This is a genomic window from Rhodoglobus vestalii (assembly GCF_006788895.1).
GTDB classification, from domain to species: domain Bacteria; phylum Actinomycetota; class Actinomycetes; order Actinomycetales; family Microbacteriaceae; genus Rhodoglobus; species Rhodoglobus vestalii.
The window spans coordinates 2,469,291-2,582,588 of the sequence record NZ_VFRA01000001.1 but is presented as its reverse complement, the minus strand read 5'-3'; the positions used below and the strand labels follow the sequence as shown (position 1 = coordinate 2,582,588).

Sequence of the window (113,298 nt, the reverse complement as noted above, 5' to 3'; positions counted from 1 at the left end):
GAATTGAGCGAGGCGTTTCGCGCGACACCAATACACAGTGCCTTTGCGACAACAGCGAGAACGGATGCCGCAGAGCCCGCAGCCTTCAGCCGCGCCACAAGCTCGATGGTTTCAGTCACATCAATAGTCAGAAATTCGGTGACATGAGGTGCGGTGAACGCGCTCGACACCATCGCAGCGGCCGTCGCTTTGCGCACCGACTTGATTGGGGTGCGCTGCTCGCGCGGCCGGGCATTCGCCGCACCGATTATCGAGGTTGACTGAGGGAAACTTTGCTTTCGGTCCAGACCAGAACTACGAGATCCGGCGTCGGCCGCCTGAGAAACGTCATCGCGCGTGATCACCCCATCCGGCCCCGACCCCGACAGTGTCGTGAGGTCGACACCGAGATCGTGCGCAAGCTTGCGCACGGGCGGCGTGCTCTTTGTGCGTGCACCGGGCGGCACATCTGCCTGAACGGCTGCCTCCGCCTCTGCTTTCGAAGTACGAGCCTTGCGCGTCGGCCTCTTCTCACTCTCGACGGCAGGGCCGTAGCCCACCAACACCGAGTTGCGTTCCGGAGCACCCGAGGGAGCTGCCACCTCTGTCGTCTCTGTCGTCTCTGTCGCCTCTGTCGTCTCTGATTTTTCTGGAGAGGCGCTTTTCTTGGCGTCATCGTCGGCATCAGGGCTGTCCGCGGCACCGTCGAGCTCAAACGTCACGATGCGAGTGCCCACCAAGACCGTGGCGCCAGGCTCGGCGTGCAGCGCGGAAATCTTGCCCGCCACCGGTGACGGAAGCGACACAATGGCTTTCGCCGTCTCCACTTCGGCAATCGGCTGATTCAAGGTGACCATATCGCCGACAGCAACGTGCCACTCCACAAGCTCTGACTCCGTGAGACCCTCCCCCAGATCGGGCAGAGCAAACTCCTTGACGGCCATTACGCACTCCACCCGGTGAGCGAGTTGACGCGACCAAGAGCGCGATCAACCCCATCGAGAATGCGGTCAAGGTCGGGCAAAAAGTGCTCCTCCAACTTTGCCGGTGGATACGGCACATCAAACCCGGTGATCCGCACCGGGGCCGCCTCAAGGTAGTAGAAACAACGGTCGGTCAGTGTCGCCGCAATCTCAGCACCCAAACCGCCCGACTCTGACGCCTCGTGAGTGATGACTAGTCGCCCCGTCTTCTGCACGCTCGCCGAAACGGTGTCAAAGTCAACCGGGGAGAGCGAACGCAAATCAACCACCTCGACAGAAATGCCCTCATTGGCTGCCGCCTCTGCGGCATCCAGAGCCGTTGCCACCAGCGGGCCATAGGTGACAAGAGTCACATCCGTGCCCTCAACCACGACGCGCGCTGTGCCCATGGGCAGCCCGACGGCATCTTCGTCAACGTCGCCCTTGGTCCAGTAGCGGCGCTTGGGTTCAAAAAACAGCACGGGGTCATCAGAGGCGATCGCTTCGCGCAGCATGCTGTGCGCGTCCTGCGGTGTCGAACACGTGACGACGCGCAAGCCTGCGGTGTGCGCGAAGTACGCTTCGGGCGACTCCGAATGGTGCTCAACGGCGCCGATCCCTCCGCCGTAGGGCACCCGGATCGTCAGCGGCATGCGCACGTTTCCGGCGGTGCGATAGTGCAGTTTGGCTACCTGAGCCACGATTTGGTCAAAGCCCGGGTAGATGAAGCCGTCAAACTGAATCTCGCAGACCGGACGATAGCCACGGAAGGCGAGCCCCACCGCCATACCGATGATTCCGGCTTCGGCAAGCGGCGTGTCCATGACGCGTTCGGTGCCGAAATCTCGCTGCAGCCCGTCGGTCACACGAAAAACGCCACCGAGCTTGCCGATGTCTTCCCCCAGCAGCACGACCTTCTCGTCGTCGCTGAGCGCTCGACGCAATCCCGAGCCAAGAGCTTTTGCCAAAGTCAGTTCAGTCATTTCTCAAACCCCTCTAGGTAGGCCTTGTACTGGCTTTTTTGACGGGCGATCCCAGAATGTTCGGTCGCATACACGTTGTCGAACACGCTGAGCGGCTCCGGGTTCTGCAGTGAAATACAGCCGTGACGAAACTCAGCTGCCACCTGATCTGCTCGGCTCTGAATGGATGCCGCAAGCTCGTCGGTGAGGATTCCCTCGCTGCGAAGGAACGCTTCGACGCGCGCGATCGGATCCCGCGCTTCCCACTCTTTCGCAACCACCGGATCGACATAACGGCTCGGGTCATCAGAGGTGGTGTGCGGCCCACGGCGGTAGGTCACGGCTTCGATGAAAGTGGGTCCGCCGCCATTGCGCGCACGATCGAGGGCGCTTCGCGTTGCCGCCATCACGGCAAGAACATCGTTGCCGTCGACGCGGATGCTCGGAATACCGAATCCTGGGGCCCGCTCAGCAATGGGGCGCTGGGCTTGCAACCCCACCGGCTCGGAGATTGCCCACTGGTTGTTCTGGCAGAAGAAGATCACGGGAGCGTTAAATGAGGCGGCAAAGATCATTGCTTCGCTGACATCACCTTCGCTGGTGGCACCGTCACCGAAATAGGCCACAGCGACGCTATCGACGCCGTCATTTTTGCAGCCGACCGCGTATCCAGTGGCATGGAGCGTTTGGGCCCCGATGATGACCGCCGGAGTGGCCATGCCGACGGAGAATGGATCCCAGCCGGAGGCCGCGGTGCCGCGCCAGACTCGCACCAGATCCTGCAGTGCGACACCTCGGCAATATGCGACAGCATTTTCGCGGTAGCTCGAGAAGACAAAGTCGTCGGGCCGCAGTGTGCGAGCAGAACCTACCTGGGCGGCCTCTTGACCGAAGAGTGGCGGCCACAATCCGAGTTCGCCTTGCCGTTGCAGAGCAGTGGCTTCGGTGTCGATGCGGCGCACGATGATGAGGTCTTCATAGAGACTCGCCAGTTGATCACCCGTGACGTCGGAGACCCAAGGATCGTAGGTGTCATCACTGAGCCGAGTTCCTTCAGCATTCAGAAGCTGCACAAACTCAGGGTTCGGCTTCTCAGCCGCTACATTCTGGGCTTTTACGGGCACGGTGGTACTCATCGTTTCTCCGATCTGCCGTTGCGTATGCCGGTAAGCCACGCTCAAGCGATCCTCACAACCGTGGTTGGTAAACCGCAGGTTGACCCAGGCCTCGTCGCTTGGAGTTATTCTGACCGTACCTACACACGGCGCCGTTCACAAGATGAGACACCAAAGTTGCCATGCAATTCGCGGATGACGCTACTGAAAGCTCGACTCCTCGTCTGTAAGCGCGTAAGTATGTGAGTGCGTAAGTATGTGAGTGCGTAAGCGCGTAAGCGTGTGGTCGGCGGAGTAAATGTCATTTCCCAGCCGCACCGCGGTTACACTCGCAGGGTGACTGACTCATCGACACCTATTTCCCCTGTTCCCGCAGCTTCGCCTGCCGAATCCACCCGCGCCGGCACGAACACCTCCACGTGGCAGGTGTGGACGATGGTGCTGCTCCCGCTGCTCACCATCCCCGCACTGCTGCTGATCGACACATCGATATTTTTGCCCGCGCCGGGTGACGGTCCACTCGATTCCCAGGTGCGCCTCTACACCAACCCTCTCTACCTCTCGACGGTGTTGGTGGGATGGCTTATTTTCATTGCCAACATCGTGCTGGCGATTTTCGATAGAAAAGAGCTGATGCGGCGGGGCATCGACCGCCCCTTCCATTGGGCGTTCATCTTCCTGGGAGCCTTCATTTATGTGATTGGGCGTTCCGTCATCGTCCGCAGCCGCACCGGTCAGGGGCTTGCGCCGCTGTGGGTTTCGATCGCCGTGCAAATTGCCGGAGTCGTTGCTGCTATCTCAGTAGTTGCGAATATTTTCATCGCAGTCTTCGAAAAGTTTTAGCGGGCAACCGACCAGGCGCGGCGCTTTACGAGCACGTGTCCACGCTTGGTAGTGACGCGGGTCCAGGCTCCAGACTCGTAGACCGATGCGTTTTCTTCGTCGGCAACAAATCCGAGACTCACCGCCGCGAACCCTACCCCTGCCGGCAGATAGTCGGGGTTGTCGAGAGGTCGGCCCCACACTTCGGCGCGCACTTTATGCACGATTGCTTCGCCAACGCCGCTGGGCACCGCCTCGGCAACTTCGTCGATTCCTTCGCGGGCAGCGTGTTCCAGAACCTCGCAGGGCACCGTGTCGATCGCGACCCAGCCGCCGCGCGGCGGCGTGATGGCTGCCCACGTGACCGTGTTCACGCCCATCGGCAGGCTGACCGTGACCGGCGCACCATTCGAACCATCCGCACCATCCGATTTCTCGATCGCGGTATCGACTCGTGCGAGAAGCGAGCGAACGGGCACAACAACGTCGAAGGTGGCTTTCGAGGCTAGCGCGAACGTGCGGAGCCCCAAGACCGTTGGGCTTTGGTCGAGCAGACCCGCTGGGTGCAGCACAGAAACATAGATGGCGAGCACCCCTGCACTCCCGATGAGGCGAACAGAGCCCTCGTCGACGCGCGCGGCGCGACCCAAAAAGACCTGCAGATCACCGAGTGCCTGCGGATCCACCAAAGTAAACGATCCAGTCATAGGTCTTCTAAACTACAGGCATGAGCGACCCTATGTCTGGGCTTCTGACGGCCCTCGATCTGACCGACACCGGCGCACGAACGAACGAAGATATTTTTACCGGCCCCAGCCAGTGGATGCCGCAGGGGCGAGTCTTCGGCGGGCAAGTGCTCGCACAGGCGCTCGTGGCCGCTCAGCGCACTCTGGCGGAGGACCGCATCGTGCATTCAATGCATGGATACTTTTTGCGGCCGGGCGATGTAAAGCTGCCCATCACGTTTTCCGTTGACCGAATCCATGACGGTCGCTCGTTCTCGACCCGCCGCACTCAGGCATATCAGGACGGTGTTCCGATCCTGTCGGCGATTGCCTCGTTCCAAGACGAGGATAAGGGTCTTGATCATCAGATCGCGATGCCCGGCGACTTGCCCGACCCCGAGTCGCTGCCCACAACAGCAGAATCGTTGGCTTCGCTCGATCATCCGGTTGCTCGCTATTGGGCATCCGAGCGGCCCTTCGATATGCGCTACGTTCCTTCCCCACTCTTCATCAGCGTTGATGGGCCTCAAGTGGCGCATCAGGCTGTCTGGCTGAAATCGGTCGGCGCGATGCCCGATGACATGAATTTGCACCGCGCCGCGCTCGCCTACGCCAGCGACTATTCGATTCTGGAGTCGATCATGCGTCGCCATGGCTTGGCGTGGGCGACTCCCGGCATCAAAGTTGCGAGCCTCGACCACGCGATGTGGTGGCACCGTCAGGCACGAGTGGATGAGTGGCTGCTCTACGTTCAGGAGTCACCGAATGCGATCGGCGGGCGTGGCCTCGCGCTGGGGCGCATCTATGACCGCTCGGGCCATCTCATTGCCAGCGTCGCGCAAGAAGGCATGGTGCGTCCACCTCGGTAGCACAGATTCTTGAGTGCTCGGGAAAGCAGAGCCACATTGGCCTGTATAACGAACAGGCAACGAAGCCGAGAGGCTCCGATGCCTACGCTGCCGCGGATCGTAGCCACAAACACCGGCGTTATGTCCCCCCTCTGGTGGACCTGAACCTGCGAAATAGCCGCAAACGCGTTACCGTGGTTATCGGCTTGGTTCTTGCTTCACCCCATGTGGTGGTGCGAACCGGGTGCTAAGAAACAGGCCGCGCGCGCCTTCCCGCCCGTCGGGTCGACGTTCGTACGGTTGTCTCCCACTGGAATCATTCCGACAATGGTTCCCCTCTTCACGTTGGCTCGATTGAGCGCCACGTGAGTGCCATGCGTGTGTGCAACCCGGACCGTAATCAAGAAGAGCGGAGCCCGCATGGTGCCGAGCATTCAGGAGAACGTGACCGAGCAAATCGCAGTCAGCGCCAAGAACCTCTATAAGGTTTTTGGGCGTCGCCCCAGCGAAGCAGTGAAAAAACTTCAGGACGGAGCCACCCGAGATGAGATCACAGAACTGGGTACCGCCGCTGTCATCGACGCAAGCTTCGACGTACATAAGGGCGAAATCTTCGTCGTCATGGGCCTCTCCGGGTCAGGCAAATCAACGCTGATCCGCATGCTCAATGGGCTGTGGGACACAACTTCGGGCACCGTCACGGTCGGTGGCGACACAATTACGGCACTCTCTGCCTCCAAACTCCGTGAGGTTCGCCGCAAGCGGATCTCAATGGTGTTCCAACACTTCGCACTCTTCCCTCACCGCAGCGTTCTCGAAAATGCCGCCTACGCCCTCGAAGTCCAGGGCATCCCCAAGGCTGAACGTCTCGCTCGCGCACAAAAGACGATCGATCTCGTTGGCCTTGAGGGCTGGGGCGAGAAGATGCCATCCGAACTTTCCGGTGGAATGCAGCAGCGTGTGGGCCTCGCCCGCGCTCTCACCGCCGACACCGACGTATTGCTTATGGACGAAGCCTTCAGTGCGCTCGACCCGCTCATCCGTCGCGAGATGCAAGAACAGCTCCTTGAGCTGCAAACCGCACTCGGTAAAACAATCGTTTTCATCACCCACGATCTCAATGAGGCCATGTTCCTCGGCGATCGCATCGCAGTAATGCGGGATGGCCGCATCGTTCAGATCGGTACGCCTGAGGACATCCTCACCGATCCCGCCAACGACTACGTTGCTCAGTTCGTTCAGGATGTTGACCGCTCGCGTGTTCTCACGGCATCCAGCGTCATGGAGCCCGTGCGTGCGACAGTATTTGCCGGCGCCGGGCCCCGTGCAGCATTGAAGATCATGCGCGATTTGCAGACATCGACCGCTTTCGTTGTTAGTCGTGATCGCACTCTGCAGGGTGTCGTTCGCGACGCGGATGCCATGAAGCTGGTGCACAAGGGAATCACTGATCTGTCAACAATTTTGAGTGACGAGTTCAATGCCGTGCCAGAAGACACCGCACTCGCTGACCTCTTTGTGCCCGCCGTCGAGAGTCCACTGCCGCTGGCAGTGATTGATGACCGTGGTCGCCTCTTGGGCGTTGTGCCCCGCGTCACCCTTCTCGCCGCACTCGGCAACGTGTCAACCGATACGGGTGAACAGCCCACTATGGAGCCTCCGCTGACAGTCTCCACTGATCTAATCACGGACGCGCTCGCCACCCCTGAAACTCCTGCTGAATCCACCACCGAGAAGGAGGTCGTACGATGAACGATTTCCCCAGACTTCCCCTCGGCCGGTGGGTCGAAGATGGAATTGACTACATCACGCAGACCTTCGGAGTCTTCTTCGATGTAATCAAGTTCATGATCGCGTCGGTTGCCGACGGGATGAACTTCCTCTTTACCTCCCCGCCATTCTGGGTGATGCTCATTATTTTCGCTGCGGTCGCCTTCATCGCCCGTGGATGGAAGTTTTCTCTGGGAACCACCGTCGGTTTCCTTCTGATCCTCAGCCTCAATCAGTGGGAAAACGCGATGGACACCCTCGCGTTGGTGCTCGTAGCCGCAGCAATCGCCGTCATCATCAGCGTTCCGCTGGGAATTCTTGCCGCGAAGTATCAGACAGTGTCGACACTGGTAAAACCAGTGCTGGACTTCCTGCAGACGATGCCCGCATTCGTCTATCTGATCCCGGCCCTCATCCTGTTCCGCATTGGTGACGTGCCCGGAATTGTCGCAACGGTGCTCTTCGCTCTTGCCCCCGGCGTGCGTCTTACTGAACTCGGTATTCGTGGCGTCGACAAAGAGGTTGTCGAAGCGGGTCAAGCGTTTGGGTCCTCACCCGGGCGAATCCTTCGACAGATTCAGCTTCCGCTCGCCCTGCCCTCCATCATGGCTGGCATCAACCAGGTGATCATGCTCTCACTGTCGATGGTCGTTATCGCCTCGATGGTTGGTGCCGGCGGGCTCGGACAGCCCGTCATCCAGAGCCTCAGTCGGGCGGATGTCTCGCTCGGGTTCGAAGCTGGCCTGTCAGTCGTGCTGTTGGCGATCTTCCTTGACCGGCTCACGGCATCCTTCGGCTCAGGCAAAGGGTACTTCCGCTTCATCATCGAATCGTTCAACTTCCGCGGAAAACCCACCACAGCTGACACGGCAGACCCTGACCTCACCGGCTCGACCACTTCGGCCGCCAGCGCCGAGCCGGCAGAACTGACTCCGCCCTCTCGCTAATTTTCGGGCGCTCACCCGCGCTCGTTCCCGGCATACAGAACATTCTGTGTGCATCGACGTCAACACCGTCGACGCTTCAGCGTTGACAGAAAAGGACGACACAATGAAGAAGCAGACACGCGCTGCATTCGCAATCGGAGCGGCAACGCTCCTCGGTCTGTCGGCTTGCGCCGCAGGCGGAAATGACACCGCGGCAGGTGACGGTGCCGAGAACAAGGACCTCACCATCGCCGTATTCAACGGTTGGCCCGAGGGTGAAGCAGTTTCGTTCCTCTGGAAGGCAATCCTTGAAGACGAGGGCTACAACGTAGAGCTGGAATATGCCGACGTCACCCCGATCTTCTCGGGCCTCAGCACCGGAGACTATGACATCGCGCTTGATGGATGGCTGCCCGTCACCCACGCAAGCCTGATGGAGGAGTACGGCGACACCATCGAAGACCTCGGCGCCTGGAACGACGAAGCAGTTCTGACCGTTGCGGTAAACGAAGACGCACCGATTGACTCGCTCGAAGAGCTCGCAGCAAACGCTGACACTTTCGGCAACCGCATCGTCGGTATCGAGCCGGGTGCTGGCCTCACCGAAGCAGTCATGGACAACACCATGCCTACCTACGGTCTTGACGGCATGGAGCTTCTGACCTCGTCGACCCCGGCGATGCTTGCCGAACTTCAGGCAGCGCTCGACAACGGTGAGAACATTGCTGTGACGCTCTGGCGTCCGCACTGGGCCTACGATGCATTCCCCATCAAGGACCTTGCTGACCCCGAGGGAACCCTCGGCGACCAGGAGAGCATTCACTCCTTCGCACGCGACACCCTGAGCGACGAAATGCCGCAGATCACCGAGTGGATCTCTGACTTCAAGATGGACTCCGAGCTGCTCTACTCGCTCGAGAACGTCATGTACAACGAGTACGAGGGAACCGACTACGAGCCCATCGTTGCCGACTGGATCGCAGCGAACCAGGACTACGTTGACGGCCTCACCAGCTAATACCGTGTGAAACTCGCGGCGTTAGTACCGCCGTAATTCACACAAAGGGGTCGCCTTCGGGCGGCCCCTTTTTCGTTAACGGCAACCATTCCGCACGGCTCGTGGGCGCTAGGGTCGAAGCGTGCCCGATATCCACAATCCCGTAATCGTCATTGCCCCCGACTGCTTCAAGGGCAGTCTGAGCGCTCGGGATGCCGCTGCCGCTCTCGAACGCGGGGCCCGCGAGGTGCTGCCCGAGAACGCCACCGTGCTCACGTTCCCCATGGCGGACGGCGGAGAGGGCTCCCTTGACTCGGTGCTATCCGCCTGGCTCCAACCTCCGCTGACCATGACCTCTGTTGATGCTCTCGGGCGTGAGCGCGAAGCCGACTATGGTTTCGATCTCGAAGGTCTTCGCGCAGTCATCGAAGCAGCCCAAGCCAATGGGCTCCCCCACGTGGGCGATGTCGCCGCCGAACCACTGCGTGCTGACAGCTTCGGGGTCGGCCTCATCGCCGCTCAGGTGATCTCCGATGGCGCCCGCGACATCACCCTCTTTCTCGGCGGTTCCGCCAGCACCGACGGTGGAACCGGGCTTCTGCGAGCCCTCGGCATACGATTCCTCGATGCTGCTGGCAACGAGCTCGGGGCGGGTGGCGGAGAGTTGGCTTCCCTCGAAACGATTGACGTGAGTGACCTCATTGATGGCGCCCTCGAGACGACCTGGCACATCGCCGTCGATGTCACCAATCCACTCACCGGCCCGCACGGCGCAGCCCACGTCTTCGGACCTCAGAAGGGTGCATCCGCATCCGATGTTGCAGTATTGGATGCCGGACTCACCCGATTGTCGGTGGTGCTGGCGAAAACTTCGCAGGCCTCCAAGCGCGGCTTCTCCGCCGCGGGTATCGCTTCACTGCCCGGCATCGGTGCCGCTGGTGGCATCGCGGCCGGGCTCGTCGCACTGTTCAGTGCAGAGCTCACCCCCGGTGCACAACTCGTTGCTGACGTGATTGGCCTCAGCGAGGCCATCGCCAGTGCCGATGTGATTCTCACGGGTGAGGGCCGACTTGATCAGCAGTCGCTCGATGGCAAAGTCGTTGACTACCTTCGCCGCGCCAAAGGCCCCGAATCGTGGTTAGCCGTTGTCGCCGCAATCAACCATCTCACCCCCGAGGAATCAGCCGCTGCGGGTATCGACCTTGTGCTGCCGCTCGGCTCGGGTATCGAGAATCGCAAAGAGCTGTTTCACTACGCCGCCCAACTTCTTGAGGCGAGGGGCGCACACGCGGTTGCTGAGTGGCTCGACGTCAACGAAGGGTTCTAGCGTCGCTTCGTGAACTGCAGCGGCTCCTCCACGTAGCGCGCGAAGACTTGTCGCTGCTCATCGCTGATGCGCTGCGGCCGCGAAGTTACCGTATCGACTAGTACGAGCGTCGTCGACGCGCGAACATACAGTTCACGCGGCTCGATGCCCACTGGGGTGTGAATTTCATAGCAGACTTCGAGGCTTGCTCCCCCGACACGACCGATCCACAGTTCGATGTCGATGGGTTCTCGCAGATACGGAATCGGCAGCAGGTATTCGATCTCTTGACGCGCAATAAGGGTCATTGTTGGACCACCGGGGCGACCATCGAGCACTGCGGTGAGGGGCGCATCCGTTCCCGCGGCTGGCCAGAATGCGTGAATGCGTGCCTCTTCGAGCAGGCGAAACACTTCAGCATTATTGACGTGTTGGTACGCATCGACGTCTGACCAGCGCAGCGGGAGCGGTACGTGGAGCCTCATGCTCAGTCCCGGGTGAGCTTGCGGTAGGCGCTGCGGTGCGGCTTGGCGGCATCTGGGCCGAGTCGCTCAATCTTGTTCTCTTCGTAGGCGTCGAAGTTTCCTTCGAACCAGTGCCAATTTCCTGGATTCTCGTCGGTTCCTTCATAGGCGAGGATGTGGGTCGCAATACGGTCGAGGAACCACCTATCGTGAGTGATCACCACAGCGCAGCCGGGGTACTCAAGCAGGGCGTTCTCTAGGCTACCGAGAGTTTCAACGTCGAGGTCGTTGGTCGGTTCGTCCAGCAGGAGGAGGTTTCCTCCCTGCTTGAGCGTGAGCGCCAGGTTCAAGCGGTTGCGCTCACCACCGGAAAGGATGCCGGCCTTTTTTTGCTGGTCGGGGCCCTTGAAGCCAAACTGGGATACGTAGCCGCGTGACGGGATTTCGGTCTTTCCGACCTGAATGTAGTCCTGACCGTCGGAAACGACTTCCCACAGGGTTTTGTTGGGATCGATGCCACTACGGCCCTGGTCAACGTAGGAGATGTCTACGGTGTCGCCGATTTTGAGCGTTCCTTCGTCGAGTGGTTCAAGGCCGACGATGGTCTTGAAGAGCGTGGTCTTTCCGACACCGTTCGGGCCAATAACTCCGACGATTCCGTTGCGAGGAAGTGTGAAGCTCAGTCCGTCGATCAGGACGCGATCCTCAAAGCCCTTCTTGAGCTTCTTGGCATCGATGACCTGCGACCCAAGGCGCGGACCCATCGGAATGACGATCTCTTCGAAGTCCAGCTTTCTGGTTTTCTCCGCTTCGTTGGCCATTTCTTCGTACCGCGCGAGTCGAGCTTTCGACTTTGTCTGTCGGCCCTTGGAGTTGGAGCGCACCCATTCAAGTTCACTCGAGAGGCGCTTTGCGAGCTTCGCGTCTTTCTTGCCCTGCACCTGAAGTCGTTCTTGCTTCTTCTCGAGGTAGGTGGAGTAGTTGCCCTCATAGGGGTAGAGGTGGCCGCGATCGACTTCTGCGATCCATTCGGCGACGTGGTCGAGGAAGTACCTATCGTGGGTTACGGCGAGCACGGCGCCGGGGTATTTAGAGAGGTGCTGCTCGAGCCAGAGAACACTCTCAGCGTCAAGGTGGTTAGTGGGCTCATCGAGTAGCAGCAGGTCGGGCTTCTGCAGCAGGAGCTTGGTGAGTGCCACACGGCGCTTCTCTCCACCGGAGAGTTTGTCGACGGGCCAGTCTCCGGGCGGCGTACGCAGTGCATCCATTGCCTGCTCGAGCTGGGAGTCGAGATCCCACGCGTCGGCGGCGTCGATGTCTTCCTGCAGGGAACCCATTTCGGCCATGAGGGCATCGAAGTCGGCATCGGGTTCAGCCATTTCGAGGCCAATAGCGGCGTGGCGATCGACCTTCGCCTTGATCGGGCCAACACCCTCTTGAACGTTCTCAAGGACCGTTTTGGTTTCGTCGAGCTCGGGTTCTTGCATGAGGATTCCAACGCTGTAGCCGGGGCTGAGTCGAGCTTCACCGTTGCTGGGGGTATCGAGCCCAGCCATGATTTTCAGGATTGTGGATTTACCGGCACCGTTGGGGCCGACCACTCCTATTTTTGCTCCGGGATAGAAAGACATGGTGACGTCGTCAAGGATGAGCTTGTCGCCAACCGCTTTTCGCGCGCGCACCATGGAATAAATGAATTCAGCCATGCCACCAGTCTACGGAGCCTTCGCGGGCAGTTGAACCCGTTGTCGCGCGCTACCAGGCGCTGACGGGTAACCAGGTTCTGACGGGTTACCAGTCGATTGCGCGAGTCTTGCCCACCAGGCATCCACCGGTGCCCAGAAGCGGTTCGATGGATGACACGTAGCTTTCAGGGGTGAACTGCCCGAGTAGGCACTCCCCTGTGATTCGCACCGAGACAACGATCGAGTCGGTAGCGAGACCGATGGCGGTATTGTCGGGGGTCACTTCCATGTCTTGTTTGGTGAAGCCATTCGCTACAAGGTTGTCAACGATGCTGCGGCCATCTGCCCGACCATTCGCTTCGTGATATTCGGTGTTGAGTTGGTCAAAAAATTGACGGTTTGCCGCTGCTGCCTCGCCCGGGCGCAGCATTGGTTCGGTGGGGGTAGCTTCGGGCGCTGGGGTGCTCGAAGCTTCACCGGTCGGCGTCGCGGCCGGCTCGGGGGATGTTGCCACGCAAGCGCTGAGAGCCAGTGATGCTGCTAGGGCGAGTGCGATCGCCGCGCTGCTGCGGTGAGCTGGTCGTACGCGCATTGCAATCCTTTCGCCGGCCCTGAACCCCAAGACCGGATCAAGTCTAGATTGCCCGCGCGCACGATCAACTCAAAATGGGGTGGCTGGTGCAAGCTCCCTGTCTTCAGATTCTTCCTCCTCGGCGTCGGAGTCTTCGGAGTTATCTGCTGACTCGGATTCACCACGGGCAGAAGCGTCTGCACCGCTGGCACCACTGCCCCGAGCACTATCCCGTGCACTGTCCGCGTTGCCCGCGCCCATCCCCTGTGAGATGGTCCGCGAGAATTGCGCGGTACCCCACATGAGGTCGTGACCCAGAGAATCTGCTTCAATCTCGATGTTGGTACCACTGCGGTCGGCGTTCTCCCACTCGCGGATGCGTAGTCGCCCGCTGAGCACCACACGGTCGCCTTTGCCCACCGAGGTTGCGGTGTTGATGGCGAGCTGCCGAAAGGCGGTGATGGTGTACCAATTGGTTTCCCCATCGATCCAGCGCTGATTGCTTCGGTCGAACCGACGCTGCGTTGAGGCCAGCCGGAACGACGTTATGGGGAGGCCCTCGCCGGTAACGAGGTGTCGAGGTGCCGTGGCTACAAGGCCGGATACGGTAATGCTGTCTGTCATTTCTGCTCCTCAGTCTGCGTCGCGGCAGCGAGCTGCGCGACGGTAAATGGAGACAGATGCGGGCCGACACTCGTGCCGGGAAGCCGACCCGGCATCCGTCACTCACCAGTGTTCGACAGCGCGGTGGCAAACCGGAGGATGCAATGCGTTCTGTGGACGCCGCAGCGACTGCCAGAGAAGCGAGGAGCAGTGGTTACCCGCTCATGCGGACAGCCCACCCACGTCTGGAACACCCGGGCCTAGTGCTCGCGGAACTCCGGCCAATCAGTGCCGGGCAGCAGATTCGCGTGCAACGCAGACTTTGCGGCATCCAACGTTGGATAGACGCCTCGATAGTCTTCATCTTTCAACAACTTGAAGGTAAATCCGTTTGTTACCCGGTGAACCGAGCCAACGGCACCGACCTTCGTGAATGCGACCCACGTTTGCCCGGTCAGAGTGTGATCAGTCATTTTCGAACCTCCTTCAATGAGAGGGGCGACACCAGCGTCGCCTGCTTATGACCGTACGCCGCCTGGCGCAGAAGATAAAGACTTCAGGCGCAGACGGCATACGACAATCAACTAACTGATGTAGCTCGCAAAAGACGAACGGATCTTATTCACCTTGGGCAAAGCGACTGCCATGCAGTAGCCCTGGCCGGGGTTCTTCGCGAAGAAGTCTTGGTGGTACTGCTCCGCGTCGTAGTAGCTCTCAAGGGGCTCGATCGTGGTGACGATGCCGCCATCCCAATATTCGGAGGCCCGATCACGAGCCGCTTCAAACAGGGCCTTCTGTTCGTCACCGTCGTAAAACATTGCCGACCGGTACGACGATCCGATGTCGTTGCCCTGCCGATTGAGCTGGCGCGGGTCGTGGAGGGTGAAGTACACATCAAGGATGACCTCATCGGGAATAACCTCGGGATCAAACGTGACCGCGACCGCCTCTGCGTGACCGGTGGTCTCTGTGCACACCAGCTCGTAGCTGGGATTCGGAACGTGGCCCCCGGTGTAACCAGAGACGACATCCGTCACCCCATTGAGCGTGCGGTAAACGGCATCGAGGCACCAGAAACAGCCGCCTGCGAGATGAAATGTGTGCATAAGTTGAGCCTACTTTCTTGGGACGGATGTCTCATACAACACTCACTTCCCGTGTGGTGTTCCCTCAGTCGCTGGACATATGCTGAATGAATGCCTTATGACGCCGCATCCACTAGATATGACACCACCGCGTACCACCGCGTAGGTCGCAGCGGGCTGAAACTTCCCGCGATCTCGCTTGGGCTGTGGAACAACTTTGGTTCCGACCGCCCCCTAGCCACTCAGCGCGCTATTCTTCGACGAGCCTTCGATTTGGGGATCACCCACTTCGACCTCGCCAACAACTACGGCCCAGAAATCGGGGCCGCCGAACGCAACTTCGGTCAAATCTTCGCCGACGACTTCGTGCCCTACCGGGATGAACTAATCATCTCGACCAAAGCGGGCTACGAGATGGGTGTCGGGCCGTACCAAGACTGGGGTTCACGCAAATATCTACTCTCATCGCTGGATGCGAGCCTCGAGCGCATGGGCCTCGATTACGTAGATATTTTTTACCACCACCGGCCCGATCCCGAGACTCCGATTGAGGAGACCATGGGAGCCCTGGCCACCGCCGTCAACTCTGGCCGGGCGCTCTACGCTGGTGTTTCCAACTACAGCCCCGAGCAAACCGCTGCTGCGGCCGCAGCACTTGCCGAGCACGGCATACCGCTAACAATTCATCAACCCCGGTACAACATGTTCGACCGTCACATCGAAAACGGGCTGTTCCCAGTGCTCGATCAGGTGGGCGCCGGCAGCATCGTCTTCTCGCCTCTAGCTCAAGGACTTCTTACCGACCGCTATATGGATGGCACCATCCCGGATGGTTCACGCGCTGCCGAAGGCCGCTGGCTGCAGCCGGGGCCGCTTGGTGACACCTACCTCCAGCGTGTGCGCGCCCTCAACGAGATTGCACAGAACCGCGGGCAGAGCCTGGCGCAGCTGGCGCTGACTTGGGTGTTGCGGCATCCGCAGGTCACGTCAGCGCTTGTGGGTGCCAGCAGCGTTGAGCAGTTGGAGAACAACTTCGCGACGCTCGACGGCCCCGCACTCACGGATGACGAGCTTGCGACGATCGACCCGCTGGCCGTAGACGGCACCACACTGCGCTAGCGGACATCAGCACCAGCGCTTGAAACCGGGCCGCGCGTTAACGTGCGGCCCGGTTTGGTCTGTGCACGCTGTGGAAAGCTTTCTGCACAATGTCAGTGTTCGAACATATATTCGAACACAACACATTGGCGATTATTTTCCGAGGGAGCAACCATGACCACACTCGACTTTGTTCGACCAGCACACCCGGTCACATCGGGCATCGTGACCGTCGAACTCAACGACGATCTCTGGCGTATCACGCGACCCGACGGCGAAGTGCTCGGGTACGTGCACCGCTGGCAATCTGCTGCCGGGGCGCGGTATCAAGCCAAGCGAATGCTGCAGCGGCAACGCCGTTTTCTGCCACTGGGAGATTTCTGGTCGATCGATGACGCACTCGATATCTTTCGGTTTTGATGTGACTCGCCTGTCGCTAGGCCCTAGCGCTCGCTAGCGGGGTTACAGTGCCAACATGATTCTTCAGTGGTGGAACGATCTCGTGCAGTGGTTTGAGTCAGATCAAGGCTCCGCATTCGTCACCGGCGCCCTCGTGCCCTTTCTTGCAATTGTTTTCGGCGGAATCATTGTCGGAATGATTGCTCGCTCATCACTGCGTCGCCTTATCGGCCAGCAGGATCGCCAAGCCAAGGCAGCCGCCGTCGCGGCACTCATTTCTTCGGGTCGACGCGCAGCAGCGTGGAGCACGCTTTCGGCGAACGAAAAGGAACACGTCGACTACCAAACAAGCGAAGCCGAGATTCGCGTGCGACTTTTACCGCTCAAGGGAGCCGATCTTGCCGCTGACTGGGCAGCACACAAGCTTGCAACGATGAAGAAGAATTCAGTCAACTACAGCTTCCAGGCCGAACAAGATCTAGCAGAACTGCAAGAAGGACTCCTCGACTGGCAAGCACGCCCCGGTCGCGCCAAAAAACTGTTTGCTCAGGATCTCGCTAGCTGGAAGTACGAAACCGGCGAAACTGAAGACGAACTAGTCGGCAAGCAGCACGAATGGGCATCACGACAGGCTGCCGAGGAGAAGGCCCAGAGCGTTCCTGCAGCGCCCGGCACGTCACCCACGTCACCCACTGCACACACCGGACCAACCGCGGTGACGACTCCCAACCGCAACTAGGTTCCGCCCTAGTAGATTGGTGAATCCGCACTGAGTCTCAGCGAGCGGAACGGCCAGCGACTCTTAACTCAAGCCTTACTGAGTCAATCATGCTTCCACGAAACGTTCCTGGCGGGGCTGTAGCAGCGGGTGGCGAAAGCACGAGGCAAGCCCAGAATCGTGGCCTCCGTCAATTTGCGAACGATAAGGAGCCGTCCTGATGAGTGCACTCGGTGCTATTTCTAGCTCACATTACTCCGCGACCGAAGCCGGTGCCGCTGCTCTTCGCGCTGGCGGAAATGCCATCGATGCAGCCCTCGCTGCCGCAGCAACATTGTGCGTCGTGTATCCCCACAACGTCGCGCTCGGCGGAGATCTGGTCGCTCTGGTGAAAGACCCAGCGGGAAAGGTGCACTTCTTGAACGCCACTGGGACTGCGCCGAGTGCTGTCGATGCTGATGAGCTTCGGGCGACCCACGGGCAGAAGCTCCCGTTGCGCGGGATAGACACGATCACGATGCCAGGGGGTGTACGGGGGTGGGAGGCACTGCACGAACTGGGTGCGAACTTGACATGGACCGACCATCTCCAGGCGGCCACAAGCTTTGCCGCAGATGGAGTTCCTGTATCGCGGTCACTACGTGCCGCCATCACTGCAGAAGCCGAGCACCTGCTGGCTGACCCCGGCGCATCCAATGTCTTCGCGCCGAGCGGCAGGCTTCTCGCAGAAGGAGACACCCTGAGGCAGCCGGCTCTCGCCAACACTCTGCGGCGACTTGCGGAGCATGGCGCCAACGAGTTTTACCTGGGGGAAACCGGAACGAAATGGATCGACGCGTTGCGGCATCGTGGCTCGCGGCTGTCCGCCGCCGACGCTGCACACTACCGTCCCCAATTCGACGATCCAATCGAGAGCAGCTTCGGTAAGTTCCGCATACTTACAAGTCCCCCGAACACTTCAGGATTCATTCTGTCGCGTGCCATGAATCGCGTCGAGGAAAGAATAGATGCCCCGCTCGTCGCCGGTGCCGCAGATTTGGTGGAGGAGTTTAACCGCGGAAATGTGGTCCGCAGCCTTTTCTTGGGCGACCCTGTCTTCGGAGCGAAGAGTGCCGCAGAGCTCGTTGGGCTCGACTATGGCGGTGACGTCGCAAGGAGCCTCAGCCCCACTGGTGACACGGTTGGGCTCAGTGCCGCAAGCGTAGACGGCTGGGCTGTCTCGCTGATCAATTCACTGTTCTATAGTTTTGGCGCGAGCATTTTGGATCCAGAGACCGGGGTGCTTTTCCAAAATCGTGGGACATCGTTCTCGCTCGACCCCGCCTCGCCTAACGTCATTGCCGCAGGCAAGCGACCGAGTCACACCCTTATGCCAGTTCTCGTGTTCGAAGAGAACGAGCTGATTTACGTGCCCTCGACAATGGGGGGTGCAGGGCAACCGCAGATCCATGCCCAACTATTGCTCCGCATGTTCGGCGGAGCCAGTCCTGCGGAAGCAATAAATGCTCCGCGGTTCGTAGTTAAAGAACCAGAAGGTCCTCAGATCCGTGTGATTGTAGAAGCCGACTTTGAGTCCATAGCGGTCGAGGCCATGGTCGCGCGCGGATATGCGGTTGAGGTCGTTCCGCCGCACACGGAACTTCTCGGGCACTCGAACATGATCGAGCTCATCGGTGGAGGCTACCGCGCGGCGAGTGATCCGCGCGCAGACGGGTCTGCGCTGATCGTAAGCACGGACTAAGGGTGGGTTCTTCGAGCGGTTCGAGGGCGGGTATCGTTCCGCTGGCACTAATTGGAGTCCTCGCGGGCATTTTTTCCGGCCTGTTCGGTATCGGCGGCGGAACGCTTATCGTTCCTGCCCTCGCGCTCTGGCTTAGCTTTCCGCAGCGTCTAGCTGCAGGCACCTCCCTTGCCGCAATCCTCCCAATGGCCGTCGTTGGCGCCACCAGCTACGGCGTGCAGGGCAACATAGATTGGACTGCCGCTGCGCTGCTTGCTTTCGGCGTGATCTTCGGAGCACAACTGGGCTCCTACTTACTAGCCAAGGCCCCCGTAGCCTTCTTGCAGTGGGCCTTCCTCGGATTTCTTGCTGTCGTCATCGTCAGCCTGTGGGTCGTCGTGCCCCAGCGCGACAACGTAATTAGTATGAGCGTCGGAGTGGGAGCTCTGCTGTTACTCACCGGGTTCATCGTTGGAATCTTCTCGAGCCTGCTCGGCGTCGGCGGAGGAGTGGTACTCGTGCCGGTATTGATACTATTTTTTGGTACGAGCGACTTGATCGCCAAGGGCTCATCGCTCGCAATGATGATTCCCGGGGCGATCTCCGGAACGATCGGCAACCGGCGGAGAAAAAACGTAAATCTTCGCGCGGCAGCAATAATTGGAATCGCTGGATCCGTGACCGCGCCATTCGGGGCTCTACTCGCAGCGTGGATAGACCCCTTCATCGGCAATATTCTGTTCTCTGTTTACCTCGCGTTCATTGCTGCACAACTGCTGTGGCGCAAGATAAAGAGAAGGAAATAGCGAGTGGATTCATCGCCAACGACCCTTCACTCGGGTGCCCTCGGCAGGATTCGAACCTGCGACCAAGAGATTAGAAGGCTCCTGCTCTATCCCCTGAGCTACGAGGGCGGGGTATACGCCTTAAACGATAGCGCGTCAGAGCCCTAGACAGCTTTCGCGAGCGCCACAAGCATCTGATTTACCGTCGGAGCACCCTGTGCCCGAAATATCTCATCGCCGTTCGCAGCCACGATCACGATGGTGGGAGTTGAGACGATGCCAGCGCGCTCTGCCTCATCTGAATGGCGCGCCACATCCAATTCGGCGTAGCGCACGTGGGAAACCAGCTTCGAGACCTGATCGAGCGTGTTGCGGGCTGTGGCACAGGGATCACAGAAAGACGAAGAGAAAAACAGCACCGTCGGCTGCGATTCAGCTGACGTGGTGTCGTTCTCTATCGCACCGGACGCTGTCGCGCCGGTGCGACCGCTAGAGGTCGTTTCGTTCGTCAAGATCTTCCAGGGGGTCGCTGTCTGCTTTATCCCACGTGTACGTCACATGAACCTGCTCGCCAACCTGCTTGGCAACCGGCGACTCGTAACGCAGCTGGGTTTCGGAACCCTCAGCATCCGCCGCAATCAGGGTCACATAGTCATCCCACCCAGCTTCGGTCGCGATGCGCTTATCGTTCTGGCCGTCATACGGACCATCGACATAGAACACGATGTACTCGTCGCCGTGCGCGAGCGTGGGAGTGGATTCGGTCATCCCCTAAATTTATCAGAAAATAATGAGGGAACGCTCGCCACAGTGCATGCCCGTTACAATCTTTAGATGCCATCACACGCTGATTATCTAGTCTGGATCGACTGCGAAATGACGGGACTGGATATCGAAATCGACGAACTCGTCGAAGTTGCGGTGGTCATTACCGACTACGACCTCGTTCCTGTCGATGAGGGGATGTCGATCGTCATCAAGCCGAGTGCTACAGCTCTGGCAAACATGGGCGAGTTTGTGACTCAAATGCACACCTCAAGTGGTCTCATCGAAGAGATGCCCAACGGGGTGTCGCTGGACGACGCAGAGTTTGCCGTAAACCAGTACATTGTGCGTTTTGTGCCCAACGCCCGCTCAGCACCGCTTGCCGGCAACACGATCGGCACCGACCGCACCTTCTTGGCCAAATACATGCCGCGGATCGATAACCACCTGCATTACCGCAATATCGACGTCTCGTCGATCAAGGAACTCTCTCGGCGCTGGTTTCCCCGGGTCTACTTCAATGCTCCAGCCAAAGATGGTGGGCACCGCGCTCTCGCCGACATCCTCGAGTCGATTCGGGAGCTTGAATATTACCGCAAGGCCGTCTTTGTTGGTGAGCCGGGACCAACCACCGAAGAGGCGCAAGCAATCTCAGCAGATGTGGTGGACGGATTCGTCTCGCGGCTGTAATACACTAGGGGGGTTGCTTATCGCCGCAGGGTGAAAATCAACCATGGTGGGCGTAGCTCAGTTGGTAGAGCGCTGGCTTGTGGAGCCGGATGTCGCGGGTTCGAGCCCCGTCGTTCACCCCAAGAAAACAGTGGTTTGGTACGCGTAATTTCACGCATAGCCAAGCCACTGTTTTATTTAACGGCGGGTGCTCGGCAGCGCCGCGCACACCTGCGAGACGCCCTCAGAAACGACTGGCAGGCTGTACCCATGCAGAATCTCGACGAAGAACAGTTTGAGGCCCTCGTCGTTGAGGGTCTCGATGCGCTTGCAGACGAAATTGTTGGGGGCCTCGAGAATGTGGTCTTCGTCACCGAGGCTCGTCCCGAGGATGGTTCGCTCAACATCCTCGGGCTCTACGACGGCGTTGCGTTGACAGAGCGGGGGCAGTACGGCTTCGGCGAGCTACCCGATCGCATCATCCTGTTCCGCGAACCGCTTCTGGCTATCTGCGAAACGATAGACGAACTGAAGGATCAGATCCATGTCACGCTGGTGCATGAGATCGCCCACTATTACGGCATTGATGACGACCAGTTGCACGAACTCGGGTGGGCTTAGCCCGGTGTGGGCTCTCGTGCCGGCGCGACCGCGTAGGATTTCGTGAGTGTTCCGAACTTCAGGAGGATTGATGATCTCGAGCAAGCGCTCTAGTGCGTTGGTGATAGGCCCGGTCGCATTGCTGATGCTGTCAGGGTGCGCCCTGATCGAACCCGCCGACACCAGCGCGCCGCCCACCTCAATGGAGGTGTGCGCTCTCGGTCATACGTGGGAGCTTGATACAGTCGATCTCTCCGAAAAATTGCTTGTCGAACTTCCCATCGCAAACGTTCCCGCTACTGCCGTTGAGCCGAGCGGTGGGCAAACCCTCGTATGGCAAGAAGATGGTGCTATCACCATCGAATCCGATTTGGTTTTCACCATCACTGCGGTGCCTGCTGCAGACCAGACTATGACGATCACCCATTCCTACACCGGCACCGTTTCCGGCCAGGCACTGATCAACGTGGATGTTGCGATCCCGCGGGACTGGGATGTCTCCGAGTACGAGGTTGAGACATCAGCTGTTCTCAATGAAGAGCCCGTGGAAGAACTCGCGTACACCATCCCGCGCAGTGATTTCGATGACAAGCTCGGCTTGATCCTCACCTGCGAAACAGATGTGTTGACCATAAATCCGCGGGGAACTGATTTCATTCAGCGGTGGACTAGGGCCAGCTAGCGACGACCCTGCCGTCACGTATTTCGTCGGCGAGAGCGCGGGGATTCTCGCGCTCCATGAAGCGGATTTCCTGAAGTGCCCACCGGTCCCAGTGCGGGGCATAGGTTGCTCCATCGCGTGCCAGCGCCCGTCGCTTTCGGGTGTCATCGTCAAGTTCGACCCAGATCGTGTGGTTCGCTAGGGGTGCGGATGCACGGCTCAACGCTCCGACGCCTTCGATCACGATCGGGCGCTGACCGTCGAGTTCATGCCAGAGGCCCAGCTCGTTGGTGCCCCAATCCCATTCCTGCCACCGCAGGGAACCCAGAATCTGTGGCACGAGGAAGCTTGCCGCATCGAGGCCATCCCATCCGGGATAGAAGTCGTCGAGCTTGACCAGTTGCGCCTCGGGCCAGGCGGTGACGATCGCGCGACCCAGCTCGGTTTTGCCTGAGCCAGAGCGACCGTCAATGAGACAACGCCACGTCGACGTGGGTGCGTGCGCTGCGTCGGGCCCACCGAGTGGAAGCGCACCGCGCCACTGGACGCCACCCGCCTCAGCCAACAATAAGGTTCCAACTTCCTGTGAGCACAGCTACCACCGTAGCCGCGAGCCCCACGAGTGCCCCCACCGCCATCGTTAGCCATTCTGCGAGGCCCCAGCGAGATTCCCGAGCCCACGTTCGCGGCATATCGCCCCCGAATCCGCGCGCCTCCATCGCGATCGACAGTTTGCTACCACGACGAATTGACAACACCAACAGGGCAAAGCCTTGGCCCGCGAGACGCCGGAGGCGGCCGCGATCGGCCACACCGCGAGCCCTACGGGCGAGCTCAAGAGAACGCCAATCCTCCAAAAATAGGCCAACCATGCGTACCGCTGCGAGAGCCCCGAGTACGAAACGATCAGGAAGTCGCAGTCGTTGCGCGAGTCCGTCAGCGAAATCGGTGGGATCGATCGAAATAAATAGCACCACTGCGGGCAAGCCGATCGCGAGCACCCGCAGGAAGGTTGCCAGAGCAAGTTCAATTGACCCATCACTGATCCTGATGAGGAGAAACTCAAAGTAAACGACGCCGTCGTAGCGCCCGTACAGGAGAATCGTGAGCGCGGTGAGCGGCGCCGCAAGCCACACGGGAAGTGTGCGCAGCCAAAACCGTCGTGGCTCGATCCCCAAAAAAGTGATGATCGCAAGTTCGAGTACAAGCGCTGTTGCCGCCGACACCCAATCGATCGTGACGATCAGAAAAAGGCTGACGAGTAGCCCCGCTCCAAGTTTGGCCACGGGGTTCACGGAGCCGATGGGGATCATGTTAGCGTCACCGTGGAGTCTGCGAGCGCATCAACAAATTCTTCATCGTGACTAACCGCGATTACGCTGCTGCCGTCATCCACCAATCGGGACAACAGGGCTAACAGTTCGCTCCACGTGCGGGAATCTTGGCCAAACGTTGGCTCATCAAGAACAAGCACCCGGGGTCGCGTTGCGAGGGCTGTGGCGACGCTCAGTCGGCGTTTCTCGCCGCCCGAAAGTGTGAAGGGGTTGGCCTCCGCTAGCCGGTCGAGCCGTAGTCGCGTGAGCAGCTCATCAACCCGAGCATCGATCTCGGTGTCGGGCAGCAGAAGCGCCCGCGGGCCAACCTCAAGCTCGGCTCGCACGGTACTCGTGAGCAGCTGGTGTTCGGGATCCTGAAAGACCGTGCCGATGCGGGTGAGGAGTTCGCGCGATTTCCAGCGGATCGGATGCTCGCCTGCACCGCCCGCCAACGCCGAGGATGCCGTCACAGCCCCGGCCACCGGTGGCAGCAACCCGCCCAGTGTCAGGGCGAGCGTCGACTTTCCGGAACCATTCGGCCCCGTGATCGCCACCGCGTGACTGCTGAGGATCTCGTGATCCAGCGGAACACCGATGGACCGTTTGTTGCGCCCCACGCTCAGCTGTTGAGCCGTCAGTAGGGTCTGCTGAGAGCCGCGCGCGGCACGCTGAGGTCGGGCCGGGGGAAACTGCGGAATCCACACCCCACGGGCCGCCAACTCTTCACCTTGGCGGGAGAGCACATCAGCGGGCGCACCGTCAGCGATGACTCCCCCGCCAGCAGCAAGGACAACGATGCGGTCGACAACATCGCGCCACACCGAGACGCGGTGCTCGACCACCACAATGGTCGCCCCGGTTGATTCTGCGACCCGGATGACGGCATCCCGAACCTCAGCGACACCCTCGGGGTCAAGGTTGGCGGTTGGCTCATCGAGCACAATGAGCCCGGGCTGCATCGCCAAAACGCCCGCGAGAGCAAGTCGCTGCTTCTGCCCACCCGAGAGGGCACTCGTATTGCGATCCAGCGCCACATCCAGACCAACCTGGTCGAGGCTGTGACGCACCCGTCTCCAAATTTCGTCACGAGGAACGCCCAGGTTCTCGCAGCCGAAAGCGACGTCATCTCCGACGCGCTCAAGAATCACCTGGCTGTCCGGATCTTGAATTACCAGCCCGGTACGACCATGCTGTGCCGCCGGATGCTCACCGTCGACGAGAAGCGAGCCTTCAGACTCGCCCTCATCGTCGCCAACAACCCCCGCGAGGGCATGAAGGAAGGTCGATTTTCCTGCCCCGGATTCGCCGAGGAGTAACACTCGTTCGCCGGGTTCGATGCGCAGATCAAGACCGCGCACCGCCCAGGCGAGCCTGCTGGAGTGGCGCCACCCCCACCCTTCGACAGTGACACCAGCAGGCCTAACGGAGGCAGGCTGAACGGAGGTCAGACCCGCTTCGCAATCTCGCGCCCCGCACCGAAACGGTTGAGCGCCCCAGTAGCGGCAAGACCTCGGGTAGCCAGCCAGGACAGCAGGCCAGCAATCAGCATCCCACCGATGATGGCAGCGATCGTGTAGATGACCACGAAGGGCAGCGCGGCCCCCGGGTACCAGAGCAGAAGGTCGGTGATTGCCATGGCGAGGCCGGCACCGGCGCCCGCAAGGACCGCACCGCTGACCCGCCAGTTGGCGTACAAGAAAATGGCAAACACAATTTCGGCGCCGAGCCCCTGCGTGAACCCACTCACGAGAGTGAGGGGGCCCCACTGGTTACCGATAAGGGCGGAGACAGATGCGGCCACCATTTCGCCATAGAGGGCCGCGCCAGGTTTGCGGATCACGAGAGCCGTAAGCACGCCGGCGAACAGCCAGAAGCCGCCTCCAAGCGCCTGCAGCCCCGGCAGCAGAGCTTCCAGTGGCGCAGTAACCGGTGACGAGGCCACATTCCAGACAACAAAAATTAGGCCGCTGGCGACACCGATGACGCTAGCCACGACAATGTCGATCACTCGCCACTGGAATCGAGACCCCGTGCGGGTAGCGGAAGTGGAGGAGGGTGTTTTTGTTGTGGTCACTTTCGTGCCTTTCATCTAATGAATGGCACGGGTTTCAAGAGTGTCTGCTCCCTGCGCTGGCATGATCCAGATCAGGTTCGACGGTCGAAGCTTGAGAAGCTCCCTCTCAGCCCGGTTCACCGGACTCCCGTGTTCGTCACCCAGTATAAACCTCAAGGGCCCCGGGCGTCGACCTGCGTCACTTTGCGGCGCCTCTTCACGGCGCCTCGTTAGGGAGCTTCAGACGTCACAAAATCGATCAGTTGCTCTACGCGCCCCAACAGCGCAGGCTCAAGGTCGGCGTAGCTCGTGACCTTCGAAAGAATGTGCTGCCAGGCTCGCGCAATGTCAGCCTGATCGCCATGCGGCCACCCGAAGGCCGCACAGATCCCATGCTTCCACTCGGTGCCGCGCGCGATAGTTGGCCATCTGTCGATCCCGAGACTTTGCGGCTTAACCGCCTGCCAGACATCCACAAACGGATGCCCGACCACGAGTGCATGGGCGCCATACTTTCCCCGGCCGACGGCATCCGCAATTCGGCTCTCCTTAGAGCCAGCAACAAGGTGATCGACGAGGATACCCAGCTTGCGTTCCGAGGTGGGAGCAAACTCTGCAACGATCCCCTCAAGATCATCAATGCCGCCGAGAAATTCGACGACGACGCCCTCCGCGCGCAGATCATCACCCCACACCCGTTCGACCAACTCTGCGTCATGCCGTCCCTCAACGTAGATGCGGCTGGCGCGGGCGGTGCGAGCGCGCTCGGCCGCTGCCGCAAACGATCCGGAGGCTGTTGTGCGCCGGGCTGGTTCCTGAAATACAGGTTTGATCAACTCCACTGCCACACCGTCAATCAGGTAGCCGCTCCCCAGCGGGAACGAGCGCGAACGCCCGTGACGATCCTCCAGCTCGAGGAGGCCATGGGAGTGCAGCACGAGTGCACCGACGTAGCCATCGGCGATCACTTCGATCACCATTCCCTGCTCGACCGGAACTTTGGGCAATACTCGCGGGGCACGCACGCGACGAAAATCGGCGAGTACATCGTGGGAATAACGGTCGTCAGTCACCGATCGAGGTTAAGTGGTGGCGCCGACTTGCTTGCGGAGGCGCGGCGGTTCACCCGAAGATTTTTCGTTGATTCTGCAGCGGGAGCACGGTGAGCGCTGACAGACCGTTCGCGCCAGATCGACATCCCGACGGCACCCCCGACACCAATTCCCGCACCAATACTGGCGATCAGAATGTCCATAACAGTGCCGTAGCCCACGGGCATCCACACCGTCTGAGCTGCCTCAAGCCAGGCGGCACCGACCATGCTGTAGGCGAGAGCTAGCCACCAGCGGCTGCGCCCAAACATCCAGACCAGGAAGGCTCCAACCGGGATGAACGCAAATAGGGTCCACACCCATAAGCCGCCGTTATTGTCGGGCGCACTGACGAAGGCGAGAGCGCCCACAGCGGAGAAGTAGAGTGCGGCGAATGCCGCTACTACAACTCTCGATCGATCCATTCCTTCATTGTCACAAGCGCATCTCTGAAGCAGTTGTGAGAAGGGTGCGTATGGAGTGTGAGCGACACCGTCGGGGCTGCCACATCAGCCGGTCACCGTGTGCTCCAATTCGTCGGGCCTTCGGAACCAGCAGCGTACTCATCGAGCGGCCCCCTGTTCTGGCGAAAAGCATCGAGAACGGGGGTGACGATGCGCCAGCACTGCTCCGCAATATCTCCTCGCACCGACAGCACGGGGTCACCATCGATCAGTGAGGCGATCACTTCCCCGTAGGCGCTCATGGCCGCATCCCCCAGCGTTGTGGTGAGTTTCGTGCGGTCAAGTGTGAAGGGATCCCCCTCACCATTGACGATGAGATCGAGCTCAAGCGTTGCTGGTTTGATCGAAATAGTGAGCTGGGCGGGATCGGCCATCCCGGTCAAGCCCCGCGGCAAGTGAGGTACAGGCGCGAAGGTAATCACAATGTCCTGCCGCGCTGCACCGATCGTGCCAGCGGTATAGCGTGCGCGGCGGGCAGACGTGCCATCGTTGGTCTGCACCCTGGCCGCCCGGAGCGCTGGTGCCATAGCACCGCGAAGATCTTCAGAACTGACGCTCGCAGGCGGCTCCATCGCGGTTAACGCGAGCACAAGAAGCAGGTGGCTCTGAATCATGTCGACGACAGCTCCGGCACGATCGTAGTAGCCTGCGCGACCCTCCAGAGCTAGCGGCTCATCAAAGATCAGCTCTACCTTCGCAACGTTCGGCGCCGCCAACGGTGGTTCGAATACCCGATTCGCAAAGCGGAGCCCCAACAGATTGAGAACCGTCGATTTGCCCAAAAAATGATCGACCCTGAAGATCTGTTCCTCAGGAAGGGTCTCGTTCGCTAGCGCACGGCACACTTTTTGGGTGATTGCTGGGGGAAGTGCAAAGTACAGCGCAATTCTGTCCGGAATAGGCGCAAGAACATCAAGAAGTTCTGCCGCATTGGTTACGTCTGCCATCACATAGCGGGCCCCGTCAGCCACAGAATCTGACGCTGGCGACCTCTGGGTGGCGAACTAATCTGTCACGCGACGCTGCCACGCAGCATCATCCAGCTCTTGCCGGTCAACTCCAACCAGAGAGAGGTCCTCAGCTTCGTCGCTCGCGAGAAACGAGGCTAACCCCGGTAGCAACAGTCGAGATGTCAGGTCACCTCCGGCGCCAAGAATTACCAGGGTCTGAATGCGGTGGGCTGCCTTGAGTGAGGCTTTGTGCATGATTCGACGTTAGCGCAGCGTCGTTTTAACGATCGAGAAGGTCCGTTGGCGCATTTAGGCCAGCAAAATGAGCTTTGACACCAAAACGCGGGTGATTTGGGCGCTTCGTGGGACAAGAAGGCCATCGAGTCGCTACGGTTTGGATATGCAATCGTGGAGGGACGCTCTCAACGCCGACGAGCAAGCCGACGTTGATCGAATTCTTGACTCCGCACTCCATGTGGCCAGAACCAATCTTGGCCACGCCAGCGAGTTTATGACGTTCGCTCTCATGACTGACGGTAGCGGTCGAGTGCTAGAAATGACAGCGGATGATGCGCTTCGCAAAAAGCATCCCAATGCCCAGGCGCTCTTAGACCAAACAGTGACGCAATTGCGCCAAATGGCCAACATTTCTCGCTGCAGCGCGATCGTATCGAACACTCGAATCGCCGCCCAAAAGACGGATGCGATCGAAGTGCGGATCGAGCATCGTGCCGGGGCAGCCCTCATGGTTTTACTGCCCTATACACGGGCGCGATTCACTGGAGCACTAACCTTCGGCGATCTTCGCCTTTTCTCGCACAAAGCTGAAGTCTGGGTGTAGTCCGAGAGTCTCACTGACGGCGACAAATTCCTGAGGCGCCGTGTATTAATGGAAAACATGAATAAGCGAATCCTTGTGATCGTCGTTGCTCTCGCCGCAATTGTCATCGCAGCAGTCGCCATGCTTTCGATCGGCACAGCCCAGAACCCGAACAGCTCTGCTTCGAATAACTCTTCGGAGTCAGATTCCTCAACCGGAAGCCGTGAGGAACCAAACTCTACCCCCGTCGAAAACGATGGCGCTGGCGAATACGTCGAATACAGTACTTCTGCGATCGCCGAAGCCGACGGTCGAGTGCTGCTGTTCTTCCACGCCCCCTGGTGCCCCCAGTGCGTCACGATCGACGACGATATCGCCGCCGAAGGCGTTCCTTCTGGCGTCACCATCATCAAAGTTGACTACGACTCGAATCAGGATCTTCGCGCCGAATACGGTGTCACGCAGCAGACCACGTTCGTTGAGGTCAACTCGAGTGGAGAAAAGCTCCGAGACAATTTTGTCGCCTACGCTGATCCGACACTTCAGACCGTTCTTACCGCATTTCTTTAGGAAGCGATGCTGAGTCTGATTCTGGTCTCGTTCGTTGCGGGGGTCCTCACCGTCGCTGCTCCCTGCATTCTTCCTCTGCTCCCGGTCATCGTCGGTGGATCAATTGCCCGCACAAGTAGCAACGCGGCTATCGCTGAGCGCCAATGGTTTCGCCCGATCGTGATTGCAGCAAGCCTTGCGGTGTCGGTTGTCGCCTTCACTCTCCTCCTGAAGGCAACAACCGCCCTGCTCGGCGTTCCCCAAGTCGTGTGGCAGATTCTCGCCGGCGGAATTCTGATCATTTTTGGTCTCACACTCGTCTTTCCGTCCCTGTGGGAGCGCTTCATGCTCACAACAGGAATTCAAAATCGTGCGAATGCCGTCGTGAACCGCTCTTACTCGCGGGGTGGACTCGGCGGAGACATCATGCTTGGAGCTGCACTCGGTCCAACCTTCAGCAGCTGTTCTCCCACCTATGCTTTGATCCTGGCAACGGTGTTGCCGGTCTCCTTCGCTGAGGGCATCGTCTACATCGTCGTGTACGCGGCAGGACTCGCGATAGCTTTACTACTCATCGCCTTTCTGGGCCAAGCATTCGCACGCAAGTTAGGGTGGCTCGCCAACCCCAACGGCACTTTCAAGCGCGTGGTCGGCATCGTGCTCATCGCGGTGGGAGCTGCGGTGATTCTTGGGCTCGACAAACAATTTCAGAGTTTCGTGCTTGAACAGGGTTGGTACGATCCAATTCAAGAGTTCGAAGAGGGCATTACCGGCTAGCTATTCACGCAGCAGTGTTGGGCCGACGGGAGTTGTCCATCACACGAGCTGAATTCTTGCGATGACCATGTCGCCAAGTTCGATCCTCTCTGAGCGGCGTACCGCTAGCGCTTCGTGAGCTGAGCCGTGATGGGGGTGGGGTTCGCAAACAGGTCCAAGACGGGGCAGTGTGCATCCACAACCTCGCGCAACTCGTCGTAACGCTCTTGGGTTTCTGGGCCCGTGATGGTCTCGTTCAAGCGAATGGCGCTAAAGCCCTTGCGCACACTCTCGTCGATTCCGAACAGTCCGCGCACGTCGAGGTCACCCTCAGCCACCACCGAAATATCGTCTACGCGGATGTCGAGGGCCTGAGCATAGAGACGGAACACGACTACTTGGCAGGCGATCAAAGCACCAAGAGCGATTTCGACGGGGCTCGCCGCCACATCATCGCCGGCAAGACCCTCGGGCTCGTCAATACGGAACACATGCTTGCCAGCCTTCAGAACTGTGCCAACAGCACCTTCCCCCTCTCCTGTGACCCTATAGGTGAGGTGGGCAGAATCAGCCTTGGCGGCGATTCGTGCGTTCCACGCCTCCCCCGCAGCGGTCAAGCGGCGAGCGCGATCGGTGGCGAGTTCAGCGGTCACGGTGTCGTTAGTGAGAAGTGTCATGCGGCGACGGTATTCGTATTCCATCAGCACTCTGCGATAGTGCCGTAACAGCGCGACATACTGCGCAACAGTTCGACCTATTAGAGCGCTTTCACCCGCACGCGCGTAGCAATCGGCACAGCGGCCACAGCAAGAACGCTCGCAAAGGCGAGCGCAGCAACGAAGCCCGCGCCGTTCTCCAGCCCACCAACCGCAGCAAACACCAGACCACCGAAAGCGATCGCGATACCGCCACCCGCGGCATCCGAGATCGACAAAGCTGCACTGTTGAAACCTTGATCGCGTGCGCTCGAGTGCGCGAGAACGAGCGTTGAGATTCGGGGAAAACTGATGCCCATTCCCGCTCCGGCCACCAGCCACCCCGCAGCAGCGATCCACACCGACAGTGAGAAATAGGCGGTGAAGAACTGCGTGGCAATTCCTAGGCTCAGCATCAGGGCCCCGGCCACCATTACCTTCTCGTGTGGAATACGAACATCTAGCCTGCCTTGAAGCGCTGAGCCCGCAGCCCACGAGACCGCACCCACCGTCAAGATGAGTCCCGCAAGCCACGGAGGAAGCCCGTAGCGCTCATTGAGCAGATACGGGAGGTACACCTCAGTCGAAAAGAATGCCGCCGCAATCATCCCGCGGAGAACAATCGTGGCAGGCAGTCCCCGGCGAAAAGTGAGTGTTCCCGCCGGCAGCAACGGCCTGAGGGCGATGATAGCGATCACGAATGCGCCCAGAGCCAGCGGCCAGGCGAAAACACCCTCACGCTCACCGCCCAGACTGATGCCCACAACAGCCAGAGCTGCCACAAGAGACCACACGACCGCGCCCCGTCCCGATACTCGCTCGGCCACCAGCACGGGTTGCCTCAACAAAACCCGAACGGCGGGAAGAATCGCTCCTGCCGCCGCAGCCACCAGAAACACAACCCCAAAGAACACCCAGTGCCAACTCACCTGCTCGGCGATAACACCGGCCAGCGGTGGACCAATGAGCGAAGGCAAAACCCAGGCGGAGGCAAACAGCCCAAATATTTTGGGGTGCAGAACTGACGGATACAGCCGCGCCACCACAACATAAAGCGCGACAATAAGCGCCCCCGAGCCAAGCCCCTGCAAAAAGCGCCCCACGATGAACATCTCCATGGAGACGGCGGCCCCCGCAAAGAGGAGACCGACGGTGAAGACCCCCACCGCAGCGATCAAGGGCCGAGCGGGGCCGGTACGGTCTGACCACCGCCCCGCCAGCACCATTCCAATCACACTTGCGGCCAGGGTGCTCGAAAAAGCGACAGAATACAACGACTGGCCATTCAAGTCGCGGCTGATCGTTGGCATGATGGTTGTGACGGCGAGGGTCTCAAATGCACCCAAGAAAATTAGTGCAAACGCACCGATGGTTGTCCACATCAGCTGGGGATCAAAGATGCTGGTCGGGGCGGATTCGGCGCTGGCTGGCGCGCTAACGGGGATCTTGCTTGTCATGGTTGTGTGCTCTTCAGTAGTGCGAAGCTACTGCAGGCGGGGCAGATCGTCCCTCGTCAGTTTGATGAGCGAATTGCACGCTTTCGCTGACGGCTGCGGTGCCGCATCAGTTTACGCTGTCGACATCGAGAGCCACCCGAGTTGACCGATGTTGGTAGTCCGAGTTTAGGAAATGTCGATCACTGTACCCTGACCGAGTTCGTCGGCATCCGAATCAGTAACGACAGCGAATACGCCAGTAGGGATTCCGGGCAAGTTCGCTACACGATTGGCAACACCCGTGAGAGTTGCCTCGTCGGCCCCGGTGATCACAATGACGTAGGAATCGTTGAAAACATCGCCCTCTTCGACCACGAAAATTTCACCGAGTTCATCGAGTTCAGCGGTGAATTCGACGAGCGTCTCGATCCACGGAAAACGACTCTCCCCCTCGACCACATCGGTGTCAGCGGTGAGGGGAACGTGGACTTCAACAACGAGTGCAGCAGATTCGGACATGACACCCACGCTACCGCCTACGGCCGACGCTGAGCCCGCTAGACCCGACCATGCCCACTAGAACCGACTATGCCCACGACGCCCGACTATTCGGCGGCCGCGCGCTCCAACACGAGTTCGCGAACCCGAGCAGCATCAGCTTGGCCCTTCATCGCCTTCATCACCGCACCGATAACCGCACCCGCAGCCTGAACCTTGCCCTCACGAATTTTCGCCAGAACATCAGGCTGCGCCGCGAGCGCTTCATCGATTGCCGCGATCAGTGGTCCGTCATCTGACACCAGTTTCAGCCCCCGGCTATCGACAACGGCCGCCGGCGATCCCTCTCCAGCGATAACCCCCTCAAGAACCTGACGGGCCAAACTGTCGTTGAGAACACCGTCATCGATAAGGGAAACCAGAGCCGCAACATCCCCGGGGCTAATCAACGAACTGGGGTCTGAGCCTTGAATGTTGGCAAGACGAGCGATCTCGCCGGTCCACCACTTGCGAGCCTGAGCCGCGGTCGTGCCGGCCTCAACGGTGGCTTCAATCTCGCTGAACAAACCCGCATTGTTTACATCGCGGAACTCAAGGTCGGTGAAACCCCACGCCGCCTGCAGCCGCCGACGGCGCTCAGCGGGAGGCTCGGGAAGTGCCGAACGGAGTTCTTCGATCAGCTCGACAGAAGGCTCCACCGGTAGCAGATCAGGCTCGGGGAAGTAGCGATAATCGTCCGCATCGCTCTTGGGCCGACCAGCGCTGGTGACACCGGTGTCTTCGTGCCAGTGACGAGTCTCTTGGATGATCGTGCCACCCTTGTGCAAAATCGCTGCCTGGCGCTGAATCTCGTAACGAACTGCGCGCTCAACACTGCGCATCGAGTTGACGTTCTTCGTCTCCGTGCGCGTGCCCAACGTTCCCGAGCCACGGGGACTCAACGAAATGTTGGCATCGCAGCGCAAATTTCCGCGCTCCATACGCGCCTCAGAAATGCCGAGCGACCGAACAATGTCACGAATTGCCGAAACGTACGCCTTGCCGACCTCGGGAGCATCCGCTTCGGTACCCGTGATCATGTGCGTGACGATCTCCACCAGAGGAACACCGGCGCGGTTGTAATCAACGAGCGAATACTCGGCACCCTGGATGCGACCGGTTGCGCCACCGACATGGGTGAGCTTGCCCGCATCTTCTTCCATGTGCGCACGCTCGATCGGAATCGTGATCGTGCGGCCACTCTCGAGCTCAATATCAACCGAACCGTTGAAGGCAATCGGTTCATCAAATTGGCTGATCTGGTAATTCTTCGCCAGGTCTGGGTAGAAATAGTTCTTGCGGGCGAAGCGTGAACTGGGCGCAATCTCACAGCCGAGCGCGAGGCCAAGCGAGATCGAATACTTGATTGCCTCTTCGTTGACAACAGGCAAGCTGCCAGGAAGACCAAGATCAACAGGAGTGATCATGGTATTCGGCTCAGCGTGCTGAGCGCCCGACGCTGCCGGGTTCGGCGCATCAGAGAACATCTTGGTCTGGGTGTTTAACTCAACGTGCACCTCGAAACCGAGCACCGGCTCAAATAGTTCGAGAGCTTTGTCGTAGTCCATCAATTCAGCTTTAGCCACCAGATGATTGTACGGGGCGAAGCGGCACCGTATCGGTACCCGGTTCCAGCGGCGCGGATGCTGGGGCCAAAATTGGCTCATCATCGTCACTCGGGAAGGCCTCTGCTTCAATCGTAAAGTCGGCAATGTGCTCGGTACGCTCCGATCGCACAAAGCCGATTCCCACCAAAATGAGTGCTCCCCCGATTAACTGTGGCAACGACAAATTTTCACTAATCAACAGCCAGGCGTAGAGCGCCGCCGTGACGACCTCAAGCAATCCGACGAACGACGCGAGTCGGGAACCGAGCATCTCGCTAGCCATAATGCTCGTCGAGTACGCGATACCGGTCGAGACAACACCCACGATAAGAAGCGGAACCCACCAGGGAGCCACATGGCCGAGCACCGCGACATCCACCATCGGCATATCGAACGGAACTAGTCCCACGAGCCCGATGAACCCGAGTAGCAGACCGCCTATGAGGAGTCCGGCCGCGGCCAGCGCTACCGCCGGAAGGCCCTCGCTGGAACGCGCGGCAACCACGTAGTAAACGGCAGCACCAACGGCAGCGCACAGCGCGAAAATAACGCCGAGGGGATCGAGAGCACCAGATCCCTCGGGCGAGACCACCAGAATAAGACCCCCGAGGGCGATTACGGAGCCGATGAGCACTACCGCTTTGGGCATGCGGCGGGTTGTCGCCCACGCGAATGCGACGAGCAATAGCGGAGCCAGGTACTCGAGCAGGATCGCGATGCCGACGGGGATTCGTTCGACAGCCGCAAAGTAGGCGAACTGAGTTGCTGAGACACCGATGAGCGCCATCAAGAGGATGCGGGTGCGCGCATACCACAGGGCGATCCAGCGCCCCTTGAGTGCGACAATCGCGAACGGCGCCAGCACCGCACCGCCCACAAGGACACGAAGCGTGACCGCAGCGGCTGGGCTCCAGCCGGCCTCAAGCAGCGGCTTGATGAGGGCGCCCGAAAGCCCAAAACTCGCCGCGGCGACCACGGCAATGAGCATTCCGAAGGTTGTTGAGGACCGTGTCATTCTTTGCAGCCTTGGGGATCGGTTGACGGGTATTTCTGCTGACGCTAGTCTCGAAACGAATAAGGAGTCAAATTGCAATTTGCCCCTGACACGATTGAGTCACTCGAGTTTGCCGTCTCGCTCGGTAACAGTCACCCGCTCGCGAGCCGCAGTGGCAGCGATGAGCTCTCGACGATCGGTGACGTCTACGACCTCATCATGCGATTTCGCTACACCGGACGCATCGACCGAGACCCCGCTGAAGTTGCCGAAGTGCGACTCGTGCGTGAACGGATTCGTCGAGTGTGGCGACTCACCCGCGATAACGCCGCCACCGAAATCAACGCGATGCTCGCCGAGGCAAACGCTCTACCGTTTCTCACCAGACACGGCGACTCTGACTGGCACCTACACGCCAATTCCCCCGGGGCGCCTCTGGCCGAACGCATCCAGTCGGAGATTGGACTCGCCCTCGTGGACGTCGTACGCACAGATGCCATGTGGCGACTTCGTCGCTGCCAAGCCCCCGACTGCGAAGGGCTAATGGCAGACCTGTCTCGCAACGGATCCCGCAGATTTTGCAGCATCCGGTGCGGAAATCGGATGAATCAAATTGCCTACCGCGAAAGGCAAGCAGCAGACGAGCACGACACGTGAATCAGCCCAGCGATGGCGCCTGGCTGGGCAGCGTGTACCCCCACTTTTGCTCAAGCAGACGCTCCAGCGTGGCACCTACTTCGTAGAGTCGAGCATCAGCGCGCGCCGGCGCCATGATTTGGAAACCCGTCGGCAGACCGTCCTCGGGTGCAAGCCCCATCGGAAGGCCAATGCCGGGCACACCCGCGAGGTTCGCCGGAATAGTGGTGACGTCGTTGAGGTACATCGCCATCGGATCTTCGAGCTTCTCACCAAACTTAAACGCCGTAGTTGGCGCCGAGGGCGAAACCAGCACATCTGCCTTTTCGAACGCCGCCGCAAAGTCACGCTGAATGAGCGTGCGCACTTTCTGGGCGCTGCCGTAGTAGGCGTCATAGTAGCCAGCGCTCAGCGCATAGGTACCCAAAATGATGCGTCGCTTCACCTCGGGGCCGAAACCGGCCTCGCGGGTTGCCGCCATGACATCTTCGACAGTCCCGCCGCCCTCGGGGGTCACCCGCAATCCAAACCGCACCGAGTCGAACTTCGCAAGATTACTCGAGGCTTCGGCGGGAAGGATGAGGTAATACGCGGCGACCGCATATTCGAAGTGCGGAGCATCCACCTCAACGATCTCAGCACCGAAGTCGGTCAGCAACTGCAGCGCCTCGTGAAAACGCTGCGAGACCCCGGCCTGAAAACCCGGGCTGTCGAGCTGCTTGATAACACCGATGCGCGTGCCCTTGAGGCTCTCAGCACCCGCACCCAAACGCGCGGCGGCAGCAAAAGATGGCCACGGTTCAGTGAGCGAAGTCGAATCCCGGGGGTCATGCCCCCCGATCACGTCGTGCAGAAGAGCTGCATCGAGAACGGTACGAGAGACCGGACCCACCTGGTCGAGTGACGATGCCAGAGCGATCGCACCATAGCGGGAAACGCCACCGTACGTGGGCTTTACCCCGACCGAACCGGTAACGGATGCCGGCTGGCGGATTGATCCACCGGTGTCAGACCCCAAAGCGAGCGGGGCTTCAAACGCGGCAACGGCTGCAGCCGAACCGCCGCCAGAGCCGCCAGGAATGCGGCCAAGATCCCACGGGTTCTTGGTCGGTCCGTAAGCAGAGTACTCGGTTGACGAGCCCATGGCGAACTCGTCCATGTTCGTCTTGCCCAGCGGAACCAGACCGGCAGCACGCAGTTTCGCCACCGGTGTTGCGTCGTAGGGCGGGATCCACCCTTCAAGAATTTTTGAACCAGCAGTCGTTGGCATATCGATCGTGCACAACACGTCTTTGACGGCCACGGGAACTCCGGCGAGGGCACCAAGCTGCTCCCCCGCTGCCCGACGCTCGTCGATGCGCTGTGCCTGAGCAATGGCATCCGCCGACACGTGAAGGAACGCGTGAACCTGACCATCAACAGCCGAAATTCGGTCGAGGTGCGCCTGAGTGGCCTCAACAGATGACACGTCACCCAAACTGAGATGACCCGCCAACTCTGATGCCGACATGCGGGTGAGTTCGTTCATCTCTGCCATTACTGCTCTTCTCCCAGAATCGCGCTAACCGCAAAACGTGAACCGTCGTGCTCGGGTGCTCCGGCCAATGCCTGCTCGGTGGTGAGAGTGACTCCGGGCACATCGGGCCGAAACACGTTACTGAGCGGGATCGGGTGGCTCGTCGCCGGCACCTCGTCGGTAGCGACTTCGCTCACCTTGGCGACAGAGTCGACGATCGCACCGAGTTCGCCGGTCAGCTTCACGATTTCGTCGGCGGTAAGAGCGATGCGAGCAAGCGAGGCTAAGTGTGTAACTACTTCGCTAGTGATCGCACCGGGAGTGGTGTCAGTCATGGAGCTCCGAAGATGGGATGCAGACGGGGAACCGTACAAGTGTATTCGGCTTCGCGGAGACAGATGTCGTCAGTCGCGCCCAGACCCTGTGACGGGGTGTCTAAGGCGCTCGCGCCAGCGTACGGTGAACACTTGGCTCATCCTCGGGTATCACCAGATCGCTGCGATCGATACAGATCAGTGCGAAATTGCGCATCGCTTCGCTGCCCGGGGTGAAGTACTGGTTATGACCAACAGATTCGGTCAGCTCCTGTTTCATAATGACATCAAATCCGCCACCAACGCCCAACGACTTCGCCCCGAAATGGGAAGACCCAGGGTCGGGACCAAAGTACGAACTGTTGGGGATTGGATCCCAGGCAGCTTCGCCGACAAAGACGTTGTTGTCGCGCACATTGAGATCGTCTACTGACGTGGCTGCACTTCCCGGTGAGCCGACCATTGCCAGCGCATCGACTTCGAAGCTGTACTCAGATAGCGCCATCATCGCGGCGGTCGAGCCGTAGGAGTGTGCCACGATAGCAATATAGGGCTGATCTTCGCCGCGCTGCGCCTGCAGTCCGAGGATCGCAGCCGCCAGCGAATCTCGCCCCTGATCCGCGTTATCGATCGCTCCAACATTGGTCAGGTTGGGGGTGTCATAACCGATCCACGCCACCGTCGCGACCGACTCGTTATGGATGAACGCAGACTTCGACTCAAAGTGGTCAAGCCACATTTGTTGCTGGCTGTAGAGCTCTTTCGCGGCATCGACCCAGTAGGACATCTGATTCTCGATCGTGAAAAACATGCCAGGCACAAGAAAGCTGACGTAGTCGGCATCGGTGACGTCCCCAAGAACAATTGCCGCTCGGCCCTGGCCGGAAACATCCAGTGTTACCAGGGTGCGTTTCGGGTCAGTAGGGGCCGAATCGAGGGCGCCAGCGATAGAAGAAAGCATGCTGAGCTGTTGATGCGCGGTGTGCTGCACTGCGCGGCCCGTGTCAGAATAATTGAGCGCGGTGAGTTGCGATATCCTCTGGTCGAGCAGGGTGCGGTTGCTCGTATCGCGAATTGCATACGGCACACCTTCGAGGTTGCCCACCAGCCTGGGAGAGGCAATTTCTAGCGCGGTTTGGCTGTCGGCATCCAAATCTCCCCACCACAGCGCAACTTCCTGTGCCGGCGGTGGCTGCGCTAACAGTTGGTCGACAGCGCTCGGACGCGATGCAAAGTACTGGGCCACACTTCGAGCGGGAATTTTTGCGAGTGTCGACAATGTTTGAGCCCCGGACGACGCCGTTTCCGCGCTGGTGATGCTGAACATGCCGGCGCGCCCACCACTACCTGGTGCAAGAAAAGCGGGGGGTGCTTCGATCGTGACTGCGGAGCGAAAAGAAATTTCGGGCATGATGGCAACCCCGGTGACGGGTAAGCCGACAAGCGAGGTAGCGAGAACAAGTGCGATTTTTGACAGCAAGACCGGGTAATCCCCTCAGGAACAGCATTTTAACCGTTCCCGCACGCGAACAATTAGTCCAATCCTACGGGAGAAGCGCCCCGCTACGGGGTGAGCGCTCTCATGCGATGCCGCTTCTATTCCCACAAGGCTGAAGGGCCCTCACTCAGGAGGCGTGCAAATTGTGCCGCATCGAGAATAGTGATCCCCAATTCTTCAGCTTTCGTAAGTTTGGACCCCGCTCCCGGGCCCGCAGCAACATAGTCGGTCTTTTTGCTCACACTCGACGCTGCTTTCGCACCGGCAGCAATAATTGCCTCCTGTGCACCCTCCCGAGTGAAGCCGTCGAGACTGCCCGTTGCCACGATCGTCAGGCCAGCAAGAAGACCGTCGTTTGACTGCGCTGCTCCCGGTCCGGGATGACCAGGAGTCGAGAACTGCACCCCCGACGACTGCCAGCGCACAACAATCTCCTGATGCCAATCAACCTCGAACCAGTCGGCGACTGAGTCTGCGATGATCTGGCCCACCCCATCGACGGCCGCAAGCTGCTCGCGAGTGGCCGAGCGAATGGCCGCAAGTGAACCGAAGTAGTCGGCAAGGGCTCGTGCTGCGACCGGTCCAACGTGGCGGATGCTCAGGCTCACCAGTAAGCGCCAGAGCGGCTTAGTTTTCGCCTCCTGCAGGTTCGCGATGAGCTTCAGCGCGTTACTCGACGGCACTGCGTCCTCGTTGCCAGCGAACTCCGCAGCATCGCGATCGAAAGCTGGATCCGCACTGGTTCCACTAGTTTTGCGCGCGCGTCGAAACGGTGTGATGAGGCGCTCGGTGCCATCGTCGTTGGTCACAACTTCGCCGGTCTCAGAGTCGCGGACTGCGACAACGATCGGAAAAATATCCTTCACAGTGAGATCGAAAAGCGCCGCTTCGCCAACCAGCGGAGGAACTTCTGGGTACCGGGGCTGCGTCAGTGCCCGCGCCACGACCTCGCCAAGCACCTCAATATCGAGCCCCCCTCGGCTGCCGACGTGCTCGACTCGTCCGCGCACCTGTGCCGGACAACTTCGTGTGTTCGGGCACCGTAAATCAATGTCACCCTCTTTCATCGGACGCAGAAGTGTGCCGCACTCCGGACAATTTTTCGGCATCTCAAAGGCATATTCGGTGCCATCGCGCAGCTCTACGACTGGGCCAAGAATTTCGGGAATCACATCGCCCGCCTTGCGCAGCACCACCGTGTCACCGATCAAGATCCCCTTTCGCTTGACGACCTCCTGATTGTGCAGAGTCGCTTGGCGCACCGTGGATCCAGCAACGTGTGCTGGTTCCATGACCGCATAGGGGGTTGCTCGCCCTGTGCGCCCGATGCCCACCACAATATTGAGGAGCTTTGTATTGACCTGCTCTGGTGGGTATTTGTAGGCGATCGCCCAGCGTGGTGCGCGCGACGTGGCACCGAGCTCATCATGAAGCGCCAGCTCATCAACTTTGATAACGATGCCATCGATCTCGTGCTCGACGCTATCGCGGTGCTCTCCATAGTGCCGGATAAAATCAGCAGCCTTATCGCCAGAATCCACGACAGCGAAGTGAGTGCTCGTGGGGAGCCCCCACTCGGCTAGCTGGCCGTAGATGTCACTCTGGCTGCGGATCGGCTCATAGCCTTCGCGCGTGCCATCCCACGCGCCAATACCGTGGACGAGCATGCGCAATGACGACAAACGACGGCGCATATGGGTCAGTTTTTCTTCTGACTTACCCTCGGCTTTTTGGCGCAGGGAGCCTGCGGCGGCATTACGTGGATTCGCAAAAACTTTCTCCCCGATGCGGGTCTGCTCGGCGTTGAGTTCGCGGAACAGTTCGAGCGGAATGAACACCTCACCGCGAACTTCGACGATCGATGGATGCCCGGTTCCCTCAAGCTGATGGGGGATGCCCTCGACCCGCACAACGTTTTCGGTAACATCTTCGCCGACTCGACCGTCACCGCGAGTAGCGGCGCTAACCAGCACGCCCTCGATATAACGCAGGTTGATTGCCAGGCCATCAATTTTGAGTTCGCACAGAAAATCGATGTGGCGGGCGGAGTCACGCTGCACCTTCGCCGCCCACTCGGCAAACTCCTCAAGCGAGAACACATTGTCGAGGCTGAGCATGCGCGCCGCATGCTCGACCGGATCAAAAAGCGCGGGGGCGCTCCCCCCCACACGAAGAGTGGGACTGTCTTGGCTCTGCAACTTTGGATGCTGAAGCTCCAGCTGCTCCAGCCGCGTGATCAGCCGATCGTATTCGGCGTCGTCAACAAGGACCTCATCTCGCCCATAGTAGGCATCGCGGAGCTCAAGAATGCGTGTCGTGAGCTGCGAAACCTCGTCGCGTGCCGCGGCAACAGTTGGATCGGTAGTCTCGGCAACCTGCTCGTCGGAGTCACTTGCTGAACCGGGTGAATCGGAGTTGTTGGCCACTAGTCAAGTCTAAACAGCAGCTACGACTTCGTCGGCTAAACGGCAGCCGGGACCGCAGACACTGTTCGCGCAATCGTGCACTGGCCGAGAACCCTGGTGCCAACGTAAAGCACCGCAGTTTGGCCGGGCGACACGCCATTGAGCGGCTCGTGAGGTGTCACGACAAGCTCTGGACCAACTTGTAAACCCTCAGCGTCCACGGCGGTGGCATCCACTCGAGCCACTGCGGGCATCGGGTCGGAGTGCGCGCGCACCTGAACGTGACAGTCAAAGCTCTCACCCGGCTCGGTGATGAAACCAGACGCGAGGGGGTCGAGGCCGGCCCACGAGAACGTGGTTCCCGCAATTTCTGCCAGTGCGAGCGCCTCCCGTGGCCCAACAACGACCTCGTTGGTCTTGGGTCGGATCTCTAAAACAAAACGGGGTTTGCCGTCATCGGTGGGGTATCCGACGTTCAAGCCTTTGCGCTGACCGATCGTAAACGCAAGTGCACCCTCATGCTTACCCAGCACTTCGCCAGAGCGGTTGAGGATCTCGCCCTGCTCGGCGCCGACCTTGTCGGCAAGCCACCCCCGAGTATTGCCATCCGGGATGAAACAAATGTCGTGCGAATCGGGCTTATTCGCCACCGAAAAACCACGCTCGGCAGCCTCGGCACGAATCTCGTCTTTTGACGGCGTTGGACCGAGCGGAAACATGCTGTGCGCCAACTGTTCTGTCGTGAGCACGCCAAGCACATAGGACTGGTCTTTCGCCCACGCTGCGGCGCGGTGAAGCTCGCGATTACCGTTCGCGTCTTCACGGATGGTGGCGTAATGGCCGGTGGCGACCGCGTCGAAACCTAGCGCGACGGCTTTTTCGAGCAGAGCCGCGAACTTGATCCGCTCGTTACATCGCATACACGGGTTGGGGGTGCGGCCAGCCGAATACTCGGCAATGAAATCATCCACAACATCGAGCTTGAATCGCTCGGAAAAATCCCACACGTAGTAGGGGATGCCAATCATGTTGGCCGCCCGCTGCGCATCCATCGAATCCTCAATGGTGCAACAACCCCGAGCTCCCGTGCGCAGGGTGCCGGGCTGACGACTGAGCGCCAGATGCACTCCCACAACGTCGTGCCCCGCCTCAACTGCACGGGCTGCAGCAACCGCGGAGTCCACTCCGCCACTCATCGCCGCCAAAACCTTCATCACACCAGTGTACGAGTCCTGTTGCTGGGCAAGTTCCCACTGCGGAATGTCTTTCTACTGCGGGATGTCTGTGAGCGTCTTCTCGACGGCCGCAAGTCGCTGCTCAACGGCACCGATGCGCTCAAGAAGTGCCCGGTTGGCCTCAAGAGTTTGCTCAGCGAGTGCGCGATAGTCGCCGCCCGCCTGAGAGCCCGCGACGTGCTTGGCCGTTTCGGCCTTCTTATTGACGGCGTTCGTGATGACACCGGCGATGATTCCAGTGACAGCGATAATGCCAATCCAGAACCAGAGGCTAAAGAAGAGTTCCATTATTTTCCTTCGTGTGAGTTATTACCGGTGTGTTCGACGTCTGGTTCGAGTTCTTTCGCTGACTGAGTCACTGCTCTGGCGAGCAACGCTGGTGTAACCGTCACACAAAAGGGCACAACTTCAAAAAACTTGAGTGCTTTGCCATCGTCGCTCAGTTCGTGATGGCCTGCGACAAAACCCGATTCCTCGAGCTTCGCCAGGTGCATATACAAAAGGGCGCGCGACATGCCGACTCGTCTGGCCAGATCACTGACATGCTTTTGCCCGCCAGAGAGCTCCGCAAGAATTCGCATGCGCTGCGGATTGGCAACTGCCGCCAACCAGGCACCGAGCTCGTCAGAGTTCACAGACCACCTCCATATGTCATAAAAAACTTACAGGTGCAGGTATTGGCTGTCAATACACTTCGTGACCGCGCTATTCACCGGGATAATGACCCAAAACAGTATCCCGGCTCGAATACCCTGCAGAAGTAGCCTGCTCAACGGCCCGTGGCAGTGCCGCAACAAACTGGGCGATCTCGGCCATAGTCGTCAACTCCCCCAGCGAAATTCGCACCGCACCACGTGCGGCCGGTTCCTCGAGACCCATCGCCAGCAACACGTGGCTTGCCTCAGGAACTCCCGCCTGGCACGCCGAGCCCGTAGACACACTGAACCCCGCAACATCAAGCAAGAAAAGCAGCGAATCGCCCTCACAGCCGGGAAACGTGAAGTGCACATTCCCCGGAAGCCGGTCAACCGGATCGCCACGGAGAACCGCCCCAGGAACCGCCAAACGCACACCCGCTATCAGCGAATCCCGCAGCGCACTCAAGCGGCGTGAGTTCTCGAGCAAATCGCCCGTCACCTCCGCTGCCGCCGCCGCAAACGCAACAGCCCCCGGGGCATCCAACGTTCCCGAACGTGCCCGCTGCTGGCTACCACCGTGCAGTAGTGGCGTCACCGACGCCGAACGAGCGATCACCAGAGCGCCGACACCAACCGGACCACCAATCTTGTGAGCCGACACACTCAGCGCCGCGACACCCGCAGCGTGAAAATCTACCGGCACATAACCGAATGCCGACACGGCATCCACGTGCACCGGCACCCCGAGCGTCGCCGCGATCGCCGAAACCTCGGAAACCGGTTGCAGGGTTCCCACCTCGTTATTGGCCCACAGCATCGTGACGAGAGCGACGTCATCCGCAAGCGCATCACGCACATAATCAACATCGATGCGCCCAAATCCGTCGACGGGGATCCAATCCAATACCGCACCCTCGTGCTGGCGCATCCACTCCACCGCATCAATCGTGGCGTGATGTTCAGCCCGAGCCACCAAAACCCGCGGGCGCGCCACCAACCCGGAGTTTCGTGCCCAAAACAGGCCCTTGATGGCCAGGTTGATCGCCTCGGTTCCACCGGAAGTAAAGGTGACCTCAACGGAGTCAGCGCCCAAACTGGCGGCAACGGTCTCACGCGCTTCTTCAAGCATGCGTTTTGCCGACTGCCCCTGGGAATGAATGGACGAAGGGTTGCCCACAACAGGAAGCGCCGCCGCAAAAGCCGCAACCACGGTCGGACGCATCGGCGTAGTAGCCGCATGATCCAGATAGATTGTCACTGTTGCTCCGCCATTCTGAAAAACACTCCCCATGGATGCTCGCGTGTCATTACTCTAGATCGCATGCACCCTCGGTTCGACCTGATCGTCACGCTGACCGCTACCGGTCTGCGCTAATGGCACTCGGCACCCCCGCCACAGTTACGCTCGACACTCTCGGAATTTCGTTCACCGCGCATCCCTACTCCCACAACCCGGCGGCTGGAGAGTTTGGTCTTGAGGCGGCCACAGAACTGGGAATCAGCGCCGAACGAGTATTCAAGACGCTGATGGCGGTCGTGGATGATCAACTCGTCGTTGCCGTTGTTCCCGTCTCGAGAATGCTCGACCTCAAGGCACTGGCCCTAGCGGTTCACGGCAGGAAAGCGGGTATGGCCGACCCCGTCGTGGCCCAACGCCGCACCGGCTACGTTGTCGGCGGCATCAGCCCAGTCGGCCAGAAAACGGCTCACCGCACGGTGATCGACGAAACAATCGAGCTGTTCGACACGGTTTTTGTCAGCGGCGGAAAGCGCGGATTTGATATCGAACTCACTCCCAACGACCTCGTGCGAGCAACGGGTGCAACACTGGCAGCAATCGCGCGCAACCGCGCACGCTCTAGTAGAGCAGCAGGGTCAATCGACGACGGGCGTCAGTGACCCGAGGATCGTCAGCACCGGCGATTTCAAAGAATTCGAGCATGCGTGTGCGAATCGCGTTTTTGCCATCGGTGTCAGCGGAGGGATAAAGCTCAAGAAGGCGCGCAAAGGCATCACCGAGGTGGCCACCAGACACGTCAAGGTCAGCGACGGCCATTTGTGCACCGACATCGGTCAGATCTTGTGCCGCGGCGCTATACACCGCTTGGGCAGTCGTGTTTTCGAGGCGCGCAAGAAGTGAAACCTGCGCTAGCCCGGCTACTGCATCCTGGTCTCGAGGGTTTTGAGCGATCGCAGCTTCGTATTTAGCAATCGCGGTTGAAAAATCGCCCGCCGCTATCGCGTCCAAGGCCTCTTGATGCAATGGTGGCAGCGGCACTTCTTCAGGTTCTTGGGGATCTTCGTCAGATGCTTCGCCCGCCGGCACGGTTCCGGTCACGTTGTTTTGCGCGGCCAGCTGTAACACCTGATCGAGAACCTCCTTGAGCTCGTTCTCCGGTATAACTCCGGAGAAAAGCTGCACGGGACGCCCGCCGACCACCGCCGCAACGGTCGGAACCTGCTGCACTTGGAAAGCCTGCACCAATTGAGGGTTGCTTGTTGCATCAACCGTTACGAGAGCGAATTTTCCTGCATAGGCAGCGATCGTCGGTTCAAGCGTGGGCTCAATTCCCTGGCCAAAAAACTCTACAATCACGGGAACAGTGTTCGACAGCTCAAGCACCTGACTGAAAGATGCGTCATTCGCATTGGTCGCGAAACCACCTGACCGTTGAGTTTCGCCATCAGCCGGGGCCACGGCAGGCGCATTGTGCTGGCGAACCAGCGACGAGAGGTCAACGGCACCGCGCAAACTAGCGGCGTTTAAGGGGGCGTTAGTCAATTCAACTCCGATGCTGCAACAAGTCCTTGGGTGTAGCCGAGCAGAACAATCTTTTCGCCGCTACCGGCTGCCGGAACATAAAAGAGTAGCTGGTCTCCGTAGGTGGATTCGATGCCTGTCTCGGTGATTGAGATACCCGAAAGCGCCTTCGTCTGCCCACTGAAGGTCACCGCAGAGCCTTCCTCCTTCGGTTTCGCCACCTTCGTTTCATAGAGGTGAACCGCCACTATCGCTCCGGCATCGATGGTCGCCATCGCGATGGGGTCGGCTGATCCGAGCGCATGACCGTAGGTGAGCGTCGCCGTGCTAGAGAGATCCGCCTTCTCTTGATTCTTCACAGCAAGACCAACATTGACCCGCAGGCTGTCGCCCTCAGACTGGAAGTCCAAGTATGAGTCGCTCTCGACATCCTGCTCGAGAATCTCAGCGTAATCGAGCGCTACTTCGGTGGGAGAGGATCGCAGCAATCCGCTATCCGCGGCCAATCGGGACGTTCCTACACTGGCTGCAACCACGTCGGGAAAGACCACTGATGGCTCTAGGTTCATCGAGTAATTGACTTTGTAGCTCTCCCGAGGTGAGGCTTGCTCAAGAAAGAGGGCGATAGGCGCGACGGTGGTGTCGGTTTCGTCAAGGATGATCGTAAACACGGTACGCGGCCAAGAATCGGTCTGCTGTGGGAGAGTCAGCTGCACGGGGCCGTCAGGAATGGCCACTGGCGACGCGATGGCGCTGTCTTCTGCGCGCATCGTGTAGTTTGCTAGGCGATATTCGAGCGCTGCTTCACCGAAACGCGTCGTGATGAGGTCAGCGTCGCGGGACTCGTCTGCTTCCCTTGCAACAGCGCTCACTCGCGCCACGATCTTTTCCACTTGGCGCACGGATGCCGCCGGAGAAGCAGTGTCGCCTTCAGCGGGCGTCGACGCCGGAGTGGGGGTGGGCGCTGTAGCGTCCTCAGAAGCGGTCGGCGGTGACGCGGTCGTGCACCCGCTCAAGATCAGCGCACCGAGCAATACTGCGGGCACAGCGAGGCGCGTCGTTGCGGTGACACGACTGCGTTCGCTCGGAGGAATCGATCGTTTCGATGGCTTATAGCGAGGCTTTTTAGGGACCTTAGGCATCTTCTGTGGCTTACGACGAGGCCCACCTGCTCGGCGCACGTGGTGCACAGCCCACATCAGAAAGATGAGCCCAAGCAGAAGCATGGCTGCACCTCCCAAAATTAGTGGGGTCGCCCAGGGTGTCGCGTTGTCAAGCGACCATGAAAGCGACACCTTGTTGGGAGCAGGTTCGACGCCATCAGCGGCAAGGAGGAACGACACATCGCTGGGGATTTTAACGGTCAGCGCTAGCTCAAGGTCGGCCGTGTAATTCTCGAGCCATAGATCGGATTCGTAGGGGTCGGGCACTTCTTGCTCGCTGCCGCGAACCAACTCGGTTACCAGTTCGCCCGACTCGGGGTCGATAGTGACCATGTTGTGACTAGCATCTCCGACCCATGCCATGACATCTGAGGTGCGACCGTATGCTGCAACGATGCGTCCGGGACCGGTAGCACTGATGGTCTGGTTGCCGGAATATGCGGTGAAAGCATCGCCGTTGACCACAGTCAGCGGGGCGGCATTGTCAGTTTCGGCCGACACGGTTACTTCGTCAGGCGTCGCGAGGATGGTCTGCTGTGCGATTCCGAAGCCGATCATTACTGCCGCGAGCAAAAAGCTCACTATTGCGAGAACAAATCTCACTATCTCTCCTTTCGTGCTGCCCACGATGATTGGCGTAACGGATCCCTGCGCCATGGTGGCGGAACTTCGGTTCGGTCTGCCGGTTGGGGGCCCGCTATAGGCAGGTAGGCAACAACAAAGACAGTCAAGCGTAGCCGATGGGTGTTGAGGCTCCTAGCTCCTCATCTGGGAAGTAACTGAAAGAACAGTAGGTAGCGCTTGTGTGTCAGGAAGCCGAATGATGGTTCATGCTGCAGCACCGCTAAGCTCGAACCGTCCATTCCGCCGACACCGAGGAGACCTCTTGGCCGCGAACGACACCAATTTCGGCACCGAAATGCGCGGCTATAAAAAGGAGGATGTTGACAAGCTCATCGGAGAACTTCGTCGTGAACTTGTTGCTGCTAAGGCCGATCGCACCACGTCCACGAAAGAGCTTAAACGGCTCCTTGCGGTCAATGAGGATCTTCAGGCAGAGCTGGATGAGACAGGCAGCCCCACTTACAGCGGTCTCGGCTCGAAACTTGAGAGCATGCTTCGCGTTGCCGAGGAGCATTCAACACAGCTAATCAGCCAGGCTGATATTGACGCGGAGAAGATGCGCAAGGCCGTTCAGGCCGAAACAGCTGCGATGCGCCAGGAAGCCGCTCGGGAGTCTGAGCGCATCATCAGTGACGTCACTAGCGAGGCACACGCCCTAGCGGCATCAACGCGTGCAGAGGCAGATGCACTGGTTGCCCGTGCTCGGGACGATGCAGCACTCCTTACGACAGATGCCGCCCGAGAAGCTGCCTCCACCCGGGGCGCTGTAGCGACCGAGGCGGCGGATGCCCGTACCTCTGCAAAGCGTGAAGCCGCTGCGCTGCGTGCCGAGACCGAGCGCGCGATGACCGACCTGCGGGCCTCCACTGCTGCTGAAGTCGCCGAAGCCCGCGATGCGGCCGACGCCCTAGCCCGCGACGCGGAACTTGGTCGCGCCACTTTCGAGTCCGAAAATGCTAAACAACGCGAAGATCTCGACCGTGATATCGAGCAAGCTCGCACCGACCTGGCTCGAGACATCGACACCGCTCGCGCGGAGTTGACCGCCGAGACGACCACCGCTCACGAGGCGCTCGCCAACGAAACTAAAGCCGCCCGCAGCACACTCGCCAACGAAACTAAAGCCGCCCGCAGCACACTCGCCAACGAAATAAAGGCGGCACAGGCCAAGCAGAAGACCGAACTGGCCGCCGCCTACGCCGCGCTTGAGGCAGAAACCCAAGCCACTCGTGAGGAGGCTGACGCACACGCTGCCCGCGTGCGCAGCGAGCTAGAAAAGGACACTCTCGCCTCCCGCGCCGCACTCGAAACTGAACTCGCTGACGCTCGCGAACAGTGGCACCACGACGAACGCGAAGCGAGAGTGCAACTCGACAGTGACGTCAGCATCACCCGGGCGGCGCTTGATGATGAGGTGCGCACCACAAAGGCTGCCCTCGAGCACGAAGTCACGAGCACGAAATCGGCGCTTGAACAGGAGGCCACAAGCACAAGAACGGTGCTTGAACAAGAAGTTAAGGTTGCGCAGGCCGCCCTCGAGCAAGAAGTAACAACGACGCGTTCGAATCTGGAACAGGAAGTTGCCGTCGCGCGGGCAGCCCTCACCGATGAAGTCACCACGACTCGTGCCGAGCTTGAAGCGCATGTCACGACAACACGCAGTGAGCTCGCAGCCGATCTGGCAGCACAAAAAAAGGCACTCGAGCGCGAAGTCAGCGCCACAACGAAGGTGCTCGCCAAGGAAGTCAGTTCCACTCGCGCAACCCTCGAAAGCGATGTTGAGTCCACTCGCGCAGGTCTTGAAAAAGAAATCACGACCGCGCGCCGCAACTTTGCCCACGAGAGCGCAACCGCGCGTGCCGAGTTCGACACCGAAATGGTCACGCGCCGCAACGAACTGGATGCAGAAATCGCGTCGGCTACTGCAGCGCTGGATGAAGAAACGGCCCGTCGCCACGCCCATCTTGACGCTGAAATTGATCGCAAGCGCACCGAGCTCGAAACAGAAGATACTGAGACTCGCGCGACCCTCGCTCACGACGTGCAGAAACAAACCGCAGACCTTGAACGCGATACGGCTCGTCAGCGTGCCGAGCTCGCCGACGAAGTTGAATCCACTCGCGCATCCATTCAACACCAGCTCGAAGAAACACGGGCCCGCATCGAACGCGAGACCGAGGCAGCCCGCATCGCACTCGAGCAAGAGCTGGCAGCGCAACGTGACGAGACCGAGAAAGTGTTTTTGGTGGAGCACAAGGAAGCTTCAGCCCAGACCCAGAATTATCTTGAGGAAGCTCACGCTCAATTGGCCGAAGCAGTGCGAGAGGCGGCAGCCAAGCGTCACGAAGCGCAAGAACTCAGTACGAGCTCGCAAGCGGAAGCAAAGTCGATTCTTGCAGATGCCTCCGAGCGAGCAGCGAAAGAAATCGCCGATGCCCAACAGCGCTCCAAGTCGCTGGTCGAGGATGCAGAGACACGTTCGAGCGTGCTTGTCAGTGATGCTGAAGAACGCCTTACCAAGATCAAAGCGGAGCGAGAAACGGTTGCTGGCTACTTCGAAAACCTGCGCGGAGTTCTCAACCAAGCCGACGACGCTGGCTAGCAACTGGCCTGAAGGCACCTAGAATTACGGTCAGCCTGACACCACCTCGCATCAGGCCGAACGGAGCCCTGAAATGAAGATTCTCAACCCCTTCCGCCTCGGGCTTTTGGGTGGGCTCGGAGTGCTCGTTGCGGTGGGAATCGGCCAGACGATTATCTCCCTAGCGGTAGTCCTCACCTACGTCGGAGCCGCAATCTTCTTAGCGCTGGGGCTCGATCCGCTCGTTTCCTGGCTGGAGAGCAAGAAGTTTCCCCGATGGACCGCGATCCTCACGGTGCTCGTCGGAGTGCTCGGCGTCTTTGCTGGACTCGTCTTCGCGATCATCCCGGTGCTCGCCGAGCAAATACGCACTGCGGCCCGAGCAATTCCGCGACTAGTCACGGGCTTTTTCGACGGAACGATTCGCGAAAGCGTAGAAACTGCATTTCCTTGGCTAGATGTCGAAGAGCTGCTTGACGGGTTCACCACCTGGGTAACCGAACTCGATTTCACCAGTATCGGCGGAGGCGTTTTCGCTGTGGGTATCGGAATCGCTACCGGAATTACCGGCGCCATCATCGTGCTGATTCTTACGATCTACTTCGTGTCGTCGCTCAACAGCATCAAGTCGGGATTTTACAGGCTGGTTCCCGCTACCAAACGTGCGAAGTTCATCGATCTCGCTGAGCAGGTCAGCACCGCAGTTGGCCGGTATGTCATCGGTCAAGCTTCGCTCGCCCTCGTGAATGGCGTGCTCTCCTTCATTGTGCTCACCTGGATTTTCCCTGCCTTTGGGCTGCCGGTGAAGTATTCGGCCCTGCTCGCATTCATCGCGTTCGTGGGTTCGCTCATCCCCCTCGTAGGAACACTCAGCGGTTCCATCGTCATCACTCTGCTTGTTCTGCTGTTCAACGGACCACCAAGCGTCATCGCGGTTGCGATCTACTACCTCGTTTACATGCAGCTTGAGGCGTACCTGCTCAATCCACGAATAATGAGCAAAGCGGTGAAGGTACCCGGTGCCGTCGTCGTGATTGCCGTTCTTGCTGGGGGAACACTGCTGGGACCGTTGGGCGCGCTAATCGCCATCCCTGTGGCGGCCGCGATCCTGCTCATCGTGCAGCAGGTAATCGTTCCGCGCCAAGCGAACCTCTAGGCAGGGCGCCTCAGAGTGACCCGGTGGTCTCGGGAGGCCACGTGCGAGGCAGCGGCACAAGCATCGGGTTGAGTCGCGCGACGACCTCATTAAGCACACGATACGTCTGTGCCTCACCCACCCAAAGGTGCTTGCCGCCCTCAACCGCCACAAATTCAAGCTCCGGAACCGAAGCGAACCGTTTTGCGGCCTCGTCCGGACGCAAATAGTCATCGAGTTCGGGGATGATCGCAACCAACCGTCGTTCGCCACCCGCCCAAGCCGCGACCTCCTCAGCGGTCGACCGGTGGAGGGGTGGAGACAACAAGATAGCTCCTGCAATGGGATGTTCGCGACCGAACTTAAGGGTTACCTCCGTGCCAAACGACCAGCCCATCAACCAGACATTGGGCAAGTCACGTTCGCGCACAAAATCCATTGCGGCAGCGAGATCGTATTGTTCAAGCTCCCCCTCCCCGAAAGAGCCCCCTGAAGTGCCGCGGGGCGAAGTGACTCCTCGAAAGTTGAACCGCAACACCGCAACATCCGCAAGCGCCGGAAGCCGGGCCGCAGCTTTGCGAATAATGTGTGAGTCCATAAACCCACCCGCGGTCGGCAGTGGATGCAAAGTAACGAGAGTGGCAGCGATATGTCCAGACACAGGCAGAGAAAGCTCGCCAACAAGAGTGAACCCATCAGCCGTCTGCAGCTCAATATTTTCGCGCTTGGCTGGCAGTTCGGTGGCCCCTCTAATGGCGTCGCTCACAGGCTAGCTCTCACAATCTGATCTTCCAGCAGTGCTGGTGCCAATGACGACGCGCCGCAAGATCGTCGGCCGCACCCATAATGCCGTCAGCGCGCCAGGTTACCGTGTGCGCAACTCCTGCAGAGATCAGTTGGGAGCATCCGGGGCACGTGTAGGTTTTGGCGGCATTGCCCGCCGAGATCGGCTGTATGTTCCACTCACCGTCAGATTTGTGTTCCGTGCGACGCGAGCCATACAGCACCTGATTCAGGTCGGCGCCATCATCACCGTTGGCGCGCCGCCGGCCGCGGGGTCGATTCGAACGAGGCATGGTTCCAGCTTATGCGTTCGATCGCACTGACCTAATACCAGCCGTTATTCTCCGCGTAAGCCCAAGCGCCGCAGGGAGTGGCATAGCGACCTTCAATGTAGCTCAGACCCCACGCGATCTGAGTTGCGGGGTTGGTGGCCCAGTCAGCGCCAGCCGACGCCATCTTGCTTCCCGGTAAAGCCTGTGGGATGCCGTACGCACCACTCGACGGATTCATCGCGTAGACGTTCCACCCTGATTCGCCATTCCAGAGGCTAACAAGACAGCTGTATTGGTCGGCCCCCAAGCCGCGCGCGGAGAGCATTGACTGCGCGATAGCTTGAGCGGTACCCGGGTCTGGCGACCCTGCCGCCGGCGCGATGGGGGCCGGCGGAAGAACCGGCTCGTTAACGATCTCTTTAGTAGCGAGCTTGTCGCGATCAATTTTGTTCACAAAACCTTCGGCGACAGTGAGCGACTGCACCTCAGCACGCTCAACCTCATTCGCAGGCAAACCCGCCGCTGACACCATACTCACCGGGTTCGCGGGGACCATCATGAAGGTTGCGACAAAACCCAAACTGGCGATGGATGCGAAGATCGGCAGGCTCCATGAGGAACGTTTGTGGCGCCCAGAAGTGTCCGCGCCCTGACTTCGAGCCTGAGCGCGGAGAATTGCCGTTCGCGAGTTTTTGACCACAGTGTTAGCAACGTTAGCCCACGGACCTGAAAAACCAGAAAGAACTAGCGCACCGCAAGCATGACATCGATTACGGCGTCCAGCAGGTGATCTATCTGAGATTCACGATAGCCACCCTTCGTGCTGCGGAAGGCGGCCGTGCGCACACGATCAATGGTCAGGGGCGCACCACTGTGAAAATAGCTGGCCAGTTCGTCGGCAAACATGTCGACGTCTTTGACGGAGTATCCGATGGTGAATGAGCTTACGCGCGAAAATTTCTTGCCCCTCGGCCGTGCGAGGCGATTGAGAATTTCTTGCGCCTCAGACCGAGCGTTCGCATACCATGCGGACTCACCGAGCTCTGTGATTGAGCGATCACGCTCTCGCGACGCAAACGCATCTTCGAGCCGCTCTAAGGCAGAATCAACGTGAATCGGCGAATATCCGCCTTTTTGCATCGCAAAAGCGAGCGTACGGATGGTGCGAGACGAAACCACGGCCGCGTCGGTTCGCTCAGAGGTGTAGGCACTTCGAGCCTCTTCAAGGAAGTCCTCCACTTGATCGACGTTATAACCTAGTTTCGACTTGCGGGTACGGGGGAAAGTGGTGCTCACGGTTCTATTGTGCCCTACGCAAAGATAAGAAACAGCGCATAGCCGGCGGCAGCCGACAGTAACGAGGAATCGACACGGTCAAGGAACCCTCCGTGCCCGGGAAGCCACGTGCTGATGTCTTTAATTCCCAAGTCACGCTTGATCAGTGATTCCGCAAGATCTCCCATGGTGGCGGTGCCTAAAATGACGAGACCAAAGATGATGCCGACCCACACGGGCTGATCGATCATGAAGAGAGCCAAGAGCACTCCAGCGAGGACCGAGGCGGCAGCGGCGCCCGCAAAACCCTCCCACGTCTTATTGGGGCTGATAGTCGGCGCCATCGGATGCTTTCCGAACGAGAGCCCACTGGCATAGGCACCGATATCACTCACGACCACGACAATGAGCAGCGCCAGGGTCCACCATTCACCGCCGTCTTGAGCGGTGAGCAGCACAGTGAAGCTTGCCAAGAAAGCGATATAGAGCATCACAAAGACGCCAGCACCCAAGTCCCTCAGCACGGCGCGCGCAGAGGTGCGGTGGCTGGGACGCACTAGCTCGACGAGTCTCCACAACCCTACGAAGGCGATCCCCGCAAGCGTGACATACCACTGGCCCTCAGCGAGCCAATAAAACGATGCCGGCACTACCGCAACGGCGGCGATGACCGTGGGAAGGCGCGGAATGTTGAGCCCAGCGAACCGCAGTGCGCTGGCCAACTCAAACGCCGTGAAGGCCACGAGAACACCAGCAAAGAGCATGTACAGCTCTTTGACGAAGATCAGGCTGAACAACAGGGAGAGACCCAGTGCGAGGCCCACGGTGAGCGCCATCGCCAAATTACGCCCCGTACGGGCGTTGATCTTGTCGTTCGTTGCGCGAACCTGAGCTTCAAATTCGGAAACCATCAGACCTCGAGCAGCTCAGTCTCTTTGCGTTTGAGAGCGTCGTCAATCGCGTCTACGTGCGCTTTGGTGCTCGCTTCGAGTTCCTTCTCGGCGCGCGCAATCTCATCTTCACCAACCTCGGTGAGAGAATCCAAATCGTCTTTAGCTTTGCGGCGCACGTTTCGCAGAGACACTCGAGCCTGCTCTGCTTTATCCCGAACGATCTTGACGAAATCTTTACGACGTTCTTCGGTTAGCTCCGGCAGTGTGGCACGGATAACGCTGCCATCGTTGCCGACACTGGCACCCAAGTGGTGGGCCCCAGCGATGGCCTTCTCGATATCTTTGAGCGCAGACTTGTCGAATGGGGTGATGAGAAGCGTGCGTGCCTCCTGATTCACCATCGACGCGAGCTGCTGCAGCGGCGTGGGCGTTCCATAGTAGTCGACGAGCACCTTTTGAAAAAGCGCTGGGTTGGCACGACCAGTGCGCACTGTGCCGAAGTCGTCTTTGGCAGCTTCGACAGCCTTATCCATCTTTTCGCTAGCCTCGGCTAGAACATCACTGATCACAGGTACTCCTTTTAGTCTCAGCCGAGTTTAGCGTGCAGTCACCGTGGCGACTGCTCGCGAACGCTCGGGGGTGATGGCTTCGGGTCACAACTAGTCGACCCATTCCGGCCAGACGTCGGGGGCGTTAGCCGTGAACGCGGGTTCCGATCTGCTCCCCAACGATTGCTCGCGTGAGGTTTCCTGCCGGCTCCATCCCGAAAACAAGCATCGGCATAGAGTTGTCCATGCAGAGGCTAAAAGCGGTGGAGTCGACAACTTTGAGGCCCTGTACAAGCGCATCTTGAAAGCTGATCGAATCAAGCTTGCGAGCATCCGGATTGCTGCGGGGGTCTGCATCGTAAACGCCGTCGACACCGTTTTTGGCCACCAGCACTTCTTCTGCGCCGATCTCAAGAGCGCGCTGCGCTGCGACCGTATCGGTCGAGAAGTAGGGAAGCCCTGCACCCGCACCGAAGATCACAACGCGACCCTTCTCGAGATGGCGTTCAGCACGTAAGGGGATGTACGGCTCAGCAACCTGAGTCATTGCAATAGCCGACTGAACCCGGGTTGCAACGCCTGCCTGCTCAAGGAAATCTTGCAGGGCAAGGGCGTTCATGACAGTACCCAGCATGCCCATGTAGTCAGCCCGACCTCGATCCATTCCACGCTGGCTGAGTTCTGCACCGCGGAAGAAGTTTCCACCACCAACAACGATCGCGATTTCGACCTCTGCAGAAGCGGCAGCGATCTCTTTGGCTAGCGCCGACACGACATCGGGATTGACACCGAGTTGGCCACCGCCGAAGGCTTCTCCCGACAGCTTCAGCAGCACCCGGCGTTTGCGTTGTGTTGTCATCGTCTTCTTTCGTTCGTGGTCATCATCTACAGGTTATGGGGTTGCCCGGCGTTCAGCCGTTGCGCACAGCGAATTCGCCGCAATGAGATCGCTCGCTAGCACAACGTTGCCTGGCATGCGAAAGGCCCGAGGCGCACTCGCCCCGGGCCTTTCGCAGCATGCGTGTTAGGCGCCTACCTTGAAACGTGTAAAACCAGTAACGGTGATGCCCGCGTCAGCGGCGACCTTAGCGATCGACACCTTATTGTCGCGGGCATAGTCTTGGTCAAGCAGGGCGACCTGCTTGAAGAACGCCCCAAGACGGCCCTCTACGATTTTAGGGAGCGCAGCATCGGGCTTACCCTCTCCGCGGCTGATCTCCTCAACTATGCGACGCTCATTCTCGACATCATCTGTCGGAACGTCATCACGTGAGAGGTACGTGGGCGCAGCGAACGAAATGTGCTGGGCAATTCCACGAGCGGTTTCTGCATCGCCACCCGTGTACGCAACGACAACGCCAACCTGCGGCGGGAGGTCCTTGTTCGTGCGGTGCAGGTACACCTCAAACGAGTTGCCCTCGAGCGTAACGAGACGACGAAGTTCGAACTTTTCACCGAGGATCGCGGCTTCGTCGCTGATGAGCTGCTCAACCGAAGACGATCCTGCGGATGCCGCAAGACCTTCCTCAACGGTTGATGCACCAGCAGCGGCGACGGCAGCAGCAACAGCCTCGCCGAGCGCCACGAACTTGTCACTCTTTGCAACGAAATCGGTCTCGCAGGCGAGCTCAATGATGGTCGTTGTTGCACCAGAAGACTGTGCAGCGATGAGGCCCTCGCTGGTGGAGCGGTCAGAACGCTTGGCGTTGCTCTTAGCGCCGCGCAAGCGCAGCAGCTCGGTGGCCTTATCGAGGTCACCGCCGGCTTCAACGAGCGCGTTCTTGGTTTCGACCATGCCGGTGCCGAGGCGCTCACGCAGGGTCTTGAGGTCTTCGAGACTAAAGTCTGCCATTGTTTCGAATCCTTACTTCTTGTCGTCGGCTGCGTCAGCGGCCTTCGCGGCGGGCTTCTTTGCTGCGGGCTTGGCAGCAGGCTTTGCTGCTTTCGCTTCGTCCTTGCCGGTCTTGGCGGGCTCTTCGACCTTCTCGACCTCGGCGGGCTCTTCAGCCTTCTCGGCCTTGGCGGGCTCTTCAGCCTTCTCGACCTTGGCGGGCTCTTCGACCTTCTCGACCTTGGCGGGCTCTTCAGCCTTCTCGACCTTGGCGGGCTCTTCAGCCTTGGCGTCTGTGTCGGCCTGGCCAAGAAGCTCAGCTTCCCACGCAGCCATGGGCTCTACTTCTTTGCCCTCTTCCGGCTTCTGGTGACGCTGGATGAGTCCCTCAGCAGCAGCGTCAGCGACGATGCGGGTGAGGAGGCCAACCGAACGGATCGCGTCGTCATTGCCCGGGATCGGGTAGGCCACGTCGTCGGGGTCGCAGTTGGTGTCGAGGATCGCGATAACCGGGATGCCGAGCTTGTGAGCTTCGTCGATTGCGAGGTGCTCTTTCTTGGTGTCGACGATCCAGATAGCGGAGGGGGTCTTCGTAAGGTTACGGATTCCACCGAGGCTTTTCTGCAGTTTCGTCAGCTCGCGCTTCTGAATGAGCAGTTCCTTCTTGGTGAAACCACGTGTGGTGTCATCGAAGTCGACCTCTTCGAGCTCCTTCATGCGAGCAAGGCGCTTGGAAACCGTCTGGAAGTTGGTGAGGAGCCCGCCGAGCCAGCGCTGGTTGACGTAGGGCTGACCCACGCGCTGAGCCTGCTCTGCAATGGTGCCCTGTGCCTGCTTCTTGGTACCAACGAAGAGGATGGTTCCGCCGTGGGCGACCGTCTCCTTGACGTAGTCATACGTCGCGTCGATGTGAGCAAGTGACTGCTGAAGGTCGATGATGTGGCTGCCTGAGCGCTCGGTCAGAATAAAGCGCTTCATTTTCGGGTTCCAACGACGAGTCTGGTGTCCGAAGTGCACGCCGCTGTCGAGCAGCTGGCGGATGGTTACGACGGCCATGGCCGTTCTCCTTTTCTGGCGCACTGCTGCCCTCGGCATCAGCGGCCTTCTCAGTTAATACTCGCGACCGGTCGGCGCGAATCCTGGTGCCCGGGCATACCTCCGCCCCATCGCAACACTGCACGAGAGGGGACTGAGTGGAGATAGTGGCCGTATGCTGCGGTAGTTGTACCGCGGCGAGGCACGCGTAGTCACTGCGAATACACGCAGTGCTAAAAGAATCATACCATCGCTCCCCCACAGGCTGATCACCGACGACGACAATCGCGCACTAGAAAGTTTTTGGTTGCGCTGCCGCACAATCACCCATGGTTGATGGATGATTCGAACTGTTGTCTGCACACTTCTCTCGCTGGCTCTAGTCACTCTCAGCGGGACGGCGGCACGTGGTGCGTCAGCGACTACGTGGGATTGGCCTGTTGCGGATCCGCATCCGATCGTTCGGCCCTACATTGCGCCAGAGACTCCCTACTCCGCCGGCCATCGGGGTATCGACATCGCTGTGGGGCTAATCACTGAAGCACGGGCTCCTACCGCCGGTGTCGTGCACTTCGTCGGCACCGTCGTCGACCGCCCCGTTCTCTCGATACGGCATCCAAATGGGCTAATTTCCAGCTATGAGCCGGTGACAAGCACCCTCACACGCGGAGATGCGGTATCTCGGGGCCAGGTAATCGGCGAAGTGCAGGCAGGCCACTGTGTGAGCATATGCCTGCACTTCGGGGTGCGTCTCGATGGCGACTACGTGTCGCCGCTCAACTACCTGAGCGAAATCCCTCGCGCCGTGCTGCTGCCGACGCGAGCGCCACCGTAACCGCTGACTACCGACTAGTGATCCACCGTGTGCTTCCCTGCGGTGTGCTTCGGTGCCGCATGCTTCGGCGCTGACTGGTCCGACGTGCTCACCTCGGCGCTCACCAAAATCGCACGACCCGGCCACCAGAACTTCTCGCCGGCGATGAACGCGAGCGACGGCACAATGACGGTACGAACGAGCAAGGTGTCGAGCAGCACACCAATGCACACGATGATGCCGATCTGGGTGAGCGTGATCAGCGGCAGTACACCAAGCACCGCGAACACCGCGGCGAGAAGAATACCCGCGCTCGTGATCACCCCACCCGTGGATGCCAGCGCTCGGATCATCCCGACGCGTGTGCCGTGCTCAAGAGCCTCCTCGCGAGCACGGGTCACAAGGAAGATGTTGTAGTCAACGCCCAGCGCAACCAAGAACAGGAAACTAAACAAGACAACATTGGTGTCAATCGCGGGGAAGCCGAATACTGACTCGAAGAGCAACCAACTCGCTCCGAGGCTGGCGAAGAAGGACGCCACCACCGTCAGCAAGAGCACGATCGGTGCCACCAAAGAGCGAAGCAGGATGACAAGAACAATAAAGACCAACCCCAGGATGAGCGGAATCACAAGATCCTGATCTGCCTGCTGAGCTCGCTCCACATCAAGTGCTTGAGCATCTAAGCCCCCCACAAGCGCGTTGGCACCATCGATTGTTGAGAGCTCCGAGCGAAGTGCTTCGATCGCGGCGAACGATGCCTCAGTTTCTGCTGCATCATCCAGCACCACAGAGATCTGGGTAATCGTGGCGGTGCTTTCGCCGATGCGGACCGAATCGACACCATTAACGCCTTCGGCCGCCTGAGCAACTTCGTCGGCGTAGTCAGAATCCACAACCACCGACGCGGGTGAACCGCTCCCGGCAGGGAATGCATCCGCAATGATGTCCTGACCCTGAACCGCTTCGGGAACCTGCGTAAAGCTCTCAGTCTGCGACAGCCCGATCTTGATCTGCGGAACGCCCAATGAGAGAGCGCCAAGAACGACAGCGCCCAGAATGGCGACCGCGACGGGTTTCTGAGAAACGAAGACACCAAGCTTGTGCCAAACACCGCGTTCGGCGCTTCCCTCACTGCCAAACTTCGGAATGTAGGGCCAAAAGAGTCCGCGGCCAAAGAGCACAAGCGCTGCAGGCAATACGACCAGGGCAAAGATCATCGCAATGACCACACCTGTTGCACACGCGATGCCAAGCGCGCGGTTGCCCTGAAGCTCAGCGAAAGCGAGCGTGAGCAACGCCAACACTACGGTTCCGCCGCTGGCGATGATGGCGGGGCCGGCTCCGCGGAGTGCCCGCGACATTGCCTCACGACGGTCCTCAACGAGACGAAGTTCATCCCGGTATCGGGCAATCAGCAGCAGCGCGTAGTTGGTTCCGGCACCAAAGACAAGTACCGACAGAATGCCGGTGACCGAAGCATCCAACTGGATGCCGGCAAGCGCAGCAACCCGGGCGGCGACGATTCCGGCGAGACCGTCAGCAGTGCCCACGACAACCAAGGGAACGAGCCACAACCAGGGACTGCGATAGGTGACCAGCAGCAGAACGGCGACAACAATGACGGTGGTCAGCAGGAGAGTGAAGTTGGCCCCATCGAACACGGCGGCGATGTCGACGGCGAATCCTTCCGGGCCGCTGAGGAGGGCTTCGAGCCCACTGGGGAGGCTCGAATTTGCCTCCGCGCGAATCTCGTCGGCGCGTTCCGCCTGCTCCCCTGCTTCGGAAAGCTTCTCGAGAGGAACGGTCACGAGTGCCGTCGTTCCGTCATCAGAGAACGCGGGCGGCGGCACGAAACCCTCTGCCGAAAGATCACTGAGGGACTCGGCTGCAGCGCTAACGGCCGCAGTGTCGCTGTCGCTGAGTGTTTCGCCATCGCGGCTGAAGACCAGCAACGCGACGGTGGAGTCAGAACCGGGGAGGTCTTCAGCTGCGGCAGCGGCTTGAGCCGATTCGGCCGAGTCTGGCAGCCCGACCCCCGGGAGCGTTCCTTCTTCGTTGCCGGTTCCGGCAGCAAAAATTGCTCCCGCTGCGACAAGCGCCGCAACGAGAACTATCCAGGAGGTGCGCCGCGCTGTGATGAAGGTCCTGAAGCGAGACATCGCGCTCCTTCTGAAGCAAAAGTACTTCGATTAGTTAGATATTAGGCAAGTTAGGAATATAGCGGTAAACTAAGGCGCATGCAAGACAGTGGACAGGCACCGGGGCGCGATCCGGCGCGCCGCTCTACTCGGCTGCTGCGCGACATCCTCGACACCAACGAAGAATTCGAACAGCATGTTGGGCGAACCCTCGCCATCAACGCGACCGACCTGCAGGCGATGGAACACCTGATCATGCACGGGCCGTTGCCCCCCACCGAACTTTCTCGTCGGCTCAACATTTCAACCGCGGCCGTTACCACAGTTATTGACCGCCTCATCGGCGTCGGGCACGTCACGCGACAACAACATCCCACGGATCGGCGCAGTGTGCTGGTTGTGCCCAACCCACGGTCAGTGGAATCTGCGATGTCAACGCTCATGCCCATGATTATGGGAATCGACCGGGTTCTCGACGAATTCGATGACACAGAAAAATTGGTCATCGAACGCTACCTTGACCGAGTCGTCACCATCTACCGCGATCAGCTCCCCGAAGCGGGAGACACCGCTGGGGCGAAACCCGCAGGCCCAAAACCCGCAGCGCCCCGCTCGCGGGTTCGAGCGCCAGGGCCGCGACGCACATCATGGATGCCCTGACGGAACACTGACCGCCTGCGGGAATATCGAGTGTTTATGACACCGCAGGCACCACCGATTCCGCAGGCGTTGGCAGCGCGCGTCGCCGCAGGCGAAAAGAATTCGCTAGGCCCGAGGGTGCGCCGTGCGATAGCTTTCGCGCAGACGCTCCGTTGACACGTGCGTGTACAGCTGTGTTGTGCCCAAGCTGGCGTGCCCCAACATCTCCTGCACTGCCCGCAAGTCTGCCCCACCATCGAGAAGATGAGTAGCGGCGGTATGGCGCAGCGTGTGCGGGCCCGAGCCCCCAGACCCCGGCACCTCCGCCAGCAAGTGAGCAACCATTTCGTAGACAGTACGAGGGCTCAAGCGCTTGCCTCGCGCACCGACAAAGAATGCCGCATCCCCGGCACCTTCGCCGGTGAGCTGTGGGCGAGCACGCTCCAGGTAGTCAGAGATAGCCCGGTGCGCAGGGATGCCGAACGGCACGACCCTTTCCTTGGATCCCTTGCCAAGGACACGCACGGTGAGCCGCGAATGGTCAATGTCGTTCACGCTCAACCCGGTCAGCTCGCTCACGCGGAGCGCTGAAGCGTAGAGCAACTCGACAATAGCCAAATCCCGCACAGCAACCGGGTCGGCGGATGAGGCGCGCGCCGCGACACTCTGCAACATCTCGGACATTTGATCGCGATTGAGGACACGGGGAAGATGTCGCTCAGCCTTCGGTGCTTTTAGTCGTGCTGCGGCATCCGTTGACGCATGATTGGTCTTCTCCAACCAGCCGCTGAAGCCGCGCGCCGCAGCGGCCCGTCGAGCAAGAGTCGACTTCGCGAGACCCGCAGTGGATGCGTGCCACAGCCAATCTCGCAATAACTCAAGGTCGAGATCGTCGGGCTCACTCGCCCCGTGCTCGGCCGCGAACTCGACCAGATTGGCGAGGTCGGAACGATACGAACGCACAGTGTGCACGCTGAACCCTCGATCGGCCGCAAGATACGCCGCGAACGTGTCAACGAGGAGGGGAAGGTTCACGTGTCTATCGTGCGGCATGCGCGCACGAATCGGGTGCGCCGCGATAGCGTTTCGGGATGGCCACAGAATCTTCTCGCACGCCTCACGGTATTGCCCTTGTCACCGGCGCGACCTCCGGAATCGGCGCCGAGTTTGCCCGTCAACTTGCGAAGCAAAGCTACGACCTTGTCCTGGTTGCGCGCGACCGCCCTCGTCTCGAGACTGTGGCGGCGCAGTTACGCGAGCATACCCATGTTGCCGTCGAAGTGATTGCCGCCGATCTCACCGATGCAGCCCAGCGCGATGTCGTCGAGCGGCGACTGAAGTCGGAGGCTGACCCCATTACTTTTCTCGTCAACAATGCCGGCTACGGACTTCCGCAAGAGTTTTCGCTTAATTCAGCCGACGACGAAGCCCGCATGTTGGAGATTCTGGCAACGGTTCCGCTCAGACTCAGCCATGCGGTGCTGGGCGGAATGCTCAGTCGCGGTACCGGTACCGTACTGACCGTCGCCAGCCTTGCCGGGGAGGCCCCGCTAGGAACGTACGCGGCCGCGAAAGCGTGGGCGATGAACTTTAGTCGCTGGGCCAACGCGCACTACCGGAGTCGCGGCGTAACCTTCACCGCGCTGGCCCCCGGTTTTGTGCGCACCGAGTTCCATTCGCGGCTGGGTGTTGCACGCGCATCCATGGCACCGAAGTGGATGTGGCTTGATGCCAACTTTGTTGTGCGGTCCGCTCTTCGCAGCGCTGCCCACGGTCGCGCCGTATCTATTCCTAGTGTGCGCTACAGACTTCTCTGGATGTTCATGAAGCTAGCCCAACCGTTGATTGCGGTCTTCGTGGCGCGGACGAGTCGGCGAACCGCTACGGTGGCAGACAAACGGCACGACAGCTAACGAATGGTGAAACCGCGAGATTCCACTTCGTCTTTGAGTTGATCGCGTAGCGCCGCCGAGGGGCCAGCTAATGTTTCTGGCTTGCTCGTGCGACGCGCTGTGTGTTCCGCCCAGCCATATTCCGAATCCGCAACCTGGTGAGTGCCCGTGGCCACCTGTCGCCCCGCATACAGCCCGTTGGCGATCATGGCCGCGTCATAGTCGGTGACATGTTGCTCTAGATCATCGGTCGAGTACTGCTCATAGTGAACGACCGAGTCGCTGGGGAGTCTCGGTTTCGCACCACGACGTGCCGCAGCGCTCGGGTACCCGATCGTGAGCCCGGCGATCGCCACCACGCCATACGGCAGAGCCAACTCTGCCGCGACACGATTGGGTTCATTTCTTACCGAACCAATTGGCACCGCACCGAGGCCCAGCGATTCTGCTGCGACGAGAGCATTCTGAAGGGCAAGACTTGCATCGATGGATGCGGTCAGAAACATTTCGAGATTGTTGGCGGCGAAGGGGTGGCCTTGCCGCTCGGCAAGATAGCGCAACCGGGACGTATCAGCGCAGAAGACCAGCATGACGGGAGCCTCGGCAACATACCCTTGATCGCCAACTAGGTGGGCCATTCGCGCCCGCCGTTCGTCGTCCTGAATAACGATGATGCTGTAGGCCTGAAGATTCGATGAGGTGGGTGCACTGCGCGCGGACACTAGGATCGCCTCCATCGCCTCGGCAGCAATCGGAGTGGAATCGAACCGGCGAATTGACTCATGGCCGGTGATGACCCGAATGGTGTCGGTAAGGAACTCGGGCAGTACCGTTCGCTGCTCTTGCTCGAAACGGGTCAGTGGCGGTGTGTTTTCAGTGTGCATTGAAGGAAGAGTTTTTCGCTGAGAAGGTTTCGAGTCGTTGTTCTGGTGTCATCGCTTCAATCTGCGCCCAGGCCTCGGCCGAGTGGCCCGTGATCTCTGTAGTGTCGCCGACAGGAATGATTGAGTGCACTGTCTGCTCTTCGTAGACGTGCACAACGTTGACCGCTTGACCATAGTCGACACCCGACAGCAGTCGATCCTGGGCGCTGAGGTCGAGCGTGTAGCAGGTGGCAGATGCCACCGAGACGGGGATGCCCACGAAAGTGGAGTGCGTCGAGTAGTGCAGGTGACCGGCAAGAATCGCGCGCACATCGCTGCCTCTCAACACCTCCGCCAAGCGTTCTTGGCGTTGCAGTTCGAGCATTCCCATTGCTTCGAGCATGGGCGTCGGGATGGGCGGATGATGTATCGCGAGCAGGGTGCCGTGCGGCGCCGGGGTAGCAAGTTCGCGGCTGAGCCACTGAAGCTGCGCGTCACTGATGGCTCCGTGGTGGTATCCGGGCACTGTGGTGTCGAACGAGATGATGCGCAGCCCGTCGATCATGTACACACGGTCTTGCGGGGCATCCGACTCAGTGTCAAAGAGCAGTGATGAATAGTGTGCACGCTCGTCGTGGTTGCCCATCACCCAAATGATTTCCGCGTTCATCCGCGCAGCGGCTGGCTCAACGATGCCTCGCAGTCGAACGTAAGCGTCTGGTTCACCGAGGTCGGCCAGATCTCCCGTGAAGACGATCGCTTGGGGGTGTGCCGTGGACCGCTCAAGCTGGGCGAGTGCCTGCTCGAGGTGCGCGATGGTGTTGGCGGTTCCGAAGAGGGGTTTACCACCGGCGAGAAGGTGGGTATCGCTGATGTGGGCGATGACATGGCTGGGTGCAGGGTACTGGCCGAGTTGAATCACCTCACCAGCCTAGGCCGCTCGGATGTCATCTGACAGGGTGTTCGCTCGCGTGTTAATCACCACACAACGAGAATTGCCCGCCTCCACGAGTGGGGGGCGGGCAATTCTGGTGTTTACGTTGCGCTCTGCGCGTGTGTCAGAAGGTTACTCACTCTTCGACAGGACGGGAAGCTGCACCGTTCCCGTCTTGACACCTTCGACGGCAGAGTCAAACTCTTCGGTGATCCCGTCAATGTTCTTGAAGGTGAGCATGCTGACGACGACGGCGACGACTAGGCACAGTGCGAAGCCGGGAACGATTTCGTACATCGCACCGGTGAGCGCTGGGATGTTGCCCCAAACGATGACGGTAACTGCACCGGCGATCATGCCAGCAAGTGCGCCCATGCTGGTGAGCTTGCGCCAGAAGAGCGACAGAAGCACGATCGGTCCGAATGCTGCACCAAAGCCGGCCCAGGCGTATGCCACGAGGGCGAGGATCGACGAGTTGGGATCCCAAGCAAAAACAATGGCGATGATTGATACAATCAGCACACCCATGCGGCCCAAAATTACCTGTGCCTTGGGCGTTGCTTCCTTCTTCGCAACGATCTTGAAGAGGTCTTCTACCAGCGCAGAGGACGACACGATGAGCTGCGAGGAGATCGTGCTCATAATGGCGGCCACGACTGCTGCGAGAACGAGTCCGGCAATCAGCGGGTGGAAGAAGATCTGTGCAAGCTCAAGGAACACGCGCTCCGGGTTATCAAGGGTCAGCCCCGGGTTCTGCTGGAAGTAGGCGACACCGATGAGGGCTGTTGCCATGGCTCCGAGTACGGAGACGACCATCCAGGTGATGCCGATACGGCGACCTGCGACTGCATCTCCGGGTGAGCGAAGTGCCATGAAGCGCACGAGGATGTGAGGCTGGCCGAAGTAGCCAAGGCCCCACGCTGCCGCTGAGATAGCGGCGAGTACAGTACCGCCTGAGATCAGGCTGAACATGTCGATTTCGGTGTTCGCTGCGCGAATCGATTCGATGGTGTTCGCAACTCCACCGGTTTGAGTGATGCCGACTATGGGCACGGCGATGAGGGCGAGGAAGATCATGATGCCCTGCACAACGTCAGTGTAGGTTGCACCAATGAATCCGCCAAAGAGTGTGTAAAGGACCGTGACTCCACCGACTACAAGCATTCCGATGTAGTACTCGGAGCCAAACGCGCTCTGGAAGAAGATGCCGCCAGCGACCATTCCCGATGAGACGTAGAAGGTGAAGAAAATGAGAATAATAATGCCGGCTGTGATGCGCAAGATGCGCGTTTTGTCACGGAGGCGGTTCTCGAAGAAACTCGGCAGTGTGATCGAGTTTTTGGACACTTCGGTGTAAGCACGTAGGCGCGGTGCGACAAACTTCCAGTTGAGCCAGGCGCCGATGGTGAGCCCGATGGCGATCCAGCCTTGAAAAAGGCCTCCGATGTAGAGGGCTCCGGGGAGTCCGAGGAGGAGCCAACCGGACATGTCGGATGCTCCGGCGCTGAGCGCTGCGACTCCGGGGCTGAGCTTACGGCCAGCAAGCATATAGTCGTCGAGATCGCTGGTGCGTTTGTACGCCCACCAGCCAATTCCGAGCATTGCGGCCAAGTAAATGACCATTGCGATAATTTGGAAGAATTGATCGTCCACGGTATTGCCTTTCGTATGCACGTCGGTGGGCTGAGGTTATCTACCATTGCAGAGATAAGAGTTAGTAACAATCTCAATAGATGACCATGAAACATCAAGTTTTCTAATGAATTCGTCTTCGTTTGCTGATTTGCCGCTCATTTCAGGCGTTCCTGCAGATTTCTTGCACGTGGAACGGCAAGTTCACAGCTTTCCGGGCTTGCGCTGACAGACAGAATCGGTTGATTTTTTTATGTACTGGTGTTTGCGTGCGCTCGGTTTTGAGCGCCGCAAGCTCACAGCACCGTGGCTCTCGTCTGAGCGTTCTTCGGGGTTGAGGGTGTCGCGGCTTGCTTCCAGCCGCGCTCAGATTCACTGACGCGACCGTCGAGTTCGAGCATGCCGAGCCGCGCTCGCACCACGGCAAGAGCGAGACCACTGCGAGCGGCGATGTCGTCGGTGGTGCGCGCACTACGTGCGCTGAGCGCATCGAGGAGACGCGTGGTTTCTGTGCTGTGCAGGACACCAGCATCTTCTGCGGCGGAGTGGGGTTCGGGATGAAGAACACCGGCTTCGTGGTCGAGCGGTGCGAGCTCCGCCATCTGGTCGGGATTGGTGACGCAGACGGCATCGTAGTCACGAATGAGGCGGTGGCACCCTGCGGAGGCGGCGCTGGTAACGGGGCCGGGTACGGCGCCCAACGGCCTGCCGAGGGTGGCCGCGTGGCCTGCGGTATTGAGCGAACCTGAGCGCCAGCCCGCTTCAAGCACGACCGTAGCGACACTGGCCGCGGCAATGAGCCGGTTTCTTTGCAAAAACCTCCACTTGGTGGGTGGCGAACCGCACGGGAGTTCAGAGATCACCGCTCCATTGTCAACAATTCGGGTGAGGAGGCTATCGTGGCCGCTCGGGTAGAAACGGTCGACTCCTCCGGCAAGGAATGCCACAGTGAGTCCCTGACTGGCAATTGCTGCCCGGTGGGCCATTCCGTCGATGCCGTAGGCAGCGCCGGAGACAATGGTGTAGCCGCGGTCGACGAGTCCCGCCGATGCTTCCATGGTGATGTGTTCTCCGTACCCGGTTGCGGCTCGCGCCCCGACCAGGGCCATTCCGTTGACGAGCCCAGCAAGCGCCGCATCCGTTCCTCGTACCCACAGCGCGAACGGCGCATGCCAATCGAGGTCATTGAGTCGTGCGGGCCACAGCGCATCCTCCGGGGTGAACAGTCGTGCCCCAAAGCGTGCGGCCTGTCGCAGCGCGATGAGGGCGCTGTCGGATTTGAGGCGCGGTAGCCACCGTTCCATAGCCTGCCGCATGTCATCCTCGGGAACTGGGTCGCTTTCTTGGGTCAGTTCGGCGGCAAAGCGTGCTGCGCTCCAGTGGTCAACAACTGCGGTGAGCGCGCGCGACGGACCAAGCTGTCGCACGGCCCGACCGGCGAGGCGGTCGCCGGGTTCGGCGAGTCCGCTCCAGGTGGCTCGTGCGAAGCGATCCTCGATGGTCTGACGTTCGAGATTGGTGTCACCGCTCACGGCCCGCACAAGGGTGGCGATTTCTGATTCTTCGAGTCCAAACATACTCACTGTGACATTGCCTTTCGTAGATACAGCGCTTGACCGACGTGGGTTTCGTCGGGTCGTTCGTCGGCGGCGAGGTCGGCCAGCGACCACGCGACGCGCAAAACGCGGTCGTAACCCCGCATGGTGATTCCGCCTCGTTCGAGTGCGCGATCGAGCCCGGCGGTATCGCGCGGCGCGAGTCGTAGTTCTCGACTGCGAAGGTAAGAGCCGGGCACCTGAGAGTTAAGGCGCCACGGCGTTGTCGTGAGACGCGACTGCGTCCTCTGGCGGGCCGCAGCGACCTGAGCACGCGCATCTGCGGTCGACAGCGAGGGCCGCTCCCCCGCGAGTCGCAATTGTGCACTCGTAATTCGTTCGACCCGAAACTGGATGTCGATGCGGTCCAGTAGCGGGCCCGAGAGCCTGGCAAGATAGCGGCGCCGCGAATTGGGTGGGCACGTGCATTCGCTATCGGGGGCACCCCACTGCCCGCAGGGGCACGGATTGGCGGCCATCACGAGTTGGAAGCGGCCGGGAAAGTGCGCGACGGAGTTGGCACGGTGGATGCTGATAACTCCCGATTCGAGAGGTTGCCGCAGTGCATCGAGAGCCGCGGGCGCAAACTCGGGTGCTTCGTCGAGAAAGAGCACTCCGTCGGAGGCTCGCGCGGCAGCACCCGGACGAATCTGCGAACTGCCGCCGCCCACAAGCGCAGCAGCGGTGGCGGTGTGGTGTGGCGACTCAAGCGGCGGGCGGGTCGTTAGGCTGCTGCCGACGGGAAGGCCTGCCAGGGAACGGATTGAGGAGACTTCGAGGGCTGCTTGCTGGTCGAGGTCAGGCAGTAGGCCAGGTAATCGGGCTGCGAGCATTGTCTTGCCAGCGCCGGGCGGCCCCAACAGGAACACGTGATGGCCGCCAGCAGCTGCCACCAGCATCGCATCAATCGCATCCCCGCTGCCAATCATGTCGGAGAGGTCACCACTTTCGACAGGAGCAGCCTCAACGCTCGGCCTCGTGATGATCTCCACGGGCTCGGGCGAAAACTCGCCCCCGTGCCAAATCGCAGCATCGCGCAGCGATGGAACCGCAACAACGCGAATATCCGGAACGAGAGAGGCTTCGTCTGCGTTGCCGGTGGGAACCATGACGGTGCTGAAACCCGCACGAGAGGCCGCGAGCACTGCGGGCAGCACCCCGTTCACCGGGCGCAGTCGACCATCGAGACCCAGTTCGCCGATATGGAGAACGCGATCGATCGATTCGGCAGACACCGTACCGGATGCCGCGAGCGCCGCGACCGCGATTCCCAGGTCAAAGCCAGAGCCGTGTTTGGGCAGAGCGGCGGGCGACAGGTTGACGGTGATTTTGCGGTTTGGCAAGCCGCATCCGGAGTTAGTCGCTGCCGCCCGCACTCGATCCTTAGCTTCACCGAGGGCCGTGTCGGGTAGTCCGATCAGCACAAAGCCAGGGAGGTTGTTGGAGAGGTCTGCCTCAATCTCTACGATCGCTCCCTCGAGCCCGAGTAGTGAGACAGCGTAGGTTCTGCCGATCACGACACACGCTTCAGGTGCTCGATCTCAACCGGGCCGCGAGACGGCAGAATCACCGCGACCGCGTCGATGCGAATTGTCGCCGCCGAGCCAGGGTGCCGCTCGCACCAGGCGGCAGCCAGTCGTCGCAGCCGCGCCACTTTGGTTGCAGTGATTGATTCGAAAGGGTGCCCAAACAGCACACTCGATCGAGTCTTGACCTCGACGAACACCACCTCGTCGCGATCGCGCGCCACAATGTCGAGTTCGCCTTGCGAGCACCGCCAATTGCGGTCGAGGATGTCGAGCCCTGCGTCAATCAGGTGATCAACCGCGAGGTCTTCACCGCGAGCGCCAAGTTCGTCTTTTGCTGCCATGGCTCAAGGGTGGCGCGGGTGCGCAACGTCGCAGGCATGAAGGGGGAGGTTAGCGCGAAGTGCGAGATGAGTACGTCATGGGGAGGAGAAGTCTGATGCGCCCGGTTATTCGAACAGCCCCATGACGAGACTGGCCGCCAGCAGCACCATGATCACGGCGATCAGGATGTCGAGCACCCGCCAGGCGGTAGGCTTCGCGAACAGCGGACGCAGGAATCGGCTGCCATACCCGAGCGCCGCAAACCACAGCACACTGCCCAGACACGCGCCGAGCGCGAACCACCAGCGGTCGTCGCCGTACGTTCCGCCGATTGATCCGAGCAGCAGCACAGTATCGATGTAGACGTGCGGGTTGAGCCAGGTGAGCGCGAGCGCCGTCGAGAGAGCTGCGGCGAGCGTCATCCCGGTGCCGCCAGCACTAGTGGTGAGGGCCTGCGGCCGCGTCGCTCGCCGAATCGACAGGAACGCATACACAAGCAGGAACAGCGCGCCGCCGACCCGCGCGACAACCAGCAACCAGCTGGCCTGTTGGATGAGAGCTCCGAGGCCCGCGATCCCCGCGAGAATCAGAACAATGTCCGACAGCATGCAGATAAGAACAACGGGCGTCACGTGCTCGCGTCGCAACCCCTGACGAAGCACGAACGCATTCTGAGCACCAATCGCGATGATCAGCGATAGACCAAAACCGAGGCCGGCAAGCACGACGGAGACAATCGCGGGCATGAATTGACTCTACGGGCTACTCGTCGAGCGCAAGTTCTTTCGGCAGTTCGAGATCTTTGGCGCTCAGTTCTTCGATGTTTACGTCTTTGAAGGTCAGCACACGCACGCTCTTGACGAAACGGTCGGAGCGGTACACATCCCACACCCACACATCGGTCATCGAGAGCTCGAAATAGAAGTCATGCTCCGTGTCACGGCGCACCAAATCGACTTCATTCGCGAGATAGAAGCGTCGCTCCGTTTCGATCACAAAACGGAATTGGCTTACGACATCGCGGTATTCGCGGTACAGCGCTAGCTCGACCTCGCGGTCGTAGTCTTCAAACTCGTCTTCATCCATGCTGCATTCATTGTAGGCCGCACTACCGCAACCATGTGTGCCGGTGCAGCTCGGTCGCCCCGAGCCGACCAATCGCCTCAAAGTGGGCCGCCGAACCGTAGCCCTTGTTGCTCGGCCAGTGGTAGCCAGGATACTCGGTGTCGGCCTCAATCATCATGCGATCGCGGTGCACTTTTGCCACCACGGATGCTGCAGCAACCGAAACGCAGTCGCGGTCTGCTTTCACCCTGGTGTGCACTCGCGGCGCCACCGTCAGGGAGCCACTGAGCCAGTCGGTGGAACCGTCCAACAGCACCACGCTCGACATAACGTCTACACCCGCATCATGAAGCTGGATGAGTGCGCGTTTGCCGGCGAGCCCGAGTGCGGCGGTGATTCCGATGGAGTCGATTTCCGTGGCATCCGCGTAGCCGACGGCCGATAGTGGTGCCCACTCACGGGTGAGGGGAGCAAGAAGTTCGCGACGTTTTTCGCTGAGCATTTTGGAATCTCGGAGCCCTGCCGGCCAGGGGCCGTGCGCGGCACTCATCGCGGTCATCCCCACCGCGACCGGACCAGCGATAGCTCCCCTACCGACCTCGTCGCAGCCGATCACTAGATGGGTGCCAGTTCTGAACAGTTCGCCTTCGACTTCACTGGTCGGATCAGCTACCGGCACCGATTACTCTGCGTTCTCGACAACTCGCTGGAACGTCTCCCCGTGGCTATCGAGCAAGCTCCAGCGGTTAATGGGCCAACTGATGAGCACGGCACGACCGACCACAGAATCAATTTTCACGAATCCTCCCGTGGGGTCATCCTTGTGAAAAGCGGAGTCAGCAGAGTTGTAACGGTTATCTCCCATGACCCAGACGGAATCATCGGGCACGGTTACCGTGAAGTCGTCACGTGTTGCTTTCGTTACGCCTTCCGGGAGCACAGTGTATGGCTCGTTGAGTGGAACACCATTGACAATGATCTGGCCGAATTCGTTGCAGCACTCAACGGTGTCGCCGGGCATACCGATTATGCGTTTGATGAGGTGGTTGCTGCTGTCGGGAGCACTGAGACCCACGAAAGCAAGCACGGCATCCACGGCACCAACAAACCAGTTCTGGGGCTCAACGGAGATAGCCGGAAGCCACCCGCCCGGATCAGTGAACACCGATACATCGCCGTGCGAGAGAGGAAACAGGGTGGGTTCAAGCTGGTTGACCAGGATGCGGTCTTCGATCTGCAGAGTGTTTTCCATCGATGATGACGGGATGTAGAACGAGCGAACCAGAAAAGTCTTGATCAGGAATGAGATCAGAATTGCCACGACAACAATAATCAGCAGGTCGCGGAGGAAGAGTATCCACCCGGCTCCCTTCGGGGCAGCATGGCGCCGGTGGCCACGACTGCCGCGCCGCGTATTGTCAACAGTTTCGTTTGTCATTTAACCCCAAAGCTCCCAGCAAGCATAAGCCGCCGGGAGCAGTTGGTTTGTGAAAGGCGAGTGGCTACTAGTTGTCGCGCTTCTCTTTGATCTTCGCCTTCTTGCCGCGAAGCGCGCGCAAGTAGTAGAGCTTGGCGCGGCGAACAGCACCACGTGAGACAACCTCAATGTGGTCGATTACTGGGGAGTGCACGGGGAACGTACGCTCGACACCGACTTGGAAGCTCACCTTGCGAACCGTGAAGGTTTCGCGAACTCCGTGGCCGGAACGGCCGATGACAACTCCTTGGAAAACCTGAATACGCGAGCGCGTACCTTCGATGATGTTTACGTGAACCTTGACGTTATCGCCGGCACGGAAATCGGGAATGTTGTCTTTGAGAGACGCCTTGTCGACGTCATCGAGAATATGCATAATTGATCGCTCTCTGCGCCCGCCATGAGTCGAACGCACATTGTTAGATAAGAAAGTTTGTGCGTAAAGCGGTTACGACGCCCTCACGGCAGAGTCGTGCGCGAGCACAATGAATAATCTTGCCATACATTTACCGTGAAGTGCGATTCTCATCGGGGTCAAGGATGATGACATTGCCGTTATCGAGGCGTTCCCCCGGATAGGTGGGGCGCTGCGCGTCACGCTCGAAACCCTCAACAAGGCTCGTAAAACGTTTACGGGTTTCGGTAACAAGCTGCCAGAGTGCGATCCAGAAGCCCACAACCGCAGCAACGACGACTAAAGCTGCCAGCAGCGGCGCATCAACGAAGCCATAGGCGATGATCACAGCGTGCCACCCGGCCAGCACCCCGGCGTCGATCCACGACACCGCCTTTTCGGAGCGAACGCTCTTTCGTGCAGCGGTCAGCCCCACAACCGCGAGGAGAGAAAACGCCAAAATGGGGCACAGCAACAGAAAGAGAACGAAATCCCAGCCCACGCTGGAGCCAAAGACTCCGCGCCCCACTAACACCCACACGGGTAGCACAATCACAGCGATGAACTGCCAGTAGTAGAACGCGTGCCTGATCATCATGGTCTCAGGGTATCTTCGATGTGATTAAGAATGCTGAAAAACTCACACTGAAAGACCTAGGTGCTCCCCCGTGCCAAACCCCACCAATGCGCGCACTGAACCCGTGCAGCAGCGAAGCGCAGAACGCATCAACGCCCTTCTCGATGCTGCGGCCATACTCCTTGACGAAGTCGGGATCGACGCGATGACCACCAACGATGTTGCAAAAAGGGCGCAGTCGTCGGTGGGTGTTATCTATCGCTATTTTCCCAACATCCAGTCACTGCTTCGCGCTCTCGCCTCTCGCAACTTCGACAAGTACCGTGCCGGACTCACGGCGACGCTTAATAAAAGGGCTACCAACGCGCTTGATGCGCTCAACGTGTCGATCGATGTTTATGTCGAGTTAAGCCGCACCGAGCCGGGTTTTCGTGTGGTCTCCTTTGGCAGCATTATCGACCGCCGCTTCAACGTGAATCGCAAAAGTAACAACACTGCGCTGGCAGAAATTCTGACGGACCTCCTTGTTGCGACCTACGGTGTGCCCGCGTCAGACTCGCTCGCTTTCGATATTGAGGTCACCGTCGAAATAGCAGATTCTCTGCTCGAGCGTGCATTCTTGTATGACCCACACGGGGAAGAACCGTTTATCGAGAGACTTCGAGAGTTCATTGCGCAACTCTTGGAACCGCACACGAAAGAGGCAATCACCGAATGATCGAGTTGCGAACGCCCGCCGAAATCACGGAGATGAAAGCGGCCGGTGAGTTTGTTGCGAGCGTACTGACGGCCACTCAAGCGGCTGCCGCGGTTGGCGTGAACCTACTCGAACTCGATGCGCTCGCCCACAGCATGATCCGCGAACGCGGAGCTGAGAGCTGCTACATCGACTATCACCCCTCGTTTGGCGCTTCCCCGTTCGGCAAAGTGATCTGCACCTCGGTCAACGATGCTGCACTGCACGGCCTCCCTCACGATTACGCCCTGCAAACCGGCGACCTACTGAGCCTCGACTTTGCGGTGGCCGTCGATGGTTGGGTTGCCGACTCTGCGATCACTTTCGCCGTCGGAACGCCGCGCGATGAAGACCTCAAACTGATGGATGTCACCTCACGGGCGCTTGATGCCGGCATCGCGGCAGCTGTTATGGGCAATCGCATTGGCGATATTTCTGCCGCCATCGGTGACCTTGCGTACGGCGCAGGTTACGAAGTGAATCTCGATTTTGGTGGCCACGGAGTGGGTCGCGAAATGCATGGTGACCCGCACATTCCCAATGACGGCAAGCGTCGCCGGGGAATGCCTCTGAAAGCGGGACTCGTGTTCGCGATCGAACCGTGGCTCATGATCGGTACCGACGAAGTCTTCACGGATGACGACGGCTGGACGCTGCGCAGTGTTGACGGTTCACGTGCCGCCCACTTCGAGCACACGGTGGCGATCACACCGGATGGCCCGCTCGTTCTCACCGCCCGTTCGTAGGCAAGGGCGAGGGCGAGGGCGAGGGCGAGGGCGAGGGCGAGGGCGACCGGATGCTACTGGTCGTCGGCGAGCAGGTCAGGCCGCACACGTCGGGTGCGTTCGAGCTGCTGCTCATGACGCCAGTCGGCAATCGCCTTATGGTTTCCGCTGAGTAAAACATCGGGAACGGAGCGCTCTCGCCAGATGGCGGGTTTGGTGTAGCTCGGGTACTCAAGCAGACCCTGCTCGTGGCTCTCCTCCGTGAGGCTCTCCGGATTGCCGATCACTCCCGGCACCAGACGACCAATGGCTTCGATCATGGCCATCGTTGCAACCTCACCGCCGTTCAGCACATAGTCGCCCAGGCTGATTTCGCGGACACGCACCGTTGATGCGGCGTAGTCGATAACTCTCTGGTCGATTCCTTCATAGCGTCCACACGTGAAGACGAGATGCTTCTCGTTGGCAAGTTCACGTGCCGCAGCCTGGGTGAAGGGAACCCCGGCAGGAGTCGGAACAATCACTACCGTTTCGGGCGTGAGCGTGGCATCCAACGCTTCACCCCAGGGCTCAGGGCGCATTACCATTCCTGCCCCACCGCCGTAGGGGGTGTCGTCGACGGTGCGATGCCGGTCGTATGTAAAATCACGCAGATCGTGAACGGCGAGTTGGATAATTCCGCGCTCACGAGCCTTGCCAAGCAAAGAGATATCGAGCACCCCAAAGAAGTCGGGGAAGATCGTCACGATGTCGATGTGCACGCGTTGACCCTATCCCGCTACTTGGTGTCGGGTGAGTCTGGTGAGTCTGACGCGGTCGGTGTCTCTGGTGTTTCGGACTCGGACGCTGCTGCTGTTGCTGTTGCTGTTGCTGGCACGACATCATCAGGAATCTCTTCAAAAAGCCCCGGCGGCGGCGTAACAACCATTTCGCCAGTTTCGAGATTAACACTGGCGACAATCGACTTCACGAACGGCACGAGCACATCGCCGTCATCGGTCGTAACCGTGAGCAGATCCTGGGCAGGAAAATGATCCACCTGCGCGAGGGTCCCCACCTGAACGCCATCTCGAATGACTTTTAGGCCAATGAGCTGGTGGTCGAACCACGCATCCTCTTCAGGCTCCTCATTGGGATCGTGTTCGATCCAGAGGATGGCCTTGACGAGAGTTTCTGCTGCACTGCGGTCGAGCACTCCAGTGAAGAAGGCGACCGGCTGAGCATTGAACCACTTGAGCTCGATCAGCTCGATCGTTTTTCCGTGCCACGAAGAACTCGTTGGCACCTGCAGGGAAAACACGGCTCCCGGAACGAAACGTCGTTCCGGGGCATCCGTGTACATCTCTACTTTGATGGCTCCCTTAAGCCCATGCGCCTTCGTCAGGCGCCCCACCCGCAGCTGTGTGCGACCTTCGCGGGGCGTCTTCACTTCACCCACTGTTTAGAAGTCAGTGTCGACGACGTCAACACGCACCTTGCGACCATCGGCCAAGGCCGTGATCAACGTGCGCAGTGCTTTCGCCGTGCGACCCGCGCGACCGATTACGCGGCCAAGATCTTCGGGATGCACGCGAACCTCAAGAAGTTCACCGCGCTGCGTGTTCTTCGCAACGACCTGAACGTCTTCGGGGTGATCGACGATTCCTTTGACGAGGTGTTCGAGAGCGGGAGCGAGCAACTGCTAAGCCTTGTCTGCTTCAGCTGCAGGTGCTTCAGCAGCAGCCTCGGTAGCGGCGGGAGCTTCTTCAGCAGGAGCTTCCTTAGCAGGCGTCTCTTCAGCTTTGGGCTCAACCTTGTCAGCCTTGGGCTTCAGAACCGGCTTCTTCTTTCCGTCGGCTTGGAACTCTGCCTTGGCTTCTTTCACCTTGACGGTGCTCTTAGCGTTCTTGTCACCCTTGAAGATGCCCCAGTCGCCGGTCAACTTGAGGATTGTCTCAACCTGCGGGCTAGGCTGCGCGCCGACGCCCAACCAGTACTGTGCACGCTCCGACTCGACCTCAATGAACGAGGGCTCCTCGGTCGGGTGGTACTTTCCAATTTCTTCGATGACACGACCATCACGCTTTTTGCGCGAGTCAGCAATGACGATGCGGTAGTAGGGTGCACGGATCTTGCCCATGCGCTTCAAACGAATCTTTACAGCCACAATTCTCCTGATTTAAATGTTATTGGTGGCGAACCGCTAGCCGTGAGCGTGGGGGCACACTCGGCAGAAAAGCTCTAGTGGATTCCGTTCGGGCCAGATTAGAGGGTCGGGCTACGAAGGACTCAACCGCCTATTCTGCCAGAGTTTTTGCCCGATGCGGAACAGGGGGCAAAGAAAACTCCGAATGGGTGGCGTTAGGCGTTCTGTGCGTCTCTCCAGGAAAGCCACTGCTTGGTGGCCGTGAGGTCATGCTCCGGGCCGCTTACCCCCAGGGTGAAGAGGGTAACTCCCTGCTCGAGCAAGCCATCCGCGTCTTCGATGCTTCTGCTGCGGAGATCGCTCGACAGCTCGATCTCGTTCATATCCCGGCCAACGGTCTCGCAATGCGCCGCGAGCACATTCTTTTTGTGAGCAAGCTCGTCACCGGCGACAAAGCCATGCCAGATATCTGCGTGTTCCGCCACCAGCTTGAGGGTTTTCTTCTCGCCACCGCCACCAACCAGCACAGGTATTTTGCGGGTGGGTGGCGGGTTGAGCTTGCTCCAGCGGGACTCGATACGCGGGAGTGCCTCGGCGAGCGCATCCAACCGCGATCCGGCGGTTCCGAACTCGTAGCCGTACTCGTCATAGTCGCGCTCGAACCAACCTGATCCGGTGCCAAAGATGAAACGCCCGCCACTGATGTGGTCGATCGTGCGAGCCATGTCGGCCTGAAGGTCAGGGTTGCGGTAGCTGTTGCAGTTGACGAGGGTTCCGAACTCAACGCGACTCGTCAGTTCTGCCCACGACGCCAACTCGGTCCACGCTTCAAAGTGCAAGCCGTCGGGCTCACCAGAGAGCGGAAAGAAGTGATCCCAGTTAAACAGGATGTCAACGCCGAGCTGCTCAAGCTCACGAACCCGATCCCGGATCGCCGAATACTCGGCGTGCTGAGGTTGAAGTTGAATGGCGATACGAACGGGGCGGCTCAGAGTCATGACTCCACAATATCCGCTAACGACCGAGGAACTTCTGCAAACTCTCAAGCTCTTCGGGTGATGGCGCACTGCCAGCAGGCTTCGAACCACCGAGTCCAAAGCCTGAGCCGGCGGGCGCGGATGGAGCGCTCACGCCCTGAGCCCGTGCCGCTTCTTCTGCGGCGCGCCTAGCCGGGTTGCCCGACTTGGAGCCCTTCTTTTTCTGGTTCTTCTTCGCCGATTTGCCGCCGTGGCCTCCGGCAATCGGCCCCATTCCGGGAATCTGGGGCGTGCCACCCTTGGCAACCGTCTTCATCATCTTGGCGGCCTGTTCGAAGCGGTTCACCAGCGCATTGACCTCGGTGACGGTCGTTCCCGAACCGCGAGCGATACGAACACGACGCGAGCCATTGAGTAGCTTCGGCACCGTGCGCTCGTGCTTCGTCATCGACTGGATGATGGCCTCAGTGCGCGTAATCTCCGACTCGTCGAAGTTGTCGAGCTGCTCGCGCATCCCCTTCGCCCCGGGCAGCATTCCGAGCATGCTTTTGATCGAACCCATATTTTTGAGCTGCTGCATTTGCCCAAGGAAGTCATCGAGGGTGAAAGAATCGCTGGCAAACTTTTCCGCAACCTTGCGTGATTCTTCTTCGCTGAACGTTTTCTGCGCCTGCTCGATGAGGGTGAGGATGTCACCGAGATCAAGAATTCGGCTGGCCATGCGGTCGGGGTGGAATGGCTCAAAGTCGTCGAGCCCCTCACCAGTGGAAGCGAACATGATGGGACGGCCCGTGATCGAGGCCACCGACAGTGCGGCACCACCGCGGGCATCACCGTCGAGCTTCGACAGCACGACGCCGGTGAAGTCGACACCGTCTTGGAAGGCGCGTGCAGTCGTCACAGCGTCTTGACCGATCATCGCGTCGATAACGAAGAGCACTTCATCGGGGTCAACAGCCTTGCGAATGTTGGCGGCCTGCTTCATGAGTTCGGCATCCACACCCAAACGACCAGCGGTGTCAATGATCACAACATCGTGCTGCTTATCTTTCGCGAACTTGAGGGCCTGCTTGGCCACCTTGACCGGGTCGCCCTTGCCGTTACCTGGCTCGGGCGCAAAGACTGCGACACCCGCCTGACCGGCGACAACCTGAAGCTGGGTGACGGCGTTCGGGCGCTGAAGGTCGGCAGCAACCAACAGAGGGGTGTGACCATCGGCGGCAAGCCACTTAGAAAGCTTTCCGGCGAGCGTGGTTTTACCCGCACCCTGCAACCCGGCCAGCATGATGACGGTCGGCGGGTTCTTAGCGAACTCGATGCGGCGTGCCTCACCACCCAAAATCGTGACGAGCTCGTCGTTGACGATCTGCACCACTTGCTGGGCAGGGTTCAATGCGCCCGACACCTCATGGCCGAGTGCGCGTTCACGAACGCGGCCCGTGAAGTCTTTGACGACCTCGAGCGCAACGTCGGCATCGAGCAGCGCACGACGAATCTCACGAACGGTGCGATCAACATCGGCTTCGCTGAGCTTGCCCTTGCCGCGCAGGTTCTTGAAGGTATCCGCGAGGCGGTCGGTGAGATTTCCAAAAGTGGCCATGATCGAATTAGTTTAAGGTGTCTGAGCCGCGTGAGCGAACGCACCCCGCTGGGAGTGTGCCCGAGTAGGGTGAGATGGTGAGACACGGCATCGTAATACTCCCCCAACAGCCCTGGGCTGAAGCCAAACAGCGCTGGATCCACGCCGAAGAACTCGGCTTCGATCATGCCTGGACCTACGACCACCTGTCGTGGAGATCTCTTGCCGACGAGACGTGGCACGCAACGGTTCCCACGCTCACGGCAGCCGCGAGCGTGACCAGCCGCATCAGGCTCGGCACCTTTGTCGCCTCGCCTAACTTTCGGCATCCGGTGACCTTCGCCAAAGAGCTTGCGACACTCGACGATGTCAGCGGCGGCCGCTTTCTGCTCGGCGTTGGCTCCGGCGGAACGGGCTTCGACTCGACCGTGCTCGGCCTGGCCGAGTTGAGCCCCCGCGAACGCCACGCTCGTTTCGAGGAGTTCGTTCGTGGTCTCGACGAACTGCTGCGCTTCGAAGAGCTCGGCAGCGGTGGCATCAGCTTCAGCGGCGACTGGTTCACCGCAGTGAATGCACGGATGGTCGGGGCGCCGGCCCAATCTCCGCGATTGCCGTTCGTCGTTGCCGCCGAAGGCCGCCGTGGCCTGAAGCTTGCCGTCGAACTCGCCGACGGCTGGCTCACGCTCGGCCGCACCGCAGACACCCTCGACCAGTGGTGGCAGGCGGTAGCAGACGTGTCAGAGCGCCTCGATGACACCCTCGACGATGCGGGCAGAGCATCCGCCACTCTTGATCGCTATCTCAACCTTGACGGTGCACCGCGGTTCAGCCTTGACAGTGTTGGTGCGTGGGATGACGCTGTCGGTCGCGCCGAAGCTCTCGGCTTCACCGACGTGATTGGGCACTGGCCCCGCGCCGAAGGAATCTATGCGGGCGACGAGAACGTGTTGATCGAGATCGCATCACGCTTCTCCCGCTAACTTTTCTGCCTCGCGCACTAACTCACTCCCGTGTCGCGCTAGCGTGGAGGCATGACTGCTCTCATCGTGCCCATCGCCGGACATACTCCACTTATTTCTGACAGCGCCTTCGTTGCGTCGAACGCGACGCTGGTCGGGCAGGTCACCCTCGGCGAACGCGTGAGCATCTTCTACGGTGCCGTGCTGCGGGCCGATGTCGACTCCATCACCATCGGCGAGGGCTCGAACCTGCAAGACAACGTCACGGTGCACTGCGACGAAGGTGTTCCGACATCCGTAGGTTCCGGAGTGAGTGTCGGTCACGGCGCCGTACTGCACGGCTGCACGGTCGAAGATGACTGCCTGATCGGGATGAGCGCAACAGTGCTCAACGGTGCCGTCATCGGCACCGGATCACTCGTCGCTGCAGGAGCTGTCGTGCTCGAAGGCACCATCGTGCCCCCCGGATCCTTGGTTGCCGGCGTGCCAGCCAAAGTGCGTCGCGAACTCAGCGATGACGAGAGAGCCGGAGTGCGCCAGAACGCCACCCACTACCTCGACATTGCGGCTGCACATAAAGCGGCCAGCAACTAGCCAACAAGACCCTGCACGAACACGTGCGGGGTGAAACCGGTGAGGTCATTGATGCCCTCACCCTGACCGACCAGCTTGATCGGGATGCCGGTGCGCTCCTGCACGGCAAGAACAAAACCGGCCCTAGCCGACCCATCCAGTTTCGTGATCACGAGGCCGGTAACCCCAGCGTGCTGGATAAAAGCCTCCGCCTGCGCAACACCGTTCTGACCCGTGGTGGCATCAAGCACGAGCAACACTTCGGCGATCTCGGTCTGCTTCTCGATTACCCGGCGGATCTTGCCGAGCTCATCCATCAGGCCGCTCTTGGTCTGCAAGCGCCCCGCAGTATCAATAATGGCAATATCGATCGACTCCCGCTGAGCCCACTCCACCGTCTGAAATGCGACGGATGCCGGATCTTGGCCCTGCTGCTGCGGGCGCACAATCTCTGCTCCCCCACGCTCGGCCCACGTCGCCAACTGCTCAACCGCGGCAGCACGAAACGTGTCCGCCGCACCAACAACAACGGTGCGCCCATGACCAACCAAGAACTTGGCAAACTTGCCAATCGTGGTGGTCTTTCCGACGCCATTGACCCCAACAACCAGCACAACTGCGGGGCGGGCGCTGAGAGTGAGAGTGGGGTCGAGTCTAGCCAGGCGTTCCTCAAGGGTTTCGCGCAGCATCCGCTTCAGGTCTGCGGGGTCGTCTGTCTTGTACTTGGCGACACTCGCCCGCAGCTCTTCGATGACCGAGTCGGTGATGTCAGGCCCGAAGTCGGCCGAGATCATTGCGTCTTCGAGGCCGCTCCACGTATCGGCGTCGATCGTGTTGCGCGCGAACATAGATTTGAGTGCGCCAGAGAGCGACCAGGATGCTGCCATACCTACAGGGTATGGCAGGGGTGCGCCCCTGCCGTACCCTGTGCGCCGCACCATCACAAAACTGTGCAGCAGTAGCGAGTGCAGGCGTCTCCAGAACCACGAATGGACACTTCGTGTTCGCCACGACTCACTATGCTGTTCGCCACGCGATATTACCGACCCAAGGAGTGCGCATGAGTTCCCTCGATTCTGGTGCTTCGACTCCGCTGCTGACACGATTGCGCTCAGCACTGCCCATGCTCGGCCCGAGTGAGGGTCGGGTCGTACAGGCTCTCATTGACGCACCAGACAATTCGGTGGAGTGGTCAACTGCCGAGCTGGCAGCTGTTGCGCACACCTCGCCCGCTACAGTAATCCGGGCGTGCCAAAACCTAGGATTTCGCGGCTACCAGCACCTTCGCCTTGAGCTAGCCCGCACCCCCGCACGCCCCAGTGTGGAGTCGCGACACATGGTTTCGACCATCTTCGCGGAGGCCGCCGATGCTATTAGCGTGAGTCAGGAGAGCCTCAGCACGGCTGATTTCGACCGCGCAGCAACGGCGCTCTCGCAGGCCGGCCGCGTGCTTATGGTGGGCACCGGGTTTTCCTCCCCGCCAATTCAGGATGCCGCACTGCGCTTCCTGACCGCAGGCCGCCCAGTCGACGCCCCGCTCGATGTGCAGGCCCAGCAGTTTGCCGCGCGTCTCCTAAAAGGGGGGGATGTTTGTCTGGCTGTCAGTTACTCCGGAGCCAATGCGAACACGCTCAAGGCGTGCAGCGCCGCGAAGGACGGCGGCGGTGCAACGGTGATCGCGATCACGAGCTTTGCTCGATCGCCATTGACCAGACTTGCCGATGTCTCTCTGGTGACCGGGCCCGTCACCCGCAACCACGACGTTGACCCCCATCTCAGCAGGATCAGTCACGGACTGGTTCTCCATGCGCTGCAGCGGGCCGTATTTGCGCAGCCGGGCGCAGAGTCGCTCATGACCTCCATGCGCGATGTCGTGGCGGATTCCCTCACCGACGGTTTTCCGGGCACGTAGCGAGAACGTCGCAGTCGGTTCACCGGAAGGTCACACGGCGTTAACCGCCGGTTTAGTTCCGCTCGCGAGTGTCATATGAAACACAATTTCATGCCTCACGAAACGACGGAATGGACGGTCTTGTGATGTGGAATCTCCACGGAACCTACAACCTTCGCCGTGCAGCAAACGAACCCTGGCTCTACCGCTCGGCCGCGCTTGACCACCTACATCAAGACGACATCGATACCTTACGGGCGAACGAAATCGGGCTCGTCATCGACCTTCGAGAGCACCACGAACGCCGCTCAGCCGTCACCTCCATCACGACCACCCACATCCCCATCTACGATCTCCCCGATGGGCCCCCTCAGTCCGGAACACTCAGCTCAATCTATAACCTCATGCTCTTCGATCGCGGCCGCAAACTCGGCTCTGCCGTGTCGGCGATTGCGCGGTCAGAGACCCCAGTGCTCGTCCACTGCACCGCAGGCAAAGACAGGACGGGCTTGGTCGTCGCACTCGCGCTGCACGCCGCGGGTCTCACTGAGGCTGCAGTCGTTGACGACTACGCGGCATCCGGTTCGCACGTCCGACCGCACAGACACGACATCGTCACCCAATCGCTGGCCGCACTGGAGCTCGGCGGCGATCAGCTGGCCAACGCGTTGGAACTGCACCTCGACAGCCCCGCCGCGGCACTCATGTCGGCTCTGGCAGAGATCCGAACCCGCTTCGGCAGCATCAATGAATACCTGCTCGCCCACGGCGTGACACTCCAAGATCTGGCCGCGCTTCGTGAGCGACGAATGGCGAAGCATGCATAGTCTCCTCCTCGCCCACGTGAGCGACCCACATGCAAGCGTTGGCGGCCCCCTCTATGGGACGGTCGACGGCATTGATCGTCTCGATCTCGTCGGACTCTCGCTCAGAGAGATGGGTGTGAACCCAGACGCCGTCATCGTCGCGGGGGATCTCGTGCAGTCGGGCCACACCGAGGCCTATACCGATGTGGCCGCAGCGCTGACCAGACTTGAGGCGAGCACCGGTGCGCCGGTTCTCATCGTGCCGGGAAATCACGACCACCCTCTCGCGTTCCTGACGCTGCCGCAGTCCACGGGCGTAAACCGGCGCATTGCGTACGTCGGGCAGACCCGCTTGGCGCTACTCGACTCGAGCACCGGCAGCCTGGGCAGCACTCAGTTGGAATGGCTCGCCGGGGAACTGAGCGAACCCCACGGAGACGGCACAGTCCTCGTACTGCACCACCCGCCCACACCTTCTCCACTAGTCGCCCTCGCGGGTCGGGAATTGAGCGACGCCGACGAGTTAGCCGCCGTCATCGCAGCATCCGATGTGCGCATGATCCTTGCCGGACACTTCCATCACTCGCTCAGCGCCCAACTCGGCAGCGTACCCATCTCTGTGAGCCCTGCCCTGTCATACCAACAGGACCCGACCGCCGCACCAGAGAGCGTGCGCGGCGTGGACTCACCCGCCTACTCGCTCGTCCATCTCACCGATCGAGGTCACAGTGTCGTGTCCGTCGCCCTGCGCCCCTCTGAGGTGCTCTTTAACTCTCACTCCCGACACATCACTGCAGTATCCCACCTCAACTGAAAGAAGAAATCATGTTTCCTGCAAAAAAACCCTTGACGGTGGTAGCCTTCGCCGCCCTAGCCGGCATCGTGTTGACAGGCTGCACGACTGCCACTGATGCGACAGCGCCAAACTCTGACACCGAGGCCGCCACCATCACGCTCTACACCTCCGAGCCGCAGGAGAAAATCGACGAGATCATCTCCGCATTCACTGAGCAGCAGTCGAATATCACGGTCGAAGTGTTCCGTGCAGGCACGGGTGACCTTACCGCCCGCATCGAGGCGGAGCGCGCCGCCGGCGAAATTCAAGCCGACATTCTGCTCGCCGCAGATGCCCCCACCTTTGAGGCTTATGCCGCAGAAGATCTGCTGCTCGAGTTCGAATCTGCCGAAGCTGCGAACATCAACCAAGACGTCGTCGACCCCGAGGGTTTCTACGTCGGAACGCGCATCATCCCCACAGTGATCGCCTACAACACCGGACTTGTTGACGCCCCGCCGACATCGTGGCAAGAACTTGCCAACCCAGAGTGGGCGAACAAGATTGTCATGCCCAACCCCGATGTCTCAGGAGCGGCCGCCTTTAACGCGACGGTCTGGTACAACGACGACAACCTTGGCAAAGAGTGGCTGAAAAAGCTCGCCGCCAACAACCCAGTCATCGTTGACAGCAACGGCCCAACCTCGCAGGCCATCGCCACCGGAACACAGCCCGTCGGCGCCGTCGTTGATTACCTCGCCCGCGAGCTCGCCGCGGCTGGCTCGCCGATCGCCGTCTCGTACCCGAGCGACGGCGTACCGTACGTGTCGCAGCCAGCCGGAATCTTCGCGAGCACCGACGAGGCGGATGCGGCGAAGTTGTTTATCGACTTCCTCCTGAGCGCTGAAGGACAGCAGCTGGCGGTTGCACAATCGTATCTGCCCGTCCGCAACGACGTCGGAACGCCCGAAGGGGCGCCGCCGATGGATGAAATCAAGATCGTCACGCCAGACCTCGACACCATCAGTGAGAGCCGCGCAGAGGCCGTTACCTACTTCAATGACCTCATCGGCTAGTCGCGCTACGAGAGGCCCGGCCGCACGCGGCCGGGCCCCTTCCCGTGCCCAATTTTTGTTCCCCACGCGTACGACCGAAGGTGGCCGGTTGCGCTGGGATGGCATCAGCTGGCTACGCGTGGCCGCCTGGCTCTTCTGCGCCGGCGTAATCGCTACCCCGCTCAGTGCGATCGCAGTTCAGGCATTCTCTGGCAATCACCTCCCGCTGCTGCTGCAAGGGGACGTTCTCGAAGCCGGGCTAAACAGCCTCATCTCGGCAGGCCTCTCCGCCACGGGCGCAGTCGCGATCGGCACAGCCTTGGCCCTGCTCCTCGATCGCACCGACCTGCCCGGCGCACGTATCCTGCGACTATTCATGCTGACACCACTGCTCGTGCCACCCTTTGTCGGCGCGATCGCATGGTTGAGTATCGCCGGCCCTGCCGGCCCCGTTAACCGGTTCTGGTCTGACACATTCGGTGCGCCACTCTGGAACATCTACGGCGGTGACGGAGTCGTGTTTCTGCTCATTGTGCACTCATACCCGATCGCCTACCTCATCATCGGCGCGGCCCTGCGACGAGTGCCCAGCGACCTTGAGCAGCTGGCCAGAATCGGCGGCGCAGGGGCATGGACTGCGGTGCGCCATGTGACCATTCCCTTGCTGAAACCCGCACTGCTTTCGGCGTTCACACTCACGCTGGTCTCGAACCTCGCCGACTTCGGCATCCCGTCGATCATTGGCCTACCGGAACGCTTCGTGACCCTGTCAACTCTTGTATACCGGTACATTCAATCGGGCACCGTGGATGCTCCACTCGAAGTCGTGTCAACCATCGGTCTGCTGCTGCTGGTACTGGCCGCGATCGCAGTGATTGCCGACACCCTCGTCTCCCGGCGAAAACTTGAGCTCGACGGCGGGGCAACCGTGGCTGTGCCGCTGCAGCTCGGGCGCGCCAAACCTGCCATTGCACTCATCACGTGGACTACGGGACTGGCCCTGACCGCTCTGCCCATCTTCGCCCTGGCAACACAAGCCCTACTGCCTGCACCGGGAGTGCCGCTGACGTGGGAGAACCTTACGCTTGACAGCTTCCGCCGCGCGCTGGGCAGCCCGAGCACCGCGACCGGAGCTATCAACTCCATAGTGTTGTCGGTCGGTGCCGGCATCATCTGCGCCATCGTGGGGCTCACCATTGGAACGCTCATTACCCGCCTGCGCAGCAGGGACAATGCCATCCTCAATGGTCTCGCGCTGCTCCCACAAGCCATTCCAGGTCTCGTGCTCGCCGTCGGCTGGCTCATTATCGCCCCGCAACTCGGCCTATTCAACACGCCATGGCTTATCCTGTGCGCCTACGTCATGGCGTTCTTGGCGATGGTCGTGCAATCCGTCAACGCACCACTTCGCTCAACCCCGCTCGCACTCGAAGAAGCCGCCCGCCTTGCAGGAGCGAGCCGCGCGCGCGCCCTCGTCGATATCTCGTGGCGTCTCGCCGCACCGGCAGCGATCACCGGTGGAGTCCTGGTCATGCTCACGGCTGTTCGCGAACTCACCATCTCCGTGCTGCTCGTAGCCCCCGGAACCCAGACTATCGGAGTGCTTATCTTCAATTTGCAGCAGGCAGGCGCCTACAACGCGGCGTCCGCCCTGTCACTCATCATCACCGTTATCGGACTTGCCGGACTCGGACTCACCGCCCGCAGCATCCGCGCCTAGGAAGGAAAACCATGTCATCAATAGCCCTCGATAGTGTCGGTTTGCGTTTTGCCGACGGCACACGTGGCCTCGACAACATCGATCTCACAATCGCCGACGGAGAGTTCGTTGCCCTCGTCGGCCCCAGCGGCTCAGGCAAGACAACCCTGCTTCGGACGATCGCTGGGTTCATTGCCCCGACCAACGGCGGCATACGAATCGGCGGTGAATTGGTTGCCGGCGACAAGACCTTCGTGCAGCCCGAACACCGCAGGCTCGGCATGGTCTTCCAACAGCACGCCATTTGGCCGCACTGGGATGTCGCCGGTAACGTCGGATACTCCCTCAAGCTTGCGAAACAACCACGCGCGGCACGTGCCGCGCGGGTCGCGGAAGTGCTGGAACTCGTCGGCCTCGCCGGAATGGAGAAACGCAATCCCGCGACCCTCTCCGGCGGGCAGCGTCAGCGCGTCGCGCTCGCTCGAGCCCTCGCCACCGCACCACGGGCGTTGCTGCTCGACGAAGCACTCTCCGCGCTCGACGAACCGCTGCGCGCTCGCCTACGCCTCGAACTGCGCACCCTCACCCGGGCGATGGGGCTCACCGTGGTGCATGTGACGCACGACCGCGACGAGGCACTCGCGCTGGCAGATCGCGTCGTGGTGCTCGATCATGGCCGCATCCAGCAGGCCGGCACACCCGAGCAACTCGTCACCGAGCCCAGCCAACCGTTCGTCGCCAGATTTCTTAGCGACGCCACAGTGATCCCTGGCAAAATCGTCGATCAATGCTTCACCGCAGCAGCCCACGTACTTCGCCTTTCGAGCGACGAGATCGACGGCAACCACGTCAACGGATGCGGGTCCATCGCCATACTTCCCGGCGACATCAGACTGCATCCAGCGGCAGGCGCAGGCCCCCATGGCATCGTCGTCTCCTCGCTGTTCGGACGGGAAGGAAGCGACGTTGTAGTCTGTTGGGACGGTATCGACTTTCGCTGCCTCGTACCTGGGCGGCGTCCCGCCGTTGGCGAGAAATTCAGTATCGAGATCGCCCACGCACTCTATTACCCCGATGACACCACGAGGTCGTCGGAACGGCCGTCAGCTGAGCTTTCCGTGAGCCCGCGAGCCGAAGAATCTGAAACAATGGCCAAAGAACCGATGCAGAAAAGAGCCCGATGACCGTCTCCCTCATTCGTCACGGCCAAACCGACTGGAACGCTGCCGGACGCATGCAAGGCTCCAGCGATATTCCGCTCAACGATGTCGGGCGCCAGCAAGCGCGGGATGCTGTCGAACTGCTCCGCGGAAGCGAATGGGACGTCATTGTCAGTTCCCCCCTGCAGCGCGCCCGCGAAACAGCGCAGATTATCGCCGATGGGCGCGGGCTCGAACTGGGTCGCAGCTATGACCTACTCATCGAGCGGAATTACGGCGAAGGTGAAGGCCTCACCAAGGCTGAAATCGACCAGCGCTGGCCCGATGTGCGCGGCTACCCCGGCCTTGAAACTCTCGACTCGGTTGTCAAACGCGGCATCGAAGCTCTCGATCAGGTTTCAGCCGATTACGCGGACAAGAAAGTGATCGTTGTCTGTCATGGAACGATCATCCGCTACACACTCTCCGAACTTGCCGGCCGAGACTTCGATCACATTGTGAATGGCTCGATTTCCACCATCGAACGACTCACTAGCGGCTGGGCTGTGCGCACCGTCAACGGCGAACCGCTGTCTGGGGTCGACTAGCTCGCCGAGGTTACGCCAGCGTGCTGCGGTTTCGTTAGCCTGTTTGGCGTGACGCAGTCTCTGTGGCCACGCGCTGGCCCACAACCGCGCTGATGCCATCGGAGCGCATACTCACGCCATAAAGGGAATCTGCGATCTCCATGGTGCGCTTCTGGTGGGTAATGATGATGAGCTGGCTGGTGCGGCGCAAGTCTTCGAAGATGGAGAGCAGTCGGCCGAGGTTGGCATCGTCAAGTGCCGCTTCGACCTCATCCATAATGTAGAACGGGCTGGGGCGGGCCTTAAAGATTGCGATCAGCAGGGCCACTGCAGCCAGCGATCGTTCCCCACCGCTCAACAGCGACAGGCGCTCAATCTTCTTGCCGGCGGGCTTCACCGCGACCTCAATGCCGGTGGTGAGCACGTCGTCGGGGTTGGTGAGGAAAATACTGCCTGTGCCACCCGGGAACAGCACCGGAAAGACATCGTTGAACGCGTTCTTCGTGTCTTCGAAAGCGCTGGAGAAGATCGCCTGCATCTTTTCGTCGAGTTCATCAATGATCGTGAGCAGATCTTTGCGCGTGTTCGACAGGTCGGTGAGTTGTTCCGTCAGAAACTTGTGGCGCTGCTCGAGAGCCTCGAACTCTTCGAGAGCGAGCGGGTTGACTCGACCCAGGCGCGCGAGTTTTCGCTCCGCTTTCTGCAGTCGCGCCTCTTGTTCGGCCCGCACAAATGGACGACCGGATGCCGCGGGCTCGGCATCTTCATCGCCGCCAGAATCTGCTTCCTCGTTCGGGCTCTCATCGGCAACGACATCATCGGGAACTGCAACCTCGGGGCCATATTCTGCAACGAGTACATCTTCGACAAGACCGAGCTCTTCACCCGAGCGCTCGAGGAGGCTGGAGAGGTGCAACTTCTTTTCGTAGATTTGCATCTCGAGACCGTGCACGCTTTCACTGACCACGGAGAGACGTTCACGCAGCGCTGACTCTTCACGGCGCAACCCCGAGAGTTCCTGGTTGTGGGCGGAGCGTTCTGCTTCTTTCGCCGCGAGAACCACGCGAGCCTCAGACAGCGAACGGTCCACCGAGTCGAGCACCGCAGGCAGCATCTCCACAACACGAGTCGCGGATGCGATCTGCCGTTGACGAATAACCGCCAGTCGGGCTTGTTCTGCGGCCGCTTCACGCTCCCGAATGAGCTGGACGGCAAGTTGCTCGGCCCTGGCGCGCTCGGCGCGCACCCGCTCGCGGATGGTCTCAAGCAGGATTCGTTGGTCAACTTCGCTTGCCCTCGCCGCCTCCACCTCGGCCAGCATCGGGTCACGTTCCGACACGTCGAGCATTGGGCGCGGGGCGGACTGATACTCGTCGGCTGCGGTCTGTGCGCGACCGACTTCGGCTGTGGCGTCCGCTACCGCTGCTGCCGCAACATCAACGGCACGCGAAAGGCGGTCACATTCGGCGTGCGCGGCATCCGCTTGGATTCGGTGTCGACCAAGAAGCTCTGACTGCGCGGCGAGCTGAGCGTCGTATTCGCGAAGGGTGACGAGTGCTGCTTCGGCATCCGTCTTCGCCGACGCCAGTTCGCGGCGCTTCTCTTCCAGCTCGAAACTAGTGGCCTCGATGCGAGTTGTGACGACACCCAACTTTTCGGCCGCGGCATCACGTTCGGCCACGAGTTCAAGGCGAGAGCGCTTGGCTCCAGACCCACCGCGCAACACAAACTGGGTAAGAACGTCTCCCTGGCGGGTGACGAAGGTCACGTCGGCGGAATTGGCGAGCGATTTGTGGGCCGCACGAGCTGCGTCGAGGTCGTCGGCGATCAACACGTGGGTCAGGAGTCCATGCACGCCAGCCGGTGCCGTGACAACGTCGGTGGCGGGTACCGTTGACCCAGCGGAGCCGAGCGGGGCTGCCGAGCTGTGCGCATCCGCGACAACGACTTCTACCCGCCCAAAGTCACGACTGGCTGACTCGGTCAGCGCGTTGATCGCCGCATCCCGAGTTTCTGCCAGCACCGCATCGGCAAGGGTGCCGAGCGCAGCAGCGATTGCCGCTTCGAAACCGGGCGTGACCTTCACATGCTCAGCAACGAGCCCCCGGATGCCGGGAAGGCGGGCTGCGACGAGCGCGCTTGAGCCATCTTTCTGATCGACCGCGAGCGATAATGCAGAATTTCGTGCGGCAAGACCATCACGTTCACGTTCCCCGGCGTGCAGCGCATCACGCAGCGACTCAATCTCAACCAGGATGCTTTCCACCTGTGCCTCTGCGGCTTCATAGGCGGTCTCCACTGAGCCGTCTGACTCGGTGAGCGAGTTCGTGGCCTCTCCCTTGAGTGCCTCAAAGTCTGCCTGAGCCGCCTCGCGACGGGCCTGCGCTTCGGCGAGCGCCTGCTGCTGACGCACGAACTCACCCTGTGCCGCGGTGAGGGTCGAGCTGGCGACCTCTACGCGTGCGCTAAGCCCGGCACTCTCCAGCTCGTGACGCGAGACGAGCGCGCTCTGCTCAGCGATTTCTTCGTCGAGCGAGTCGAGCGCCGCCTTCGCTGTCGCGGTGGATGCGGCAGCAGCACCGACAGCCTTTTCGGCGTCTTCAACGCCGGCGGCAAGAGTGTCGGCTCCGGCGGTGACCTCGTCGACCAGTGTCTGGCTGACGGTCGTGCCGGAGGTCGGCGAGTCACTCTGTTGTCCCAGCAGCGAGAGCCGCTGGTTGGCAAGAGTGTAAAGACTGCGGAGGCGTTCTTGCGCCGATTCAAGACCAAAGGACACACGCCGAGCCTCGTCGACTTCGCCGCCCACCTGGGCCTGCTCGAGACGGGCTTCGCGCAGCTTGTTTTGGTCGAGTTGCTCTTGGAGCACAATGCGCTGAGTTTTGCGTTCGCTTTCACTTCGGCTGAAATGGTTAATGCTTGAGCGCAGTTCGACAACCTCATCGGCGAGGAGTCGTGCGCGGGCATCCCGAACAATGGCGGCGATCGAGGCGGCCTCTTTGGCGATCTCCGCCTGCTGGCCGAGTGGTTTAAGTTGGCGACGGATCTCCCCGGCTAGGTCAGAGAGCCGCGTGAGGTTCGCCTGCATCGCGTCAAGCTTGCGAATAGTTTTCTCTTTACGACGACGGTGCTTGAGAATTCCGGCCGCTTCTTCAATGAAACCGCGCCGATCTTCGGGGCTGGCGTGCAACACCGCATCCAACTGGCCCTGGCCGACAATGACGTGCATCTCGCGGCCAAGACCCGAGTCGCTCAGCAGTTCTTGAACATCGAGCAGTCGGCACTGGGTGCCATTGATCGCATACTCACTGCCGCCATTGCGGAACAGCGTGCGACTGATGGTGACTTCGCTGTACTCAATGGGCAGGGCACCATCAGCGTTGTCGATGGTGAGCACCACTTCGGCGCGGCCGAGCGGGCCCTTGGTGGCGGTTCCGGCAAAGATGACATCTTCCATCTTGCCGCCGCGCAAAGTTTTGGCACCCTGCTCGCCCATGACCCAGGCCAGAGCATCCACCACATTGGACTTGCCCGAACCGTTGGGGCCAACCACGCACGTCACGCCCTGTTCGAAAGCAAAAGTGGTCGGCTGAGCGAATGACTTAAACCCCTTGAGGGTCAAACTCTTGAGGTACACGTCACCGCCTTTTCTTCACTGGCCACATTGCTGGTCACCATGCTGGTCACCATGCTGGTCGGAACCTTGGTATACGGTACCGGATGCGCGGGGTTCCGCCGCTCTGCCGCGCAGAAACAGCGTGCCCGCCCAGAGCGCTATCCCGCGCGCAACGCTGAGCGCGAGATAGCGCTCTGGCGCACACGCTGGCAGAAGCGACACAAGTGCGAGCCGCGATTCATGAACTGTTCGCGTACCACCAGCCGTCCGCAGCGAGGACACTCAGTGCCCTGCTGCCCATACACGTTCAGCGAGTGCGAAAAATAGCCGGACTCGCCATTCACGTTGAGGTACTGGCTGTCGAAGCTCGTGCCACCCTCCGCCAGCGCCTTGACGAAAACCGCACGCACTTCTGCGAGCAACAGGATCGCCTTAGCGCGGCTCAGCGACTCCGTGGGCTGGTTGTAGTGAACGCGTGCCGCCCAGAGTGCCTCATCCGCATAGATATTGCCGATACCGCTAATCAGCGTCTGGTCGAGGAGCGCTCGCTTCACCGTGGTGCGCTTCGCCTTCAGCGCCCGCAAAAATTTGGCGTCATCAAAGAACGGGTCGAGGGGATCACGAGCAATGTGAGCAACCTGGCTCGGTACCGTACGGTGACGCTGATCGACGGTGGGCAGCATGCTGTCGATCGACATTGAGCCGAAAATACGTTGGTCAACAAAGTTGAGGCGCAGGGCACCGTGATCAGGATGGTCAAGTTCGATTCGGATGCGCGTGAGCCGGTCATCCGTGTGGCGATCACGCAGCAGCACCTGCCCGCTCATACCCAAGTGCGCCACGAGTGCTTCACCATTGCTAGCGTTGGGGGCGCCAGTATCGCGTGCGTCGGGGTGCCCGCTATCAAGTGGAATCCACAGAAATTTGCCGCGTCGCTCAGGCGCACGGAATACCCGGCCGGTGAGCCGGTCGACAAAGTCTTCACTCGGGCCATCGTGGCGGCGCAAAGAACGCTCATCGAAGACGGTGACGGATGCCGCGGTCGCGCCGGTGATCGCCGGTTGTAGGCCGGCGCGCACAACCTCGACCTCGGGAAGTTCGGGCACAAGAGCTACTTAGCCGCAGCTTGAAGGATCGTCCACGCTTCGAGCGCCGCCGCCATTTCGGCGTGCTTCTTGCTTGACCCAGTTCCGGAGGAAATGATCTCCTCAGACAGAACAACGCTTGCGTGAAAACGTTTGGAGTGATCGGGGCCGCTATCGTTGATGCGATACTCCGGTGCCCCGAGACCGAGTCGCGCTGCCAGCTCTTGAAGGCTGGTCTTCGGGTCCATCGCGGCCCCAAAACGTGCCGGATCAGCCAGCAGTGGCACGACTAAACGTAAGACGAGAGCGGTCGCTTCATCCTCACCACGATCCAGATAGGCGGCACCAATAATTGCTTCGACCGTGTCAGCCAGAATGGATGGCTTTTCGCGGCCACCAGTCTGCTCTTCACCTTTACCCAGTCGAATGTAGGCGCCGAGGCCAATCATGCGCGCGATTTCTGCCAGCGCAACAGACGAAACAAGGCTAGCCCGACGCTTGGCAAGGTCTCCCTCGTCAAGATCTGGGTTGTCGCGATACAGCTTCACCGTCACTGCCTGGCCAAGAATTGAGTCGCCAAGAAATTCGAGCCGCTCGTTGGTGGCGATTCCACCGTTTTCGTAAGCGAAAGAGCGGTGCGTCAGCGCAAGCGTCAACAATTCAGGGTCAATAGTGACCCCGAGCACAGCGGAGAGCTCAGCCGGTGCGCTAGAGCCCGTGACCGCCATGATTTCGACCGAGAAGGGAAACTAGTTAAACGTCAGCTACCTTGCGACCCTTGTACTCCATGTACAGGGGGGTGCCAGCAGAGTCTTCAACAACCTTGGCGCGGTGCGGCAGGCTATAGACGGTCTTGCCGTTTTCGATGGTCTTGACGAGAGTGGGAGGCGTGGCCTTCCACTGGGCGCGGCGCATGCGGGTGCTGGCCCGCGACATCTTGCGCTTAGGTACTGCCATGGCTAACTCTTTTCTTCTTGGGTCTCAGGTGAATCGTTCGCGTCGTGCGAGTCTTGCGTGAAATCTTGAAGTCCGGCCAGTGCTGCCCACCGAGCATCGATGGGAGCTTCATGTTCATGTCCGGGATTATCTAACAACCGCACCCCACACTCAGGGCACAGGCCGAGACAATCTTTCTGACAGACCGGCTGGAACGGTAGCGACAACACCACCGCATCCCTGACTACCGGTTCCAGGTCGATGTGTTCATCGGTAACCGTGTAGTCAAAAGCTTCGTCCTCAGAATACGCGAAAAGTTCGTGAAACTCGACCTCGACCGGCATGGTGATGTCGATGAGGCAGCGCACACACTCTGCTTTCGCCTTGCCCGAGACCTCCGCAGCAACTAAAACGCCGTCGTGCAGTGACTCGAAACGTGTATCTATTTTCAGGTGTGAGCCCGCGGCAACCGCAATAACTGCGTTGCCAAATGACTCCGGCACGACAACATCGAGTTCGTGCTCTCTCATCTCACCTGCGCGATGAATGAGATCGCGCACCAACACGGCATACGGGTTCTCGTTGATTCTAGACACGGTCGTCGATTCTACCCCCGTAGCCTCCTCCCTGTCGCCCCCGATCAGCGATCGCACAGTCGCCAGCCGAATGCGCGCCGAATAGCCGCAGCACGCAAGCCCCAATAGACTGGTTCCCACAGACTCGTGCGCTCGGTATGGCGTGGTTGGTTTGCCCATGATGGGGCTGCCGGTCTTCTCGAAAAACTTTTCACCCACTTTGGCGTGCTCGGCGCCGAAATTCTCGGTTTATCGGAGGCCCACTTGTCTATTCTCACTCGCGCCGCGCTGCTCGCTGGCGCATCACTTCTTGCTCTCAGCGGATGCACGGCGACCGCATCACCACCGTCGACTCCGACCCCCGATGCCGCGGCGGAGACCGTGGAGCTGAGTAACTGCGGCTTCGGCGTGAGCTTCGAGACCGCCCCCAAACGTGTGATTACGATCAAGTCGTCTACCACCGAGCTGCTGCTGGCACTGGGGCTCGGCGATCGCATCATTGGAACCGCGTTTCAGGACGGCCCGGTGCCGGCCGAGTGGGAATCCGAAGCTTCGGGCCTCACCTCAATTGCCGAGCGTGTGCCCAGCGAAGAAGCTGTGCTCGATTTAGAACCCGATCTCGTGTTTGCCGGTTGGGAATCCACGTTCAGCGCCGACGGTGCCGGCGACCGCGCCGACCTAGGCTCGCTCGGCATCAACACTTTTGTGTCACCCTCGGCGTGCCAGAGCGCCGAGCAGCCCACACCGCTGACCTTCGACAACGTGTTTAGCGACATCGAAACGGTTGCCTCGATCTTCCGGGTTGATGCCAGCGAGCTCGTGGCCGATCAGCGTGACCGCCTTGCCGCCATCGACCCCACCGGCGACTCCCGCACCGCACTCTGGTTCTCCTCTGGGTCAGACACCCCATTCGTCGGCGCTGGTATCGGCGCACCGCAACTGCTGCTCGACACCGTGGGTCTCACCAATATTGCTGCCGACGTGGATGCCACCTGGGCCCCCTACAACTGGGAGGCGGTAATCGACGCTGACCCCGATTTCATTGTGCTCGTGGATGCCGACTGGAACAGTGCAGAAAAAAAGATCGCCGTACTTGAGGCGAACCCGGCAACCGCGAACCTCAGTGCTGTGAAAGCTGGCCGGTACCTCGTGGTTCCCTTCGCGGCAAGTGAAGCCGGCGTGCGTAGTGTTGAGGCTGCCGAAAGCCTGTCCGCTCAAGTTGCGGAGCTTGATGGCTAAGGTTTCTCCGCTCATCTTCGGCCTCGGGCTGGCGGTGGCACTGCTGCTGTCAATCACCGTGGCGGTGACGATCGGGCCCGCCGAGATCCGGTTTGACGAGGTGTGGCGGTCGATTGGCAGTCATATGGGGGTCGGTGTGAGCCCACTGACGGAACTGCGTGATGGCATTGTGTGGCAGCTGCGGCTGCCGCGCGTGCTAACCGCTGCTGCGGTGGGCGCGGGGCTTGCTTTGAGCGGCGCGGTGATGCAGGCCATCACCCGCAATCCCCTTGCCGACCCGTACCTGTTGGGGCTCTCGTCGGGCGCTGCTCTCGGCGCGGTATCGGTGCTTCTGCTCGGGGCCGCAGTACTGCTGCCCATTGCCGCCTTTGTTGGCGCACTGGTTGCACTCACGCTGACACTGCTACTGGCCGGATCTCTGGGAGCGATCACTCCCTCTCGCACCGTACTTGCCGGCATCGCCGTTTCTGCGCTCGCCTCGGCCATCACCAGTTTTGTGATCTTCTGGAGCGTGACCGGCGACTCGTACCGTGAAGTGCTCTCGTGGTTGCTCGGCTCCCTCAGCGGAGCACGGTGGCCGGCGGTCGCCATCACGCTGACGGCAATTATTGTGATCGGCGTGCCCGTAATGTTGACCGGCCGCCTCCTCGACTCCTTTGCCTTCGGCGACATGCAGGCAGCATCATTGGGTGTGAACGTCAGCGCTACGCGCTGGGGGCTGCTGGCGGCATCCGCACTGGTCACCGGCGCCATGGTCTCGGTGAGCGGCTCAATCGGATTCGTTGGGCTCATCTTGCCACACGCGGTGCGACTGCTCGTCGGACCCGGGCACCGCGCCCTGTTGCCGCTCAGCGCGCTGCTGGGCGCCGTGTTTCTCGTGTGGGCAGATACTCTCGCCCGCACACTCTTTGATCCGCGAGAGATCCCCGTCGGAATCGTGACCGCCATGATCGGCGCCCCCATTTTCGCCCTCCTCCTCACCCGCCGAAAGAGTTCAACATGAGTGAACAGAACTCCTCCGGGCTGGTGGGGGAACGCATCAGCATTACCGCCGAGGGCACCCTCCTCATCGACAACATCGACTGCACCGTTGCTCGTGGTTCACTGAGCGCGCTCGTCGGGCCCAACGGTGCCGGAAAGTCGACCCTGCTGCGTGCGCTCACCGCTGTGCAGGCTCCGGCATCCGGCACCGTTCGTTTCGACGGCGACGACCTTGTCGGGATGCCACGAAGACAACGCGCGCGCCTTGCGGCGTTTGTCGAACAGGATGCCACTACCGACTCAGCCCTCACCGTCGACATGGTTGTGCGTTTGGGCCGGCTCCCCCACCAGTCGCTGTGGGAAGCAGATTCTGCGGAGTCAGCAGCAGTGGTCGACGAAAGCCTCGCCACCGTGGAAATGACCACCTTTCGCGGGCGCGAGTTTCAGAGCCTCTCCGGTGGAGAAAAACAGCGAGTGATGCTCGCGCGGGCTCTCGCCCAACAGCCGCAACTGCTCGCGCTCGATGAGCCAACCAACCACCTCGACATCGCGGCCCAACTCTCTGTGCTTGAGCTCCTGCAACACCTCCGCACCACCGGGGTCACCGTGCTGGCAGCGCTGCACGATCTCTCGCTCGCCGCCAGCTACTGCGACCACATCATTGTGCTCTCCCACGGCCGTGTTGTTGCGGCGGGTGCGACCGGAACTGTGCTCACGGAAGCGCTAATCGCTGAGGTTTATGGGGTGCGCGCATCCATTCTGCAAAACCCGGTGACCGGCAAACCCCTCATCGGCTTCAGCCCGGCGTAGGGCTGTTATTCTGCGGACTCAGGCTAGGCCTTTCGCTTCGCAGACCAACGCCAGACAGTTCGATCCACTGGCCCGAAGGCGGTGCGTGGCGCCCAGCACGCACGCAGTCGTGCTCGCCAACTCGACGACGCTCGCAACGACGCTAGAGCGGCTGTTACGGCCCAGGCGCCCAGGCGCGTATTGCGCGGGCTGAACGCGGCGATCTCGACGCTCGCAAGCATGGCCGCGAGTGCCGTCGAGCCCGAAACGGCTCCCTGCTCGACCAAGTGTTCATACTGCTGTCGTGGAGTTGCAGAATCGCTGAGGTCGAAGCCCAAATCTGTTGCCGTATCACGCACTTCCCGCCAGCCCGGAGCCACCGCACCGCGTGACACCGCCGAGAGGCGCAGTCCACGCCGAGCTAGCCTCACCAGCGCCGGTATCAGCACGAGAATTGGTAGGGCCAGCAGCATCCACCAGAGCGGGGATGTGGCGAGAGGACTCGTCGTGGGAGCGGTCGGTTGCTCGTTGAGCGGAAGGTCAGGTCGGGCAGCCGAAGTTGTCGTCGGGGCAGGTGTGGGGGTGGCTACCGGCTCCGGCTTCGACTCGTCAACGTCGGGCGTACTGGGATCGTCTTCGGTACTCTGTGCGAACCGGGGCTCCGTGCCGACCGAAACTGTCGGCTCGAAACGGATCCACCCGATGGTCGGAAAGTACAGTTCGGGCCACGCGTGCAGATTGTCTGTGGTGACCACGAAAGTGGCCTCGTCGGTCTCCTCATCCACATTCCTTTGCCCGGGGGTAAAGCCGACCACAACACGGGCCGGAATGTCGAGGGTGCGCGCCATAGCGGCCATGGCGGATGCGAAGTGCACACAGTAGCCACTCTGGGCAGTCAAAAACTCGGCCAACACTTGCGCGCCGGAGCCGTCATAATCATCGGCCAACGGAGCATCTTCTGAATACTCGAAGTCGCCATCCTTGAAAAAGGATTGGAGAGCGAGTGCTTGATCAAAGCGGGTGAGCTCGCTACCAGCAACTTCTTGCGCCGTTTCAGCAACAACGGCGGGCAGGGTCGCCGGCAGGGCAAGGTAGTTCTCGTAGCCCTCGGGAAGGGTGGTCGGGGCCGCCTCGAGTTGCTCAATCGACGGCGTCGGTGTGATGTACGACACGTCATATTGTTGATCTCGCGAATTTGACGTCTCCGTCGACACAGTGAGACCCTCCGCCTCCCAAGCCCAACTCCCCTCAAGCCCGGAGATACCGGTGGCGGCGTAGGGCACGGGCAAATATTCGCCCCGGATGCGCTCGATCTCGACCTGCATTGCGTTTTCGGTGCGCGGCACATCGGCGGTGAGCCCCACTGGCTTGGCAAAAGCTTGGATTTCGTCGCTGCTGAGATCGTTGCGCTCCGTCGGTCGCCACGTATCATCGCCAAACTCATCGAGCACCGCGACCCTGAGGTACTCGCCGGTGTCCTCGGAGGTATAGCGCAAGGCGAGCAATGGTGCGCCCCGGCGAAGGTCACTACTCAAGTTGATGATGGGATTCACCCCGGTCGAGATCAGCCCCGGACGATTGCCACCCTCCGAGACCGCCTCCACACTCGGCAGCAGCACGGGAACAATGAGTGACACCACCAGTGCCACAGACACCAATGGCCAGGCCGTGCGGGCGCTCACGTTCTCCGACGCAACCAACAGGATCACGACATAGGTCAGTGCGGTAGCAGCAAAAACGAACGCATTGTGCAGTTCGCTGCTGACAAAGCTGGGCACGAGCAGCAAGATCAGCAGCGGAATACCGGCGAGCGCAGGTTTGCGAACCACGAACGCGGCCACATCCATGGCGAGCGTTACGGCCAGAGCACCCAGGCAAACGATAAACACGATGCCGGTATCGGCATTCGCCGGAAGACGCTGGGTGACAATCGACTCATCGCCGTCGCGCACGAGCTCAGCAAAGCGGGCGAAGGTGGCCCCGGTTGGCACGATACCCGCGATTGCTGTGTCGGCGGCAAACGTGAGAACCAAGAGTGCTCCCGCCGTGACGGCGGCCACCGCCGTTCCCCAGGCGGCACGGGCATTGACGTTTCGAAACGCTGTTGCCGATGCCAACGCCACCACAACGACAGCCATCAACGGGAACCACCAGGAACCCTCGGTCAACACCTCGCCGAGGCTTGATGCCGCAACACCGATCGCCAACGCCAGGGCGCCGGCCAAAGACCACAGGCGCACCCTGCGATCATGGCGCTCGATACTCGCGACCCGCTCCCGATCCCGCTCAGCTACCGTCACTGGCCACCCTCGATTGCGCAACAAAAAGGTTCCAAGCCTCAGCGACATCGTCAAATGACTTGACCGAAATAACCTTCCACCCGGCAGTGCGCAGTTCATCTGCCAGAGGCGGACGCTTCGCCGAACCGAAGCGTTCACGATCGCCGAAGCCAGACGTGGGCTCGACGACAAACGCCACCGCAAGAACATTATTCGTCGACTGGCGCACCAAAAAATCGACCGTCACCGGTTCAGGGTTTGCCATCAGCGCAATCACCGGGCCGCGAGTGGATGAACGGGTGGACGGTTCTCCCTCCCACGCGGCACTGCTCTCAATCGGGGCGAATGAGGCCAGTCGGGTCAAAAGTTCCTGCTCCGCAGATGACCTGCGGTGCACGGTAGCCGCATCCGTCAACTGCGACTGCGCTGTCTCAATGATGTGGATCAAGAATCCCTCACGGCGCAGTTGCACCACTGCCGATGCCAGCATCGTGACGACCCACTCGAAGCGTGCGCTCTGCGAGCGGGATGCACCGACGGCACTCATCGCCGGCGTAACCGATGCTCGGCTCGCGTCAGGGTAGCCCTCTAGACGCGTATCAACGATAATTCGGGCCTCGGGATAACTGTGCTGCTCTTCTTGACGAACCATGAGGCTGCCATGTCTGGCCGAAGCCTTCCAATGAACCCGACGCATGGCATCGCCCCGGCGGTATTCACGGGTCATTGAGTCGTCGTCGTCGCCCGCCGATCTGCGCTGAACCACCCGCGCTTCGCCATCACCAGATTGCGCCACGAGCGCGGATGTCGCGAGCTGCACAACTCGAGGCGTCACCACGAGCGGCGTCACAGAGCCAACGTTCCACGCTCCCCACGCCAGATCGAAAGGATCAGTCGCCTCAACCACGAGCGGGCCGACCTCGAACACCCCTCGCTCAGTGGGGGTGAGCGAGTACGAGAGTTGCGCCGCACTTCGATCGCTCGTCAACCCCGTCTTCACAGACAAGCGCGGAAGCCAACCGCTGTCGGTGACCCACGGACGCCACGGCAGTGAATCACGCCAGCGAACCGGCGAGGTCACTCTCCGTGCAGCATTATCAACCCGGAGAGTCACGGCCGTTGTGCTGCCCGCCTCGACAACCGCAAACGAAAAACGGCGCGTGACGCTCATCGTTGATTCCCTCGTGCGCACAAAAGTGAAGGCAACAACGGGAAGCGCGAGAACGAAGCATCCGACATATAACAGGATCGGCATACCGGTCGTGAACCCCGCCAGAATCCCCACCGAACCGAGCACCAGAAAGGCTAGCCCCCGCCGGGTGGGACGCGCACCGCCCAGCACAACACGGATCGCTCGTCGAAAATCTAAGCGGGGCATGAGGCAAGCCCTAAGAAGCTGCAGCGACTACCGGGACCGGTGTCTCCGCCACAATGCGTTCGATCACATCAGCAATCGAATGGCCCGACAACACCGCAGCGGTATCGCCTGTGCGGCGGGCCGGAATCATTCGGTGAGCCAGCACCGTAACCGCCAAAGCGTCGATGTCATCGGGAAGCACGAAATCGCGGCCATCAATAGCCGCGCGTGCCTTCGCCGCCCGCACCAAGTGAAGTGTGGCTCGCGGACTCGCGCCAACCCGCACCTCACGGTCGCGACGAGTGGCCTGGGCAATGGCGACCGCATACTCCTCGACCGCCGTGCTCACAAAGACCCGACGCACGGCAGCGATCAACTCACGCAGTTGCTCGACGGTCACTACCGGGGTCAGCGAATCAAGCGGGCTCGACAACTCGCGGGAACGAAGCATCGCCAACTCAGCGTCAGCATCCGGATACCCCATAGAGATTCGTGCCATAAAGCGATCCCGTTGAGCCTCCGGCAGCGGATAGGTTCCCTCCATCTCGATGGGATTTTGAGTCGCAACGACAATGAACGGACTCGTGAGTGTGTAGGTATCACCATCAACCGTCACACTCGACTCCGCCATACATTCCAACAGAGCAGACTGCGTTTTGGGGCTCGCACGGTTGATCTCATCACCGATGACAATATTGGCGAACACGGGGCCCTTTTTGAACTCAAAATCTCGCGTGTTCTGGTTATAAACCGAAACACCGGTGATGTCGGCGGGAAGCAAATCGGGGGTGAACTGAATGCGCGAAACCGAGCAATCGACAGAGCGCGCCAGCGCTCGCGCCAGCATCGTTTTACCCACCCCCGGCACATCTTCAATGAGAAGGTGACCCTCCGCCAACAGCACAGTCAGCGCCAGCCGAACGGCATCCGCCTTACCGTCAATCACAGTGGAGACGCTCCGCACAATGGCAGCACAGTGATCATCGAACACGTCATCGGGCATCGGTGTGGAACTCACATCATCCATTCGTCGAGTTTGTCAGCGCTCATCGACTACAGCAATTTCCTGCGCCGGCGCAGCTCTGCTTCCAATTCAAGAATCTTCTCCTTTTGCTGGTGGCAGGCGATCTCGGCATCAAGTCGGGCTAGTTCAACGTCGGTGACCACCGGCTCAGAAGGCGGGGGCGTTTCGCGACGTGAGAAAAAACGCAAAGGGATGGCCCAAGCAGGCTTCGCGTAGATACGGCCCATGGTCAACCAAAATAGGCTACCGATGAGCGGCAAGAAAACGGCAACGAGAATCCACTTAATTCGGCCGAGATTCCTGATTTGCGTTTCGTCGATCAGAATGATGTCGATCAGCACGAAGACCATCATCACGAAAACCGCAAATGCGATCGTAATCCCCATTTACTCACAGTAGAGCTAAGTCTCTCGACCGTCGACTGTTAATCTTCTTCGAAAGTTGTGTCGTGAGAGCGCGCCAGCCGCTTGTTTGCCTCGTCGAAACCCGCCAACCACGCCTCTTTCGTGCCCAGATGAAACATGTCGTCGGCGCCGATTCGCACCAGCGATCGCGCACCCACTGCGTCCAGCTCGGTGACGTGGTGCGCGAGACCTCGAACCACCGCAACCGGCAGTCCCCCAACTTTTCCTTTCACAAGATCAGTTGCGGCAGCAATTTCGTCAGCCACTGCCGTCACGCTCACCGCGAGTGGGCGCCCCGACGCATCAACAGTGCCCCGCAAATCGTCAAGTACGCGGATGCCTGCCGCGCCGATCGCAATGTCTGCCTGCCCCATTCGCCACGGTCGCCCCACGGTGTCTGTGATCACCACCCCGAGACGCACCCCGAAACGTTCCCGCAGTGCGCGGCACAATTGGCGCGCAGTAGCATCCGGATCAAGCGGCAACAGCAGCACCGTGCCATCTGAGGTGTTGCTCGAGTCAACACCGGCCGCCGCCATCACTAATCCGAGCCGGTTCTCAACAATGCGAGTGACCCCGGTGGCGTTCACCCGGGAAGCAACCACCCGCACCGTCTCATCAGTGATCGCTTGTTCACGGTCAGCAGCCTGCACGGAGCGTCCCTCAGCTTTGCTCACGATCTTTGAGGTCACGGTCAGAATGTCACCATCCTGCAGCCCGCCAGACAACTCATCGCCAGAGTCCGACACCACGGCGGCCACAATCACCACAGTCAGATCGTTTCCGGAAACAATTTCGGGAATTCCGGGCACCGCCCACGCGCTCATTCTCACCGTTCTAGTGTGCGGCATCGCACGCGCAATCCCTACTTGACCAGCGCCGGAAGCACGTCACGACCGAACACATCCACAAACTCACGCTGATTGCGGCCAACATTATGCAGGTAGATACGATCGAATCCCGCGTTGAGAAAGCCCTGAATGTAGCGGCGGTGCACATCGGGGTCGGCGCTGACCGGCATCCGTCCCTCAAAATCTTCGGGACGCACCATGCGAGCAAGTTGTTCGATTTCAAAGGGCGAACGGATGTCGTTCTTTGCGAACCGCAAGCCACCATTAGGCCACTCGAGGAGGGCATTGCTCATCGCCTGCTCGTCAGTCTCGGCCCAACTGAGGTGCAGACGAAGCACTCGACTCTGCTGAGCGGTGTCTCGGCCCGCTTCGCGGGCGCCTTCGGCAAAACGTTTGAGGAGCACATCGATTTTTTCGAGTGGGGCGGCTTCGGTGATGAGGCCATCAACCGTTTTCCCCGCCCGTTTGGCGGCGACCGGGCCCGCCGTCGCCACCAAAATTTCGGGGGCAGTCTCGGGCATCGTCCACAATCGAGTGGACTCGAGCCGGTAGAACTGGCCATCGTGGCGCACATCTTTGCCGCTCAGGCCCGAGGCGAAGAGTTTCTTGATGATCTCGACAGCTTCGAACATCCGGTTAATGCGCTCGGGTGCTTCGGGCCAGTACTGTCCGACCACATGCTCGTTGATGGCTTCACCACTGCCCAGCCCTAGCCAGTGCCTGCCGGGGTTCATTGCGGCAAGCGTCGCTGACGCCTGAGCAACCATCGCCGGGTGCCAGCGGAACGTCGGTGCGGTCACGCCCGTTCCCAAGTCTCCGCCGGTGGTCTGACCGAGCGCACTCAAAACATTCCAGACGAATGACGCCTGACCCTGTTGCGGAATCCACGGTTGGTAGTGGTCTGCTGCCATTACGCCACGGAATCCGCGCGACTCGGCGTGCTGAGCAAATTCCAGTATCTCGAGCGGATGAAAACGCTCAAGCATGGCGGCGTAACCAATGTGGGGCGCAGAAACGGATGCGGGCATCTGTCTATTGTTGCGCGAACTTCATGAGCCCGCTTTCCTGCGCCCTCACCGGGTCGGGATGGGGATTCAACCGCTCCCTACAGCGCCCGCAAGCGTGGAGCAATATCGCGTTCGAAGAGTTCGAGGAAGCGGCGCTGGTCACCACCGGGCCCATGGAAGACTAGATGGTTGAGGCCGGCATCCACATACTGGCGAATCTCTTCGACGATTGTGTCTGGGTTATTGCCCACAATCCATCGTGATGCAATCTTTTCGATCGGCAGCGCATCGGCAGCGCGCTCCATCTCGACCGGATCGGTGATGTCATGCTTCTGCTCTTTGGAGAGTGCCAGAGGCGCCCAGAACCGCGTGTTCTCAAGCGCCAGTTCGGCATCGGTGTCGTAGGAGAGCTTAATCTCGATCATCCGGTCAATCTCTTCAAACGTGCGCTCTGCTTTAGCCGCACCCTCCTTGACCGCGGGGATGAGCTGGTCGTTGTAGAGCTCCATACCCTTGCCCGACGTGCATATGAAGCCGTCACCCGCACGGCCCGCGTAGCGCGCAACCATGGGCCCACCGGCAGCAATGTACACCGGGATGGGCTGGTCGGGTCGGTCATAAATGCTGGCGTCATGAGTGGAGTAGTACTCCCCCTCGAATGACACCCGGTCACCTGTCCACAGTTCACGCATGAGACGCACCGATTCACGCAACCGAGCAAAACGTTCCTTGAAGTCTGGCCAATCCTGCGCCCCCGCACCACGGAATCCGGTTGCTACCTCATTGAGTGCCTCACCGGTACCAACACCCAACATAATGCGCCCCGGGTACAGGCACCCCATGGTGGCGAAGGCCTGAGCCAGCACGGCAGGATTGTAACGGAACGTCGGCGTCATCACGCTCGTACCGATGCGAATTGTGCTCGTGCGCTCGCCCACCGCCGCCATCCAGCTCAGCGAAAACGGCGAGTGACCGCCCTCGTGACGCCACGGTTGGAAGTGATCGCTGACCGCAACACTCTCCATGCCGTGGGCTTCGGCCGCGACGGCAATTTCCACAAGTTCACGAGGGTCAAACTGTTCAGCTGAGGCTTTGTATCCGAGGGTAAGAGTCATAGAACCATTGTGCCTGTGTTTCTCGCGAAGTGCCTGCCAATCACTCGCGCGGTGCCTGCAAGAAATCAGAGACTGACCGGGGCACATACGGGGCAACGTCGCCGCCGAGAGCCGCCACCTGACGCACAAGCGAACTGGACACGTAAGCGTGCGCGGGATTGGGGAGCATGAAGATGGTTTCAACGGCGGCAAGGTCCCGGTTCACGATCGCCATGGGCGTTTCGTACGCAACATCTACCTGCGAACGAATGCCCTTCACAATCACACTGGCACCAACCTCGGTGCAGTAGTCAACGAGCAATCCCATACTCCAGCTGGTCACCCGAATAGTGCCCGCCAGACGAGCGTCGGCAACCGCCTGCTCGATCAGCGAAACGCGCTGCGCAATCGGCAGAAGCGCGGTCTTGCCGGGGTTGTGCACGACGACAACGTGCACTTCATCAAAGGTTTTCGCTGCCCGCTCAATCACGTCGAGGTGGCCAAGGGTGACAGGGTCGAACGACCCAGGAACAACAGCGATCCGACTCATGCCATCCACGATAGTGGCTGGGTCCTGATCGTCACGTGAGAGTTAGCTGAACAGAAAAACTCCGCGCCACACGCGACAGCGCACTAATTCTTGCCCAGGAACGCTTCTGCGCGTGCGTCAAGGCGCCGCCTCAACGCCTCAGCGAGAGCCGGATGGTTAGCCAGTGTCGGATCGCTAGCCAACAAAGCCTGCGCCGCCTCCCGAGCCTCCATGATGATTTGCCCATCGTTGGCTACGCGCAAAAGCTTCAAGCTGGAACGCCCACCCGACTGCATGCCGCCGAGCACATCACCTTCGCGCCGCAGTTCCAAATCTTTGTTCGCCAGTTCGAAACCATCGAGAGTGGATGCCACCGCCTCAACCCGCTCGCGAGCAAGCGACTCCACCTCCGCTGCCGTCACAAACAGGCACAACCCTGGCACGCCACCACGGCCAACACGACCGCGCAACTGATGCAACTGCGAAACCCCAAAACGGTCAGCGTCAAGCACCACCATGACCGAAGCATTGGGCACATCGACGCCCACCTCAATCACCGTCGTTGCCACCAAAACATCAATGTCCCCGGCAGCAAACGCACGCATGAGCTCGTCTTTCTCCCCACTAGGGAGCTTGCCATGCAGTGCCTCGATCCGCTTGCCCGCGAGCACCGCATTGCTGCGGAGCGAGGCCAGCACCTCGCTGACGTTGGCGATCGGCCGGGGCGGGCCAGCATCCGCGTCCTCGGATGCTGCAGTACTTCCCGGGGCACCGCTCGGCTCGCCGCCCGACTCAGGAGTCTTGGCATCAATTGCCGGGCACACTACGAACCCCTGTCGGCCCACTGCCAGCTCTTCTGCCAGCCGCTGCCATATCCGAGACACCCAGCCGGGCTTCTCGGCGAGGGGAACAACGTGGCTGCTGATCGGTTGGCGGCCCGCCGGCAGCTCGGCAATCGACGAGATATCGAGGTCACCGAACACCGTCATTGCAACCGTGCGCGGGATCGGCGTTGCCGTCAGCACAAGCACGTGCGGCGGTTTGGCACCCTTGAGCCGCAGCGCCTCACGCTGATCGACACCGAAACGGTGCTGCTCATCGACGACCACAAGCCCGAGGTCGACAAAACTGACAGCATCCCCCAGCAGCGCGTGCGTGCCGATCACGATGCGCGAGGCACCAGACACGGTGGCCAACAGGGCTTTCTTGCGTTCGGCAGCAGGCAACTGCCCCGTGATGAGAGTCGGCCGCAGACGGGCCGCAAGATCAGGGCCCAGCGTGCGCACAATAGAGCGAAAATGCTGGTGAGCGAGCACCTCAGTGGGCGCCAACAGTGCCGACTGTCCGCCCGACTGCGCCACCGCAAGCATCGCGCGCAAAGCCACCAAGGTTTTGCCCGAACCGACCTCACCCTGCACCAGTCGATTCATTGGCACCGGCTCAGCCAGATCGTGAAAAATCTGTTCGCCAACCGTCTGTTGATCGCCCGTGAGCACGAACGGCAAGGCGGCATCGAACTCTTCAAGCAACGACCCCGAATTGCGCGCGACCGCCTCCGACTCGCGCTGCTTCTGACGCTGCTGCAACAGTGCCGACTGCAACACGAACGCCTCCTGAAAACGCAGGGCATCGCGCGCGGCACGCCACTCGGAATCGAGTGTGGGGCGATGAACAAGCTCAAGCGCTTTCGCGAACGGAAGCAGTTCCCGGTCGCGACCCACCGCATCCGGCACCGGGTCTTCAAGCGGACCCAGAGTGTCGAGCACCACCTCGACCGCCTTCTGAATCTGCCAGCTCGCGACCGTGGACGTAGCCGGGTAGATCGGGATGGGCTGCTCGGCCCACGCCTTCGCCTGCTCAGGTTTCTTTAGCTCAAGAGCCTCACGGTCAAAGAGTTCATAGTCGGGGTGAGCCAGCTGGCGGGTGCCACGATACTGACCCACCTTTCCGGCGAAGATTCCGCGGACGCCCGGCGAAAGCTCAGTGGCCCGCCACGCCTGATTGAAGAACGTGAGGGTCAAGATGCCCGTGCCATCGCTAATCGACACCTCAAGGATGGAGCCACGCTTGTTGCGCATCGGACGATTGCGCACCTCACGCACTTCGGCCACAATCGTGACCGCTTCATCGAGCGGCAACTGGGCCAGAGCGGTCAACTCGCCGCGTCTGGCGTACCGCCGCGGATAGTGGGTCATCAGGTCACCGACGGTGACCAACCCCAAACCACGCTGCATCGAGGTGGCGGTGCGCCCACCCAGCACAGCGCTGAGCTTCTGATCAAGGGGCGAGGTCACCCTAGAAGCGTACCGGGGACCACCGGCGTCGAGACTGCGTTGGCAGGTTAGGGCCGCGTTGGCAGGTGAGGGCCGCGTTGGCAGGTCAGGACCGCGAACGCGTCACCCTCTCTGCGGCTCACTCGGGCTAGGCTCGACAGGCTATGACTCGCATTATTGCCGGATACGCCGGCTCCCTCACCATCGCCGTACCGAGCAGTGGCACCCGGCCCACCAGCGATCGCCTGCGCGAAGCCATCTTCTCGGCCCTCGAAGCCCGCGACGCCATCGAGGGTGCGCGCGTGCTCGACCTGTATGCCGGCACCGGCGCGCTGGGGCTTGAGTCAGCATCACGTGGGGCACCCCACGTCACCCTCGTCGAGAAGAATCCCCGCGCAGCAGACGCCTGCCGCACAAACGCCGCCCTCGTTGCCGCGAAGGCGCCGCGCGGGTCGAAGCCCATCATCCTTACCGCCGCACGCGCGGTTCACACCTTCTTGGAAACATCCGGCGATCAGTGGGATCTTGTGTTCATCGACCCGCCCTACGAACTCGGCAACGATGAACTTATTGTGGCGCTAACGTTGCTTACCCCGCAGTTGAGCCCGGATGCGCTGGTCGTCGTTGAACGAGGCTCGCGTGACCCCGAACCCGCGTGGCCCGCCGGCCTTGAGCTGAACCGCCGCAAAGACTACGGCGATACCTCGCTCTATTGGGTTCAGCCCGCAGCACCATCCCACCCCGCATAAGGATCCCAGCCTCCACGCGCCGTGTAAGCAACGCCGTCGACAAGAAGTCCTTCGCCCCGAACGACGCGACCGATCGCGCGAAATGCTGGCGGCAACGCCGCCGACGCGGGGAACGTCGCCAGTAGCGAATGGTCTTCACCGCCATCAAGTTGCACCCGGCCACCGACAGCTTCGGATGACAAATCAAGAGCCACCGAGCTTGCGGTAGCAATGCGGCGGGCATCAATCGCGAGCCCATCGCTGAGGTCGAGCATTGCCGTGGCTCCCCCGAGCGATGCTGCCTTCCCCGCGGCAATGGGCGGTGCGGGCCTGAGTTGGGCGGCGACCGCTTCGGGGTGTCGTGCGGCAACAGCGGCGGCGGCCACGGCATCCGGTTCACCCTCAACTACCCCCTCGTCAAAGAGCAGGCGAAGCCCCTGGGCAGCAAGACCCAACGTGCCAGCAACGGCCACGACGTCACCAACGCGAGCGCCGGAACGCACTACCGGAGTGCGGCCCTCTAGGTCACCAAACGCGGTGATGACGATCGTCAGAACGGTTGATACGGAAAGGTCACCACCGATCACCCCACAGCCAGGGGCAAGGGCTTCGCAGCCCTCACGAAGCCCATCAGCGATCGTTTCGAGCGAGCCGACCGGTGTGTCGGTGGGGGCAGCGATCGCAACGACGAGACCGGTGGGTACCGCACCCATTGCCGCAACATCCGACAGATTGGTGGCGGCCGCTTTCCAGCCCAAATCGTAGGGGGTTGACCACGCAAGTCGAAAGTCGGGCCCATGAATCATCATGTCGGTGCTGATCACCATGCGCCTATCAGGGGCGGCAAGAACGGCGCAGTCGTCACCCGGCCCCAGAAGCTCTGCCGTAGCCCACGGAAGTCGCGGAAAGATGCGCTTGAGAGCATCCAACTCTCCGACCTCACCGAGCGTGTCACCGTGGTCGCTTTCGCGGTCAATCGTCATAATCTCACGGTAGCCTGAAGCTGATGAGATCGACGACCCGCACCCCTGTTTTGGCCATGCTTGCAGTGGTTCCGTTGCTGGGAATGTTGGGCGGATGCGCGGCGATTGTTCCCCTCGAAGCCGCCGATGACGCCACAAACCCCACCTGCGCCGAGGTCATCGTGCGCCTGCCCGACACCGTTGCCGGTCTCGACCTGCGGGAAACGAATGCGCAGGCAACGGGAGCGTGGGGTGAACCGGCCACCGTTCTGCTGCGGTGCGGAGTGGCGGTGCCTGACCCCACAGCATCGCTGGCGTGCGTCACCGCACCCGAAAATGGCATTGACTGGCTTCGCGACGACAGCGACGCCCCCAACTATGTCTTTACGACCTACGGCCGTGATCCCGCCGTGCAAGTCATTATCGACAGCGATGGGGATCCGGATGTCGAGGGCGATGAGGTGTCAGGGTTCGACGCTCTCACCCAGCTTGCCAGCGCGGTCAGTCAGATCGCGCCTGAGCGTTTCTGTGTGGCACTCTCAGACACCATTCCGCTCGACGAGGGCTGACTTTAGCGAACCGTGTCAAGCCCGAGCTCAATCAGTTCATCAATGAGATGGGGATAGCTCAGCCCGCTCGCGGCCCAACATTTGGGGAACATTGAGATGGGGGTAAAGCCCGGCAAAGTGTTGATTTCGTTGACCACGAACTCGGTTCCGTCGAAGAAGAAGTCAACCCGAGCAAGACCGGCACCACCAATGGCAGCAAAAGCGCGGGCCGCGGTTCGCTGCATTTGCCACAGTTCACCATCACCGAGCGGAGCCGGGCAGATGAGTTGGACCGCCGAGGCATCAAGATACTTTGCTTCAAAGTCGTAAAATTCTCGACCGGTGACCACGATTTCGCCGGCAAGACTCACCCGAGTTTCTGCACCATCTCGCCCAGAGAGCACACCGCACTCAATTTCTCGACCGGTCATTGCTTGTTCGACGAGGGCCATCGAATCTTCGGCAAAAGCGATCGCAAAGGCGGCATCCAGCTCGTCTGGCGCCGCCACTTTGGTTACTCCCACCGATGAACCGGCGCGGGCGGGCTTCACAAATACGGGAAAACCGAGGCTTGCGGCGCGCTGGCGCCACACCAGAGGTTCGCGTTGCCACTGGAGCTCAGAGACGGTCACCCAGGGGGCAACCGCCACCCCGGCAGCGTCAAGAGCAAGTTTCGTGAAGTGCTTGTTCATCGCCATCGCCGACGCGAGCACACCATTGCCGACGTACGGGAGGCCGGTGAGTTCGATCAGACCCTGGATCGTGCCATCCTCCCCAAAGGGGCCATGCAGGATGGGGAAAACGACGTCAACGGTGCCAAGGCTGCGTGAGCTGCCGTCCAGTTCCGTGACGGTCAACTCGCGAGAGGCCGACGATTCC

General features: G+C 60.3%; 121 protein-coding genes and 2 tRNA genes (2 of these 123 running past the window's edge). 41 read left to right on the top strand and 82 right to left on the bottom strand.

The annotated features are described in order from the left end of the window. The 3 genes in view from FB472_RS12765 to pdhA are tightly spaced (each overlapping or abutting the next) and all read right to left on the bottom strand, a layout consistent with a single transcriptional unit that may run on beyond the window. Window positions 1-923, bottom strand: partial view of a dihydrolipoamide acetyltransferase family protein gene (locus FB472_RS12765; protein WP_141991207.1) — the 5' portion only. The gene continues 463 nt to the left of window position 1, outside the view; 923 of the gene's 1,386 nt are visible here — the first part of the coding sequence; the start codon lies at window positions 921-923; its stop codon lies off the left edge, out of view. Next, a complete protein-coding gene (locus tag FB472_RS12760; RefSeq protein WP_141991206.1) occupies window positions 923-1,924 on the bottom strand; it encodes an alpha-ketoacid dehydrogenase subunit beta in 1,002 nt (333 codons plus the stop codon). Before FB472_RS12760 ends, FB472_RS12765 begins: the two co-directional genes overlap by 1 nt. After that, a complete protein-coding gene (gene pdhA, locus FB472_RS12755; RefSeq protein WP_141991205.1) occupies window positions 1,921-3,039 on the bottom strand; it encodes a pyruvate dehydrogenase (acetyl-transferring) E1 component subunit alpha in 1,119 nt (372 codons plus the stop codon). Before pdhA ends, FB472_RS12760 begins: the two co-directional genes overlap by 4 nt. A gap of 315 nt (window positions 3,040-3,354) precedes the next feature. Here pdhA and FB472_RS12750 point away from each other — a divergent pair, with 315 nt between their 5' ends. Then, the gene (locus tag FB472_RS12750; protein WP_141991204.1) at window positions 3,355-3,861 is read left to right on the top strand and encodes a hypothetical protein; all 507 of its coding nucleotides are present in this window, start codon (window positions 3,355-3,357) and stop codon (window positions 3,859-3,861) included. Here the strand turns inward: FB472_RS12750 and FB472_RS12745 are convergent. After that, complete coding sequence (locus tag FB472_RS12745; protein ID WP_141991203.1) at window positions 3,858-4,547, bottom strand: DUF8185 domain-containing protein; 690 nt, start codon at window positions 4,545-4,547, stop codon at window positions 3,858-3,860. The two genes, FB472_RS12750 and FB472_RS12745, sit on opposite strands and share 4 nt — an antisense overlap. Window positions 4,548-4,579: 32 nt before the next feature. On the opposite strand from FB472_RS12745, the gene FB472_RS12740 reads away from it, so the two are divergent. The 5 genes from FB472_RS12740 (at window position 4,580) to FB472_RS12720 (ending at window position 10,433) form a co-directional block, all read left to right on the top strand. After that, window positions 4,580-5,434, top strand: coding sequence for an acyl-CoA thioesterase (locus tag FB472_RS12740; RefSeq protein ID WP_141991584.1), 855 nt, complete (start codon window positions 4,580-4,582; stop codon window positions 5,432-5,434). A 399-nt stretch (window positions 5,435-5,833) separates the two neighbouring features. Then, on the top strand, window positions 5,834-7,165 hold the full coding sequence (locus FB472_RS12735) for a quaternary amine ABC transporter ATP-binding protein (RefSeq protein ID WP_141991202.1): 1,332 nt from the start codon (window positions 5,834-5,836) through the stop codon (window positions 7,163-7,165). Then, window positions 7,162-8,130: an ABC transporter permease gene (locus FB472_RS12730; protein WP_141991201.1), complete on the top strand. Its 969-nt coding sequence runs from the start codon at window positions 7,162-7,164 to the stop codon at window positions 8,128-8,130. The genes FB472_RS12735 and FB472_RS12730 overlap by 4 nt, the downstream gene beginning before the upstream one ends. Window positions 8,131-8,233: 103 nt before the next feature. Beyond that, complete coding sequence (locus FB472_RS12725; protein ID WP_246078220.1) at window positions 8,234-9,127, top strand: glycine betaine ABC transporter substrate-binding protein; 894 nt, start codon at window positions 8,234-8,236, stop codon at window positions 9,125-9,127. 121 nt (window positions 9,128-9,248) lie between these two features. Next, window positions 9,249-10,433 (top strand): glycerate kinase, encoded by a 1,185-nt coding sequence (locus FB472_RS12720; RefSeq protein WP_141991199.1) that lies wholly within the window; start codon window positions 9,249-9,251, stop codon window positions 10,431-10,433. On the opposite strand, the gene FB472_RS12715 is transcribed toward FB472_RS12720, so the two are convergent. The 6 genes from FB472_RS12715 to msrA form a co-directional block, all read right to left on the bottom strand. Next, window positions 10,430-10,897, bottom strand: a complete 468-nt coding sequence (locus FB472_RS12715; RefSeq protein WP_141991198.1) for an acyl-CoA thioesterase — start codon at window positions 10,895-10,897, stop codon at window positions 10,430-10,432. The genes FB472_RS12720 and FB472_RS12715 overlap by 4 nt on opposite strands. A 2-nt stretch (window positions 10,898-10,899) precedes the next feature. Further along, a complete protein-coding gene (ettA, locus tag FB472_RS12710; RefSeq protein WP_141991197.1) occupies window positions 10,900-12,582 on the bottom strand; it encodes an energy-dependent translational throttle protein EttA in 1,683 nt (560 codons plus the stop codon). 85 nt (window positions 12,583-12,667) lie between these two features. Next, entirely contained in the window at window positions 12,668-13,153 is a 486-nt protein-coding gene (locus FB472_RS12705; protein ID WP_141991196.1) for a DUF6993 domain-containing protein, read from the bottom strand. A gap of 69 nt (window positions 13,154-13,222) precedes the next feature. Beyond that, a complete protein-coding gene (gene ssb / locus FB472_RS12700) occupies window positions 13,223-13,756 on the bottom strand; it encodes a single-stranded DNA-binding protein (RefSeq protein ID WP_141991195.1) in 534 nt (177 codons plus the stop codon). A 239-nt stretch (window positions 13,757-13,995) separates the two neighbouring features. Further along, window positions 13,996-14,208 (bottom strand): methyltransferase, encoded by a 213-nt coding sequence (locus FB472_RS12695; RefSeq protein WP_141991194.1) that lies wholly within the window; start codon window positions 14,206-14,208, stop codon window positions 13,996-13,998. Between the two features lie 111 nt (window positions 14,209-14,319). Further along, entirely contained in the window at window positions 14,320-14,841 is a 522-nt protein-coding gene (msrA, locus tag FB472_RS12690; RefSeq protein WP_141991193.1) for a peptide-methionine (S)-S-oxide reductase MsrA, read from the bottom strand. A 90-nt stretch (window positions 14,842-14,931) separates the two neighbouring features. Here msrA and FB472_RS12685 point away from each other — a divergent pair, with 90 nt between their 5' ends. The 5 genes from FB472_RS12685 to FB472_RS12665 all read left to right on the top strand — a co-directional run bounded on the left by FB472_RS12685 (window position 14,932) and on the right by FB472_RS12665 (window position 19,561). Beyond that, complete coding sequence (locus tag FB472_RS12685) at window positions 14,932-15,939, top strand: aldo/keto reductase (protein WP_141991192.1); 1,008 nt, start codon at window positions 14,932-14,934, stop codon at window positions 15,937-15,939. A 153-nt stretch (window positions 15,940-16,092) separates the two neighbouring features. Continuing rightward, complete coding sequence (locus FB472_RS12680; RefSeq protein ID WP_141991191.1) at window positions 16,093-16,338, top strand: hypothetical protein; 246 nt, start codon at window positions 16,093-16,095, stop codon at window positions 16,336-16,338. Between the two features lie 55 nt (window positions 16,339-16,393). After that, window positions 16,394-17,056, top strand: a complete 663-nt coding sequence (locus FB472_RS12675) for a hypothetical protein (protein WP_141991190.1) — start codon at window positions 16,394-16,396, stop codon at window positions 17,054-17,056. 199 nt (window positions 17,057-17,255) lie between these two features. Then, complete coding sequence (locus FB472_RS12670; RefSeq protein ID WP_141991189.1) at window positions 17,256-18,776, top strand: gamma-glutamyltransferase family protein; 1,521 nt, start codon at window positions 17,256-17,258, stop codon at window positions 18,774-18,776. Window positions 18,777-18,778: 2 nt separating this feature from the next. After that, window positions 18,779-19,561, top strand: a complete 783-nt coding sequence (locus FB472_RS12665; RefSeq protein ID WP_141991188.1) for a sulfite exporter TauE/SafE family protein — start codon at window positions 18,779-18,781, stop codon at window positions 19,559-19,561. A gap of 35 nt (window positions 19,562-19,596) precedes the next feature. Here FB472_RS12665 and FB472_RS12660 read toward each other — a convergent pair. From FB472_RS12660 to FB472_RS12650, 3 genes are all read right to left on the bottom strand, one after another. Continuing rightward, a tRNA-Arg gene (locus FB472_RS12660) sits at window positions 19,597-19,669 on the bottom strand. A 35-nt stretch (window positions 19,670-19,704) separates the two neighbouring features. After that, on the bottom strand, window positions 19,705-20,052 hold the full coding sequence (locus FB472_RS12655) for a thioredoxin family protein (protein WP_246078218.1): 348 nt from the start codon (window positions 20,050-20,052) through the stop codon (window positions 19,705-19,707). Next, window positions 20,030-20,308, bottom strand: coding sequence for a hypothetical protein (locus FB472_RS12650; protein ID WP_021808859.1), 279 nt, complete (start codon window positions 20,306-20,308; stop codon window positions 20,030-20,032). Before FB472_RS12650 ends, FB472_RS12655 begins: the two co-directional genes overlap by 23 nt. A 66-nt stretch (window positions 20,309-20,374) precedes the next feature. On the opposite strand from FB472_RS12650, the gene orn reads away from it, so the two are divergent. From orn to FB472_RS12630, 4 genes are all read left to right on the top strand, one after another. Beyond that, window positions 20,375-20,995, top strand: coding sequence for an oligoribonuclease (gene orn / locus FB472_RS12645; protein WP_141991187.1), 621 nt, complete (start codon window positions 20,375-20,377; stop codon window positions 20,993-20,995). Between the two features lie 46 nt (window positions 20,996-21,041). Further along, a tRNA-His gene (locus FB472_RS12640) sits at window positions 21,042-21,117 on the top strand. Between the two features lie 127 nt (window positions 21,118-21,244). After that, window positions 21,245-21,595 (top strand): metallopeptidase family protein, encoded by a 351-nt coding sequence (locus FB472_RS12635; protein ID WP_141991186.1) that lies wholly within the window; start codon window positions 21,245-21,247, stop codon window positions 21,593-21,595. Between the two features lie 70 nt (window positions 21,596-21,665). Continuing rightward, window positions 21,666-22,256: a hypothetical protein gene (locus tag FB472_RS12630; RefSeq protein WP_141991185.1), complete on the top strand. Its 591-nt coding sequence runs from the start codon at window positions 21,666-21,668 to the stop codon at window positions 22,254-22,256. On the opposite strand, the gene FB472_RS12625 is transcribed toward FB472_RS12630, so the two are convergent. The 8 genes from FB472_RS12625 to FB472_RS14595 all read right to left on the bottom strand — a co-directional run bounded on the left by FB472_RS12625 (window position 22,243) and on the right by FB472_RS14595 (window position 28,364). Next, window positions 22,243-22,800 carry a nucleoside/nucleotide kinase family protein gene (locus FB472_RS12625; RefSeq protein ID WP_246078217.1) on the bottom strand — a complete coding sequence of 186 codons (558 nt, stop codon included), beginning with the start codon at window positions 22,798-22,800 and terminating at the stop codon, window positions 22,243-22,245. The genes FB472_RS12630 and FB472_RS12625 overlap by 14 nt on opposite strands. After that, window positions 22,793-23,548: an energy-coupling factor transporter transmembrane component T family protein gene (locus tag FB472_RS12620; RefSeq protein ID WP_141991184.1), complete on the bottom strand. Its 756-nt coding sequence runs from the start codon at window positions 23,546-23,548 to the stop codon at window positions 22,793-22,795. The genes FB472_RS12625 and FB472_RS12620 overlap by 8 nt, the downstream gene beginning before the upstream one ends. Then, window positions 23,545-24,909: an ABC transporter ATP-binding protein gene (locus FB472_RS12615; protein WP_141991183.1), complete on the bottom strand. Its 1,365-nt coding sequence runs from the start codon at window positions 24,907-24,909 to the stop codon at window positions 23,545-23,547. Before FB472_RS12615 ends, FB472_RS12620 begins: the two co-directional genes overlap by 4 nt. Before the next feature lie 86 nt (window positions 24,910-24,995). Continuing rightward, window positions 24,996-25,640 carry an ECF transporter S component gene (locus tag FB472_RS12610; RefSeq protein ID WP_215730445.1) on the bottom strand — a complete coding sequence of 215 codons (645 nt, stop codon included), beginning with the start codon at window positions 25,638-25,640 and terminating at the stop codon, window positions 24,996-24,998. 194 nt (window positions 25,641-25,834) lie between these two features. Beyond that, entirely contained in the window at window positions 25,835-26,677 is an 843-nt protein-coding gene (locus FB472_RS12605) for a DUF3097 family protein (RefSeq protein ID WP_141991181.1), read from the bottom strand. Next, window positions 26,674-27,120, bottom strand: coding sequence for a VanZ family protein (locus tag FB472_RS12600; protein ID WP_141991180.1), 447 nt, complete (start codon window positions 27,118-27,120; stop codon window positions 26,674-26,676). The genes FB472_RS12605 and FB472_RS12600 overlap by 4 nt, the downstream gene beginning before the upstream one ends. A gap of 92 nt (window positions 27,121-27,212) precedes the next feature. After that, on the bottom strand, window positions 27,213-28,130 hold the full coding sequence (locus FB472_RS12595; RefSeq protein WP_342775564.1) for a hypothetical protein: 918 nt from the start codon (window positions 28,128-28,130) through the stop codon (window positions 27,213-27,215). A gap of 33 nt (window positions 28,131-28,163) precedes the next feature. Next, window positions 28,164-28,364, bottom strand: coding sequence for a hypothetical protein (locus FB472_RS14595; RefSeq protein WP_342775563.1), 201 nt, complete (start codon window positions 28,362-28,364; stop codon window positions 28,164-28,166). 145 nt (window positions 28,365-28,509) lie between these two features. On the opposite strand from FB472_RS14595, the gene FB472_RS12590 reads away from it, so the two are divergent. Genes FB472_RS12590 through FB472_RS12580 form a run of 3 tightly spaced genes read left to right on the top strand, consistent with a single transcriptional unit; the run spans window position 28,510 to window position 30,255 of the window. Further along, window positions 28,510-28,950 (top strand): hypothetical protein, encoded by a 441-nt coding sequence (locus tag FB472_RS12590; protein WP_021808846.1) that lies wholly within the window; start codon window positions 28,510-28,512, stop codon window positions 28,948-28,950. Window positions 28,951-29,007: 57 nt separating this feature from the next. Then, complete coding sequence (locus tag FB472_RS12585; RefSeq protein ID WP_141991179.1) at window positions 29,008-29,499, top strand: thioredoxin family protein; 492 nt, start codon at window positions 29,008-29,010, stop codon at window positions 29,497-29,499. A gap of 6 nt (window positions 29,500-29,505) precedes the next feature. Next, complete coding sequence (locus tag FB472_RS12580) at window positions 29,506-30,255, top strand: cytochrome c biogenesis CcdA family protein (RefSeq protein WP_141991178.1); 750 nt, start codon at window positions 29,506-29,508, stop codon at window positions 30,253-30,255. A 104-nt stretch (window positions 30,256-30,359) separates the two neighbouring features. Here the strand turns inward: FB472_RS12580 and FB472_RS12575 are convergent, their stop codons facing one another. From FB472_RS12575 to FB472_RS12555, 5 genes are all read right to left on the bottom strand, one after another. Further along, window positions 30,360-30,911, bottom strand: a complete 552-nt coding sequence (locus tag FB472_RS12575; protein ID WP_141991177.1) for an OsmC family protein — start codon at window positions 30,909-30,911, stop codon at window positions 30,360-30,362. A gap of 80 nt (window positions 30,912-30,991) precedes the next feature. Then, window positions 30,992-32,386, bottom strand: coding sequence for an MFS transporter (locus FB472_RS12570; protein WP_141991176.1), 1,395 nt, complete (start codon window positions 32,384-32,386; stop codon window positions 30,992-30,994). Between the two features lie 165 nt (window positions 32,387-32,551). After that, window positions 32,552-32,884: a glutamyl-tRNA amidotransferase gene (locus tag FB472_RS12565; protein ID WP_141991175.1), complete on the bottom strand. Its 333-nt coding sequence runs from the start codon at window positions 32,882-32,884 to the stop codon at window positions 32,552-32,554. Between the two features lie 86 nt (window positions 32,885-32,970). Continuing rightward, on the bottom strand, window positions 32,971-34,488 hold the full coding sequence (gatB, locus tag FB472_RS12560; RefSeq protein ID WP_141991174.1) for an Asp-tRNA(Asn)/Glu-tRNA(Gln) amidotransferase subunit GatB: 1,518 nt from the start codon (window positions 34,486-34,488) through the stop codon (window positions 32,971-32,973). Continuing rightward, window positions 34,481-35,524 (bottom strand): EamA family transporter, encoded by a 1,044-nt coding sequence (locus tag FB472_RS12555; protein ID WP_141991173.1) that lies wholly within the window; start codon window positions 35,522-35,524, stop codon window positions 34,481-34,483. The genes gatB and FB472_RS12555 overlap by 8 nt, the downstream gene beginning before the upstream one ends. Before the next feature lie 72 nt (window positions 35,525-35,596). Between FB472_RS12555 and FB472_RS12550 the strand changes: the two genes are divergently transcribed. Continuing rightward, entirely contained in the window at window positions 35,597-36,160 is a 564-nt protein-coding gene (locus tag FB472_RS12550; RefSeq protein WP_141991172.1) for a CGNR zinc finger domain-containing protein, read from the top strand. A 1-nt stretch (window position 36,161) separates the two neighbouring features. On the opposite strand, the gene gatA is transcribed toward FB472_RS12550, so the two are convergent. From gatA to FB472_RS12510, 8 genes are all read right to left on the bottom strand, one after another. Further along, the gene (gene gatA / locus FB472_RS12545; protein WP_141991581.1) at window positions 36,162-37,667 is read right to left on the bottom strand and encodes an Asp-tRNA(Asn)/Glu-tRNA(Gln) amidotransferase subunit GatA; all 1,506 of its coding nucleotides are present in this window, start codon (window positions 37,665-37,667) and stop codon (window positions 36,162-36,164) included. An 8-nt stretch (window positions 37,668-37,675) separates the two neighbouring features. Continuing rightward, on the bottom strand, window positions 37,676-37,990 hold the full coding sequence (gene gatC, locus FB472_RS12540; RefSeq protein ID WP_021808835.1) for an Asp-tRNA(Asn)/Glu-tRNA(Gln) amidotransferase subunit GatC: 315 nt from the start codon (window positions 37,988-37,990) through the stop codon (window positions 37,676-37,678). A 100-nt stretch (window positions 37,991-38,090) separates the two neighbouring features. Then, window positions 38,091-39,449: an alpha/beta hydrolase gene (locus tag FB472_RS12535; RefSeq protein WP_141991171.1), complete on the bottom strand. Its 1,359-nt coding sequence runs from the start codon at window positions 39,447-39,449 to the stop codon at window positions 38,091-38,093. 116 nt (window positions 39,450-39,565) lie between these two features. Continuing rightward, window positions 39,566-41,893: an NAD-dependent DNA ligase LigA gene (gene ligA / locus FB472_RS12530; RefSeq protein ID WP_141991170.1), complete on the bottom strand. Its 2,328-nt coding sequence runs from the start codon at window positions 41,891-41,893 to the stop codon at window positions 39,566-39,568. A 35-nt stretch (window positions 41,894-41,928) separates the two neighbouring features. Next, window positions 41,929-43,086, bottom strand: a complete 1,158-nt coding sequence (gene mnmA / locus FB472_RS12525; protein WP_141991169.1) for a tRNA 2-thiouridine(34) synthase MnmA — start codon at window positions 43,084-43,086, stop codon at window positions 41,929-41,931. Between the two features lie 54 nt (window positions 43,087-43,140). Beyond that, window positions 43,141-43,395, bottom strand: coding sequence for a hypothetical protein (locus FB472_RS12520; protein ID WP_141991168.1), 255 nt, complete (start codon window positions 43,393-43,395; stop codon window positions 43,141-43,143). Further along, window positions 43,395-43,742 (bottom strand): ArsR/SmtB family transcription factor, encoded by a 348-nt coding sequence (locus FB472_RS12515; RefSeq protein ID WP_141991167.1) that lies wholly within the window; start codon window positions 43,740-43,742, stop codon window positions 43,395-43,397. The genes FB472_RS12520 and FB472_RS12515 overlap by 1 nt, the downstream gene beginning before the upstream one ends. A 70-nt stretch (window positions 43,743-43,812) precedes the next feature. Continuing rightward, a complete protein-coding gene (locus FB472_RS12510) occupies window positions 43,813-45,003 on the bottom strand; it encodes a cysteine desulfurase family protein (RefSeq protein WP_141991166.1) in 1,191 nt (396 codons plus the stop codon). Window positions 45,004-45,119: 116 nt separating this feature from the next. Between FB472_RS12510 and ybaK the strand changes: the two genes are divergently transcribed. Further along, complete coding sequence (ybaK, locus tag FB472_RS12505) at window positions 45,120-45,644, top strand: Cys-tRNA(Pro) deacylase (protein ID WP_141991165.1); 525 nt, start codon at window positions 45,120-45,122, stop codon at window positions 45,642-45,644. On the opposite strand, the gene FB472_RS12500 is transcribed toward ybaK, so the two are convergent. Both FB472_RS12500 and FB472_RS12495 read right to left on the bottom strand, forming a co-directional pair. Beyond that, window positions 45,604-46,527, bottom strand: coding sequence for a tetratricopeptide repeat protein (locus FB472_RS12500; RefSeq protein ID WP_141991164.1), 924 nt, complete (start codon window positions 46,525-46,527; stop codon window positions 45,604-45,606). The two genes, ybaK and FB472_RS12500, sit on opposite strands and share 41 nt — an antisense overlap. Beyond that, window positions 46,524-48,272 (bottom strand): DUF8094 domain-containing protein, encoded by a 1,749-nt coding sequence (locus tag FB472_RS12495; protein WP_246078215.1) that lies wholly within the window; start codon window positions 48,270-48,272, stop codon window positions 46,524-46,526. The genes FB472_RS12500 and FB472_RS12495 overlap by 4 nt, the downstream gene beginning before the upstream one ends. A gap of 283 nt (window positions 48,273-48,555) precedes the next feature. Here FB472_RS12495 and FB472_RS12490 point away from each other — a divergent pair, with 283 nt between their 5' ends. Both FB472_RS12490 and FB472_RS12485 read left to right on the top strand, forming a co-directional pair. Then, a complete protein-coding gene (locus tag FB472_RS12490; RefSeq protein ID WP_141991162.1) occupies window positions 48,556-50,895 on the top strand; it encodes a hypothetical protein in 2,340 nt (779 codons plus the stop codon). Between the two features lie 73 nt (window positions 50,896-50,968). After that, entirely contained in the window at window positions 50,969-52,030 is a 1,062-nt protein-coding gene (locus tag FB472_RS12485) for an AI-2E family transporter (protein ID WP_141991161.1), read from the top strand. Window positions 52,031-52,040: 10 nt separating this feature from the next. On the opposite strand, the gene FB472_RS12480 is transcribed toward FB472_RS12485, so the two are convergent. From FB472_RS12480 to rpsB, 9 genes are all read right to left on the bottom strand, one after another. After that, complete coding sequence (locus FB472_RS12480) at window positions 52,041-52,775, bottom strand: alpha/beta hydrolase (RefSeq protein WP_141991160.1); 735 nt, start codon at window positions 52,773-52,775, stop codon at window positions 52,041-52,043. A gap of 10 nt (window positions 52,776-52,785) precedes the next feature. Then, window positions 52,786-53,085 carry a hypothetical protein gene (locus FB472_RS12475; RefSeq protein ID WP_141991159.1) on the bottom strand — a complete coding sequence of 100 codons (300 nt, stop codon included), beginning with the start codon at window positions 53,083-53,085 and terminating at the stop codon, window positions 52,786-52,788. Window positions 53,086-53,116: 31 nt separating this feature from the next. After that, window positions 53,117-53,764 carry an aggregation-promoting factor C-terminal-like domain-containing protein gene (locus FB472_RS14590; protein ID WP_342775562.1) on the bottom strand — a complete coding sequence of 216 codons (648 nt, stop codon included), beginning with the start codon at window positions 53,762-53,764 and terminating at the stop codon, window positions 53,117-53,119. 44 nt (window positions 53,765-53,808) lie between these two features. Next, a complete protein-coding gene (locus FB472_RS12465; RefSeq protein ID WP_141991158.1) occupies window positions 53,809-54,360 on the bottom strand; it encodes a DivIVA domain-containing protein in 552 nt (183 codons plus the stop codon). A gap of 14 nt (window positions 54,361-54,374) precedes the next feature. Further along, complete coding sequence (locus FB472_RS12460) at window positions 54,375-55,250, bottom strand: phosphatidate cytidylyltransferase (protein ID WP_141991157.1); 876 nt, start codon at window positions 55,248-55,250, stop codon at window positions 54,375-54,377. Next, window positions 55,250-55,801 (bottom strand): ribosome recycling factor, encoded by a 552-nt coding sequence (frr, locus tag FB472_RS12455; protein WP_021808820.1) that lies wholly within the window; start codon window positions 55,799-55,801, stop codon window positions 55,250-55,252. Before frr ends, FB472_RS12460 begins: the two co-directional genes overlap by 1 nt. A 124-nt stretch (window positions 55,802-55,925) precedes the next feature. Further along, window positions 55,926-56,639, bottom strand: coding sequence for a UMP kinase (gene pyrH / locus FB472_RS12450; RefSeq protein ID WP_141991156.1), 714 nt, complete (start codon window positions 56,637-56,639; stop codon window positions 55,926-55,928). Window positions 56,640-56,804: 165 nt separating this feature from the next. Then, entirely contained in the window at window positions 56,805-57,632 is an 828-nt protein-coding gene (gene tsf, locus FB472_RS12445; protein ID WP_141991155.1) for a translation elongation factor Ts, read from the bottom strand. 12 nt (window positions 57,633-57,644) lie between these two features. Further along, a complete protein-coding gene (rpsB, locus tag FB472_RS12440; RefSeq protein WP_141991154.1) occupies window positions 57,645-58,667 on the bottom strand; it encodes a 30S ribosomal protein S2 in 1,023 nt (340 codons plus the stop codon). Between the two features lie 319 nt (window positions 58,668-58,986). Here rpsB and FB472_RS12435 point away from each other — a divergent pair, with 319 nt between their 5' ends. After that, a complete protein-coding gene (locus FB472_RS12435; protein ID WP_141991153.1) occupies window positions 58,987-59,481 on the top strand; it encodes a M23 family metallopeptidase in 495 nt (164 codons plus the stop codon). Between the two features lie 14 nt (window positions 59,482-59,495). Here FB472_RS12435 and FB472_RS12430 read toward each other — a convergent pair whose 3' ends face one another. Continuing rightward, the gene (locus FB472_RS12430) at window positions 59,496-61,622 is read right to left on the bottom strand and encodes an MMPL family transporter (RefSeq protein WP_246078213.1); all 2,127 of its coding nucleotides are present in this window, start codon (window positions 61,620-61,622) and stop codon (window positions 59,496-59,498) included. Window positions 61,623-61,700: 78 nt separating this feature from the next. Here FB472_RS12430 and FB472_RS12425 point away from each other — a divergent pair, with 78 nt between their 5' ends. Then, window positions 61,701-62,261 carry a MarR family winged helix-turn-helix transcriptional regulator gene (locus tag FB472_RS12425; protein ID WP_141991152.1) on the top strand — a complete coding sequence of 187 codons (561 nt, stop codon included), beginning with the start codon at window positions 61,701-61,703 and terminating at the stop codon, window positions 62,259-62,261. A 105-nt stretch (window positions 62,262-62,366) separates the two neighbouring features. Here the strand turns inward: FB472_RS12425 and FB472_RS12420 are convergent, their stop codons facing one another. Then, window positions 62,367-63,275 carry a tyrosine recombinase XerC gene (locus tag FB472_RS12420; protein WP_246078211.1) on the bottom strand — a complete coding sequence of 303 codons (909 nt, stop codon included), beginning with the start codon at window positions 63,273-63,275 and terminating at the stop codon, window positions 62,367-62,369. Between the two features lie 56 nt (window positions 63,276-63,331). Here FB472_RS12420 and FB472_RS12415 point away from each other — a divergent pair, with 56 nt between their 5' ends. Further along, the gene (locus FB472_RS12415; RefSeq protein ID WP_141991150.1) at window positions 63,332-64,153 is read left to right on the top strand and encodes an SDR family NAD(P)-dependent oxidoreductase; all 822 of its coding nucleotides are present in this window, start codon (window positions 63,332-63,334) and stop codon (window positions 64,151-64,153) included. Here FB472_RS12415 and FB472_RS12410 read toward each other — a convergent pair. The 12 genes from FB472_RS12410 to FB472_RS12355 all read right to left on the bottom strand — a co-directional run bounded on the left by FB472_RS12410 (window position 64,150) and on the right by FB472_RS12355 (window position 74,540). Further along, entirely contained in the window at window positions 64,150-65,016 is an 867-nt protein-coding gene (locus FB472_RS12410) for an NADPH-dependent oxidoreductase (protein ID WP_141991149.1), read from the bottom strand. The genes FB472_RS12415 and FB472_RS12410 overlap by 4 nt on opposite strands. After that, window positions 65,006-65,917 (bottom strand): phosphodiesterase, encoded by a 912-nt coding sequence (locus FB472_RS12405; RefSeq protein WP_021808810.1) that lies wholly within the window; start codon window positions 65,915-65,917, stop codon window positions 65,006-65,008. Before FB472_RS12405 ends, FB472_RS12410 begins: the two co-directional genes overlap by 11 nt. 144 nt (window positions 65,918-66,061) lie before the next feature. Next, window positions 66,062-67,582 carry a sodium/proline symporter PutP gene (putP, locus tag FB472_RS12400; RefSeq protein WP_141991148.1) on the bottom strand — a complete coding sequence of 507 codons (1,521 nt, stop codon included), beginning with the start codon at window positions 67,580-67,582 and terminating at the stop codon, window positions 66,062-66,064. Window positions 67,583-67,857: 275 nt separating this feature from the next. Continuing rightward, window positions 67,858-69,144, bottom strand: a complete 1,287-nt coding sequence (dprA, locus tag FB472_RS12395) for a DNA-processing protein DprA (RefSeq protein ID WP_141991147.1) — start codon at window positions 69,142-69,144, stop codon at window positions 67,858-67,860. Further along, window positions 69,141-70,673 carry a YifB family Mg chelatase-like AAA ATPase gene (locus FB472_RS12390; RefSeq protein ID WP_141991146.1) on the bottom strand — a complete coding sequence of 511 codons (1,533 nt, stop codon included), beginning with the start codon at window positions 70,671-70,673 and terminating at the stop codon, window positions 69,141-69,143. The genes dprA and FB472_RS12390 overlap by 4 nt, the downstream gene beginning before the upstream one ends. Then, the gene (locus FB472_RS12385) at window positions 70,670-71,026 is read right to left on the bottom strand and encodes a YraN family protein (protein ID WP_141991145.1); all 357 of its coding nucleotides are present in this window, start codon (window positions 71,024-71,026) and stop codon (window positions 70,670-70,672) included. The genes FB472_RS12390 and FB472_RS12385 overlap by 4 nt, the downstream gene beginning before the upstream one ends. Before the next feature lie 105 nt (window positions 71,027-71,131). Next, window positions 71,132-71,752, bottom strand: a complete 621-nt coding sequence (locus tag FB472_RS12380; protein ID WP_141991144.1) for a LysE/ArgO family amino acid transporter — start codon at window positions 71,750-71,752, stop codon at window positions 71,132-71,134. 16 nt (window positions 71,753-71,768) lie between these two features. After that, window positions 71,769-72,092, bottom strand: a complete 324-nt coding sequence (locus FB472_RS12375; RefSeq protein ID WP_009772690.1) for a DUF2469 domain-containing protein — start codon at window positions 72,090-72,092, stop codon at window positions 71,769-71,771. 22 nt (window positions 72,093-72,114) lie between these two features. After that, complete coding sequence (locus FB472_RS12370; protein WP_141991143.1) at window positions 72,115-72,750, bottom strand: ribonuclease HII; 636 nt, start codon at window positions 72,748-72,750, stop codon at window positions 72,115-72,117. Window positions 72,751-72,753: 3 nt separating this feature from the next. After that, complete coding sequence (gene lepB / locus FB472_RS12365; RefSeq protein ID WP_141991142.1) at window positions 72,754-73,509, bottom strand: signal peptidase I; 756 nt, start codon at window positions 73,507-73,509, stop codon at window positions 72,754-72,756. A gap of 67 nt (window positions 73,510-73,576) precedes the next feature. After that, complete coding sequence (gene rplS / locus FB472_RS12360) at window positions 73,577-73,924, bottom strand: 50S ribosomal protein L19 (RefSeq protein WP_021808802.1); 348 nt, start codon at window positions 73,922-73,924, stop codon at window positions 73,577-73,579. A 130-nt stretch (window positions 73,925-74,054) separates the two neighbouring features. Beyond that, complete coding sequence (locus FB472_RS12355) at window positions 74,055-74,540, bottom strand: MFS transporter (protein WP_170192094.1); 486 nt, start codon at window positions 74,538-74,540, stop codon at window positions 74,055-74,057. Between the two features lie 70 nt (window positions 74,541-74,610). On the opposite strand from FB472_RS12355, the gene FB472_RS12350 reads away from it, so the two are divergent. Both FB472_RS12350 and map read left to right on the top strand, forming a co-directional pair. Beyond that, a complete protein-coding gene (locus tag FB472_RS12350; protein WP_141991141.1) occupies window positions 74,611-75,237 on the top strand; it encodes a TetR/AcrR family transcriptional regulator in 627 nt (208 codons plus the stop codon). Continuing rightward, window positions 75,234-76,001 (top strand): type I methionyl aminopeptidase, encoded by a 768-nt coding sequence (gene map, locus FB472_RS12345; RefSeq protein ID WP_141991140.1) that lies wholly within the window; start codon window positions 75,234-75,236, stop codon window positions 75,999-76,001. Before FB472_RS12350 ends, map begins: the two co-directional genes overlap by 4 nt. Window positions 76,002-76,054: 53 nt before the next feature. On the opposite strand, the gene trmD is transcribed toward map, so the two are convergent. The 6 genes from trmD to ffh form a co-directional block, all read right to left on the bottom strand. Then, window positions 76,055-76,741 carry a tRNA (guanosine(37)-N1)-methyltransferase TrmD gene (gene trmD / locus FB472_RS12340; RefSeq protein ID WP_141991139.1) on the bottom strand — a complete coding sequence of 229 codons (687 nt, stop codon included), beginning with the start codon at window positions 76,739-76,741 and terminating at the stop codon, window positions 76,055-76,057. Between the two features lie 17 nt (window positions 76,742-76,758). Continuing rightward, entirely contained in the window at window positions 76,759-77,409 is a 651-nt protein-coding gene (rimM, locus tag FB472_RS12335) for a ribosome maturation factor RimM (RefSeq protein WP_141991138.1), read from the bottom strand. 12 nt (window positions 77,410-77,421) lie between these two features. Beyond that, the gene (locus FB472_RS12330) at window positions 77,422-77,658 is read right to left on the bottom strand and encodes an RNA-binding protein (protein WP_021808796.1); all 237 of its coding nucleotides are present in this window, start codon (window positions 77,656-77,658) and stop codon (window positions 77,422-77,424) included. Window positions 77,659-77,661: 3 nt separating this feature from the next. Next, window positions 77,662-78,126 (bottom strand): 30S ribosomal protein S16, encoded by a 465-nt coding sequence (gene rpsP / locus FB472_RS12325; protein ID WP_141991137.1) that lies wholly within the window; start codon window positions 78,124-78,126, stop codon window positions 77,662-77,664. Between the two features lie 194 nt (window positions 78,127-78,320). Continuing rightward, entirely contained in the window at window positions 78,321-79,103 is a 783-nt protein-coding gene (locus FB472_RS12320) for an LLM class F420-dependent oxidoreductase (protein ID WP_141991136.1), read from the bottom strand. Window positions 79,104-79,119: 16 nt separating this feature from the next. Beyond that, window positions 79,120-80,682 carry a signal recognition particle protein gene (gene ffh / locus FB472_RS12315; protein ID WP_141991135.1) on the bottom strand — a complete coding sequence of 521 codons (1,563 nt, stop codon included), beginning with the start codon at window positions 80,680-80,682 and terminating at the stop codon, window positions 79,120-79,122. Between the two features lie 74 nt (window positions 80,683-80,756). On the opposite strand from ffh, the gene FB472_RS12310 reads away from it, so the two are divergent. Together FB472_RS12310 and FB472_RS12305 are read left to right on the top strand one after the other, a co-directional pair. Continuing rightward, a complete protein-coding gene (locus FB472_RS12310) occupies window positions 80,757-81,641 on the top strand; it encodes an LLM class flavin-dependent oxidoreductase (RefSeq protein WP_141991134.1) in 885 nt (294 codons plus the stop codon). Window positions 81,642-81,692: 51 nt separating this feature from the next. Next, window positions 81,693-82,214 carry a gamma carbonic anhydrase family protein gene (locus FB472_RS12305; RefSeq protein WP_141991133.1) on the top strand — a complete coding sequence of 174 codons (522 nt, stop codon included), beginning with the start codon at window positions 81,693-81,695 and terminating at the stop codon, window positions 82,212-82,214. Here the strand turns inward: FB472_RS12305 and ftsY are convergent. Continuing rightward, window positions 82,211-83,080 (bottom strand): signal recognition particle-docking protein FtsY, encoded by an 870-nt coding sequence (ftsY, locus tag FB472_RS12300; RefSeq protein WP_021808790.1) that lies wholly within the window; start codon window positions 83,078-83,080, stop codon window positions 82,211-82,213. The two genes, FB472_RS12305 and ftsY, sit on opposite strands and share 4 nt — an antisense overlap. A 173-nt stretch (window positions 83,081-83,253) precedes the next feature. Between ftsY and FB472_RS12295 the strand changes: the two genes are divergently transcribed. The 7 genes from FB472_RS12295 (at window position 83,254) to FB472_RS12265 (ending at window position 90,166) form a co-directional block, all read left to right on the top strand. Further along, window positions 83,254-84,105: a MurR/RpiR family transcriptional regulator gene (locus FB472_RS12295; protein WP_141991132.1), complete on the top strand. Its 852-nt coding sequence runs from the start codon at window positions 83,254-83,256 to the stop codon at window positions 84,103-84,105. A gap of 125 nt (window positions 84,106-84,230) precedes the next feature. Further along, window positions 84,231-84,911 (top strand): tyrosine-protein phosphatase, encoded by a 681-nt coding sequence (locus FB472_RS12290; RefSeq protein ID WP_170192093.1) that lies wholly within the window; start codon window positions 84,231-84,233, stop codon window positions 84,909-84,911. Then, window positions 84,904-85,704: a metallophosphoesterase family protein gene (locus FB472_RS12285; RefSeq protein ID WP_141991130.1), complete on the top strand. Its 801-nt coding sequence runs from the start codon at window positions 84,904-84,906 to the stop codon at window positions 85,702-85,704. The genes FB472_RS12290 and FB472_RS12285 overlap by 8 nt, the downstream gene beginning before the upstream one ends. A gap of 11 nt (window positions 85,705-85,715) precedes the next feature. Beyond that, window positions 85,716-86,741 (top strand): ABC transporter substrate-binding protein, encoded by a 1,026-nt coding sequence (locus FB472_RS12280; RefSeq protein ID WP_141991129.1) that lies wholly within the window; start codon window positions 85,716-85,718, stop codon window positions 86,739-86,741. After that, window positions 86,725-88,440 (top strand): ABC transporter permease, encoded by a 1,716-nt coding sequence (locus FB472_RS12275; protein WP_141991128.1) that lies wholly within the window; start codon window positions 86,725-86,727, stop codon window positions 88,438-88,440. The genes FB472_RS12280 and FB472_RS12275 overlap by 17 nt, the downstream gene beginning before the upstream one ends. 11 nt (window positions 88,441-88,451) lie before the next feature. Next, the gene (locus FB472_RS12270; protein ID WP_141991127.1) at window positions 88,452-89,603 is read left to right on the top strand and encodes an ABC transporter ATP-binding protein; all 1,152 of its coding nucleotides are present in this window, start codon (window positions 88,452-88,454) and stop codon (window positions 89,601-89,603) included. Continuing rightward, the gene (locus tag FB472_RS12265) at window positions 89,600-90,166 is read left to right on the top strand and encodes a histidine phosphatase family protein (RefSeq protein ID WP_141991126.1); all 567 of its coding nucleotides are present in this window, start codon (window positions 89,600-89,602) and stop codon (window positions 90,164-90,166) included. The genes FB472_RS12270 and FB472_RS12265 overlap by 4 nt, the downstream gene beginning before the upstream one ends. 34 nt (window positions 90,167-90,200) lie before the next feature. Here FB472_RS12265 and smc read toward each other — a convergent pair whose 3' ends face one another. From smc to FB472_RS12240, 5 genes are all read right to left on the bottom strand, one after another. Beyond that, window positions 90,201-93,779: a chromosome segregation protein SMC gene (gene smc, locus FB472_RS12260; protein WP_141991125.1), complete on the bottom strand. Its 3,579-nt coding sequence runs from the start codon at window positions 93,777-93,779 to the stop codon at window positions 90,201-90,203. Between the two features lie 137 nt (window positions 93,780-93,916). Then, a complete protein-coding gene (mutM, locus tag FB472_RS12255) occupies window positions 93,917-94,864 on the bottom strand; it encodes a bifunctional DNA-formamidopyrimidine glycosylase/DNA-(apurinic or apyrimidinic site) lyase (protein ID WP_141991124.1) in 948 nt (315 codons plus the stop codon). A 5-nt stretch (window positions 94,865-94,869) separates the two neighbouring features. Further along, on the bottom strand, window positions 94,870-95,571 hold the full coding sequence (rnc, locus tag FB472_RS12250; RefSeq protein ID WP_141991123.1) for a ribonuclease III: 702 nt from the start codon (window positions 95,569-95,571) through the stop codon (window positions 94,870-94,872). Window positions 95,572-95,596: 25 nt separating this feature from the next. Further along, complete coding sequence (gene rpmF / locus FB472_RS12245) at window positions 95,597-95,800, bottom strand: 50S ribosomal protein L32 (protein ID WP_021808779.1); 204 nt, start codon at window positions 95,798-95,800, stop codon at window positions 95,597-95,599. Window positions 95,801-95,802: 2 nt separating this feature from the next. After that, window positions 95,803-96,375: a YceD family protein gene (locus tag FB472_RS12240; protein WP_342775560.1), complete on the bottom strand. Its 573-nt coding sequence runs from the start codon at window positions 96,373-96,375 to the stop codon at window positions 95,803-95,805. A 243-nt stretch (window positions 96,376-96,618) separates the two neighbouring features. On the opposite strand from FB472_RS12240, the gene FB472_RS12235 reads away from it, so the two are divergent. The 3 genes from FB472_RS12235 to FB472_RS12225 are packed head-to-tail and all read left to right on the top strand — an operon-like array spanning window position 96,619 to window position 99,384. After that, the gene (locus FB472_RS12235; protein ID WP_246078209.1) at window positions 96,619-97,593 is read left to right on the top strand and encodes a putative F420-0 ABC transporter substrate-binding protein; all 975 of its coding nucleotides are present in this window, start codon (window positions 96,619-96,621) and stop codon (window positions 97,591-97,593) included. After that, window positions 97,586-98,596 carry a putative F420-0 ABC transporter permease subunit gene (locus tag FB472_RS12230; protein WP_141991122.1) on the top strand — a complete coding sequence of 337 codons (1,011 nt, stop codon included), beginning with the start codon at window positions 97,586-97,588 and terminating at the stop codon, window positions 98,594-98,596. Before FB472_RS12235 ends, FB472_RS12230 begins: the two co-directional genes overlap by 8 nt. Continuing rightward, window positions 98,593-99,384 (top strand): ABC transporter ATP-binding protein, encoded by a 792-nt coding sequence (locus FB472_RS12225; RefSeq protein WP_141991121.1) that lies wholly within the window; start codon window positions 98,593-98,595, stop codon window positions 99,382-99,384. Before FB472_RS12230 ends, FB472_RS12225 begins: the two co-directional genes overlap by 4 nt. A gap of 23 nt (window positions 99,385-99,407) precedes the next feature. On the opposite strand, the gene FB472_RS12220 is transcribed toward FB472_RS12225, so the two are convergent. From FB472_RS12220 to FB472_RS12180, 9 genes are all read right to left on the bottom strand, one after another. After that, entirely contained in the window at window positions 99,408-101,663 is a 2,256-nt protein-coding gene (locus FB472_RS12220) for a transglutaminase TgpA family protein (protein ID WP_141991120.1), read from the bottom strand. Then, window positions 101,650-103,020, bottom strand: coding sequence for a DUF58 domain-containing protein (locus FB472_RS12215; protein WP_141991119.1), 1,371 nt, complete (start codon window positions 103,018-103,020; stop codon window positions 101,650-101,652). The genes FB472_RS12220 and FB472_RS12215 overlap by 14 nt, the downstream gene beginning before the upstream one ends. A gap of 10 nt (window positions 103,021-103,030) precedes the next feature. Beyond that, window positions 103,031-104,026, bottom strand: a complete 996-nt coding sequence (locus FB472_RS12210; protein ID WP_425467223.1) for an AAA family ATPase — start codon at window positions 104,024-104,026, stop codon at window positions 103,031-103,033. 26 nt (window positions 104,027-104,052) lie between these two features. After that, window positions 104,053-104,409 (bottom strand): PLD nuclease N-terminal domain-containing protein, encoded by a 357-nt coding sequence (locus tag FB472_RS12205; RefSeq protein ID WP_141991118.1) that lies wholly within the window; start codon window positions 104,407-104,409, stop codon window positions 104,053-104,055. Between the two features lie 38 nt (window positions 104,410-104,447). After that, window positions 104,448-105,254: a coenzyme F420-0:L-glutamate ligase gene (gene cofE / locus FB472_RS12200; protein WP_141991117.1), complete on the bottom strand. Its 807-nt coding sequence runs from the start codon at window positions 105,252-105,254 to the stop codon at window positions 104,448-104,450. Window positions 105,255-105,292: 38 nt separating this feature from the next. Beyond that, the gene (locus FB472_RS12195) at window positions 105,293-106,306 is read right to left on the bottom strand and encodes a TIGR03557 family F420-dependent LLM class oxidoreductase (protein WP_141991116.1); all 1,014 of its coding nucleotides are present in this window, start codon (window positions 106,304-106,306) and stop codon (window positions 105,293-105,295) included. Between the two features lie 77 nt (window positions 106,307-106,383). Next, window positions 106,384-107,400, bottom strand: coding sequence for a glucose-6-phosphate dehydrogenase (coenzyme-F420) (gene fgd / locus FB472_RS12190; protein ID WP_141991115.1), 1,017 nt, complete (start codon window positions 107,398-107,400; stop codon window positions 106,384-106,386). A gap of 40 nt (window positions 107,401-107,440) precedes the next feature. Further along, on the bottom strand, window positions 107,441-107,929 hold the full coding sequence (gene coaD / locus FB472_RS12185) for a pantetheine-phosphate adenylyltransferase (protein ID WP_021808767.1): 489 nt from the start codon (window positions 107,927-107,929) through the stop codon (window positions 107,441-107,443). An 83-nt stretch (window positions 107,930-108,012) separates the two neighbouring features. Next, window positions 108,013-110,142: an ATP-dependent DNA helicase RecG gene (locus tag FB472_RS12180; RefSeq protein WP_246078300.1), complete on the bottom strand. Its 2,130-nt coding sequence runs from the start codon at window positions 110,140-110,142 to the stop codon at window positions 108,013-108,015. A 203-nt stretch (window positions 110,143-110,345) separates the two neighbouring features. Between FB472_RS12180 and rsmD the strand changes: the two genes are divergently transcribed. Further along, a complete protein-coding gene (gene rsmD, locus FB472_RS12175; protein ID WP_141991113.1) occupies window positions 110,346-110,930 on the top strand; it encodes a 16S rRNA (guanine(966)-N(2))-methyltransferase RsmD in 585 nt (194 codons plus the stop codon). Here rsmD and thiL read toward each other — a convergent pair. Next, window positions 110,900-111,892, bottom strand: a complete 993-nt coding sequence (gene thiL / locus FB472_RS12170) for a thiamine-phosphate kinase (protein ID WP_141991112.1) — start codon at window positions 111,890-111,892, stop codon at window positions 110,900-110,902. The genes rsmD and thiL overlap by 31 nt on opposite strands. A 23-nt stretch (window positions 111,893-111,915) precedes the next feature. Here thiL and FB472_RS12165 point away from each other — a divergent pair, with 23 nt between their 5' ends. After that, window positions 111,916-112,440, top strand: coding sequence for a DUF3515 family protein (locus tag FB472_RS12165; protein WP_141991111.1), 525 nt, complete (start codon window positions 111,916-111,918; stop codon window positions 112,438-112,440). A gap of 2 nt (window positions 112,441-112,442) precedes the next feature. Here FB472_RS12165 and FB472_RS12160 read toward each other — a convergent pair whose 3' ends face one another. Continuing rightward, on the bottom strand, window positions 112,443-113,298 hold the 3' portion of the coding sequence (locus tag FB472_RS12160) for a D-alanine--D-alanine ligase family protein (RefSeq protein ID WP_141991110.1). The gene runs 245 nt beyond the window's last position; only the last 856 of its 1,101 coding nucleotides appear in the window; its start codon lies beyond the right edge, outside the window; its stop codon occupies window positions 112,443-112,445.

Coding starts and splice junctions, on each gene's coding strand:
- rplS (WP_021808802.1), bottom strand. CDS start 73,924: ATGCATATTCTCGATGACGTCGACAAGGCGTCTCTCAAAGACAACATT.
- FB472_RS12355 (WP_170192094.1), bottom strand. CDS start 74,540: ATGATGATCAGGCACGCGTTCTACTACTGGCAGTTCATCGCTGTGATT.
- FB472_RS12735 (WP_141991202.1), top strand. CDS start 5,834: ATGGTGCCGAGCATTCAGGAGAACGTGACCGAGCAAATCGCAGTCAGC.
- FB472_RS12295 (WP_141991132.1), top strand. CDS start 83,254: ATGAGTTCCCTCGATTCTGGTGCTTCGACTCCGCTGCTGACACGATTG.
- FB472_RS12270 (WP_141991127.1), top strand. CDS start 88,452: ATGTCATCAATAGCCCTCGATAGTGTCGGTTTGCGTTTTGCCGACGGC.
- FB472_RS12675 (WP_141991190.1), top strand. CDS start 16,394: ATGATTCTTCAGTGGTGGAACGATCTCGTGCAGTGGTTTGAGTCAGAT.
- FB472_RS12580 (WP_141991178.1), top strand. CDS start 29,506: ATGCTGAGTCTGATTCTGGTCTCGTTCGTTGCGGGGGTCCTCACCGTC.
- FB472_RS12585 (WP_141991179.1), top strand. CDS start 29,008: ATGAATAAGCGAATCCTTGTGATCGTCGTTGCTCTCGCCGCAATTGTC.
- mnmA (WP_141991169.1), bottom strand. CDS start 43,086: ATGAAGGTTTTGGCGGCGATGAGTGGCGGAGTGGACTCCGCGGTTGCT.
- FB472_RS12265 (WP_141991126.1), top strand. CDS start 89,600: ATGACCGTCTCCCTCATTCGTCACGGCCAAACCGACTGGAACGCTGCC.
- rpmF (WP_021808779.1), bottom strand. CDS start 95,800: ATGGCAGTACCTAAGCGCAAGATGTCGCGGGCCAGCACCCGCATGCGC.
- FB472_RS12650 (WP_021808859.1), bottom strand. CDS start 20,308: ATGACCGAATCCACTCCCACGCTCGCGCACGGCGACGAGTACATCGTG.
- thiL (WP_141991112.1), bottom strand. CDS start 111,892: ATGACGATTGACCGCGAAAGCGACCACGGTGACACGCTCGGTGAGGTC.
- FB472_RS12275 (WP_141991128.1), top strand. CDS start 86,725: ATGACCTCATCGGCTAGTCGCGCTACGAGAGGCCCGGCCGCACGCGGC.
- FB472_RS12425 (WP_141991152.1), top strand. CDS start 61,701: ATGCAAGACAGTGGACAGGCACCGGGGCGCGATCCGGCGCGCCGCTCT.
- coaD (WP_021808767.1), bottom strand. CDS start 107,929: ATGAGTCGGATCGCTGTTGTTCCTGGGTCGTTCGACCCTGTCACCCTT.
- FB472_RS12415 (WP_141991150.1), top strand. CDS start 63,332: ATGGCCACAGAATCTTCTCGCACGCCTCACGGTATTGCCCTTGTCACC.
- rsmD (WP_141991113.1), top strand. CDS start 110,346: ATGACTCGCATTATTGCCGGATACGCCGGCTCCCTCACCATCGCCGTA.
- FB472_RS12685 (WP_141991192.1), top strand. CDS start 14,932: ATGCCTTATGACGCCGCATCCACTAGATATGACACCACCGCGTACCAC.
- ettA (WP_141991197.1), bottom strand. CDS start 12,582: ATGGCTGAATTCATTTATTCCATGGTGCGCGCGCGAAAAGCGGTTGGC.
- FB472_RS12195 (WP_141991116.1), bottom strand. CDS start 106,306: ATGCCCGCATCCGTTTCTGCGCCCCACATTGGTTACGCCGCCATGCTT.
- FB472_RS12320 (WP_141991136.1), bottom strand. CDS start 79,103: ATGACTCTGAGCCGCCCCGTTCGTATCGCCATTCAACTTCAACCTCAG.
- FB472_RS12590 (WP_021808846.1), top strand. CDS start 28,510: ATGCAATCGTGGAGGGACGCTCTCAACGCCGACGAGCAAGCCGACGTT.
- cofE (WP_141991117.1), bottom strand. CDS start 105,254: ATGAGCGCGTGGGCGGTGCCCGGAATTCCCGAAATTGTTTCCGGAAAC.
- msrA (WP_141991193.1), bottom strand. CDS start 14,841: ATGCACACATTTCATCTCGCAGGCGGCTGTTTCTGGTGCCTCGATGCC.
- FB472_RS12730 (WP_141991201.1), top strand. CDS start 7,162: ATGAACGATTTCCCCAGACTTCCCCTCGGCCGGTGGGTCGAAGATGGA.
- FB472_RS12280 (WP_141991129.1), top strand. CDS start 85,716: ATGTTTCCTGCAAAAAAACCCTTGACGGTGGTAGCCTTCGCCGCCCTA.
- FB472_RS12215 (WP_141991119.1), bottom strand. CDS start 103,020: ATGCCCCGCTTAGATTTTCGACGAGCGATCCGTGTTGTGCTGGGCGGT.
- FB472_RS12310 (WP_141991134.1), top strand. CDS start 80,757: ATGGTGAGACACGGCATCGTAATACTCCCCCAACAGCCCTGGGCTGAA.
- FB472_RS12575 (WP_141991177.1), bottom strand. CDS start 30,911: ATGACACTTCTCACTAACGACACCGTGACCGCTGAACTCGCCACCGAT.
- FB472_RS12485 (WP_141991161.1), top strand. CDS start 50,969: ATGAAGATTCTCAACCCCTTCCGCCTCGGGCTTTTGGGTGGGCTCGGA.
- FB472_RS12430 (WP_246078213.1), bottom strand. CDS start 61,622: ATGTCTCGCTTCAGGACCTTCATCACAGCGCGGCGCACCTCCTGGATA.
- FB472_RS12520 (WP_141991168.1), bottom strand. CDS start 43,395: ATGGAACTCTTCTTTAGCCTCTGGTTCTGGATTGGCATTATCGCTGTC.
- FB472_RS12435 (WP_141991153.1), top strand. CDS start 58,987: ATGATTCGAACTGTTGTCTGCACACTTCTCTCGCTGGCTCTAGTCACT.
- FB472_RS12715 (WP_141991198.1), bottom strand. CDS start 10,897: ATGAGGCTCCACGTACCGCTCCCGCTGCGCTGGTCAGACGTCGATGCG.
- FB472_RS12695 (WP_141991194.1), bottom strand. CDS start 14,208: ATGACTGATCACACTCTGACCGGGCAAACGTGGGTCGCATTCACGAAG.
- rnc (WP_141991123.1), bottom strand. CDS start 95,571: ATGGCGGTCACGGGCTCTAGCGCACCGGCTGAGCTCTCCGCTGTGCTC.
- FB472_RS12410 (WP_141991149.1), bottom strand. CDS start 65,016: ATGCACACTGAAAACACACCGCCACTGACCCGTTTCGAGCAAGAGCAG.
- rpsB (WP_141991154.1), bottom strand. CDS start 58,667: ATGGCCGTCGTAACCATCCGCCAGCTGCTCGACAGCGGCGTGCACTTC.
- map (WP_141991140.1), top strand. CDS start 75,234: ATGATCGAGTTGCGAACGCCCGCCGAAATCACGGAGATGAAAGCGGCC.
- ftsY (WP_021808790.1), bottom strand. CDS start 83,080: ATGGCAGCATCCTGGTCGCTCTCTGGCGCACTCAAATCTATGTTCGCG.
- FB472_RS12305 (WP_141991133.1), top strand. CDS start 81,693: ATGACTGCTCTCATCGTGCCCATCGCCGGACATACTCCACTTATTTCT.
- gatA (WP_141991581.1), bottom strand. CDS start 37,667: ATGAACGAACTCACCCGCATGTCGGCATCAGAGTTGGCGGGTCATCTC.
- FB472_RS12760 (WP_141991206.1), bottom strand. CDS start 1,924: ATGACTGAACTGACTTTGGCAAAAGCTCTTGGCTCGGGATTGCGTCGA.
- FB472_RS12460 (WP_141991157.1), bottom strand. CDS start 55,250: ATGGTTTCCGAATTTGAAGCTCAGGTTCGCGCAACGAACGACAAGATC.
- FB472_RS12740 (WP_141991584.1), top strand. CDS start 4,580: ATGTCTGGGCTTCTGACGGCCCTCGATCTGACCGACACCGGCGCACGA.
- tsf (WP_141991155.1), bottom strand. CDS start 57,632: ATGGCAGACTTTAGTCTCGAAGACCTCAAGACCCTGCGTGAGCGCCTC.
- FB472_RS12180 (WP_246078300.1), bottom strand. CDS start 110,142: ATGCAGCGTGGTTTGGGGTTGGTCACCGTCGGTGACCTGATGACCCAC.
- ybaK (WP_141991165.1), top strand. CDS start 45,120: ATGGCACTCGGCACCCCCGCCACAGTTACGCTCGACACTCTCGGAATT.
- ssb (WP_141991195.1), bottom strand. CDS start 13,756: ATGACAGACAGCATTACCGTATCCGGCCTTGTAGCCACGGCACCTCGA.
- FB472_RS12680 (WP_141991191.1), top strand. CDS start 16,093: ATGACCACACTCGACTTTGTTCGACCAGCACACCCGGTCACATCGGGC.
- FB472_RS12290 (WP_170192093.1), top strand. CDS start 84,231: ATGTGGAATCTCCACGGAACCTACAACCTTCGCCGTGCAGCAAACGAA.
- FB472_RS12635 (WP_141991186.1), top strand. CDS start 21,245: ATGCAGAATCTCGACGAAGAACAGTTTGAGGCCCTCGTCGTTGAGGGT.
- FB472_RS12205 (WP_141991118.1), bottom strand. CDS start 104,409: ATGGGGATTACGATCGCATTTGCGGTTTTCGTGATGATGGTCTTCGTG.
- FB472_RS12375 (WP_009772690.1), bottom strand. CDS start 72,092: ATGGATGAAGACGAGTTTGAAGACTACGACCGCGAGGTCGAGCTAGCG.
- FB472_RS12620 (WP_141991184.1), bottom strand. CDS start 23,548: ATGATCCCCATCGGCTCCGTGAACCCCGTGGCCAAACTTGGAGCGGGG.
- orn (WP_141991187.1), top strand. CDS start 20,375: ATGCCATCACACGCTGATTATCTAGTCTGGATCGACTGCGAAATGACG.
- FB472_RS12285 (WP_141991130.1), top strand. CDS start 84,904: ATGCATAGTCTCCTCCTCGCCCACGTGAGCGACCCACATGCAAGCGTT.
- fgd (WP_141991115.1), bottom strand. CDS start 107,400: ATGACTCTTACCCTCGGATACAAAGCCTCAGCTGAACAGTTTGACCCT.
- FB472_RS12230 (WP_141991122.1), top strand. CDS start 97,586: ATGGCTAAGGTTTCTCCGCTCATCTTCGGCCTCGGGCTGGCGGTGGCA.
- FB472_RS12600 (WP_141991180.1), bottom strand. CDS start 27,120: ATGGATCGATCGAGAGTTGTAGTAGCGGCATTCGCCGCACTCTACTTC.
- pdhA (WP_141991205.1), bottom strand. CDS start 3,039: ATGAGTACCACCGTGCCCGTAAAAGCCCAGAATGTAGCGGCTGAGAAG.
- FB472_RS12570 (WP_141991176.1), bottom strand. CDS start 32,386: ATGACAAGCAAGATCCCCGTTAGCGCGCCAGCCAGCGCCGAATCCGCC.
- FB472_RS14595 (WP_342775563.1), bottom strand. CDS start 28,364: ATGCACAAAGCCTCACTCAAGGCAGCCCACCGCATTCAGACCCTGGTA.
- FB472_RS12165 (WP_141991111.1), top strand. CDS start 111,916: ATGAGATCGACGACCCGCACCCCTGTTTTGGCCATGCTTGCAGTGGTT.
- FB472_RS12670 (WP_141991189.1), top strand. CDS start 17,256: ATGAGTGCACTCGGTGCTATTTCTAGCTCACATTACTCCGCGACCGAA.
- gatC (WP_021808835.1), bottom strand. CDS start 37,990: ATGACTGACACCACTCCCGGTGCGATCACTAGCGAAGTAGTTACACAC.
- FB472_RS12745 (WP_141991203.1), bottom strand. CDS start 4,547: ATGACTGGATCGTTTACTTTGGTGGATCCGCAGGCACTCGGTGATCTG.
- FB472_RS12565 (WP_141991175.1), bottom strand. CDS start 32,884: ATGTCCGAATCTGCTGCACTCGTTGTTGAAGTCCACGTTCCCCTCACC.
- lepB (WP_141991142.1), bottom strand. CDS start 73,509: ATGACAAACGAAACTGTTGACAATACGCGGCGCGGCAGTCGTGGCCAC.
- FB472_RS12725 (WP_246078220.1), top strand. CDS start 8,234: ATGAAGAAGCAGACACGCGCTGCATTCGCAATCGGAGCGGCAACGCTC.
- FB472_RS12630 (WP_141991185.1), top strand. CDS start 21,666: ATGATCTCGAGCAAGCGCTCTAGTGCGTTGGTGATAGGCCCGGTCGCA.
- ffh (WP_141991135.1), bottom strand. CDS start 80,682: ATGGCCACTTTTGGAAATCTCACCGACCGCCTCGCGGATACCTTCAAG.
- FB472_RS12225 (WP_141991121.1), top strand. CDS start 98,593: ATGAGTGAACAGAACTCCTCCGGGCTGGTGGGGGAACGCATCAGCATT.
- FB472_RS12380 (WP_141991144.1), bottom strand. CDS start 71,752: ATGCCCGCGATTGTCTCCGTCGTGCTTGCCGGCCTCGGTTTTGGTCTA.
- FB472_RS12210 (WP_425467223.1), bottom strand. CDS start 104,026: ATGGATGATGTGAGTTCCACACCGATGCCCGATGACGTGTTCGATGAT.
- FB472_RS12555 (WP_141991173.1), bottom strand. CDS start 35,524: ATGACACGGTCCTCAACAACCTTCGGAATGCTCATTGCCGTGGTCGCC.
- pyrH (WP_141991156.1), bottom strand. CDS start 56,639: ATGACAACACAACGCAAACGCCGGGTGCTGCTGAAGCTGTCGGGAGAA.
- FB472_RS12475 (WP_141991159.1), bottom strand. CDS start 53,085: ATGCCTCGTTCGAATCGACCCCGCGGCCGGCGGCGCGCCAACGGTGAT.
- FB472_RS12705 (WP_141991196.1), bottom strand. CDS start 13,153: ATGCGCGTACGACCAGCTCACCGCAGCAGCGCGGCGATCGCACTCGCC.
- FB472_RS12610 (WP_215730445.1), bottom strand. CDS start 25,640: ATGAAAGGCACGAAAGTGACCACAACAAAAACACCCTCCTCCACTTCC.
- FB472_RS12385 (WP_141991145.1), bottom strand. CDS start 71,026: ATGGCAGCAAAAGACGAACTTGGCGCTCGCGGTGAAGACCTCGCGGTT.